The 112,316-nt window shown below is 74.5% G+C and carries 102 protein-coding genes (2 of these 102 only partly in view); 37 read left to right on the top strand and 65 right to left on the bottom strand.

Annotation, left to right across the window (positions count from 1 at the left end):
• Together dapD and ACFQ8E_RS05965 are read left to right on the top strand one after the other, a co-directional pair.
• A protein-coding gene (gene dapD / locus ACFQ8E_RS05970; protein WP_430549667.1) for a 2,3,4,5-tetrahydropyridine-2,6-dicarboxylate N-succinyltransferase crosses the window boundary here: on the top strand, window positions 1–493 show its 3' portion. The gene continues 476 nt to the left of window position 1, outside the view; 493 of the gene's 969 nt are visible here — the last part of the coding sequence; its start codon lies off the left edge, out of view; its stop codon occupies window positions 491–493.
• 1 nt (window position 494) lies between these two features.
• A complete protein-coding gene (locus ACFQ8E_RS05965) occupies window positions 495–1,412 on the top strand; it encodes a hypothetical protein (RefSeq protein ID WP_430549666.1) in 918 nt (305 codons plus the stop codon).
• Window positions 1,413–1,464: 52 nt separating this feature from the next.
• On the opposite strand, the gene ACFQ8E_RS05960 is transcribed toward ACFQ8E_RS05965, so the two are convergent.
• From ACFQ8E_RS05960 to fdxA, 3 genes are all read right to left on the bottom strand, one after another.
• Window positions 1,465–2,787 (bottom strand): citrate synthase, encoded by a 1,323-nt coding sequence (locus tag ACFQ8E_RS05960; protein ID WP_430549665.1) that lies wholly within the window; start codon window positions 2,785–2,787, stop codon window positions 1,465–1,467.
• A 193-nt stretch (window positions 2,788–2,980) separates the two neighbouring features.
• Window positions 2,981–4,132: a succinyldiaminopimelate transaminase gene (dapC, locus tag ACFQ8E_RS05955; protein WP_430549664.1), complete on the bottom strand. Its 1,152-nt coding sequence runs from the start codon at window positions 4,130–4,132 to the stop codon at window positions 2,981–2,983.
• Entirely contained in the window at window positions 4,132–4,449 is a 318-nt protein-coding gene (gene fdxA, locus ACFQ8E_RS05950; RefSeq protein ID WP_429762524.1) for a ferredoxin, read from the bottom strand. Before fdxA ends, dapC begins: the two co-directional genes overlap by 1 nt.
• A 139-nt stretch (window positions 4,450–4,588) precedes the next feature.
• On the opposite strand from fdxA, the gene ACFQ8E_RS05945 reads away from it, so the two are divergent.
• A complete protein-coding gene (locus tag ACFQ8E_RS05945; RefSeq protein WP_430549663.1) occupies window positions 4,589–4,894 on the top strand; it encodes a hypothetical protein in 306 nt (101 codons plus the stop codon).
• 19 nt (window positions 4,895–4,913) lie between these two features.
• On the opposite strand, the gene ACFQ8E_RS05940 is transcribed toward ACFQ8E_RS05945, so the two are convergent.
• The 19 genes from ACFQ8E_RS05940 to ACFQ8E_RS05850 all read right to left on the bottom strand — a co-directional run bounded on the left by ACFQ8E_RS05940 (window position 4,914) and on the right by ACFQ8E_RS05850 (window position 30,644).
• On the bottom strand, window positions 4,914–5,933 hold the full coding sequence (locus tag ACFQ8E_RS05940) for a prephenate dehydrogenase (RefSeq protein ID WP_430549662.1): 1,020 nt from the start codon (window positions 5,931–5,933) through the stop codon (window positions 4,914–4,916).
• Window positions 5,930–6,892, bottom strand: a complete 963-nt coding sequence (locus ACFQ8E_RS05935; RefSeq protein ID WP_430549661.1) for a prephenate dehydratase — start codon at window positions 6,890–6,892, stop codon at window positions 5,930–5,932. Before ACFQ8E_RS05935 ends, ACFQ8E_RS05940 begins: the two co-directional genes overlap by 4 nt.
• A 13-nt stretch (window positions 6,893–6,905) precedes the next feature.
• Entirely contained in the window at window positions 6,906–7,811 is a 906-nt protein-coding gene (locus ACFQ8E_RS05930) for a hypothetical protein (protein WP_430549660.1), read from the bottom strand.
• Entirely contained in the window at window positions 7,811–10,033 is a 2,223-nt protein-coding gene (locus ACFQ8E_RS05925; RefSeq protein ID WP_430549659.1) for a VanW family protein, read from the bottom strand. The genes ACFQ8E_RS05930 and ACFQ8E_RS05925 overlap by 1 nt, the downstream gene beginning before the upstream one ends.
• A gap of 212 nt (window positions 10,034–10,245) precedes the next feature.
• Window positions 10,246–10,662 (bottom strand): DUF6113 family protein, encoded by a 417-nt coding sequence (locus ACFQ8E_RS05920; protein ID WP_430549658.1) that lies wholly within the window; start codon window positions 10,660–10,662, stop codon window positions 10,246–10,248.
• Between the two features lie 10 nt (window positions 10,663–10,672).
• Window positions 10,673–11,794, bottom strand: a complete 1,122-nt coding sequence (locus tag ACFQ8E_RS05915) for a PIG-L family deacetylase (RefSeq protein ID WP_430549657.1) — start codon at window positions 11,792–11,794, stop codon at window positions 10,673–10,675.
• 11 nt (window positions 11,795–11,805) lie between these two features.
• Window positions 11,806–13,716 carry a translational GTPase TypA gene (gene typA / locus ACFQ8E_RS05910; RefSeq protein WP_430549656.1) on the bottom strand — a complete coding sequence of 637 codons (1,911 nt, stop codon included), beginning with the start codon at window positions 13,714–13,716 and terminating at the stop codon, window positions 11,806–11,808.
• Between the two features lie 57 nt (window positions 13,717–13,773).
• Window positions 13,774–15,507 (bottom strand): BCCT family transporter, encoded by a 1,734-nt coding sequence (locus ACFQ8E_RS05905; RefSeq protein ID WP_430549655.1) that lies wholly within the window; start codon window positions 15,505–15,507, stop codon window positions 13,774–13,776.
• A 229-nt stretch (window positions 15,508–15,736) separates the two neighbouring features.
• Window positions 15,737–17,518, bottom strand: a complete 1,782-nt coding sequence (locus tag ACFQ8E_RS05900) for a dipeptide ABC transporter ATP-binding protein (RefSeq protein ID WP_430549654.1) — start codon at window positions 17,516–17,518, stop codon at window positions 15,737–15,739.
• Window positions 17,515–18,492, bottom strand: coding sequence for an ABC transporter permease (locus tag ACFQ8E_RS05895; RefSeq protein WP_430549653.1), 978 nt, complete (start codon window positions 18,490–18,492; stop codon window positions 17,515–17,517). The genes ACFQ8E_RS05900 and ACFQ8E_RS05895 overlap by 4 nt, the downstream gene beginning before the upstream one ends.
• The gene (locus ACFQ8E_RS05890; protein WP_430545073.1) at window positions 18,485–19,411 is read right to left on the bottom strand and encodes an ABC transporter permease; all 927 of its coding nucleotides are present in this window, start codon (window positions 19,409–19,411) and stop codon (window positions 18,485–18,487) included. Before ACFQ8E_RS05890 ends, ACFQ8E_RS05895 begins: the two co-directional genes overlap by 8 nt.
• 204 nt (window positions 19,412–19,615) lie before the next feature.
• The gene (locus ACFQ8E_RS05885) at window positions 19,616–21,295 is read right to left on the bottom strand and encodes an ABC transporter substrate-binding protein (protein WP_430549652.1); all 1,680 of its coding nucleotides are present in this window, start codon (window positions 21,293–21,295) and stop codon (window positions 19,616–19,618) included.
• A gap of 211 nt (window positions 21,296–21,506) precedes the next feature.
• Window positions 21,507–22,226, bottom strand: coding sequence for an ABC transporter ATP-binding protein (locus tag ACFQ8E_RS05880; RefSeq protein WP_430549651.1), 720 nt, complete (start codon window positions 22,224–22,226; stop codon window positions 21,507–21,509).
• Window positions 22,223–23,197, bottom strand: coding sequence for an ABC transporter ATP-binding protein (locus tag ACFQ8E_RS05875; protein WP_430549650.1), 975 nt, complete (start codon window positions 23,195–23,197; stop codon window positions 22,223–22,225). Before ACFQ8E_RS05875 ends, ACFQ8E_RS05880 begins: the two co-directional genes overlap by 4 nt.
• Before the next feature lie 90 nt (window positions 23,198–23,287).
• The gene (locus ACFQ8E_RS05870) at window positions 23,288–26,023 is read right to left on the bottom strand and encodes an FtsX-like permease family protein (protein ID WP_430549649.1); all 2,736 of its coding nucleotides are present in this window, start codon (window positions 26,021–26,023) and stop codon (window positions 23,288–23,290) included.
• Window positions 26,023–28,995 (bottom strand): FtsX-like permease family protein, encoded by a 2,973-nt coding sequence (locus ACFQ8E_RS05865; RefSeq protein WP_430549648.1) that lies wholly within the window; start codon window positions 28,993–28,995, stop codon window positions 26,023–26,025. Before ACFQ8E_RS05865 ends, ACFQ8E_RS05870 begins: the two co-directional genes overlap by 1 nt.
• Before the next feature lie 37 nt (window positions 28,996–29,032).
• Window positions 29,033–29,248, bottom strand: coding sequence for a hypothetical protein (locus tag ACFQ8E_RS05860; protein ID WP_430549647.1), 216 nt, complete (start codon window positions 29,246–29,248; stop codon window positions 29,033–29,035).
• Window positions 29,249–29,258: 10 nt separating this feature from the next.
• Window positions 29,259–30,068 (bottom strand): GNAT family N-acetyltransferase, encoded by an 810-nt coding sequence (locus ACFQ8E_RS05855; protein ID WP_430549646.1) that lies wholly within the window; start codon window positions 30,066–30,068, stop codon window positions 29,259–29,261.
• A gap of 144 nt (window positions 30,069–30,212) precedes the next feature.
• Entirely contained in the window at window positions 30,213–30,644 is a 432-nt protein-coding gene (locus ACFQ8E_RS05850; RefSeq protein ID WP_430549645.1) for a GNAT family N-acetyltransferase, read from the bottom strand.
• Between the two features lie 109 nt (window positions 30,645–30,753).
• Here ACFQ8E_RS05850 and ACFQ8E_RS05845 point away from each other — a divergent pair, with 109 nt between their 5' ends.
• Window positions 30,754–31,452, top strand: coding sequence for a LysE family translocator (locus tag ACFQ8E_RS05845; protein WP_430549644.1), 699 nt, complete (start codon window positions 30,754–30,756; stop codon window positions 31,450–31,452).
• A gap of 28 nt (window positions 31,453–31,480) precedes the next feature.
• Here the strand turns inward: ACFQ8E_RS05845 and ACFQ8E_RS05840 are convergent, their stop codons facing one another.
• The 3 genes from ACFQ8E_RS05840 to ACFQ8E_RS05830 all read right to left on the bottom strand — a co-directional run bounded on the left by ACFQ8E_RS05840 (window position 31,481) and on the right by ACFQ8E_RS05830 (window position 33,238).
• Window positions 31,481–32,248, bottom strand: a complete 768-nt coding sequence (locus tag ACFQ8E_RS05840; protein ID WP_430549643.1) for a phosphatase PAP2 family protein — start codon at window positions 32,246–32,248, stop codon at window positions 31,481–31,483.
• An 80-nt stretch (window positions 32,249–32,328) separates the two neighbouring features.
• A complete protein-coding gene (locus ACFQ8E_RS05835) occupies window positions 32,329–32,784 on the bottom strand; it encodes an SRPBCC family protein (protein ID WP_430549642.1) in 456 nt (151 codons plus the stop codon).
• A 34-nt stretch (window positions 32,785–32,818) separates the two neighbouring features.
• Complete coding sequence (locus ACFQ8E_RS05830) at window positions 32,819–33,238, bottom strand: oxidoreductase (RefSeq protein WP_430549641.1); 420 nt, start codon at window positions 33,236–33,238, stop codon at window positions 32,819–32,821.
• Window positions 33,239–33,354: 116 nt separating this feature from the next.
• Between ACFQ8E_RS05830 and ACFQ8E_RS05825 the strand changes: the two genes are divergently transcribed.
• Window positions 33,355–34,995, top strand: a complete 1,641-nt coding sequence (locus tag ACFQ8E_RS05825) for an alcohol dehydrogenase catalytic domain-containing protein (protein WP_430549640.1) — start codon at window positions 33,355–33,357, stop codon at window positions 34,993–34,995.
• Between the two features lie 16 nt (window positions 34,996–35,011).
• Here ACFQ8E_RS05825 and ACFQ8E_RS05820 read toward each other — a convergent pair whose 3' ends face one another.
• Window positions 35,012–35,581, bottom strand: coding sequence for a dienelactone hydrolase family protein (locus ACFQ8E_RS05820; RefSeq protein WP_430549639.1), 570 nt, complete (start codon window positions 35,579–35,581; stop codon window positions 35,012–35,014).
• 72 nt (window positions 35,582–35,653) lie between these two features.
• Between ACFQ8E_RS05820 and ACFQ8E_RS05815 the strand changes: the two genes are divergently transcribed.
• Together ACFQ8E_RS05815 and ACFQ8E_RS05810 are read left to right on the top strand one after the other, a co-directional pair.
• Complete coding sequence (locus ACFQ8E_RS05815; protein ID WP_430549638.1) at window positions 35,654–36,286, top strand: ArsR/SmtB family transcription factor; 633 nt, start codon at window positions 35,654–35,656, stop codon at window positions 36,284–36,286.
• Between the two features lie 43 nt (window positions 36,287–36,329).
• Window positions 36,330–36,671 (top strand): YciI family protein, encoded by a 342-nt coding sequence (locus ACFQ8E_RS05810; protein ID WP_430549637.1) that lies wholly within the window; start codon window positions 36,330–36,332, stop codon window positions 36,669–36,671.
• 51 nt (window positions 36,672–36,722) lie between these two features.
• Here the strand turns inward: ACFQ8E_RS05810 and ychF are convergent, their stop codons facing one another.
• From ychF to ACFQ8E_RS05785, 5 genes are all read right to left on the bottom strand, one after another.
• Window positions 36,723–37,808: a redox-regulated ATPase YchF gene (gene ychF, locus ACFQ8E_RS05805; protein WP_430549636.1), complete on the bottom strand. Its 1,086-nt coding sequence runs from the start codon at window positions 37,806–37,808 to the stop codon at window positions 36,723–36,725.
• A 25-nt stretch (window positions 37,809–37,833) separates the two neighbouring features.
• Entirely contained in the window at window positions 37,834–38,634 is an 801-nt protein-coding gene (locus ACFQ8E_RS05800; RefSeq protein WP_430549635.1) for a DinB family protein, read from the bottom strand.
• Window positions 38,635–38,663: 29 nt separating this feature from the next.
• Window positions 38,664–39,704, bottom strand: coding sequence for a GNAT family N-acetyltransferase (locus ACFQ8E_RS05795; protein WP_430549634.1), 1,041 nt, complete (start codon window positions 39,702–39,704; stop codon window positions 38,664–38,666).
• A 79-nt stretch (window positions 39,705–39,783) separates the two neighbouring features.
• The gene (locus ACFQ8E_RS05790) at window positions 39,784–41,385 is read right to left on the bottom strand and encodes a hypothetical protein (protein WP_430549633.1); all 1,602 of its coding nucleotides are present in this window, start codon (window positions 41,383–41,385) and stop codon (window positions 39,784–39,786) included.
• Window positions 41,355–42,179, bottom strand: coding sequence for an ABC transporter ATP-binding protein (locus tag ACFQ8E_RS05785; RefSeq protein WP_430549632.1), 825 nt, complete (start codon window positions 42,177–42,179; stop codon window positions 41,355–41,357). The genes ACFQ8E_RS05790 and ACFQ8E_RS05785 overlap by 31 nt, the downstream gene beginning before the upstream one ends.
• Window positions 42,180–42,251: 72 nt before the next feature.
• Here ACFQ8E_RS05785 and rmuC point away from each other — a divergent pair, with 72 nt between their 5' ends.
• Window positions 42,252–43,829: a DNA recombination protein RmuC gene (gene rmuC / locus ACFQ8E_RS05780; protein WP_430549631.1), complete on the top strand. Its 1,578-nt coding sequence runs from the start codon at window positions 42,252–42,254 to the stop codon at window positions 43,827–43,829.
• Window positions 43,830–43,847: 18 nt separating this feature from the next.
• Here rmuC and ACFQ8E_RS05775 read toward each other — a convergent pair whose 3' ends face one another.
• Window positions 43,848–44,891, bottom strand: a complete 1,044-nt coding sequence (locus ACFQ8E_RS05775; protein ID WP_430549630.1) for a 4-hydroxy-3-methylbut-2-enyl diphosphate reductase — start codon at window positions 44,889–44,891, stop codon at window positions 43,848–43,850.
• A gap of 83 nt (window positions 44,892–44,974) precedes the next feature.
• Here ACFQ8E_RS05775 and xseA point away from each other — a divergent pair, with 83 nt between their 5' ends.
• On the top strand, window positions 44,975–46,279 hold the full coding sequence (xseA, locus tag ACFQ8E_RS05770) for an exodeoxyribonuclease VII large subunit (protein WP_430549629.1): 1,305 nt from the start codon (window positions 44,975–44,977) through the stop codon (window positions 46,277–46,279).
• Here the strand turns inward: xseA and ACFQ8E_RS05765 are convergent.
• Window positions 46,245–47,207, bottom strand: a complete 963-nt coding sequence (locus ACFQ8E_RS05765; RefSeq protein WP_430549628.1) for a helix-turn-helix transcriptional regulator — start codon at window positions 47,205–47,207, stop codon at window positions 46,245–46,247. The genes xseA and ACFQ8E_RS05765 overlap by 35 nt on opposite strands.
• Before the next feature lie 61 nt (window positions 47,208–47,268).
• Here ACFQ8E_RS05765 and ACFQ8E_RS05760 point away from each other — a divergent pair, with 61 nt between their 5' ends.
• The gene (locus ACFQ8E_RS05760) at window positions 47,269–48,420 is read left to right on the top strand and encodes an epoxide hydrolase family protein (RefSeq protein ID WP_430549627.1); all 1,152 of its coding nucleotides are present in this window, start codon (window positions 47,269–47,271) and stop codon (window positions 48,418–48,420) included.
• 25 nt (window positions 48,421–48,445) lie between these two features.
• Here ACFQ8E_RS05760 and ACFQ8E_RS05755 read toward each other — a convergent pair whose 3' ends face one another.
• A complete protein-coding gene (locus tag ACFQ8E_RS05755) occupies window positions 48,446–50,065 on the bottom strand; it encodes an ABC-F family ATP-binding cassette domain-containing protein (RefSeq protein ID WP_430549626.1) in 1,620 nt (539 codons plus the stop codon).
• Between the two features lie 102 nt (window positions 50,066–50,167).
• Between ACFQ8E_RS05755 and ACFQ8E_RS05750 the strand changes: the two genes are divergently transcribed.
• From ACFQ8E_RS05750 to ACFQ8E_RS05740, 3 genes are read left to right on the top strand one after another with little or no spacing between them, the layout of a single operon-like run.
• Complete coding sequence (locus ACFQ8E_RS05750; protein ID WP_430549625.1) at window positions 50,168–50,440, top strand: exodeoxyribonuclease VII small subunit; 273 nt, start codon at window positions 50,168–50,170, stop codon at window positions 50,438–50,440.
• Complete coding sequence (locus ACFQ8E_RS05745) at window positions 50,437–51,429, top strand: carbohydrate kinase (RefSeq protein WP_430549624.1); 993 nt, start codon at window positions 50,437–50,439, stop codon at window positions 51,427–51,429. The genes ACFQ8E_RS05750 and ACFQ8E_RS05745 overlap by 4 nt, the downstream gene beginning before the upstream one ends.
• Window positions 51,426–52,067, top strand: coding sequence for a carbonic anhydrase (locus tag ACFQ8E_RS05740; RefSeq protein WP_430549623.1), 642 nt, complete (start codon window positions 51,426–51,428; stop codon window positions 52,065–52,067). The genes ACFQ8E_RS05745 and ACFQ8E_RS05740 overlap by 4 nt, the downstream gene beginning before the upstream one ends.
• Window positions 52,068–52,094: 27 nt before the next feature.
• Here ACFQ8E_RS05740 and ACFQ8E_RS05735 read toward each other — a convergent pair whose 3' ends face one another.
• Window positions 52,095–52,664, bottom strand: coding sequence for a DUF1697 domain-containing protein (locus ACFQ8E_RS05735; RefSeq protein ID WP_430549622.1), 570 nt, complete (start codon window positions 52,662–52,664; stop codon window positions 52,095–52,097).
• A gap of 94 nt (window positions 52,665–52,758) precedes the next feature.
• Between ACFQ8E_RS05735 and ACFQ8E_RS05730 the strand changes: the two genes are divergently transcribed.
• Window positions 52,759–54,195, top strand: a complete 1,437-nt coding sequence (locus tag ACFQ8E_RS05730; RefSeq protein WP_430549621.1) for a class II fumarate hydratase — start codon at window positions 52,759–52,761, stop codon at window positions 54,193–54,195.
• A gap of 216 nt (window positions 54,196–54,411) precedes the next feature.
• On the opposite strand, the gene ACFQ8E_RS05725 is transcribed toward ACFQ8E_RS05730, so the two are convergent.
• Complete coding sequence (locus tag ACFQ8E_RS05725) at window positions 54,412–54,900, bottom strand: MarR family winged helix-turn-helix transcriptional regulator (RefSeq protein WP_430549620.1); 489 nt, start codon at window positions 54,898–54,900, stop codon at window positions 54,412–54,414.
• Between the two features lie 69 nt (window positions 54,901–54,969).
• Here ACFQ8E_RS05725 and ACFQ8E_RS05720 point away from each other — a divergent pair, with 69 nt between their 5' ends.
• The gene (locus ACFQ8E_RS05720; protein WP_430549619.1) at window positions 54,970–56,307 is read left to right on the top strand and encodes an FUSC family protein; all 1,338 of its coding nucleotides are present in this window, start codon (window positions 54,970–54,972) and stop codon (window positions 56,305–56,307) included.
• A 21-nt stretch (window positions 56,308–56,328) separates the two neighbouring features.
• Here the strand turns inward: ACFQ8E_RS05720 and ACFQ8E_RS05715 are convergent, their stop codons facing one another.
• Complete coding sequence (locus tag ACFQ8E_RS05715; RefSeq protein ID WP_430549618.1) at window positions 56,329–57,705, bottom strand: PhoH family protein; 1,377 nt, start codon at window positions 57,703–57,705, stop codon at window positions 56,329–56,331.
• Window positions 57,706–57,963: 258 nt separating this feature from the next.
• Between ACFQ8E_RS05715 and ACFQ8E_RS05710 the strand changes: the two genes are divergently transcribed.
• Both ACFQ8E_RS05710 and nhaA read left to right on the top strand, forming a co-directional pair.
• Entirely contained in the window at window positions 57,964–58,536 is a 573-nt protein-coding gene (locus ACFQ8E_RS05710; protein WP_430549617.1) for a DUF1697 domain-containing protein, read from the top strand.
• 69 nt (window positions 58,537–58,605) lie between these two features.
• On the top strand, window positions 58,606–59,961 hold the full coding sequence (nhaA, locus tag ACFQ8E_RS05705; protein ID WP_430549616.1) for a Na+/H+ antiporter NhaA: 1,356 nt from the start codon (window positions 58,606–58,608) through the stop codon (window positions 59,959–59,961).
• Here nhaA and ACFQ8E_RS05700 read toward each other — a convergent pair.
• Window positions 59,927–60,706 carry a DedA family protein gene (locus ACFQ8E_RS05700; RefSeq protein WP_430549615.1) on the bottom strand — a complete coding sequence of 260 codons (780 nt, stop codon included), beginning with the start codon at window positions 60,704–60,706 and terminating at the stop codon, window positions 59,927–59,929. The genes nhaA and ACFQ8E_RS05700 overlap by 35 nt on opposite strands.
• Window positions 60,707–60,791: 85 nt before the next feature.
• Window positions 60,792–61,709, bottom strand: coding sequence for a LysR family transcriptional regulator (locus tag ACFQ8E_RS05695; protein ID WP_430549614.1), 918 nt, complete (start codon window positions 61,707–61,709; stop codon window positions 60,792–60,794).
• A 150-nt stretch (window positions 61,710–61,859) separates the two neighbouring features.
• On the opposite strand from ACFQ8E_RS05695, the gene ACFQ8E_RS05690 reads away from it, so the two are divergent.
• From ACFQ8E_RS05690 to ACFQ8E_RS05675, 4 genes are read left to right on the top strand one after another with little or no spacing between them, the layout of a single operon-like run.
• A complete protein-coding gene (locus tag ACFQ8E_RS05690; protein ID WP_430549613.1) occupies window positions 61,860–63,245 on the top strand; it encodes an MFS transporter in 1,386 nt (461 codons plus the stop codon).
• Window positions 63,242–64,021: a 3-hydroxybutyrate dehydrogenase gene (locus ACFQ8E_RS05685; RefSeq protein WP_430549612.1), complete on the top strand. Its 780-nt coding sequence runs from the start codon at window positions 63,242–63,244 to the stop codon at window positions 64,019–64,021. Before ACFQ8E_RS05690 ends, ACFQ8E_RS05685 begins: the two co-directional genes overlap by 4 nt.
• A complete protein-coding gene (locus ACFQ8E_RS05680; protein WP_430549611.1) occupies window positions 64,018–64,812 on the top strand; it encodes a CoA transferase subunit A in 795 nt (264 codons plus the stop codon). The genes ACFQ8E_RS05685 and ACFQ8E_RS05680 overlap by 4 nt, the downstream gene beginning before the upstream one ends.
• Before the next feature lie 3 nt (window positions 64,813–64,815).
• Window positions 64,816–65,469 carry a 3-oxoacid CoA-transferase subunit B gene (locus ACFQ8E_RS05675; protein ID WP_430549610.1) on the top strand — a complete coding sequence of 218 codons (654 nt, stop codon included), beginning with the start codon at window positions 64,816–64,818 and terminating at the stop codon, window positions 65,467–65,469.
• 11 nt (window positions 65,470–65,480) lie between these two features.
• On the opposite strand, the gene ACFQ8E_RS05670 is transcribed toward ACFQ8E_RS05675, so the two are convergent.
• On the bottom strand, window positions 65,481–66,905 hold the full coding sequence (locus tag ACFQ8E_RS05670; RefSeq protein WP_430549609.1) for an MFS transporter: 1,425 nt from the start codon (window positions 66,903–66,905) through the stop codon (window positions 65,481–65,483).
• Window positions 66,906–67,024: 119 nt separating this feature from the next.
• Here ACFQ8E_RS05670 and ACFQ8E_RS05665 point away from each other — a divergent pair, with 119 nt between their 5' ends.
• Window positions 67,025–67,717, top strand: a complete 693-nt coding sequence (locus ACFQ8E_RS05665) for a helix-turn-helix domain-containing protein (protein WP_430549608.1) — start codon at window positions 67,025–67,027, stop codon at window positions 67,715–67,717.
• A 79-nt stretch (window positions 67,718–67,796) separates the two neighbouring features.
• On the opposite strand, the gene ACFQ8E_RS05660 is transcribed toward ACFQ8E_RS05665, so the two are convergent.
• On the bottom strand, window positions 67,797–69,296 hold the full coding sequence (locus tag ACFQ8E_RS05660) for a helix-turn-helix domain-containing protein (RefSeq protein ID WP_430549607.1): 1,500 nt from the start codon (window positions 69,294–69,296) through the stop codon (window positions 67,797–67,799).
• A gap of 150 nt (window positions 69,297–69,446) precedes the next feature.
• On the opposite strand from ACFQ8E_RS05660, the gene aceA reads away from it, so the two are divergent.
• The 3 genes from aceA to ACFQ8E_RS05645 all read left to right on the top strand — a co-directional run bounded on the left by aceA (window position 69,447) and on the right by ACFQ8E_RS05645 (window position 73,596).
• Window positions 69,447–70,760, top strand: coding sequence for an isocitrate lyase (aceA, locus tag ACFQ8E_RS05655; RefSeq protein WP_430549606.1), 1,314 nt, complete (start codon window positions 69,447–69,449; stop codon window positions 70,758–70,760).
• A 59-nt stretch (window positions 70,761–70,819) separates the two neighbouring features.
• Window positions 70,820–72,559: a malate synthase A gene (gene aceB, locus ACFQ8E_RS05650; protein ID WP_430549605.1), complete on the top strand. Its 1,740-nt coding sequence runs from the start codon at window positions 70,820–70,822 to the stop codon at window positions 72,557–72,559.
• Between the two features lie 110 nt (window positions 72,560–72,669).
• Window positions 72,670–73,596, top strand: coding sequence for a DinB family protein (locus ACFQ8E_RS05645; RefSeq protein ID WP_430549604.1), 927 nt, complete (start codon window positions 72,670–72,672; stop codon window positions 73,594–73,596).
• A 322-nt stretch (window positions 73,597–73,918) separates the two neighbouring features.
• Here the strand turns inward: ACFQ8E_RS05645 and ACFQ8E_RS05640 are convergent, their stop codons facing one another.
• Complete coding sequence (locus ACFQ8E_RS05640) at window positions 73,919–77,089, bottom strand: Ig-like domain-containing protein (protein WP_430549603.1); 3,171 nt, start codon at window positions 77,087–77,089, stop codon at window positions 73,919–73,921.
• A 258-nt stretch (window positions 77,090–77,347) separates the two neighbouring features.
• Between ACFQ8E_RS05640 and ACFQ8E_RS05635 the strand changes: the two genes are divergently transcribed.
• A complete protein-coding gene (locus tag ACFQ8E_RS05635; protein ID WP_430549602.1) occupies window positions 77,348–79,948 on the top strand; it encodes a LuxR C-terminal-related transcriptional regulator in 2,601 nt (866 codons plus the stop codon).
• Between the two features lie 53 nt (window positions 79,949–80,001).
• Complete coding sequence (locus ACFQ8E_RS05630; RefSeq protein WP_430549601.1) at window positions 80,002–80,424, top strand: hypothetical protein; 423 nt, start codon at window positions 80,002–80,004, stop codon at window positions 80,422–80,424.
• A 2-nt stretch (window positions 80,425–80,426) separates the two neighbouring features.
• On the opposite strand, the gene ACFQ8E_RS05625 is transcribed toward ACFQ8E_RS05630, so the two are convergent.
• Entirely contained in the window at window positions 80,427–81,083 is a 657-nt protein-coding gene (locus tag ACFQ8E_RS05625) for a dihydrofolate reductase family protein (RefSeq protein WP_430549600.1), read from the bottom strand.
• A 134-nt stretch (window positions 81,084–81,217) separates the two neighbouring features.
• Here ACFQ8E_RS05625 and ACFQ8E_RS05620 point away from each other — a divergent pair, with 134 nt between their 5' ends.
• The gene (locus tag ACFQ8E_RS05620) at window positions 81,218–81,697 is read left to right on the top strand and encodes an HNH endonuclease (RefSeq protein WP_430549599.1); all 480 of its coding nucleotides are present in this window, start codon (window positions 81,218–81,220) and stop codon (window positions 81,695–81,697) included.
• 33 nt (window positions 81,698–81,730) lie between these two features.
• On the opposite strand, the gene ACFQ8E_RS05615 is transcribed toward ACFQ8E_RS05620, so the two are convergent.
• The gene (locus tag ACFQ8E_RS05615) at window positions 81,731–82,723 is read right to left on the bottom strand and encodes a hypothetical protein (protein ID WP_430549598.1); all 993 of its coding nucleotides are present in this window, start codon (window positions 82,721–82,723) and stop codon (window positions 81,731–81,733) included.
• Window positions 82,724–82,895: 172 nt separating this feature from the next.
• On the opposite strand from ACFQ8E_RS05615, the gene ACFQ8E_RS05610 reads away from it, so the two are divergent.
• The gene (locus tag ACFQ8E_RS05610) at window positions 82,896–83,261 is read left to right on the top strand and encodes a DoxX family protein (RefSeq protein WP_430549597.1); all 366 of its coding nucleotides are present in this window, start codon (window positions 82,896–82,898) and stop codon (window positions 83,259–83,261) included.
• A gap of 27 nt (window positions 83,262–83,288) precedes the next feature.
• Here the strand turns inward: ACFQ8E_RS05610 and ACFQ8E_RS05605 are convergent, their stop codons facing one another.
• The 3 genes from ACFQ8E_RS05605 to ACFQ8E_RS05595 all read right to left on the bottom strand — a co-directional run bounded on the left by ACFQ8E_RS05605 (window position 83,289) and on the right by ACFQ8E_RS05595 (window position 86,626).
• A complete protein-coding gene (locus tag ACFQ8E_RS05605) occupies window positions 83,289–84,578 on the bottom strand; it encodes a YeeE/YedE family protein (RefSeq protein WP_430549596.1) in 1,290 nt (429 codons plus the stop codon).
• A 106-nt stretch (window positions 84,579–84,684) separates the two neighbouring features.
• Complete coding sequence (locus ACFQ8E_RS05600; RefSeq protein ID WP_430549595.1) at window positions 84,685–85,098, bottom strand: DUF779 domain-containing protein; 414 nt, start codon at window positions 85,096–85,098, stop codon at window positions 84,685–84,687.
• A gap of 4 nt (window positions 85,099–85,102) precedes the next feature.
• On the bottom strand, window positions 85,103–86,626 hold the full coding sequence (locus tag ACFQ8E_RS05595; protein WP_430549594.1) for an aldehyde dehydrogenase family protein: 1,524 nt from the start codon (window positions 86,624–86,626) through the stop codon (window positions 85,103–85,105).
• A 180-nt stretch (window positions 86,627–86,806) separates the two neighbouring features.
• Here ACFQ8E_RS05595 and ACFQ8E_RS05590 point away from each other — a divergent pair, with 180 nt between their 5' ends.
• Window positions 86,807–87,199 (top strand): hypothetical protein, encoded by a 393-nt coding sequence (locus ACFQ8E_RS05590; protein WP_430549593.1) that lies wholly within the window; start codon window positions 86,807–86,809, stop codon window positions 87,197–87,199.
• Between the two features lie 3 nt (window positions 87,200–87,202).
• Here the strand turns inward: ACFQ8E_RS05590 and ACFQ8E_RS05585 are convergent, their stop codons facing one another.
• The 4 genes from ACFQ8E_RS05585 to ACFQ8E_RS05570 all read right to left on the bottom strand — a co-directional run bounded on the left by ACFQ8E_RS05585 (window position 87,203) and on the right by ACFQ8E_RS05570 (window position 90,957).
• Entirely contained in the window at window positions 87,203–88,471 is a 1,269-nt protein-coding gene (locus ACFQ8E_RS05585) for a GAF domain-containing protein (protein WP_430549592.1), read from the bottom strand.
• Between the two features lie 201 nt (window positions 88,472–88,672).
• Entirely contained in the window at window positions 88,673–88,960 is a 288-nt protein-coding gene (locus ACFQ8E_RS05580) for a DUF3175 domain-containing protein (protein ID WP_430549591.1), read from the bottom strand.
• 52 nt (window positions 88,961–89,012) lie between these two features.
• A complete protein-coding gene (locus ACFQ8E_RS05575; RefSeq protein WP_430549590.1) occupies window positions 89,013–89,990 on the bottom strand; it encodes a bile acid:sodium symporter family protein in 978 nt (325 codons plus the stop codon).
• 85 nt (window positions 89,991–90,075) lie between these two features.
• A complete protein-coding gene (locus ACFQ8E_RS05570; RefSeq protein ID WP_430549589.1) occupies window positions 90,076–90,957 on the bottom strand; it encodes an SDR family oxidoreductase in 882 nt (293 codons plus the stop codon).
• A gap of 158 nt (window positions 90,958–91,115) precedes the next feature.
• Here ACFQ8E_RS05570 and ACFQ8E_RS05565 point away from each other — a divergent pair, with 158 nt between their 5' ends.
• Entirely contained in the window at window positions 91,116–91,553 is a 438-nt protein-coding gene (locus ACFQ8E_RS05565) for a winged helix-turn-helix transcriptional regulator (protein ID WP_430549588.1), read from the top strand.
• Window positions 91,554–91,556: 3 nt separating this feature from the next.
• On the opposite strand, the gene ACFQ8E_RS05560 is transcribed toward ACFQ8E_RS05565, so the two are convergent.
• The gene (locus tag ACFQ8E_RS05560; protein WP_430549587.1) at window positions 91,557–92,633 is read right to left on the bottom strand and encodes a hypothetical protein; all 1,077 of its coding nucleotides are present in this window, start codon (window positions 92,631–92,633) and stop codon (window positions 91,557–91,559) included.
• Window positions 92,630–93,790 (bottom strand): SPFH domain-containing protein, encoded by a 1,161-nt coding sequence (locus ACFQ8E_RS05555; RefSeq protein ID WP_430549586.1) that lies wholly within the window; start codon window positions 93,788–93,790, stop codon window positions 92,630–92,632. The genes ACFQ8E_RS05560 and ACFQ8E_RS05555 overlap by 4 nt, the downstream gene beginning before the upstream one ends.
• Before the next feature lie 181 nt (window positions 93,791–93,971).
• On the opposite strand from ACFQ8E_RS05555, the gene ACFQ8E_RS05550 reads away from it, so the two are divergent.
• Window positions 93,972–94,616 (top strand): NTP transferase domain-containing protein, encoded by a 645-nt coding sequence (locus ACFQ8E_RS05550; protein WP_430549585.1) that lies wholly within the window; start codon window positions 93,972–93,974, stop codon window positions 94,614–94,616.
• A gap of 21 nt (window positions 94,617–94,637) precedes the next feature.
• On the opposite strand, the gene ACFQ8E_RS05545 is transcribed toward ACFQ8E_RS05550, so the two are convergent.
• From ACFQ8E_RS05545 to ACFQ8E_RS05525, 5 genes are all read right to left on the bottom strand, one after another.
• On the bottom strand, window positions 94,638–97,586 hold the full coding sequence (locus tag ACFQ8E_RS05545; RefSeq protein WP_430549584.1) for a molybdopterin-dependent oxidoreductase: 2,949 nt from the start codon (window positions 97,584–97,586) through the stop codon (window positions 94,638–94,640).
• Window positions 97,583–98,437: an FAD binding domain-containing protein gene (locus ACFQ8E_RS05540; RefSeq protein WP_430549583.1), complete on the bottom strand. Its 855-nt coding sequence runs from the start codon at window positions 98,435–98,437 to the stop codon at window positions 97,583–97,585. Before ACFQ8E_RS05540 ends, ACFQ8E_RS05545 begins: the two co-directional genes overlap by 4 nt.
• Window positions 98,428–99,657, bottom strand: a complete 1,230-nt coding sequence (locus tag ACFQ8E_RS05535; RefSeq protein ID WP_430549582.1) for an XdhC family protein — start codon at window positions 99,655–99,657, stop codon at window positions 98,428–98,430. Before ACFQ8E_RS05535 ends, ACFQ8E_RS05540 begins: the two co-directional genes overlap by 10 nt.
• Before the next feature lie 63 nt (window positions 99,658–99,720).
• Window positions 99,721–101,211 carry an NCS2 family permease gene (locus ACFQ8E_RS05530; RefSeq protein WP_430549581.1) on the bottom strand — a complete coding sequence of 497 codons (1,491 nt, stop codon included), beginning with the start codon at window positions 101,209–101,211 and terminating at the stop codon, window positions 99,721–99,723.
• Window positions 101,212–101,238: 27 nt separating this feature from the next.
• Window positions 101,239–101,790 (bottom strand): nucleoside deaminase, encoded by a 552-nt coding sequence (locus ACFQ8E_RS05525; RefSeq protein WP_430549580.1) that lies wholly within the window; start codon window positions 101,788–101,790, stop codon window positions 101,239–101,241.
• A 451-nt stretch (window positions 101,791–102,241) separates the two neighbouring features.
• Here ACFQ8E_RS05525 and ACFQ8E_RS05520 point away from each other — a divergent pair, with 451 nt between their 5' ends.
• Together ACFQ8E_RS05520 and ACFQ8E_RS05515 are read left to right on the top strand one after the other, a co-directional pair.
• Window positions 102,242–103,168 (top strand): sulfurtransferase, encoded by a 927-nt coding sequence (locus ACFQ8E_RS05520; protein WP_430549579.1) that lies wholly within the window; start codon window positions 102,242–102,244, stop codon window positions 103,166–103,168.
• Window positions 103,169–103,268: 100 nt separating this feature from the next.
• The gene (locus tag ACFQ8E_RS05515; protein ID WP_430549578.1) at window positions 103,269–103,712 is read left to right on the top strand and encodes a SufE family protein; all 444 of its coding nucleotides are present in this window, start codon (window positions 103,269–103,271) and stop codon (window positions 103,710–103,712) included.
• Window positions 103,713–103,728: 16 nt separating this feature from the next.
• Here the strand turns inward: ACFQ8E_RS05515 and ACFQ8E_RS05510 are convergent, their stop codons facing one another.
• Complete coding sequence (locus ACFQ8E_RS05510; protein ID WP_430549577.1) at window positions 103,729–104,103, bottom strand: zf-TFIIB domain-containing protein; 375 nt, start codon at window positions 104,101–104,103, stop codon at window positions 103,729–103,731.
• Between the two features lie 80 nt (window positions 104,104–104,183).
• Here ACFQ8E_RS05510 and ACFQ8E_RS05505 point away from each other — a divergent pair, with 80 nt between their 5' ends.
• Window positions 104,184–104,570: a universal stress protein gene (locus ACFQ8E_RS05505; protein WP_430549576.1), complete on the top strand. Its 387-nt coding sequence runs from the start codon at window positions 104,184–104,186 to the stop codon at window positions 104,568–104,570.
• A gap of 24 nt (window positions 104,571–104,594) precedes the next feature.
• Here the strand turns inward: ACFQ8E_RS05505 and ACFQ8E_RS05500 are convergent, their stop codons facing one another.
• The 4 genes from ACFQ8E_RS05500 to ACFQ8E_RS05485 all read right to left on the bottom strand — a co-directional run bounded on the left by ACFQ8E_RS05500 (window position 104,595) and on the right by ACFQ8E_RS05485 (window position 108,936).
• A complete protein-coding gene (locus ACFQ8E_RS05500; protein WP_430549575.1) occupies window positions 104,595–105,971 on the bottom strand; it encodes a DUF2235 domain-containing protein in 1,377 nt (458 codons plus the stop codon).
• Between the two features lie 104 nt (window positions 105,972–106,075).
• A complete protein-coding gene (locus ACFQ8E_RS05495) occupies window positions 106,076–106,954 on the bottom strand; it encodes an NAD(P)-dependent oxidoreductase (protein ID WP_430549574.1) in 879 nt (292 codons plus the stop codon).
• 118 nt (window positions 106,955–107,072) lie between these two features.
• The gene (locus ACFQ8E_RS05490; protein ID WP_430549573.1) at window positions 107,073–108,122 is read right to left on the bottom strand and encodes a DUF2510 domain-containing protein; all 1,050 of its coding nucleotides are present in this window, start codon (window positions 108,120–108,122) and stop codon (window positions 107,073–107,075) included.
• 91 nt (window positions 108,123–108,213) lie between these two features.
• On the bottom strand, window positions 108,214–108,936 hold the full coding sequence (locus tag ACFQ8E_RS05485; RefSeq protein ID WP_430549572.1) for an FxLYD domain-containing protein: 723 nt from the start codon (window positions 108,934–108,936) through the stop codon (window positions 108,214–108,216).
• Between the two features lie 215 nt (window positions 108,937–109,151).
• Between ACFQ8E_RS05485 and ACFQ8E_RS05480 the strand changes: the two genes are divergently transcribed.
• Together ACFQ8E_RS05480 and ACFQ8E_RS05475 are read left to right on the top strand one after the other, a co-directional pair.
• Window positions 109,152–110,438, top strand: coding sequence for a sensor histidine kinase (locus ACFQ8E_RS05480; RefSeq protein WP_430549571.1), 1,287 nt, complete (start codon window positions 109,152–109,154; stop codon window positions 110,436–110,438).
• A gap of 51 nt (window positions 110,439–110,489) precedes the next feature.
• Window positions 110,490–111,161, top strand: a complete 672-nt coding sequence (locus tag ACFQ8E_RS05475; protein WP_430549570.1) for a response regulator — start codon at window positions 110,490–110,492, stop codon at window positions 111,159–111,161.
• Window positions 111,162–111,164: 3 nt separating this feature from the next.
• Here ACFQ8E_RS05475 and ACFQ8E_RS05470 read toward each other — a convergent pair whose 3' ends face one another.
• Window positions 111,165–111,941, bottom strand: a complete 777-nt coding sequence (locus ACFQ8E_RS05470) for an amino acid ABC transporter ATP-binding protein (RefSeq protein ID WP_430549569.1) — start codon at window positions 111,939–111,941, stop codon at window positions 111,165–111,167.
• On the bottom strand, window positions 111,938–112,316 hold the 3' end of the coding sequence (locus ACFQ8E_RS05465; RefSeq protein ID WP_430549568.1) for an ABC transporter permease subunit. Its footprint extends 515 nt past the window's final position; the window shows 379 of its 894 coding nt (coding positions 516–894); the start codon falls outside the window, past its right edge; it ends in the stop codon at window positions 111,938–111,940. The genes ACFQ8E_RS05470 and ACFQ8E_RS05465 overlap by 4 nt, the downstream gene beginning before the upstream one ends.

Here is a 112,316-nt window from a genome sequence, read left to right as displayed (position 1 = left end):
GGTCGCCGACGCCGACCGCGTGCGCCTCGGCGCACACCTCGCGGCGGGCACCACGGTGATGCACGAGGGCTTCGTGAACTTCAACGCCGGCACGCTCGGCGCCTCCATGGTCGAGGGCCGCATCTCTGCCGGGGTCGTCGTGGGCGACGGGTCCGACGTCGGCGGCGGCGCGTCGATCATGGGCACCCTCTCCGGCGGCGGCAAGGAGGTCATCCGCGTGGGCGAGCGTTCGCTGCTCGGCGCGAACGCGGGCCTCGGCATCCCGCTCGGCGACGACTGCGTCGTCGAGGCCGGCCTCTACCTCACCGCGGGCACCAAGGTCACCGTGCTCGGCGAGATGGGCGCCGACGGCGACCCCCTGGTGGTCAAGGCCCGCGACCTCGCCGGCCGCGACAACCTCCTGTTCCGCCGCAACTCGCGCACCGGCGCGGTCGAGGTCCTGGAGCGGGGCGGCGTGGGCATCGAGCTCAACGCCGCGCTGCACGCCAACTGAGGTGTCCGGGAGGCCGGGCCGGCGGAGGGGCCGGCGACGGGCGACCGGGGCGGCCCTCGCCGCGGTCCTCGTCGTCGGCGCCGGCGCGACCGCCGGCGTCGTGTGGATCCTCAACCGGGTCGACGCGCCCTCGGTGCAGCGGTGCGCGGCCGAGCTGGACGGCACGTCGTGGTACCTCACGCCGGTCCAGGCCGACAACGCCGCCCTGATCGTGGGCACGTCCGTGCAGCGCGGGCTGCCCGGCCGGGCGGCCACGATCGGGCTCGCGACGGCGCTCCAGGAGTCCCGGCTGGTCAACATCGACTACGGCGACCGCGACTCGGTGGGCCTCTTCCAGCAGCGCCCCTCGCAGGGGTGGGGCACCGTCGACGAGATCATGGACCCGGTCTACTCGACGGGGAGGTTCTACGACGGCCTGGTCGAGGTCGACGGCTACGAGGACCTGGAGGTCACCGTCGCCGCCCAGGCGGTGCAGCGCTCCGCGTTCCCCGAGGCGTACGCGCAGCACGAGACCCGGTCACGGGCCTGGGCGTCCGCACTCACCGGCCACTCCCCCGGGGCGATCACGTGCGACCTGCCGCCCACCGAGGAGGACGACGCCCCGTCCGGCGCCGCCGCCAGGGAGGTGCTCGCCGAGCGGGCGGCGCGCGACCTCGGGCTGCCCGCCGACGCGCTGCGGGCCGACACGTCCGACGAAGACGTGAACGCCGTCGTCGTGGACGCCGCCGCCGTTCCGCTCGACGGCGAGCTCGCCACCTGGGCCGTCGCCCACTGGGCGGTCGCGACGGCCGCCGTCTCCGGGGCGCAGGAGGTGCGGGCCGGCGCACGGGCATGGGCCCGCGAGGACGGCGAGTGGTCCGTCGTGGACGACGACGCCGGCCGCCGGCCCGACGGCCAGGTGACGATCGTCCTGTCGTGATCGTCCTGGTCGCGGGCCGACGGCCGGCGGTGCGGTGCTGGGGCGCGGAGCCTCAGCGCTGCTCGAGCGGCACGTAGTCGCGCTCGGTGGGACCGGTGTAGACCTGCCGCGGACGGCCGATCTTGGTCTGCGGGTCGTTCATCATCTCGCGCCACTGGGCGATCCAGCCGGGCATGCGGCCCAGCGCGAACAGCGGCGTGAACATGGCCGGGGAGAAGCCCATGGCCTTGTAGATCAGCCCGGTGTAGAAGTCGACGTTCGGGTAGAGCTTGCGCTGGACGAAGTAGTCGTCGGACAGCGCGATCTCCTCGAGCCCCCGGGCGATGTCGAGGAGCTCGTCCTTGGCGCCGAGCTGGCCGAGCACGGCGTCCGCGTGCTTCTTCACGATCGCGGCGCGCGGGTCGTAGCTCTTGTAGACGCGGTGGCCGAAGCCCATGAGCCGGACGCCGGCCTCCTTGTTCTTGACCTTCTTCATAAAGGTCTCGACGGAGTCGTCGCCGCTGCGGATGCTCTCGAGCATCGTGAGGACGGCCTCGTTGGCGCCGCCGTGCGACGGGCCGGACAGCGCGTTGATCCCGGCGGCGACCGACGCGTACAGCGTCGCGTTCGACGAGCCGACGATGCGCACGGTGGACGTGGAGCAGTTCTGCTCGTGGTCCGCGTGCAGGATGAGGAGCTTGTCCATGGCGGACACGAGCACCGGGTCGGACTCCCACTGCTCGTAGGGGCGCGAGAACGTCATGCGCAGGAAGTCGTCGACGTAGCCGCGGGCGTAGTCCGGGTACATCAGCGGCTCGTCGCGCGTGGCGCGGTGCAGGTACGAGGTGATGGTGCGGATCTTGGCGAGGATCAGCACGGTGGCGAGCTCGACCGCCTCCGGGTCGTGCGGGTCCAGCGACTCGGGGTAGTACGTCGCGAGCGCGTTGACCGCCGACGCCAGGATCGACATCGGGTGGCCGCCGCGCGGGAACGACGACAGGAAGGCGCGGAAGCCCTCGGGCACCAGGGTGTGCCGGTTGACCCGCTCCTCGAACGCCGACAGCTCGGCCGGCGAGGGCAGCGCGCCGTGGATCAGCAGGTAGGCCACCTCGAGGAAGGTGGACGAGTCGGCGAGCTGCTCGATGGGGTACCCGCGGTAGCGCAGGATGCCCTGGTCGCCGTCGATGTACGTGATCTCCGACTGGCACGACGCGGTGTTCGTGAACCCGGGGTCGACCGTGACGAGCCCGGTGTCCTTCAGCAGGGACGACACGACGATGCCGTCGTTGCCCTCCGTGGCAGGGACGACGGGCAGCTGTCGAGCGGTACCGTCGACGACGAGCTCGACCGAGGCGGAGTCGCCCGTGGTGCCTGCGGCAGGCGTGGTGGACGTCATGTCTTCCTTCCGTGACGGGCCTGCCGACTCCCGACGACGGGACCGGTGGGCGCGTGACTCGTGACTCAGGGACGGGGGCGGCCCGGGGCACGCCGGCCGTGGCATCCTCCAGGGCTACCTCGGCCTGCGGTCGAACCTACCCCCCAACACCAAGGTGTTCCAATCCCTCACCCAGCCGCAGCCATCCACCGGGTCACAGATCTGTGATGCGCGCCACAGCCTCGGCCACGGAGCCGTCCGGCGCCGTGAGCGCGACGCGGACGTGCCGCCGCCCCGCGTCGCCGTAGAACTCCCCCGGCCCGACCAGGATGCCCCGGTCGGCGAACCACGCCGCGAGGTCGCGCGACGTGGCACCTGCGAGCGGCGTCCCCTCGGCCGGGCGGGCCCACAGGTAGAGACCCGCCTCCGAGCCGTCCACGACGAAGCCCGCCGCCCCGAGCGCGCCGAGCAGCACGTCGCGGCGTCGGCGGTAGACCTCGCGCTGGGCCGCGACGTGCGCGTCGTCGCCGAGCGCGGCGGTCATCGCCGCCTGGACCGGTGCGGGCACGATCATGCCGAGGTGCTTGCGGGTGGCCAGGAGGCCGGACACCAGGGCGGGGTCGCCGGCCACGAACGCGGCGCGGTACCCGGCCACGTTGGACTGCTTCGACAGCGAGTAGGCGACGAGCAGCCCCTCGGGGCTGCCCCCGGTCACGCGGGGGTCGAGCAGGCTCGGCACCCGCGAGACCCCGTCGTCGCCGACCCAGGCGTCGGCCCACGGCAGCTCGGCGTAGCACTCGTCGCCCACGACGACGGCGCCGATCTCCCGCGCCGCCTCGACGACGCGGCGCAGGTGCGCGACGTCGGCGACCTCGCCGGTCGGGTTGCCGGGCGAGTTCACCCACACCAGGCGCACGTCGCTGCGCCCCGCCCAGGCGTCGACGTCGTCCGTGGCCAGCGGCGTCGCTCCCGCCAGCCGCGCCCCGACGTCGTAGGTCGGGTACGCGACCGCCGGGTGCACGACGACGTCGCCCGGGCCCAGGTGCAGCAGCGAGGGCAGCAGGCCGACGAGCTCCTTGGAGCCGACCGTGGGCAGCACGGCCGCCGGATCGAGCCCCGGCACGCCGCGGCGGCGGGCGAACCAGCCCGTCACGGCCTCCCGGAGCGCGGGCGTGCCGTGCGTCAGCGGGTAGCCGTGGGCGTCCGACGCCGCGGCGAGCGCGTCACGGACGACCTGCGGCGTCGGGTCGACGGGCGTGCCGATCGACAGGTCCACGACGCCGCCGGGGTGGGCACGGGCGGTCGCCCGCACGTCGTCGAGCGTGTCCCAGGGGTAGGGCAGTCCGCCGAGGTCGGCGAACCCCATCAGGCCTGGGGCGGCAGGCCGGCGATCATGGGGTCGTCCTTCTCGATGAGCCCCATCTTCGCGGCGCCGCCCGGCGAGCCGAGGTCGTCGAAGAACTCGACGTTGGCCCGGTAGTAGTCCTTCCACTGCTCGGGGACGTCGTCCTCGTAGTAGATGGCCTCCACCGGGCACACCGGCTCGCAGGCGCCGCAGTCCACGCACTCGTCCGGGTGGATGTACAGGGAGCGCGAGCCCTCGTAGATGCAGTCCACGGGACACTCCTCGATGCACGCCTTGTCCTTGACGTCGACGCACGGCTGAGCGATCACGTAGGTCACTGCGGGCTACCTTCCAGGTGACGAGGGCGCGGTCCGGCGGGCGGGCTGCGGGTCTCGATGATTCGTCGTTGGTGCTTCTCCGGTGCTGACCGGGCGCGGGCGCAGCGCCCGCGCAGCCAACTCTAGTATCGCTGACGTGGTGCCTTCGCCGTCAGCCGTCCCACCTGCTGTCCCGTCCCCCGAGCCGCTGCCCGCGTGGCGCGAGCTGCCCGCGGGGACCCGCGTCGTCGTGCGGCGCCGGCTGACGCCCGCGGAGGCCGCCGAGAGCGGGGCCCGGTGGGCGGACGTCGTGGGGATTCTCACGGCGGCCGGGCCCGCCGGCCTGCGCGTGCGGCCCGACCGCTCCCCCGGCCTGCCGGAGGTCGCCGTCGCCGCCGCCGACGTCGAGGCCGTGAAGCCGGTCCCGCCGCGACGGCCGGGGCGCGGGCGGCCCGCCGAAGCCTGAGACCACGGCCCGGCGCCGCTCAGCGCGGCGCGCGCACCCGGACCGTGCCGTCGTCGACCCCCACGACGACGGCACCCGCCGTGCAGCGCGCCACCAGGGCGTCGACCACGCCGGCCGTCCACCCGTCGCCGACCGGCAGCCCCTCCTCCGGCCCGGCCGGGCGGGGACGGCCCCCCGCGCGGAGCTCACGGACGTCGTCGGCGGCGTGGAAGACCTCGTGCAGGGCGCCGTTGGTCTCCAGCGCGCCGATCACGACCTCGAGGTCGCGCACCACCTTGCGCAGCGCGGGCGCCACCCACGCGGCGTTCTCCGTGACCATCGCCTCCGTGCGGGTCGGGTCGGTGAGCGCCACCCGGGTGCCGTCGCGGAAGCTGCCGGCGGCGAGGCCCAGCGCGAGGTCGCGCACGGGCGCGCCCGCCACGGCGTTGAGGAGCTGGGTGGCCAGCACGTGCGGCACATGGCTCACCAGCGCGGCCGCCTCGTCGTGCCGGTCGTCGGTCACCACCGCGGCGGTGCCGGCCAGCGGGCCCGTCACCAGGCGCAGCACCTGCGCGAGGCGCCGGGGCTCGTCGGGCGCGGCGGCCCCCGGCTCGGCCACGGTCACGGCCCAGGGGGCCGCGTCGAGCAGGGCGGCGTCGGACGCGCCGAAGCCGCTGTGCTCGGTGCCGGCCATCGGGTGGGCCCCGACGTACCGGTCGCCCAGCCCCGCGGCCACGACCGCCGCACGCACCGGACCCTTGACCGAGCCGACGTCGGTCACCGTCGCGTCGCCGCCGGCGAGCAGCGGCGCGAGCTCCGCGGCCGTGGCGCGCACGGCCCGCAGCGGGACGGCGAGCACGACGACCTCCGGGTCCGCGGCGCACAGGCCCGCCAGGTCGTCGGCGACGCGCAGCCCGACGGCGCGCGCGTCGGCGCGCGTGCCGGCGTCGACGTCGGTCGCGACGACGTCCGCGCCGCGCGCGGCGAGCAGCCGCGCGAGCGACCCGCCGACCAGACCGAGGCCGACGACCCCGATCCGGCCGGCTCCCTCGCCGGTCACCACAGCAGGCCCCTCGCGACCGTGGCGTCGTCGTCCGCGCGCAGCACGCTGCCCGTCGGCACGTGGTCGGGCAGCACGCCGTCGAGCCCCGGTCCGCCGGGCGCCACGGGGAACGCGCCGAGCACCTTGAGCGAGTCGCCCGCGCCGAGCAGGGCGGCGAAGAGGTCGCGGACCTGCGGTTCCCAGGGGGCGCCGTCGAGCGTCACGACGAACACGTACTGGCGCTCGCGGACCTTCAGCGGCCGCTCCACCAGGCTCGACATGTTCACGCCGCGCTCCGCGAACTCCGCCGTGACGCGCGCCAGCACGCCCGGTCCGGTGACCACCGGGGTCACGGCGACCATGGTGCGCCAGGCCTCGGGGGCGGAGCCGTGCCCCGCCCCGCGGGCCGGCGCCCAGGCGGCCGTCGCGTCGTCCCGGCGGCACAGCACGACGAACCGCGTGCGCGCGCCGGCGAAGTCCTCCACCCCCGTCGCGAGGGTCTCCAGCCCGTAGAGCTCGCCGCACAGCCGGGGGCCGAACGCGACCTGGTGGTCGGCGAGGTCCCGGCACGCCGCCGCGTTCGACGACGCCGGCACGGGCAGCAGGCCCCGCTCCGCGACGAACCGCGTGCACTGCGCCAGGCCGTGCGGGTGCGCCGTCGCCTCGCGCAGGCCCGACGGGTCGGCATGCCCGGGTCGCACGAACGCGTCGAAGGAGACGTCCAGCACGACCTCGTCCACCGCGACCACGTCGGGGCTGCCCACCAGCGCGTCCAGGGACGGCACGACGTACCCCTCGACGGAGCTCTCGATCGCCACCACCCCCCGGTCCGCGGCGCCCGACGCGACGGCGTCGTGCACCTCCCGGACGGTGGCCAGCGGCTGCTGCGCGGCGTCGCCGCCACCCGCCCGTGCACCGACCCAGCGCCGGACCGCCTCGTGGGTGAACGTGCCCTCCGGCCCGAGGTACGCGATCATCGTCCGCCGCTCCTCACTCCGCGGCCCGGGCGCCCGCGGCCCACCGCGGCGCCAGCGGCACGGGGCCGGGCACGAAGCCCTCGCCCGGCAGCACGGCCAGCGTGCGGTGGGCGACGCCACGAGCGTCGAGCTCGGCGACGAGCCCGTCGAGCACGTCGACGCTCGCGCAGCGGAACGACGTGAAGAAGACGTGCGGCCCGTGGGCCGACGGGTGGCTGCGCAGGTGCTGGAGGTCGACGCCCGCCGCCGACAGGACGGCCAGCGTGTCCTGCAGGGACCCCCGGTGGTCGTCCGACGGCCCGACGGCGAGCCACACCTGGGCGGGGACGTCGAACCGCGGCCACTGCGCCCGCGCCTCCAGGAGCCCGTACCAGACCGGCATCCGGCCGGCGAGCCGCTCGCTGCCGGGCACCTCGACCCAGCCCGCGGGCACCCGGGGCCGCTCCACGACGAGCGACCCGGCGGGCCCCGCCAGCGCGACCCGCTCGTCCACCGACGTGCGGGTCGGCACCAGCCGCGGGCTCACGCCCATGCCGCGCAGCAGGTCCTGGCAGTCGCGCATCCCCGCCTCGTCGATGACCACCTGGCCTCCCGTCGCGCCTGCCGGGGCCACCCACACCCACTGCGGCGCCACGGCGACGGCCGCCGTGACGATGAGCGACGGCTCACCGGCGAGCAGCGCCTCCTCCAGCCCCGGCGACGGTTGCTCCGGGTGCCCCAGGTGCACGACCGCCGCCAGGTCGTCGATCGTGGCCACCGTGGCCAGCGTGTCCGACGTCGTGCCGAGGTCCAGCAGCTCGATCGACTCGTCCGGCACGGCCGTGGCCACCGCCGACCCGGGGGCGACCCCCGACCAGCCCGCGTCGTGCGCCGCCTGTGCGGCGTGCGCCGGGGACTCGCGTTCCGAGCGTCCGAGCATCAGTCCTCCTTGGCCTTCCCGTCGTCGCCGGCGTCGTCCTTGCCGTCGTGCTTGGGCTGGCGGTCGTCGTCGCGGTCGGCCTTCGGCTGGTCGCACACGACGGGGTTGTCCGGCTTGTAGGTCCAGGTCTTCGACTCGTCCTTGACCTGCTTGCCGTCGTGGAACACCTGCCGGTAGTTCGTGATCGTGAACCCGTCGTTGCCGCCCGGGTAGGGCTCGCAGCCCGCGCCCGACTTGTGCACCGCGGTGGCCGGGACCACGTTGCGCTTGTCGCCCGCCTGCTTCTTCACCTCGTAGTACTTGGTCGACCAGATCTGCACGTGCAGCTCGCCGCCCGAGACCCACGACTGCATGACGGCGCCGTACGGGGTGTCGTTGGTGAACTTCATGTCGATGGCGCCCACGTAGATGGTCGCCTCGCGCCCGGCCGGGTACCGGCTGAACCAGTAGCTGTGCGGCTGGTGGCCCGCGTCGTCGTAGCCGGCGAGGAACCCGGCGTTGTACGTGGTCGTGGCCATCTGGGACAGCCCACCGCCCACGGCGTCGGTGTGCACGCCGTTGCTCACGACGCCCGCCGCGACGAAGCCGTTCGACTCGTCGATGGGCGACAGGGTGTCGAGCAGCGAGAACGTCTCGCCCGGCGCCACGAGGGTGCCGGTGATGATCTGGGCACCACGCTCGAGGTTGCGCGTGCGGATCGGCTCGCTCGTCAGCGGGGTCGAGAACGACGAGACGACCTCCTCGACCCCCATGTCCTCGAGGGCCTCCTTGGTGCGCTCCGGCTCCCGCTCGACCAGCTTCAGCTGGGTCTTCCGGTCGTCCGAGAGGGCGGCCTTGCCGACCGCGGACGCGGTGTCGTCCGGGTCGAGCGTCGTGCCCTGCTCCCCGCCCTCGACGACCGGCTTGCCGCCGGAGAACACGAAGTGCGCGTCGTCCGGCTCGGTGAGCAGGTCGTCCGTGTCGTCCACGACGTCGGAGACCAGCTTCTTGCCGTCGAACCGGGCCTTCAGCTCGCCGTCGGTGTTCTTGAACGACGTCGCGCCGGCGAGCGCCTTCGGCGCCAGCTCCGCGGACTGCTCCCCGACGTCGACCGTGACGGGGCCGCTCACCACCTGCTGCGCCTGCTCCAGGGCGGCGTCCGTCTCCGCCTGCGTCACCGCGGGCTCGACGACCTCGGTCGGGAGGTCGACCGGGCCCGACGTGACGAGCCAGGCGTCCGCGACGGCGTCCACGGCGTCGTCGACCAGCACGCTCGACCCCTCGACCGCGTCCGTGGCGGTGGCCTTGGCGCCCTTGAAGCCGACCGTGCCGTCCACGGGCTCGACCTTCAGGGACTCCTCCAGGCCGGAGACCGCCTCGGTGAGGGTGGGTCGGGAGACGTCGACGACGGGCGGTACGGCGTCGCCGCCGACGAGGTGCTCCCACAGGTGCGCGGGGCTGAGGGAGAAGCCCGTGAGACCGTCGACGGTCGCCTGCGCGTCGAACGCCAGGCCGGCGGCGGCCGGGTCGATCGTGCTCGACGCCTCGCCCGCCCGGACGTCGATCGGCTCCTCGGCACGCTCGCCGAGGCCGTCGTCGAGCGCGGCGACCGCGGGCCCGGCGTCCATCCCGCCGATCTCGACCCCGGCCACGCTGGTGCCCTTCGGCACCGTCCCCGCGACGGCCCACTGCGCGCCCGCGTAGAGGCCCGCGAGGACCACGAGCCCGACGCCGGCCCACAGCGCGACCTTCGGCGCGCGGCTCGGCGCGCCGTCTCCGGCCAGGCCGTCGAGCGGTGAGCCGGGGTCCGCCGGCGGCGGCGTCGCCGGCCCGGCGGGGACACCGCCGAGGGCCGCGGCAGCCGGATCACCGGACGGCGCTCCCTGGGGGGCGGGCGGGGCGGACGCCGCCACCGCCGGCAGCGCCTGGGTGGGCGGTCCCGACGACGGCGCGGGCACCGTGGCGATGACCCGCTGCTCGTACAGCCGCACCCGCGGCTGGTACGGGGTGTCCGGCTCGTCCGCGTCCGGCGGCTCGGGAGCAGGCGCCTCGGCGGTCGGCCCGGCAGCCGGCGCGGCGACGGGCTGCCCCGGGGCCTGCGGCGGCTCGGACCCGCCCGGCGCCGTGGGCGCACCAGCCCCGGGCTCGACCTGAGGCTCGACCTGAGGCTCGGACTCGGGGCGCGCAGGCTCGGCGGGTGCGGACCCGGCGGGGTCCGGCTCGCGCTCGGTCGGGTGACCCATGCATGCTCCGTCAGGGTGGGGTGCGGGGCGACGCCCCGGGGGGACAGGTGACGCGGGGCGGACCCGCCTGGGGGATCCTACTCGGGCGCCGCAGCCCGGCCCGGTGCAAGTCCGGGTGAAAGTGCCAAATCGGACGCCGGTTCGCACAGGTTCGTCACGCCCGGCCGGGCGGCGCGCACCGGACGCTCACAGACGGTCACGGGGACCGTGCGTCAGCCTCGCCGGTCGGAGAACCACGACCCGGGCAGGAAGGCCGCCACGAGGAACATCGCGAGGCCTCCGTAGGTCCACACCAGACCGACGGGCTGCGCCGGCACCAGCACGTCCCCACCCGGGCCCGCGACGGCGAGCACCTGCACCGCGACGACCCAGCCCGCGCCGGCCGCGAGCAGCGGTCCCCACCCGGCCCACGCGCGGCACAGGACCGCCGTGGACAGCGTGATCGCGAGGGCCAGCACGATGCCGACGGGCAGGTCGTGCCACTGGGTGCGATGCGCGACCGTGCCGAGCACCCCGACGGCGGCGCCCAGCACGAGGGCGAGGACCGCGCGCGCGGCGGACCGCCACCACCGGCCGGCGCCCGCCGGGGCGGGGGGCGAGGTGGGCGTCGCGTGCTCGGGGGTGGTCATCGGCGCGAGCCTACCGGCGACCGGCGCGCCGCGACGTCCGACCGGGAGCACGGGGCGCCTCGCGCGACGCCTCTGGAGACAGATGCGGAGACAGATGCGGAGACACGAGGTAGAGCTCGTGCGCCAGCACCGGGGCGAGGACGTCGTTGCTCAGGGCGTACCAGCCGAGCAGGCCGGCGCCGGGGTCCTCCGCCGCCGGTGCCGGGGTGACGTGCTGCACCTGGGTGGCGTGGGCGCGCATCGCGGCGAGCACACGGTCGAGCACCGCGGCGACGTCGACCTGTGCGACGTCGTGCGGCCCGGCGTCGCGCAGCTCCGCGTCGTGGCGCGCGAGCGGGGGCAGGGGCTCGTCGGGGTCCGGGAAGGTCAGCCCGGTGCGGGCGGCGAGGTCCCGCGCCGCGGGGGCGGCGGCCAGCGCCCGGCGGCCCGCCCGCAGCGCGGCGGACGGCGTCACCGCGCGCCACAGCTCGGCGGCCCACGGCTCGCCGGGCACGGGGGCGCCCGGGTCGGCCGCGAGCGCGAGCGCCCGCACCGCGACGTGGTGCGTGCGCACGTGGTCCGGGTGCCCGTAGCCGCCCTGCTCCTCGTACGTCGCGACGACGACGGGGCGGCGGGCGCGCACGACCGCCGCCAGCCGCGCGGCGGCGTCGTCGAGCGGCACGCGCGCGAACGCCGTCGCGGGCGCGTCGTCCGCCGGCCCGGCCACGCCCGGCGCGACCCAGGCCATGCCGGAGTCCTCGAACCGGTCGGTGGACGCCCGACGCACCCCGGTGGGCCGGGCGTCGGACAGGTCGACGGCGTCGAGGAACGTGTGCCCGACGACGCCCGACGCGCCGCCGAGCGCGGCCAGGGCCGCGGCCAGCTCCGTCTCCCGGTGCGCGGCGAGGGCGGGGCCGTCACCCTCGAGGCGCGCCAGCCCCGTGCGGTGCGCCGGCGTGTCGATGACCTCGCCGCGCTCGCCGCGCGTGCAGGTGACCACGGCGACCGGCCGGCCCGCGGCGGCCCACGACGCGAGGAGCGCGCCGGTCGCGAGCGTCTCGTCGTCGGGGTGCGCGTGGACCGCGAGCAGCCCGCCGTCCCGCACGGGTACGGCGGGGGCGGGCTGCGCGGCGGACACGGCGGGACCGGTCACCCGGAGGAGGGTCAGGCGCGCTTGGCCCGCGCCGTCGCCCGGGCGCGCGCCGTCGCGTCGAGCTCGACCTTGCGGATCCGCACGACCTCCGGCGTCACCTCGACGCACTCGTCCTCGCGCGCGAACTCGAGGGACTCCTCGAGCGTGAGGTGGCGCGGCGGGATGAGGTTCTCGAAGTTGTCGGCGGTCGAGGACCGCATGTTCGTCAGCTTCTTCTCCTTGGTGATGTTGACGTCCATGTCCTCGTTGCGGGAGTTCTCGCCGACGATCATGCCCTCGTAGACCTCCTGCGTGGGGTCGACGAAGAACGAGCCGCGCTCCTGCAGGTTGATCATGGCGAACGGCGTCACCTTGCCGGCCCGGTCGGCCACGAGCGAGCCGGTGTTGCGCGACTCGATCGGGCCGTGCCACGGCTCGAAGCCCTCGGAGATCGACGCGGCGATGCCGGTGCCGCGCGTCTCCGTGAGGAACTGCGTGCGGAAGCCGATGAGGCCGCGCGCCGGGACCATGAACTCCATGCGCACCCAGCCGGTGCCGTGGTTGCTCATCGTCTCCATGCGGCCCTTGCGCTGCGCGAGGAGCTGGGTGACGGCGCCGAGGTACTCCTCCGGCACGTCGATGGTCATGCGCTCCATCGGCTCGTGGCGCTTGCCGTCGATCTGCTTCGTGACGACCTGCGGCTTGCCGACCGTGAGCTCGAAGCCCTCGCGCCGCATCTGCTCGACGAGGATCGCCAGGGCGAGCTCGCCGCGGCCCTGCACCTCCCACGCGTCCGGGCGCTCGGTGGGGAGCACCTTGAGCGACACGTTGCCGATGAGCTCGGAGTCGAGGCGGTCCTTGACCTGGCGCGCGGTGACCTTGTGGCCCTTGCCGCCCTTGCCGGCCAGCGGCGAGGTGTTGATGCCGACGGTCATCGAGATCGCCGGGTCGTCCACCGTGATGAGCGGCAGCGGGCGCGGGTCGTCGACGTCCGTGAGGGTCTCGCCGATCATGATGTCGGCGATACCCGCCACGGCCACGATCTCGCCGGGGCCGGCGGACTCGGTGGGCACGCGGTCGAGCGCCTTCGTCTCGAGCAGCTCGGTGATCCGCACGCTCGACAGGGTGCCGTCGTGGCGGGCCCACGCGACCGTCTGGCCCTTGCGCAGGGTGCCGTTGAAGATGCGCAGCAGCGCGAGGCGGCCGAGGAACGGCGACGCGTCGAGGTTGGTGACGTGCGCCTGGAGCGGCATGTCCGCCTCGAAGGTCGGCGCCGGGATCTTCTCGAGGATCGTGCCGAACAGCGGCTCGAGGTCCTCGTTCGCCGGCAGCGCGCCGTCGGCGGGCTGGTCGATCGACGCGCGGCCGGCCTTGGCCGACGCGTACACGACGGGCACGTCGAGGATGGCGTCCAGGTCGAGGTCGGGGACCTCGTCGGACAGGTCGCTCGCGAGGCCGAGCAGCAGGTCCGTGGTCTCCCCCACGACCTCGGTGATGCGCGCGTCGGGACGGTCGACCTTGTTCACGACGACGATCACGGGCAGCTTCGCGGCGAGCGCCTTGCGCAGCACGAAACGGGTCTGGGGCAGCGGGCCCTCGGACGCGTCGACCAGCAGCACGACGCCGTCCACCATCGACAGGCCGCGCTCGACCTCGCCGCCGAAGTCGGCGTGCCCCGGGGTGTCGATCACGTTGATCGTGATGCCACCGGGCTCGCCCGCCTCGGCCGCCGACGGACCGGCGTACCGGACCGCGGTGTTCTTCGCGAGGATGGTGATGCCCTTCTCGCGCTCCAGGTCACCGGAGTCCATGACGCGGTCGTCCACGTGCTGGTGGGCGGAGAAGGCGCCTGCCTGGCGCAGCATGGCGTCCACGAGGGTCGTCTTGCCGTGGTCGACGTGGGCGACGATCGCCACGTTGCGCAGGTCGGAGCGCACAGACATCTACGGGTCTCATTTCCTGGGGTGGGGAGGCGACCCGTCAATCGGGCCGCCGCTATCTTACCCGCCCGGTCCAGGCTGCTCGTCCCCGCCCGTCTCCGGCGGCTTCTCGGGCGCGGCGCCGGGCGGGCCCTTGACGTCCCGACGGCGCGGCGCACGCAGCCGCAGCGCGCCGGGCGCGGAGGGCAGCACGTTCTCCCACCGTCCCGCGAGCGTGGTGGCGACCCGTTCCGTGACGTGCTCGGTCAGGGCCGCACGGGCGGCGCGCCGCTCGGCACGCACGATCTCCCGGTGCTCCGCGCTGAGCTCCTTGACGATCGACACCGCCATGCCGATGAGCACCAGCGAGAACGGCAGGGCGATGAGGATGGACGCCGTCTGCAGCGCCTTAAGCCCGCCCGCGAGCAGGAGGGCGATCGCGACGAGCCCCTGCAGCCCCGCCCAGAACAGGCGGCTCCACAGCGGGGGGTTGGGGTTGCCGCCATGGGCGAGCATGTCGACGACGAACGACCCGGAGTCGGACGACGTGACGAAGAAGATCACCACCAGCACGATGCCCGCGACGGCGAGCCACGTCCCGGCCCCGGGCAGGGTGTCGAAGAGCTGGAACATCGCGGTGTCGGTGTTCACCCCGCCGGTCGCGGGGTCCAGCATGCTGCCGGGCTCCGTCATCTCCTGGTGGAGCCCCGCTCCCCCGAAGACGCTGAACCAGATCGTCGCGACGGCCATCGGGACGGCGAGCGTGCCGAGGACGAACTCGCGCACGGTGCGTCCGCGCGAGATGCGTGCGATGAAGACACCCACGAAGGGCGCCCAGGAGATCCACCAGCCCCAGTAGAAGATCGTCCAGCTCGACTCCCAGGCCAGCCCCTCGTCCCCCCGGAACGCCAGCGTGTCGAAGGTCATCTGGATGACGTTCGCGAAGTAGTACCCGAACGACTGCACCCAGCTGCGCAGGATGAACAGCGTGGGGCCCAGCACCAGCACGACGGCCAGCACGATGCCCGCGAGGACCATGTTCCCGTTCGACAGCCACTTGATGCCCTTGGACAGCCCCGACGCGACCGACATCGCCGCGATCGCCGTGATCACCGCGATCAGGCCGATCTCGAGGGCGGTGCTCGGCTCCACCACGTCGAGGTACCCCAGCCCGTGGGCCACCTGCAGCACGCCCAGGCCCAGGGACGTGGCGACCCCGAACACCGTGCCGATGATCGCCACGACGTCGATGACGTTGCCCGCCCAGCCCTTCACGCGGTCGCCCAGGAGGGGCTCGAGCGCCCAGCGGATGGACACCGGCCGACCCTTGCGGTGGATCGCGTACGCCAGCGCGAGCCCGGCCACCACGTAGATCGCCCACGCGTGGAAGCCCCAGTGCACGTAGGTCTGGGAGATCGCCGCCTGCGCGAGCGTGGCGTCGTCGCCGGTGACGCCCGGCTTGGGGCTGACGAAGTGGGACAGCGGCTCGGACACCCCGTAGTAGACGAGCCCGATCCCCATCCCCGTGGCGAACAGCATGGAGAACCACACGGGAAGCTTGAAGTCCGGCGACTCGTCGTCCGGGCCCAGCACGATGTCCCCGAAGCGGCTGAGGCCCATCCAGATCGCGAAGATGACGAACGCGGCCACCAGGAGCACGTAGTACCAGCCGAACGCGCCGATCACCTCGCCCTGCAGGGTGCTCAGCACGGCGTCCGTGGCGTCGGTGAAGAGCACCGCGACCAGCACGAACACCAAGATGATGCCTGCTGCCGGATAGAAGACCCCGCGGGCCAACGTCGGTGCCCCTGCCATGCCCTTCACCCTGACGCCGTGCCTGACCATCGGCAAACGGAGACAGGACGGGGGGGGGGGGCCCCCCCCGGGCGGGGGGGGGGCCCCCCGGGGCCCCCGGGGGGGGGGCGCCCCCCCCCCCCCCCCCCCCCCCTTTGGGCTTTCCAACTCACCTTTTTTTGGGTTCCGGGGGGGGGCCCCCCCCCCCCCTGGGGGGGGCCGCCCCCCCCCGTCTGGCCGCGTCGGGACGTCAGCCCGCGATCGCCGCGCCCTCCAGCCCCGCACCGGGGATGGCGGCGAGCAGGTCGCGCGTGTACTGCTGGCGCGGGTTGTCGAACACCTCGTCGGTGGTCGCCTGTTCCACGACCTTGCCGTTCTGCATCACGACCACCGAGTCGGCGATCTGCCGCACGACCGCGAGGTCGTGCGTGATGAACAGGTACGACAGCCCCAGCTCCTCCTGCAGGTTCCCGAGGAGCTCCAGGATCTGCGCCTGGACGAGCACGTCGAGGGCCGACACGGCCTCGTCGAGCACGATGACCTCGGGGCGCAGGGCGAGCGCCCGAGCGATGGCGATGCGCTGGCGCTGGCCGCCGGAGAGCTCGTTCGGGAAGCGGCGCATCGCCGACTGCGGCAGCGCCACCATGTCGAGCAGCTCCCGCACCCGCTTCTCGCGCTCCTTCTTGCCGCCGACCCTGTGCAGGGCCAGGGGCTCCTCGATCGACCGGAAGATGGAGAACGTCGGGTCGAGCGAGCCGTACGGGTTCTGGAACACCGGCTGGATGCGCCGGCGGAACGCGAAGGCCTCCTTGGGCGAGTACTTCGCGACGTCCGCGCCGTCGAACTCGACGACACCCGAGGTCGGGTCGAGCAGACCCAGCACCATGTTCGCCGCCGTGGACTTGCCCGAGCCCGACTCGCCCACCAGCGCGAGCGTGTGGCCCCGCTTGAGCGTGAAGCTCACGTCGTCGACGGCCTTGAAGTCCGTCGACGCCCCGGGGCGGCCGCCGCGGATGGTGAAGACCTTCGTGAGGTTCTTCGCCACGACGAGGTCCCGATCCGCGGCCTTGCCCGCCGCCGGGAGCGGGACGGTCGCGTCGAGGTCCGGCGCCAGCAGCTCCTCCGACTCCTCGCCCTGCTCGTGCGCCACCTGGATGCGGCGGGACGCGAGCGACGGCGCGGAGGCGACCAGCCTCTGGGTGTACGGGTGCTGCGGGTTCGCGAGGATCTGCCGGGCCGGGCCCGACTCGACGACGCGGCCCTTGAACATCACCACGAGGTGCTCGGCGCGCTCGGCGGCCAGCCCCAGGTCGTGGGTGATGAACAGGACGGCGGTGCCGAGCTCCTGCGTGAGCACCTCGAGGTGGTCGAGGATCTGCCGCTGCACCGTGACGTCGAGGGCCGACGTCGGCTCGTCCGCGATGAGGAGCTTCGGCCGCGAGGCCAGCCCGATCGCGATGAGCGAGCGCTGGCGCATGCCGCCCGAGAACTCGTGCGGGAACTGGCGCGCCCGCCGCTCGGCGTCGGGCAGGCCGGCCTCCTGGAGCAGGCCGGCGACGCGCTCCTTGCGCTCCCGCTTGCCGCCCTCGAAGCCGTTGGCCTTGAGGGCCTCCTCGATCTGGGTGCCGATGCGCCACACGGGGTTGAGGTTGGACATCGGGTCCTGCGGGACGAGGCCGATGTCCCGGCCACGCATCGCCTCGATCTCCGTGCGGGGCAGGCCCACGATCTCGCGACCGTCGAACTTGATGCTGCCGCCGGTCACCTTGCCGGTGCCGGGCAGCAGGTCGATCACGGCGTGCGCGGTGGTCGACTTGCCCGACCCGGACTCGCCGACGATCGCGACGGACTGTCCGGGATACACGGTGATGTCGGCGCCGCGGACGGCGTGCACCACGCCCTCGGAGGTGGTGAACGACACCTGGAGGTCGCGGATCTCGAGCAGGGGCTTGTCGGTCCCCGCCTCGTAGCTGCGGCCGTCTCCCTCACCGACGGGCTGGTTGCCGTTCGTCACTGGGAACTGTGTCGTCATCGCTTCCGTGCCTTCGGGTCGAGGGCGTCGCGCACGACGTCGCCCATCATGATGAAGCCGAGCACCGTGATCGCCAGGCCTGCGGCCGGGTAGAAGAGGATCTCCGGCGCCTGGCGGATCGCCCGCTGGGCCTGCGAGATGTCCCCGCCCCACGAGACGGTGCTGGGCGGCAGACCGATGCCGAGGAAGCTCAGCGTGGCCTCGGCGACGATGAACGTGCCCAGCGCGACCGTCGCGTACACGATGATCGGTGCCGCCGAGTTGGGCAGCACGTGCCTCAGCAGGATCTTGCCGCGCCCCATGCCGAGCGAGCGGGCGGCGGTGACGAACTCGTTGTTCTTCACGGACATCACGGTGCCGCGCGTGATGCGGGCGATGGACGTCCACCCGAACGACGCGAGCACCAGGGCCACGGTGAAGCTGGTCCGGTTGGTGGTGATCGACATGATGACGATGGCGGCCAGCACCAGCGGGATCGCGAAGAAGATGTCGGTGATGCGCGACAGGATGACGTCGAACCAGCCGGCGAAGTAGCCGGCGACGGCGCCCATGATGGTGCCGAGGATCACGACCATCGCCGTGGACATGACGCCCACGAGCACGGACGCACGGGCGCCGTAGATGGTGCGCGCGTAGATGTCGCAGCCCTGCTTGTCGAAGCCGAACGGGTGCCCGGGCTCGGGGCCGTCCAGCGACTTGGCCAGCTCGCAGTCGAAACGCGGGTGGACGGACGTGAACCAGCCCGGGAAGGCGGCCACCGTGATGACGAGCAGGATGATCGCGGCGGCGACCCAGAACATCGGGCGCCGGCGCATCTCGCGCCACGCGTCGCGCCACAGGCTGGAGGGGGCCTCGTCCGTCTTGACCGCGTCGACGGCACCCAGGCCGCCCTCGTCGACCTCGGCGGCGAAGTGCTCCTGCCCGGGGCGCGGTCGCCGCCCGCCGGGCACGGTCTCGTAACGGTTCTCAGGCATAACGGATCCTCGGGTCGAGGGCGGCGTAGAGGAGGTCGACGAGCAGGTTCGCCAGGATGTAGACGATGACCAGCACGGTCGTGAGCGAGACGACGGTGATGTTCTCGCCTCGGATGATCGCCTGGTAGAGCGTCCCCCCGACGCCGTTGATGTTGAAGATGCCCTCCGTCACGATCGCGCCACCCATGAGGTTGCCGAGGTCGGCGCCCAGGAACGTGACGACGGGGATGAGCGAGTTGCGCAGCACGTGGCGGCCGGTGACCTGCGAGCGACGGAGACCCTTGGCCCGCGCGGTGCGGACGTAGTCGGCGCTGAGGTTCTCCGCGACCGACGTGCGCGTCAGGCGGATCACGTAGGCGAACGACGTCGCTGCCAGCACGATCGCCGGTAGCAGGAGGCTGTAGAAGTTCGGGTCCCTGCCGACCGTGACGGGGAACCAGCCGAGCTTCACGCCCATGACGAACTGCAGCACGAAGCCGATGACGAAGGTCGGCACGGAGATGACCAGCAGGCTGATCACGAGGACGGTGCCGTCGAACCAGCCGCCCTTGCGCATCCCGGCGAAGAGCCCGAAGAGGACGCCGAAGACGCCCTCGATGACGAGCGCCATGATCGCGAGCTGGAACGTGACCGGAAGCGCCGCGCCGATGACGTCCATGATGTCCTGACCACGGAAGTCGACGCCGAAGTCGAGCGTGAAGACACCCTTGAGGAACAGCAGGTACTGCACGATGAACGGTTCGTTCAGGTTGTACTGCTCGCGAATCTGGGCTTGCACGGCCTCGGGGAGACCGCGCTCCCCGCCCAGGCCGGCCACGGGGTCTCCGGGCCGCAGGAACACGAGTGCGTAGAGCAGGAGCGTCGCCCCCAGGAACACAGGGATCACCTGTAGGAGCCTGCGTCCGAGATACCAGAGCATGTGTGTTGTCTCCTCGTTCGCCCCGGGATTCCCAGGGCCACGGGTTCAAGTTTCGGGCCTCGTTGCCAGGACGATGGCCACGACGGGTGTGGCCAGGACAAGGATAGGGGGCAGGGTGTGCGTCGTCGGCACACCCTGCCCTCCGAACATCGGCGGGCCGGCCGCGAACCTACCGGACGCGGCCGGCCGGCACCGAATCGGGCGTCAGCCCTGCTTCGTGACCTGGTACAGGATCGGGTCGCTGTCCCAGCCGAAGACGACGTTCTCGACGTCCTCGCCGAAGCCGCCGGTGGCGTTCTGGTACCACAGCGGGATACCAGGCATGTCACCGAACAGGATGGTCTGCGCCTCCTGGTAGGCCTTGATCGCCGCGGCCTCGTCGGTCGCGCCGTTGCCCTCCTTGAGCTTGGCGTCGAACTCCTTGTTCGAGTAGCCCATGTCGTTCGAGCCCGCGCCCGTGCCGTAGATCGGCCCGAGGAAGTTGCTCAGCGCCGGGTAGTCGGCCTGCCAGCCGCCACGGAAGAGGCCCTTGATCTGCTCGTTGTCACGCGCGTCGAGGAACTCGTCGAAGGTGGCGTACGGGTCGAACTCGCACCCGATGCCGAGCGTGCTGCGGATGTTGTTGCAGACGGCGTCCACCCAGGTCTGGTGGTCGGAGTCGGCGTTCGAGGCGATCTGCAGCGTGAAGTCGGCGCCGACCGGGTCCTCACCCTCGGCCTCGGCCCACAGCTTCTTGGCCTCGTCGGGGTTGTACTCGAGGACCTCGTTGCCCGGCACGGTGTCGGACCAGCCGTTGATGACCGGCGACGTGAAGTCCTTCGCCGGGGTGCGGGTGCCGTTGTAGATCGTCTCGGTGATCTGGTCACGGTCGATCGCCATGGAGATGGCCTGGCGGCGCAGCACGCCCGCGTCGCCCTCGAACTCCTTGACGTACTCCGGGACGTTGATGACCTGGATGACGGCCGCGGCCTGGTTGACCGCGCGGTCGCCCAGCTCGTCCTCGAACGTCGCGAACGACGACGACGGCACGTTCTTCACGATGTCGAGCTGACCGCCGAGGAGGTCGTTGTACGCCGTGTCCTCCTCGGTGTACGCGACCAGGTCGGCGCCGCCGTTCTGCGCCTTGCGCTCGCCCTGGTAGTCGGCGTTCGGGCGCAGCTCGATGACCTCGTTGTGCACCCAGTTCTCGACCTGGTACGGGCCGTTGCCGATCGGCTTGTCGGCGAAGGCGTCCGGGTTGTCGAAGAACGCCTCGGGGAGCGGCATGAAGGCCGAGTAGCCCAGACGGAGGGAGAAGTCCGACTCGGGCTGGGTGAGCTTGACCGTGAACTCGGTGTCGCTGACGACCTTGAGGCCGCTCATCGTCTCCGAGGCGGGCTTCTCACCCTCCTTGGGGCTGCCGTCCTCGTTCAGCTGGTCCTCGGCGAAGTTCACGTCCGCGAAGCCCTCGATGGGCTCGAAGAAGTAGCTGAGGTTCTGGGCGTTCGGCCCGTACGCGCCGTAGTTCCAGGCGTCGACGAAGCTCTGCGCCGTCACCTTCGAACCGTCGGTGAACGTCCAGCCGTCCTTGATCGTGATGGTCCACGTCTGGTTGTCCTTGGAGTCGATGGACTCCGCCATGTCGAACTGCGTCTCGCCCTCGGCGTCGTAGTACACCAGGCCCGCGAAGATGTTCGAGATGGCCATCGAGCCGTTGGTCTCGTTCGTCATCGTGGGGATGAGCGGGTTCTGCGGCTCGCCGTTCTGCACGGAGATGATTCCGGCGTCCGAGCCGCCCTCGCCGGCCTCCGGGTCGTCGCCCGAACCGCCGCCGCACGCAGACAGGAGCAGGGCCGAGGCGAGGGTGAAGGCCCCGATGCCTGCAAGTCGTCGTCGAGGTGTCACGTGTCCTCCTGAGTTGAGTCGCTCACCGGCGGGGATCACCCCTCGGTGAGGTGCAGGCGCGTGTGCCCGCGCACTGCACTGTGCGCGGGTGACTCTAGTCACCGTTCGGCGCCCGCACATACCCTTCGCCCCCTTTGCACCCGGAACCGTGACCAATCCGGTATCTGGGCGCAACCTCCGGGACACGACCGGCGGCCGGCCCCGGAAACCGTCATACCGTCGCCAACCGGCCCTCGCGGACCACGAGCACCCGGTCCGCCATGGCCACCAGCTCCGGGTCGTGGGTCGCCACGACGGCGGCCACCCCGCGCGAGTGCACCAGGTCGCGCAGCAGCGCCATGACGCGCGCGGCCGTCGTCGAGTCCAGCTGGCCCGTCGGCTCGTCGGCGAGCAGCACCCGCGGTCGGGCGACCAGCGCCCGCGCCACGCCGACCCGCTGCTGCTGCCCGCCCGAGAGCTCGTACGGACGCTGCTCGGCGTGGTCCGCGAGGCCGACCGCCTCGAGCGCCTCGGCGACCCGCGTCGCCCGTTCGGCGGCGTCGACCCGCGCCAGACGCAGGGGGACCTCCACGTTCTCCGCGGCCGACAGCACCGGGATCAGCCCGAACGACTGGAACACGAAGCCGATCTCGGTGCGGCGCACCGCGTGCAGCTCGTCCTCGCCCAGGCCGCCCAGCTCGCGCTCCACGGCACCCGGGCCCTGCGCCGCGGGGTCGGCGCCGAGGTGCACCGTGCCCGTCGTCGGCCGGTCGAGCCCGCCCAGCAGGTGCAGCAGCGTGGACTTGCCCGAGCCGGACGGCCCCACCACCACGACGAGCTCGCCGGCCCCCACCTCGACGGACACGTCCTCCAGCGCCCGCACCTCGCCCGCGCCGCTGCCGTAGACGCGCGAGACACCCTCCGCGCGCAGCACGGTCGTCGTGACGCTCATCGCCCCTCCTCCGACCGTCCGTGCCGTTGGTGCCGTTGCTGCCGGTCGTGCCGTCCGTCCGGCCGGACCTCCACATGGTCGGTCTCCAGCGCGAGGCGCACCCTGTCCCGCAGGTCCAGGGCGCTGACGAAGTCCTGCGGAAGCTGCAGGCGCCCGACGCGGTCCAGCACGGCGAACTCCTCCGCGACGTGCCGCTGCGCGCCGTCCTCGTCCACCTCCGTGCGGCGCAGCACCTCGGTGGACGTGCGCCCGTCGCGGATCTGCACCGTCCGCGCGACGTGCTCGGAGACGGTCGGGTCGTGCGTGACGATCAGCGTGGTGACGCCGGTGGCGGCGTTCACCCCGCGCAGCGCCTCGAGCACCTCGACGCTCGTCGCCTCGTCCAGCTCCCCGGTCGGCTCGTCCGCCAGCAGCACGCGCGGCGCGCCCGCCACCGCGACGGCGATCGCGACCCGCTGCTGCTGCCCGCCCGACATCTGGCCCGGCAGCCGGTCGGCCACGTGCCCGACGTCGAGCAGCTCGAGCAGCTCGGCCACGCGCGCCGTCCGCGCGGCCCGGGAGCCGGTGCGGGCGATCTCGAGCGGCACCCGGACGTTCTCGGCCGCCGTGAGGTACGGCAGCAGGTTCCGCCCGGTCTGCTGCCAGACGAACCCGACGGTGGAGCGCTGGTAGCGCACGCGGTCGCGCCGCGTCATCGCCAGCAGGTCCGTGCCCGCGACCACCGCGGAGCCCGCCGTCGGCAGGTCCATGCCCGACAGGATGTTGAGCAGCGTCGACTTGCCCGAGCCCGACGCCCCGACCAGGGCCACCAGGCCCCCGCGGTCGACGGCGAGGTCCAGCCCCTGCAGCGCCTGCACCTCGATGCCGTCCGTGGCGAAGATGCGCACCAGCCCGCGGCAGCGGATCTCGTCGGGCTCGCCGCGGGCGGCCTCGGCCCGCGGCCACCTGGCCTCCTCCTGCGTCACCACCATCTCGTCACCACCGTCCCGTCACAGCCCTGTCGTCACCGTCGTCACCGTGGTCACCGTCGTCACCGTCGACGCCCATCCCGCCGTCCTCCCTCATTCCGCCGCCTCCCGCAACCGCTCCGGCGTCGCGCCGCGGCGCCCCGCGACCGTCGCGAGCACGGCTCCGACCACCACCGTGGCCACGAAGCCGACCACTCCCCCCACCGCGAGCACCGGGTCGACCGTGAGCGCGGGCTGCGGCCCGCCCCCGGTGAGCGCCGTGAGGTCCACGCGGGCGCGCAGCAGGGCGGGCACCACGACGCCGACCAGCGCCCCCACGACGAGCGCGCCCAGGGCCCACGGCGCCACCTCCCACGCGACGAGCCCGCGCGACTCCGAGCGCCGCGCCCCCATCGAGCGCAGCACCGCGAGCAGGCGCTCCCGGTCGGGGGCGGCCAGCACCAGCGTGAGGGCCACGGTGAGCGCGACCAGCACCCCTGCCAGGGCGACGGAGACCCGCGCGCCGGTCGCGATCCCCTGGGCGGCCGGCGACTCCAGCAGCTCCGCGGCGACCGTCGTGCGGTCGTCGACGGCGGCCCCCGGGACCGCGTCGCGCAGCGCCGCGGCGACCCGTGCCGGTTCCGCGCCGTCGTCGAGCGCCACCAGGGCCGTGCGCGGCTCGGTCGCGTAGTCGAGCGGGCCGGCGAGGACGCCCGCGTCGAGCACGAGGGTCGACGGCGCGTCGATCACGCCGGGCACCTGGTCCGACGCACCCGCCACCACGACGTCGGCGCTCTCGTCCTGCAGGTCGAGGACGAGTCCCGTGGTGCCGGCCGCGACGTCCGGCACCCGCAGCGCGAGGACCGGTAGGGCGCCGTCGGCGGTGGGCCGCGCCAGCTCCGCGACGGCCGGCGGGGCGTCCGGCACCCCGGCCTGCACCGCGGCGAGGTCCGCCGCGTCCACGGCGACCACCTGCACCGAGCGGGTCTTCCCGTCGGCCGACCTCAGGTGGGCGGTCTCGGGCACGCGGGCCGCCGTCGCCACCGCCGCGACGCCGTCCGTCTCCCGCAGCGTCGCCACGTCCTCCTCGCCCAGCGCGGGTCCCGAGACCCGCAGGTCGGCCCCCAGCTCGACGTGCGCCTGGCGCGCCACGCCGGCGTCCACGGTCGACAGCAGCACGGCCGACGACGCCCCGACGGAGACCGCGAGCACCAGCGCGAGCGCGGGCACGACACCGCCGGCCGGGGCACGGGTGGCGCGCGCCGCCCTCAGGAACGGCACGAGGTCGCGCCGCCGGGACAGGAGCCGCTCGAGGCCACGCGCCAGCAGCGGGATCACGCGCACGGCGACCAGGGCGGCCGCGGCCGCCACGAGCAGCGGGGTCGCCGCCACCAGCGGGTCGACGCCGCCGTCGCCCGCACCCCCGACGACACCGCGGCGAGCCAGGAGCACCGCCGCGAGCGCCGCCACGCCGATCACCGCGAGCTCCGCGGTCCGGCGCCAGGGTCCGCCCGTGCCCGCGGCGAGGTCGCGCCGCTCGGCGCGCAGCGTGCGCGGCACCGTCACGGCGGCGGCCGCCACGGCCGGCGCCAGCGCTGCCGCTGCGGCCCACAGCAGCTGGGTCCCGGTCACGGCCCCCGGCCGGACCAGGAGGCCGAGCAGGACGCCGACGACCGCGGCCGGCAGGCTGACGGCGAGGCCCTCGGTCGCCGTGAGCAGCCGCAGCCGGGTGCCGGTCGCGCCGCGTGCGAGCAGCACCGCGAGCGCCGGCCGGCGTCGCTCGACGACGAGCCGCGCCGCCAGCACCACGACCGCGCCGAGCGCCCCGAGCGGGCCCACGACCAGCACGGCGAGAAGGGCGTCGGTCGTCACGCGCTCGCTCATCAGCGCGTCGAGCACGTCGGAGAGGGCGGTGCGCGCCTGGAGCGTCACCGGGTCGTCCGGGAGCACCTCGAGCGTCTCGTGGGTGAGCCCGCGCACCTGGGCCGCGAGCGCGGCGACGTCGTCCGACCTGATGCCCTCGACGGCGACGGGGTACCAGAGCTCGGTCTGCACCTCCCGGAAGGCGAGGGAGCCGATCATCGCCGGGTCGACGTACACGGCGGCCGTCGCGATGGTGGCCCCGTTCGGTGTGACGCTCAGCTGGGCGTCGCGCCCGAACGGCTGGTGGTACCAGGTGCTCGCGTCGGGGTCCACGGGCTCGGTGAGCCCGACGACGCGCAGCGGCGGGAACTTCCACACGTCGACGGCGTAGGTGCCGCCGAGCTCCCATCCGAGGGTCCGGGCGGCCGGGCGTGACAGGACCACCTGCACGGGCTCGTCGCCCTCGGGGCCGTTGAACGTGGTGCGCACCGGCGTCGCGACGGGCCACTCGCCCTCGACCAGCCGCAGGTCCTCCGACATCCGCGCCGACGCCCGCATGACGACCTGCGGGACCTCGATCCCCGAGCCGGGCACCTGCTCGGTCCGCGTCTCCCGCGAGGAGACGGCGAACGACGGCTCGCCGAGCACGTCGCGCAGCGGCTGCGGCAGGCCGTCCCGCAGCCGGACCATGCCCGCGAGGAACTCGTCCCACGTGGGCTCCGGCGGGACGGCCGGCGCGGTCTCGGGCTCGGTCATCACCATGTCGGCGGACACGCCCCCGCCGGGCACCACCGACGCCCGGGAGCTGACGTCCCGGCGCTGGGGCGAGAGCTGCTCGGTGGCGTAGGTGACCTGCTCCGAGCGCATCTCGGCGATCGCACGGGTGGCGGCGGTGGCGGCGCCGGCCGCGAGGACGGTCACCAGGGCGAGGACGAGCGCCGTCCCCCACGCCGAGCGCAGGTGGCGGCGCAGCAGCAGCCACAGCATCAGCGCACCTCCTCCCGGTAGCCGCCGTCGCGCGCCTGGGCGGTGACCGCGGCCCGCACGGCCAGCGCGACGGCGGCCAGGCCCGCGACCAGCAGGACCCCGGGCACGAGCGCGGCCGTGGGCGCGAACGCGGTGTCCGGCGTCGGCACGACGGCGAACCCGGTGAGCGTGGCCGCGGCCAGGCCGGGCACGGTGGCGACCGCGAGCGCCCACCCGGCGAGGAGCCCCGCGGCCAGCGCGGCGGCCGCGACGACGGCGAGCTCCGTGGCGCGGCTCGCCCCCTGCGCCCGGGGCGGCAGGCCGACCGCGCGGAGCACCGCGACCTCGCCGCGCCGCTCCCGCACACCGGCGACGCTCACCGCGCCCACGCCGACGAGGGCGAGCGCCACGGCCGCGAGCGCGGCGACCGCGAACGCCTGGCGCACCGGCCCCGCGGCGTCGGACCCCTCCGACCCGGTCGACGTCGTGACCTGGACCGGTGCCGTCCCGGCGGCGTCCCGGGCGGCCGCCGCCAGCCGGTCGACGTCGGCGCCGGGTGCCGCACGGATCCACGTCTCGGCGGCCTCGGGGACCACCGTGGCGAGGCGCAGGGACGCGGCCTGGAGGTCGGCGAGACCCACCATCGCCGCACCCTGGTGCAGGGAGCCCGGCACGACGTCCACGACGTCGACCACCCGCACGGACAGCCGCCCGCCCTCGCCCAGCGGGACCTCCGTCGTGTCCCCCGCGGTGAGGTCGAGCAGGCCGGCCAGGTCCTGGGACAGGACGGCGGGGGCCGGCTCGCTCCCCGAGCCCGCCACCATGGCGCGGAACGGCGAGGGCGTCGCCTCGTGGTCGGCCTGGGCCGCGAAGCTCAGGCCCGTGCCCGGTCGGGCGCCGAAGGCGACCTTCGCCGCCGGGTCGTCGCGGGCGGGCGCCCAGTCGGCGCCGGCGACGTCGACCTCCGTCGTCGCGCCCTCGTCGGTGCTGGCGTCCAGCCCGTCCACGGAGAGCCGTAGCGTGGTGAGCGCGCTCGGCGAGCCCGGCAGCCGGGTGTCGAGCGCGACGACGGTCCACGTCCCCGGCGCGCCGTCGGCGGCGGCAGGGGCCGGCGGCACGTCGGCCCGGAGCTCGACCGTGCTCTCGGCGGGGCCGATCGGGCGGGTGTCGGCCCACCCGCCGCCGGGGTCGCCGTCGAGGTCCACGTCCAGCTCCTCAACGTCGACGCCGACGACCTGTCCGTCCGCGTCGGCGAGCCAGAGCCGGAGGGCGATCGTCGAGTCCTCGAGCACGAGGAGCCGCCCCCGCTCGGACGGCGCCGACGCGGTCGCCTCCTCGAGGGACGCCCAGGTGGCCGGCTCGCCGCCCGCCGCGCCCGTGGCCGCCTCTGCCGTGGCCGCTTCGTCCACGACGTAGTACTGCCCGGTGACGTGCAGCACCAGCCCGGTGGAGCCGGCCGGGAGCTCCGGGTTGTCCGCGTAGGGGCCCGAACCCTCCAGCGCCGCCGCGATCTCGTCGATGCCGCTCTGCCCGTGCGGCCCGCGTGCCACCAACGCGACCCGGTCGGGCGGGACGGCAGTGGTGGACAGGGGGACGCCGTCCACGACCGCCTCGGACACCCGCACGGGGGCGGCGTCCGTCGCGCCCGGCAGCGCCGCGTACGTCGCGGCGGGCCCGGGCGTCCCCTCCGTCGCGACGACGCGCACGTCGCTGCCCGCGGCGACGCCGGCGGCCGCCTCCCGCAGGTGCTGACCGGTCCCGGCGTACGCGGACGCGAGCACCACGCTCCCCGCGGCCACCACCACCAGGACGACGGGCACCGCCGTGACCGCGAGCCGCCGCGCCACCTGCCGCGCCGCGAGCACCCGGGTGCCCGGGCGGCGCGCGGTGAACGCCGCCCAGGCCCCCGACAGCGGACCGAGCAGCGCCACCGCCACGACGGCCGCAGCCGCGAGCACGAGCGCGGGCGCCGCGGCGGCGGCGGGGTCGGTCTGGCCGCCGTCGGGCGTGGGGACCAGGGGCGAGCCGTACCGCCGCAGCAGCCACGTGGTGAGCCCGGCGGCCACGACGACCAGCACGACGCTCCCCCACGTGGCGGCCCGTCGCGTGCGACCCGACCGGTCGGTCACCCGCAGCGCCGCGGCGGCACGGGCCTGCAGGCCGCCGACCGTCACCAGGAGGAGCAGCGCCCCCGCCGCCGTCGCCAGGGCCGCGGGCGCCAGCGTCCCCGCGAGGGACCCCCCGGGCGTGCCCTGGGCCGCCAGCACGGCCGCCGCCGCTCCGGCACCCGCGGCCGCCCCACCCACGACGACGAGCGCCGCCTCGGCCGCCGCCGCGGCCGTCAGCTGGGCCGCCGACGCCCCGCGCGAGACCAGGAGGTGCACCTCCGCCGCCCGCGTGCCCGCGAGCAGGCGCGCCACCTGCGCGACGGCGACCGTGCCGGCGAGCGTGAGCACGAGCATCGGGACGAGGGCCACGGCCGACGCCGCGGCGGCAGCGACCGACGCGGCGGCCGCCCGCTCCCCCAGGTCCCCGGTCACCGTCGCGCCGCGCACGGCGACGGCGTCGTCGCCGAGGACCGTGTCGAGGAGCGCCTCGGACCCGGCGGCGAGGACCGCGAGGTCGGCGGTGGCGGTGGCGGCCACGTCCGGCGTGAGCGTCCAGCGCACGAACGGGTCGTCGGAGTCGTCGTCGGGCACCTCCTCGCGGACCAGGTCGTACGGCGCGGGCGCGAAGAGCGCGTCGACGTCGCCGCGCAGCGCCGCGTCCTGCGCCGCCGCGTCGGCCTCCGGGGCGAGGCGGGTGGTCACCTGCACCTCCGCCGGGACGCCGCCCCGGGTCAGCCCGTCGTGGACGACGTCCACCTCGGCGGCGCGGACCGCTCCGACGGCGGTGCCGAGCGCCGCCGCGACGGTGGCGACCAGCAGCGCGACGAGGACCAGCAGCCCGCGTCGCGCGCCCGTGCGGCGCACCAGCAGCCGGGCGCGGCTCACCGACCCGCCCCCACGGCGTCCGGTACGCGGGACGCGGTCACGGGCGGTGCCCGCGCTTCTCGTTGCCGCGCCGGTAGTTGCCCGTCGCGCGGGCCAGCAGCTCCTGGTCGGTCTCGGGGTCGCGGCCGAGCAGCGCGGCCAGGCGGGCGGCGCGCGCCCCCGCGACCGTGACGACCGGGCGGCCGCCGCGGCTCACCAGGACCTTGCCGTCCTTGGTGACCCGGTGGTCGAACGGGTCGTCCTCGAGGCCCACGGGGTCCCCCTCAGCGACGCCACTCGTAGGGCGTGGTGGTGGACACCTTGACCAGGCCGGAGCGCTCCAGGATGGGCCGGGAGAACTCTGTCGAGTCGCTGTGCAGGTACGTCTTGCCGCGCTCGACGGCGGACCGGGCGCGCGCCGCGGTCAGCGCGCGGTAGATGCCGCGGCCCCGCCACTCGGGTCGGGTCGAGCCGCCCCACAGGCCGGCGAACGCGGTCCCGGGCACCGGCTCGAGGCGGCCGGCGCTGATCACCCGCCCGTCCGCCTCGGCCACCCACAGCTCCATCTCGGGGTCGCGCTCCTGCCGCCGCAGGATCTGCTCGGCGTGCCCCGACGTGGCCGGGTCGTCGCCGAAGACCTCGTCCGCCATCGCGGACATCGCGCGCACGTCCGCCTCGGCGGTGACGCGGCGCAGGGAGACGCCGGCCGGCAGCGGGACGTCCGCGACGAGGAGCCGCGCGTCGCCGATCATGATCGACTCCGGTTCCTGGGGCACGAAGCCGTGGTCGACCAGCGCCTCGTGCAGGCCCGGTGCGACGTCGTGGCCGCGGGTCTTCCACTCGGCGTTCGTGACCGTGGCGTCGTCGCGGAAGTGGGCGAGGGCGGCGGCCACGAACCCGCGGACGGTCGCGGCGTCGGCGCCGCCCAGGTCGCGGTAGGTGACGAAGCCGCGGCCACCCGCGAACGTGACGAGGCGCAGCGGACCGAGGCGGGTCACGGCGACGGCGCTCGGCGTCTCGGCGTCGGTTCGCAGCTGGTCGTCGTAGGCGGCGAGGAGGCGCGCGACGTCGAGGTCGGCGGCTGGTGCGTTCACGGCGGACACCCTTCCAGAGCGCAGCACGGCGGGGCAACGGTTTTCATCGTGCCGTACCGACCGGTCACGCCGTTGCCGCGCCGGGCCCGGGGTCGGCGGCGCGACGGTTCGCCGTCGGAGCGCTGCCCGGCCGTCGCCCGGGCCTCACTCCGCGGCCAGGTCGTCCCAGACCACGAAGACGGACCCGTCGTCGATCTCCGCGCCCGCCCCGCGGTAGGCGGCGAGCGCCGCGTCGTTGTCCGCCTCGGTGCCGGTCCACATGGCCCGGCAGCCGCGGGCGAGGGCCGCGTCCCGCAACGCCGCGAGCAGCGCGGTCGCCACCCCCTGCCGGCGCCACGCCGCGTCGACGCCCAGCTCGTACAGGAACAGCTCCGCGTCCTTGTCGGGGTGCCGCATCTCCACCCCCGACACGAACCCGACGTCGCGCCCGTCGGCCGCGCGCGCCAGCAGCACGACGTGGCCGGGGCGCCGCAGCGTGTCCGTCGCGCCCGCGAGCGAGACCGGGCCGTCGAACAGGTGCGACGCCGCGACGAGCTCCGCGGGGTCGGTGACCTGGACGACCGTCCAACGCGTCATGCCCACCATCGTCGTGCCGCGCAGGGCCGGGGGCGAGCCGGGCCGGGCTCCACATTGCACCCACGTCGAAAGTGTCACGCGGCAACCATTGCGCCCTTCCCTACCCGCCATGACTCCGGGACCGACGCCGACGATGCTGGCCGCCGAAGCGGCGGGCACCCTGCTGCCGAGCGGATCCGCGCTGCTCGGCTTCCTCGCCGCCTCCCTCGCGATGCTCGCCGTCCCCGGCCCGTCCGTCGTGTACGTCGTGGCGCGCACCACCGCCCACGGACGACGCGCCGGGCTGTGGTCGATGGCGGGCCTGGAGACCGGCGCAGCGCTGCACGTGGCGGCCACCGCGGCGGGGCTGGCGGCCCTGCTGGCGCGGTCGCCCGCGCTGTTCGACGCGGTGCGGTGGACCGGCGCCGCCTACCTGGTGTGGCTCGGGGTCCGCGAGCTGCGCGCGGCCCGGGCGCGCGCCACGTCCCCGGGAGACGACACCGGCGAGGACGCCGCACCGGCGTCGCCGCGCCGCTGGCGGCTCTTCGCGGACGGCGTCCTCGTGGACGTCCTCAACCCCAAGACCGCCCTGTTCTTCCTGGCCTTCCTCCCGCAGTTCGCCGACCCGGCGCGCGGCGCCGTCGCGCCGCAGCTGGCGCTCCTCGGAGGGCACTTCGTCGGCCTCGCCGCCCTGGTGGACTCCACGTACGCCCTGCTCGCCGACCGGATGTCGTGGCGGCTGCGCGCGTCGGAGCGCGCCCGGCGCCGGCTGGGCCGCGCCGCCGGCGGGATCTACCTGGCGCTGGCCGGCGCCGCGGTCGTGGTCTGACCGTCGCGGGCGGACGCAGGAGCGGCGCTCAGAGGTGCCGGGGGACGACGGCGCGCCGGGGGCGCAGCCACCAGCCACGCCGGTCCGCGTCGACCAGCAGGCGCAGCAGCAGGCCGCCGACGAGCAGCCCGCCCACCAGGTCGCTGATCCAGTGCCAGCCGAGGTAGTAGGACACGGCGACCGCGTTGAGCGCGACCAGCCCGACGCCGAGCCGCAGCGTCGTCATCGTGCGCGACGACACGGTCGTCCAGCGCCCGACGAGGTAGACGGCGGTGCCGTAGATCAGCACCGCCTCGGCGGCGTGGCCCGACGGGAAGCTGATGCCGCTCCAGCCGAGCTGACGCAGCCCGCCCTCGAACAGGTCGGCGTCGTCCGTCGTGGGCGCCGGACGCGCGAGCACCACCTTGAGCAGCCCCACTCCCCCGTAGAACGCCAGCTCGGCCATGGCCGCGCACCACAGCGGACGCCACGTGCGGTGCCGCCACGAGAGGGTGACCGCGACGGCCAGCAGCACCGGCAGGCACACCGCCTGCCCGGCGATCGGGTCGAGCACGTGCTGGATGAAGGGCTGCAGCCCCGGCGTCAGCGCCCTGGCCCAGTACCCGTGCGCGTCCTCGTCGACCCCCCGGAACGGGCCGGCCGCCAGGAGCGTCACCACGACCAGCCCCGCGAGGAGGGCGGGAGCCGACGTCAGGCCGCCGAGCGGCTCCTCCGACCGCCGGTCGCGCACCGCCCGGGTACCGGCGCGCGAGGCGTCGAGGGCGCGCGCGGGCGCGGTGGGAGCCTGGGGCAACATCGCGCACAGGGTAAGCAGCCCGGCTGGACATCACCTGGTCGAGCGCGTGTGGTGTGCCGCACGCTCTCCGTCCGCCCTGGTCAGGCGCGTGGCGCGAGCGCCGACACGAGCCACGCGTTGCGGGTGCGCAGCAGGCGCGTCATGTACCAGGTGAGCACCAGCCGCTCCACCAGCCTCCCCAACGGCCCCGCCGGAGCGGCGAACTCCACCGTGTCCGTCATCCGGGTACCGCCGGGCGCCGCCTCGAACCGGTGCTCGTGCCACCAGCGGCGGAACGGCCCGGCCACCTGCTCGTCGACGAACCAGTGCGGCGCGTCGTGGGCGCTGATGCGCGACGTCATGCGGAACAGGACGCCGAAGTGGCGCGCCCGCCATGTCACCGTGTCGCCGGGTCCCATCACGCCCGACGTCACGCCCGCCACCGCCCGCTCCCCCGAGCGGCGCATCGACGCCGTGTGCGCGTCCACCGACAGGCTCGCCGCGAAGCACGCCTCCGGGGACGCCGGGATCTCGGTGGTCAGCACGATCGTCGGCACCCGGCGATCGTAGGCCCGCCGCAGCCGGGAGCGGTCACGCCCGCGGGAGGGGCAGTCCCGCCGGCACGTCGTCTCGGCTGCCTCCGTAGGCGCGCATCGCGACGGTCTGCCGCTCGAAGAAGTCGCCCAGCCTCGCGGCTGCGGGCGCCGCGACGCCGACGTCGTCCAGCGCCCGGCGGAACAGCCCGACGCACACCTCGTCGAGCTCCGCGTGCTCCCCGTTGCCCGCGTGCATGCGCTGCACCGTCGACTCGTCCCCGTAGCCGCCGGTGTACAGGCGCGGACCGCCGAGCGTCTCGGCCAGGTACGCGGCGAGGCGCTCGTCGTGCTGCGGGTGCAGCGTGCCGTGCGAGAAGGGGTGCGCCGCCACGGGGTCGGCCAGGCACAGCGCGTTCCAGCGGCGGCACACCGCCAGCAGGACGTCGAAGCCCCCGACGTCGTCGTACAGGGTCATCGCCCCAGTATCCACGCCGCGGGACCGCCGCGACGTGTGAATCACCATTCACAAGATCCGTGACTTCCGGCGGGCGCGCTGCCACACTCGGGCACGACGACGGACGAGACGACGACGTGAGGGAGCCCCTGATGCCCGACCTGCCCGCACTGGCCGACCTGCCCGGCACGGTGGCGACGACAGCAGCGAGGGCGGCCCTCGTCCGCGAGGCCGGCGGGCCCGCGACGCTCGCGGACGTCACGCTGGACGCTCCGGGCGACGGCGAGGTCCTGGTCCGCGTCCACGCGTCCGGCGTCTGCCCCACGGACCTCTTCGGCATGGCGGGCGGCGCCGGCGACCGGTTCCCCGCGATCTTCGGGCACGAGGGCGCGGGGGTCGTCGAGTCCGTCGGGCCGGGCGTCGGGTCGCTCCGGCCGGGCGACCACGTCGTGCTCAGCTTCGACGCGTGCGGACGGTGCCCGACCTGCGTCGACGGCCACCCCGCCTACTGCGACGACTTCGCCGACCTCAACTACCGCTCGCGGTCGCGCGCCCGGGCCGACGGCGCCGCGGCGACGACCGGGTGGATGGCCCAGTCCTCCTGGGCGACGCACGCGCTGGCGCGCGCCAGCAACGCGGTGCGCATCGACGACGACGTGCCCTGGGCGGTCGCGGCCCCGCTCGGCTGCGGGATCCTCACCGGAGCAGGGACGGTCCTGCGCGTGCTGGCCCCCGGCCCGGACGACACGCTCCTCGTCGTCGGCGCCGGCACGACCGGGCTCGCCGGCGTCATGGCGGCGCGGCACCGCGGCGCGGGGCGCGTCGTGGTCAGCGACCCCGACCCCGACCGGCGCGCCCTGGCGCTCGAGCTCGGCGCGAGCGACGCCTTCGCCCCGGAGGACGTGCCGGCCCGCAGGCTCGCGGCCACGCACGTGCTCGACACGGTCGGGCGGCAGGAGACCATCGACCTCGCGCTCGCCGCGCTCGCCCCGCGCGGGGTGTGCGCCACCGTGGCGCTGCACGCCGGGGCGAACCGGGTCACGGTGTCGCAGACGCAGGTGTTGTGGGGGCGCACGCTCACCGGCGTCATCGAGGGGGACGCGGTCGTGGCCCGGGACGTCCCGCTGCTCGTCGCGCTGTGGCGCGCCGGGCGCCTGCCGGTCGAGCGGCTCGTGCGTGGCTACCCGTTCGACCGGGTCGGGTCGGCGATCGACGACCTCCGCGCGGGGCGCACGATCAAGCCGGTGCTGCTGATGGACGACGACGCGGCGACCTCCCCCGCACCGGCCGCCCCGGCCGTCCCGGTCACCCTGGTGGACCTGCTCCGGGACGGGCGGGTCCCGGCGGCCGACCTCCCCGCGCTGTGGCGCTCGCTGCCGCCCGTGCGGACCCACGAGCTGCGCGGGCTGTGGCACGGCTTCGGGGTGAGCACGGAGCACCGCACCCAGCGCCTGCTGACCCGCACCGGCTGGTACGGGAAGCTCTTCCGCGCCGACGACGACGTGTCCCCCCTCGTCTGCGAGACGCCGGACGGCACCCTCGTCGCCGAGGCGCGCCTCGCCCGTGGCGGCGCCACGCTGCGCACGGTGGAGCACGACGGCGTCGTCACGGCGTCGATGGTCTACGACGGGCAGCCCGTGATCGACCACTTCACCCGCCTGTCGGACGACGCCGTCCTCGGCGTGATGACGGGACGCGACGCCGCCGACGACGGCGCGCTCTACTACTTCGTCCTCGAGCGGGCGGCGGACCGGCAGGTCGCCGTCGGCGACGACTGAGCCGGCGGTCGACGCCTCAGACCAGCGAGCCGAGGAACGCCAGGGCGCGCTCGCGCAGCAGCGCGGCCGCCGCGGGGTCGTGCCCCCTCGTCGAGGAGTCGGCGAACAGGTGCGCCGTGCCCGAGTAGAGGAAGAGCTCGGCCGTCGGCACGGAGCTCGCCAGCGCGCGGGCGGACTCCAGGTCCTCCGCGAACCACTCGTCGTCCACGCCGCCGTGCACCTGGACCGGTACGCCTTCCGGCCAGGCCCCGAACTCCTCGACCGGGAGGCACGCGTCGACGAAGAGCGCGCCGACGGCGCCCGGCCGCGTCTGGGCGAGCCGCTGCGCCGGCATGACTCCCATCGAGAAGCCCGCGTACACGAGCTCCGCGGGGAGCGCCTCCGCGGCGGCGACGCCTCGGGCCATCACCGTGTCGAACCCGAGCTCCTGGGCGTGGGCGACGCCCGTCTCGACGTCGTCGAAGGTCCGGCCGTCGAAGAGGTCGGGCACGTGCACGACGTGACCCGCAGCCGCGAGCTCGTCGGCGAACGCCCGGACTCCCGGCGTCAGCCCCTGGGAATGGTGGAACAGGACGATCTCGGCCATGGCCCCTCCTCGAGGATCCGGCAGGCACGATCCAGAAACTTCGAACGTTCCAGAACGTTAGTATCGTCGACCATGGACGGCAAGACCCCCGACTACGAGCTCGAGGACCGGATCGCCCTGACCGGCCCCGACCAGGTCCGGGCGCTCGGCAACCCGCTCCGCACCACGATCCTCGGCCTGCTCCACGAACGCGCGGCGAGCGTCACCGAGCTCGCCGGCGCCGTCGGCCGCCCCAAGAGCACGGTCGCCCACCACGTGAAGGTGCTCGTCGACGCCGGCCTGCTGCGGGTGGTCCGGACGCGCCGGGTCCGCGCCGTCGAGGAGGCCTTCTACGGCCGGACCGCCCGGCTGTTCCACGTCGCTCTCGGGAGCACCGCCGAGGGGGCCCGCGACGACGGCGACCGACCGCTGGACTTCAACGACCTCGAGGTCGCCGCGCACGAGTCCGAGCCCGCGTACCTCGAAGGACAGCTGTGGGGCTTCCTGCGGCACGCGCGGATCGACGAGGCGCAGAAGCAGGAGTTCTGGCAGCGCATGGCGGCGCTCGTGGAGGAGTTCGACGCCCTCCCCCGCCGCGGCGACGTGGTGCACGGGTTCGCCGTCGGCGTCTACCCGGTCGCGGGCTACCCGCGCCTCCCGCCGTCACCGGAGACGACCGACGAGCGGGCCGCGGGACCTGTCGCCGGACGAGGGCGGTCGGAGTAGCGTCCTGCCCAGGTGTCCGACGACGGCGACGGGACGAGCGACGATGAGCCACTACCTCATCTACTTCAACCAGCAGTGGGTGGGCGACCACGACCCCGAGTGGTTCGCCGAGCGCGGGCCGCTCGCCAACGCCGTCGTGAACGACATGAGGGACGCCGGCGTCCTCGTGTTCGCGGCCGGCGTGGACGAGGACGACGACGCCGCCGCCACCGCCGACGCCACCAGCGGCACGCCCGTGATCACCGCAGGGCCGTACGCCCCGACGGAGCAGCGCATCGGCGGCCTGACGATCATCGACGTCGCGGACGACGACACCGCCAGGGAATGGGCCGGCCGGGTCGCCGAGGCGTGCGGATGGCCGCAGGAGGTCCGCCGGGTCGTCTGACCCGGCACCCCCGGCCGCGGCTCGCGGCGACCCCCGCGGCTCGGACGCGAGCTACACGTTGAAGCGGAACTCCACGACGTCGCCGTCCTGCATGACGTAGTCCTTGCCCTCGACGCGCGCCTTGCCGGCGGAGCGGGCGGCCTGCACGGAGCCCGCCTCGACGAGGTCGTCGAAGGAGATGACCTCGGCCTTGATGAAGCCGCGCTCGAAGTCGGTGTGGATGACGCCGGCGGCCTGCGGGGCGGTCCAGCCCTTGCGAATCGTCCAGGCGCGCGACTCCTTGGGGCCGGCGGTGAGGTAGGTCTGCAGGCCGAGCGTGTGGAAACCGACGCGCGCGAGCTGGTCGAGCCCCGCCTCCTCCTGGCCGGAGTCGGCGAGCATCTCCTTGGCGTCGTCCTCCTCGAGCTCGACGAGCTCGGACTCGAACTTCGCGTCGAGGAAGACGGCGTCCGCGGGGGCGACGAGGTCGCGCAGGCGCTGCTGCATGCCCTTGTCGGCGAGACCGGCCTCGTCGGTGTTGAACACGTAGATGAACGGCTTGGCCGTGAGCAGCTGCAGCGACGCGACGTCGGCGAGGTCGAGCCCCTCGGCCTTCGCGCCCTGGAAGAGCGTCGTGCCGGACTCGAGGATCTTCTGCGCGGTGGTGGCGGCGGCGAACAGCGCGGCATCGCCCCGCTTGATCTTGACCTCCTTCTCCATCCGCGGAAGCGCCTTCTCCAGCGTCTGGAGGTCGGCGAGGATCAGCTCGGTGGAGATGGTCTCGATGTCGCCCTCGGCGTCCACCGAGCCCTCGACGCGGACGACGTCGCCGTCGTCGAACACGCGCGTGACCTGGCAGATCGCGTCCGCCTCGCGGATGTTCGCGAGGAACTTGTTGCCCAGCCCCTCGCCCTCCGAGGCGCCCTTGACGATGCCCGCGATGTCGACGAACGACACCGTCGCGGGCAGGATCCGCTCACTGCCGAAGATCTCCGCGAGCTTGTCCAGCCGCGGGTCCGGGAGCGGGACCACGCCGACGTTGGGCTCGATCGTCGCGAACGGGTAGTTCGCCGCGAGCACCTGGTTGCGGGTCAGGGCGTTGAAGAGCGTGGACTTGCCGACGTTGGGCAGGCCGACGATGCCGATGGTGAGTGCCACGTCGGGAGAGTCTACGTGGCGGGGGTCAGCGGGCCGCCCGGGCACGCTCCTCGAGGGTCGTGAGGTCACGCTCGACGAACTGCAGGTGTGCCCAGTGCTCCCGGGCGACGACGCCGAGGCTCTGGTGCACCGCGCGTGTGAGCCCCTCCGGCGCCCACGGCGGGAGCCGCGGGGCGTCGACCGTGACGTCCGTGCCGGCGAGGTCGTCGTAGCTCGCGTACACCTCGGCGATACGGTCGGCGTGCGCCGCCAGGGTCTCCTCCAGCGACGGCGCCGCGGCCAGGTCCACCCCGAGGGCCGCCACCTCCGGCTCGTACTCGGTGAACGGCAGACCGGCGTACCAGAACGGGTCGTCGATCCCCCGCAGCCCGTACCGGATCCAGCCGTCCATGGCGAACACGAGGTGCCGCAGCGTCTGCGCCGTCGACCACTCGCCGTCGACCGGCTCGTCGACCGCGCCGGGCGCCAGCGCCGCCGCCCGCGCGAGGTGCGCGTCCCAGGCGCGCAACGCCGCGTCCAGCGACGCGCGCTGCTCGGCGGGGTCCGCCGACCGGGCCTGCTCGCGCCCCGGGTACCGCCGGTTCAGCTCCGCCTCGATCAGGGGCGCGACGTCGACACCGTTGACCCGCAGCCCGGTGATCTCGCCGTCGAGGTCGGCGTCCGTGAGGTCGACGCCGCGCATGACGGCTCCGGGCATGAAGCTCTGGTCGAACCGCACGCCGTCGAGCTGCACGAGGCGGAACGTCGAGCCCGTCATGTCGGCCTCGACGAACCGGGCTCCCCGGAGCTCGTCGTCCGGCCCGAACCGTGCCTCAGCGCTGACCATGCGACGACCGTAGGTCCGGGCACCGACACTCAGACGTCGACGTCCTGGTGCCAGGACTCGGTGACGTAGGACGTGCGCCAGCCCCAGCTCTCGTACAGCGACGCGGCGCCGGTCGGGCTGTCGGCGTCGACCTCGAGCCCCACGCGGTCGCGGCCCCGCGCCGCCGCGTCACGGACGACGGCGAACAGCAGCGCCGTCGCCACGCCACGCCCACGGGCTCGCCGGTCGGCGCCCAGGTACTCGATGTAGCTGCCCTCCTTGCCCGACGGGCCCGACGGCAGGACGGCGCCCACGAGGGCGCCCATCGGCTCGGGCGGCGCGTCGGGCCGCTGGGGGTCGGAGACGAACGCCAGCCACCAGTGGTCCCACCGGTGCCCGGGGTCCGAGCGCAGCCGCACCAGGAACTCGCCGAAGCTCTCCCGGTAGGAGTTGAAGTGATCCTCGAACGCGCTCTCGAGCACCCGGTGCACGGTCTGCAGGTCCTCGGCGACGGGCATGCCGTCGTCGTGCGTCGCGACGCGCCGCACCGTCACGCCCGGGCGCGGGTCCGGCAGCACGCCCCGGTGCGCCTCCTCCGCCACGACGGGCCGGGACATCTGCAGCCACGAGCGGGCCTTGGCGTACCCGGCGGCGGCGAGCCAGCCCTGCTGGGTCGTGTCGCCCGCGAACGCGCCGGCGTCGAGCTGGGTGCGGTGCACCCCGCGCTGCGCCGCGAGCTCCCTCCCCTGTCGCGCCGCCCAGGCGTAGCCCGCGGCCGCCAGGTCGTCGGCGGCCGGGGCCGCGCGGTCGACGTCGACCCCCACGACGACGCGGCCCGCGGCACGGTCGTGCGCCCACGCCCAGCCCTGGACCACGCCCTCGGGGTCGCGCGCCACGACCTGGCGGCGCGTCCACGACACCGGGCCCGCCACCTCCGCGGCGAGAGCGTCCTGGTTCACGACCGACGAGCCCGTGAACGGGGCGGCGACGGCCCCGCGCAGCTCGCCGAGGCGAGGCAGGTCGGCCAGGTCGGGGGCCGACGTCGTCCAGCCGTCAGGCAGGGGCAGGTGCTCGAGGTTCTCGGAGGTCACGCGTCCCATTGTCGCAAAGGGTCCCTTGAGCTCCCCATGACCGCCTCGTCACGAAGTCCCGCGCGAGCCCGCCGGGACGTCACCCGAAGGCCATCACCTGCTGCAGCAGCTCGGGGAGGCGGCGGTCGTAGGTCCGGGCGCCCCAGCGCACGCCCAGCAGCAGCACGAGCACGCCGGTGACGAGCCCGACGCCGAGCGCCGCCCAGCCGAGGGCCGCCTGGGGCAGCAGGATCGCGGGCAGCGCGAGCGCGAGCGTGGGCACGCTCACCGCGAGGATGATCCCCATCGTCGCCATCTGGGCGAGCATCGTCGCCATCGTGGCGCCCTGCGGCGACTTGAACGGGCTCTCCCCCGGCTTCGGCACGGGGTAGACGAGCCGCGCGGACACGGCGCTCGAGATCCCGAGCGACGCGCCCAGCGTGCCGGCCGTGAGGCCGAGCATGGCGGGCAGCGCGTCCCAGCGGCCGGCGACGGCGCACCCGACCACGGCGAACGCGACGCACAGGGGCAGCCCCGCCACCAGCACGGGCAGCACGCGGCCCCACCGGTCGGTCCTCCCCCGGACGCCGGTCGCGACGTGCAGCGCGAACGCGGTGTTGTCGTAGCCGACGTCGTTCGAGATGCCGAAGCCGAGCAGCCACGCCGCCAGGGGCGCCATGAGGAGCAGGATCACCCCGCCCGCGCCGTTCGTCGTCCCGACGGCGAGCAGCACCAGCGGCAGCAGCGGCACCATCGCGATCGACGCGGCGTACCGGGGGTCGCGCACCCAGTAGGTCGCGGTCCGCGCGGCGACCGCCCCCAGCGGCGTGGCGGGCAGCCGGCCGAACCAGCCGAGACCCTTGGCCGCCGTGGCCGACGAGCCGCCGCCGTGCGGCGTCACGAGCTCGCGGGCGAGCGCCCGGTCCCACACGACCCAGGCGAGGGCGAGCGTGGCCAGGCAGATCGCGGCCCGGGCCACGAGGAGGGCCCACGCGCCGTCGTGGACCGCCGAGGCCAGGGCCCACGGCGCCCCCAGCGGCGTCCAGCCGACGACGCCGGCCAGCGGCGCGATCGCCGCCCCCAGCGCGTCCGCGCCGGCCCCGTCCACGGTCACCTCGACGCCGTCCGCCAGCCAGCCGACCGCGGGCCCGATCAGCAGGAGCGGCACCACGGCGACGATCGCCAGCACCTCGCGGTACCGCCGCGAGTCGAGCAGCGGCGCGAGGGCGGTCGTCGCCGCCCGGGAGCCCACGACGCACAGCGCGGTGGCGAGGACGCCGCCGACCAGCGCCGCGACGAGCGCGGCCGGCTGCCGCCACCAGGCGAAGGAGACGCCCAACGCGCCGAGCGTCGTGACCGCCGCGGGGATCGACACGAGCCCCGCCAGCGCGAGCCCGGCCAGCAGCGTGCGCCGCGGGATGGCGAAGGTGACGAAGCGCCGCGGGTCGAGGGTCGCGTCGACCCCGAACGCGAAGACGGGCACGACCCACCACGCGAGGACCACGAGCGCGCCCGCCAGGGTGAGGACGTGGCCCGTCACGACCGGGTCCGCGGTGCCTCCGGCCACGGCGGCGGCCACCACCAGGACCAGCACGCCGAGCCCGTACAGGGACCCGATCACCAGCCCGATCGTCTGCCACACGCTCCGGCGGAACGTGTTGGCCAGGAGGGTCAGCTTGAGGCGGACGAGCTGCGCAACCACGCCAGTCCCTCCGACTCCCGACGGCCGCCGACGAGGTCGACGAAGCGGTCCTCGAGGCTCTGCTCCCCGCGCACGTCGGCGACAGTGCCGGCCGCGAGCACGTGCCCGCCGGCGATGACCGCCACGTGCGAGCACATCCGCTGCACCAGGTCCATGACGTGGCTCGACACGACGACCGTGCCGCCGTCGGCCACGTACCCGTGCAGGATGTCGCGGATGTTCGCGGCGCTGACGGGGTCGACCGCCTCGAACGGCTCGTCCAGCACGAGCACGCGCGGCGCGTGGATCATCGCCGACGCCAGGCCGATCTTCTTCGTCATGCCGGCGGAGTAGTCGACGACGAACGTGTCGCGGTCGCCGACGAGGTCCATCGCCTGCAGCAGGTCCTCGGTGCGCTCCGCGACCGTGGCCCGGTCCAGCCCGCGCAGCAGGCCCGCGTAGGTGAGGAGCTGCGCGCCGGTGAGCCGGTCGAACAGCCGCACGCCGTCCGGCAGCACGCCGAGCGCGGCCTTCGCCTCCTCGGGCCGGGCCCACAGGTCCGTGCCGTGGACGTGCACGGTGCCGAAGTCGGGCCGCAGCAGGCCGGTCGCCATCGACAGGGACGTCGTCTTGCCGGCGCCGTTGGGGCCGACGAGGCCGAAGAACGAGCCGGTCGGGACGTCGAGGTCCACGCCGGCGACGGCGATCTTCTGGCCGAACCGCTTCCACAGGCCGCGCAGGCTCAGGGCGGCGGCGAGGTCGGGCGGAGGGACGGGGGCGGGGGCGGCGGGCGGCGGCCCGGTCTGGTCGCTCACGGGTCAACCGTAGTGCGCGGAGCGCCGCGTGGGGGCTGGGACGTGTCGGTGCCCCATGACACCGTGTGGCGCATGACGACGAGCCTCGCAGTGATCCTCATCCTCGGCGCCCTGGGCGTAGGAGTGCTGGTGGGGTGGCTGGGGCACGCGACCCGCGCCGCGAGGGCGGGCCGGTCCGACGAGCTCCAGCGGGTCCAGGAGCACGGCGAGCTCGAGGTCCTGCGGCGCGACGCCGCCGAGCTGCGCAGCCGCCTCGGGCAGGCGGCGCAGGAGAGCGAGCGCCGGCTGGCGGAGCAGCGCGCGCAGTCCCGCGAGGAGGCGGACCGGCGCGTGACGGAGGCGCGCGAGCAGGCCGACCGGCTGCTCACCCAGGTGCGCGAGCACCTCGAGGAGCAGCTCGCCGAGGCCAAGGGCGACCAGGAGGCCGCGGCACAGCGGTTCCGCGCGCTGGCCAACGACGTCCTCACGGCGAACCAGAAGCAGTTCCTCGACCTCGCGGACGAGCGGCTGCGGCGCAGCACGCAGAAGAACGACGAGACGCTCGCGCAGCGTGAGCAGGCGATCCGCGCGCTGCTCGACCCGATGAGCAAGACCCTCGACAAGGTCAACGCCCGCGTCGACACCGCCGAGCAGGCGCGCCTCCAGGGGCACACGGCCCTCACGGAGCAGCTGCGCCAGCTCGAGACGGTCAACTCGCAGCTGCGCGTCGGCACCAGCGACCTCGTCTCGGCGCTGCGGTCCAACCAGACGCGCGGCGTGTGGGGCGAGCTCCAGCTGAAGCGCGTGGTCGAGGCCGCCGGGATGGTGGACCACGTCGACTTCGAGGCGCAGGTCCACCGCACGACGGCCGAGGGCGACACCCTGATCCCCGACCTGGTCGTCAGCCTGGCGGGCGGCAAGAACATCGTGGTCGACGCGAAGGTGCCGCTCAGCGCGTACCTGCGCGCCCAGCAGGCGGAGAGCCCCGCCGACGGCGACAAGGAGCTCGACGCCCACGCCAAGGACCTCGCCAAGCACGTGGACGTGCTGGCGGGCAAGGCCTACTGGGCGCAGTTCGACGCGGCGCCCGAGTTCGTGGTGCTGTTCGTCCCGGCCGAGCCCATCCTGGCGGCGGCGGTCGAGCGCCAGCCCGACCTGCTCGAGACGGCGATCCGCAAGCGGGTGCTCGTCGCCACCCCGATGACGCTCGTCGCCATGCTGCGCACCGTGGCGTACGCGTGGCAGCAGGACGCCATCGCCGAGGACGCCCAGAAGGTGCTGCAGACCGGCAAGGAGCTCTACGCGCGCATCGTCACGATGACCAAGAGCATCACCAAGCTCGGTCAGTCGATGACCGCCGCGACCAAGCACTACAACTCGTTCGTCGGGTCGCTCGAGACCCGCGTGCTGCCGCAGGCGCGGCGGATGGTCGAGCTCAAGGTCGTGGACGCGGGCCAGGCCATCGAGCCGCTCAAGGCGGTCGAGGACACGACCCGCGCGGTCACCAAGCCCGAGCTGCTGGCGGTCGAGGAGGGCCTGGTCGTCGACCTCGGCACCCTGACCGCGGACGGGGACCGCGACGACTCGGTCGAGTCGCTCGTCGACGCCGCGCAGCGCGACCTCGAGCGCGCGGCCGGGGCCGAGGAGAAGGGCGAGTCGGCCGCCGGCTGAGCCGCGCGACCGGCGGCGTCAGGCCGGCTCGACGGGCAGCGCGGTCCGCGCGCCGCGACGGGGGCGCTTCTCCTCGTGGCCCGCGGCCTTGAGGCCGCGCGCCAGCTCGCGCGGCAGGGAGAACATCAGGTCCTCGGTGGCGGTGCGGACCTCCTCGACCGCGCCGAAGCCGTGGCTGTCCAGGTGCGCGATGACGTCCTGCACGAGGATCTCGGGCACCGACGCGCCGGACGTGACGCCCACCGTCGTCGCGCCGTCGAGCCAGGCGTCCTCGATCTCGGTCGCGCGGTCCACCCGGTACGCGGTGCGGGCGCCGGCCTGCAGCGCCACCTCGACCAGCCGCACCGAGTTCGACGAGTTCGCGGAGCCCACGACGACGACGACGTCGCACTCCGGGGCCAGCTTCTTCACCGCGACCTGGCGGTTCTGCGTGGCGTAGCAGATGTCGTCGCTGGGCGGGTCCTGCATCTCGGGGAACCGGTCGCGCAGGCGGCGCACGGTCTCCATCGTCTCGTCCACGGACAGGGTGGTCTGCGAGATCCAGACGACCTTGTGCGGGTCGCGGACCTGCACCTGGTCGACCTCGTCCGGGGAGTTGACGACCTGCACGTGGTCGGGCGCCTCGCCGGCGGTGCCCTCGACCTCCTCGTGGCCGGTGTGGCCGATGAGGAGGATGTCGTAGTCGTCCTTGGCGAACCGGACGGCCTCCTTGTGCACCTTCGTCACCAGCGGGCAGGTGGCGTCGATGGTGTCCAGGCTGCGGGCCGCGGCGGACGCGCGGACCGCGGGCGAGACGCCGTGCGCGGAGAAGACGAGCCGCGCGCCCTCGGGCACCTCGTCCGTCTCGTTGACGAAGATCGCGCCGCGGTCGCGCAGCGTCTCGACCACGTGCTTGTTGTGCACGATCTCCTTGCGCACGTACACGGGCGCGCCGTACGTCTCGAGCGCCTTCTCCACCGCGACCACCGCACGGTCCACCCCCGCGCAGTAGCCGCGGGGCGCGGCGAGGAGCACGCGCTTGGTGGTCGTCGGGGTGGCGGGGGCCGGGCTGGTCACAGTCACGCGGCCAGTCTAGGTGGGCGGGTGTGGACGTCCTGTGACGGGCGCCTGACGGCCGCCCGAGGAGCTCGTCGGGGGCGTGGGGCATGCTGGACGGCGTGTCGGACACGTCCCAGCCGGAATCCCGGACAACAGCCCAGCCGCAGCCCCTGCCCGAGCTCGCCCGCGACACGACCGCGGAGCGCCCGTGGCCGGTGCGGCTGCTGTCCGCGAAGATCCGGGACTACGTCGCGAGGATGTCGTCGGTCTGGGTCGAGGGCCAGGTCGTGGAGCACACCTACCGCCCCCGGGCGGGGATGCAGTTCGTCACGCTGCGCGACACCGACGCCGAGGCCTCGCTGCCCGTGCACCTGCTGTCGCGGATCTACGAGGGTCTCCACCACAAGCCCGAGGTGGGCGACCACGTCGTGGTGCAGGCCAAGCCCGAGTTCTGGGTCAAGACCGGCCGCCTGTCGATGCGCGCGACGGCGGTGCGCCAGGTGGGCGTCGGCGAGCTGCTCGCCCGCATCGACCAGCTCCGCCGCGTGCTCGCGGCCGAGGGCCTGTTCGACCTCGACCGCAAACGCCCGCTGCCGTTCCTGCCCGCCGTCGTGGGCCTCGTCTGCGGGCGCGAGTCGAAGGCCGAGCACGACGTCGTCGTGAACGCGCGCGCCCGCTGGCCGCAGGTCCGGTTCGAGATCCGCGAGGTCGCGGTGCAGGGCGTCGACGCCGTGCGCGAGGTGAGCGGCGCGATCGCCGATCTCGACGCCCGGCCGGAGGTCGAGGTGATCGTCGTGGCGCGCGGCGGGGGCTCGGTGGAGGACCTGCTGCCGTTCAGCAACGAGGCCCTGGTGCGGGCGGCCGCAGCCTGCACGACGCCGCTGGTCAGCGCCATCGGGCACGAGACCGACACCCCGCTGCTGGACCTCGTCGCCGACCACCGCGCGTCGACCCCGACGGACGCCGCGAAGCAGGTCGTGCCCGACGTCGCCGAAGAGCGGCTGCGCCTCGACCAGGCGCGCCGGCGGATGCGCGCCGCGGTCTCGGCCCGGGTGGAGCGGGAGCAGCACGGCCTCGACGCGCTGCGGACGCGGCCGGTGCTGGCCCGGCCCCAGACGACGGTCGACGTCCGCGAGCGCGAGATCGCCCAGCTCGTGCGGCACGCCCGCCACCGGCTGGACGCCGCGCTGCTGCGCGCCGCGGGCGAGGTCGGGCGGCTCGAGGCCCAGGTCCGCGCGCTCTCGCCGCAGGCCACGCTCGAGCGCGGGTACGCCGTCGTGCAGCGCGGGGACGGGCACGTGGTGCGCGCGGCCCGCGACGTCGCGACCGGCGACGCGGTGCACGTGCGCGTCGCCGAGGGATCGCTGGAGGCCGCCGTCACCGCGACGGCCGCACCCGCGCAGCCCGCCTGAACCGGTCCGCGAGCCGGCCGAACGCCGCGGCCAGCTCGTCCCCCTCGAGCACCTCGACGTCCATCCCGAGCTGCGTGATCCACAGGGCGAGCCGGTCGGGGTCGTCGCTGCCGACCTCGACCCGGCAGCTGGACGGCCCGGTCTCCTCCACCTCGAGCGGGGAGCCGACCTTCGCGACGACCTCCGCGGCCGACGCGTGCACGAGGATCCTGGCCCGGTAGCGCCACGTCGCCCGGCCCACCCGCGCCACGACGTGCCGCAGCACCACGTCCTCGGGGATGACGCGCGGCCGGAACCGCGACCCGGTGGGCGGGCGCAGGGCGATCCGGTCGGCACGGAAGACGCGCCAGTCCAGGCGGTCGAGGTCCCAGGCCAGCAGGTACCAGCGCGACCCCCAGCGCACCAGGCGGTGCGGTTCCGTGTGCCGGGACGACTCGGAACCGTCGTGGGTGGTGTAGCGGAACCGGAGCCGTTCGCCGGCCCGGATCGCGGCGGCGACACCACCGAGCACCTCCAGGTCGGGCGCCGGGTCCCCGTCCGGCACGACGCTCGTCGCCTCCCGGACGGCCTCGACGCGCCGCCGCAGGTGCGCGGGCATCACCTGCTCGACCTTCGCGAGCGCGGTGAGGGCGGTCTCCCCCTCGCCGAGCGGCCCGTGCGCGGCCGCGGTGAGCCCGATCGCGACCGCCACCGCCTCGTCGTCGTCCAGCACCAGCGGCGGCATCGCCGACCCGGCGGCGAGCCGGTACCCGCCGGCGACCCCGGGCCGGGCCTCGACGGGGTAGCCGAGCGAGCGCAGCTTGCCGACGTCGGTGCGCACGGTGCGGGTGCTCACCCCGAGCCGCTCGGCGAGGTCTCCGCTGGTCCAGTCGCGCCGCAGCTGCAGCAGGGACAGGAGCTGGAGGAGCCGGGCCGAGGTCTCGAGCATGTTCGGAGCATCTCACCCATCGCGGAAGCAAGTCTTCCGCGATTGCTGCGAGCGTGGAGCCATGACCGAGAACACCGCAGACACCTCCCTCGTCCCCTTCCGCGTCGAGGTCCCGCAGGCGGACCTCGACGACCTGCGCGACCGGCTGGCCCGCACCCGCTGGCCCCTGCCCGTGCCCGGCCGCGACGACCGCACGGACTTCGGCCGCGGCATCCCCCTGCCGTACCTGCGCGAGCTGGCCGCCTACTGGCGCGACGACTTCGACTGGCGCGCGCAGGAGGCCGCCCTGAACGCGCACGAGCAGGTCACGACCGTCGTCGACGGCCAGACCTTCCACGTCGTGCACGCCCGCTCCGCGGACCCGGACGCGATCCCGCTGCTCCTGTGCCACGGGTGGCCGGGGTCGTTCGTCGAGTACCAGCGCCTGATCCCGCTGCTCACGGACACGTTCCACGTCGTCGTCCCGTCCCTGCCCGGGTTCGGCTTCTCGACGCCGCTGTCCGGCACCGGCTGGGAGGTGGCGCGCACCACCGAGGCCTACGCCGAGATCATGACCCGCCTCGGGTACGACCGGTTCGCCGTGCACGGCACCGACATCGGGGCCGGCACCACCGGCCGCCTGGCGGGCCTGTACCCCCAGCGCGTGATCGGCACCCACGTCGGGAGCGACGGCCGGTCGCTCGGCATGGTGGGCACCGCGTATCCCGCTCCCGACGGGCTGACCGACGACGAGGTGGCGCAGATCGACGCGGTCCGCGCGCGCGACGCCGCCGAGCACGGCTACTTCGAGATGCAGAACCACCGCCCCGACACGATCGGCGCAGCCCTCACCGACTCGCCGGTCGGTCAGCTCGCCTGGGTCGCGGAGAAGTTCCAGACCTGGACCAACCCCGCGCACCCCACGCCTGCGGAGTCCGTCGACCGCGACCAGCTCCTGGCCAACGTGTCGCTGTACTGGTTCACCCGCAGCGGGGCGTCGAGCGCCCAGTTCTACTACGAGGCGTCGCACTCCGGGCTCGACTGGCTCTCCGCCTCCGACGTCCCGTCCGCGTGGTCCGTGTTCGACACGCACCCGCTCATGGCGAAGGTGTTCAACGGCTGGGGCGCGATCGACCAGTGGGTGGAGCACGCCGAGGGCGGGCACTTCCCCGCGATGGAGGAGCCCGAGCTGCTCGCCGCGGACCTGCGCGCCTTCTTCAGCGGCCGGTCGTGACCGGCGCCCGAACCTCCGACGCGCGTCACCGTGCGCGGGCGACCCGCCCCTCGTCCCAGACGGGCTCGGGCGTCTCGCGCACGGTGCCGTCCGCGCCGAACACCAGGAACCGGTCGAACGAGCGCGCGAACCAGCGGTCGTGCGTGACGGCGAGGACGGTGCCGTCGAACGCCTCCAGGCCGTCCTGCAGCGCCTCGGCGCTGGCCAGGTCGAGGTTGTCCGTCGGCTCGTCGAGCAGCAGCGCGGTGCAGCCGGCGAGCTCGAGCAGCAGGATCTGGAACCGCGCCTGCTGCCCGCCCGACAGGCGGTCGAACGCGCGGTCCGCGGCGACGGTCAGCTCGTAGCGGCGCAGCACGGACATCGCCGCCCCGCGGTCGCGGGCGTGGTCCTCCCACAGGATCTGGGTGAGCGTGCGCCCGAACAGCTCCGGGTGGGCGTGGGTCTGCGCGAAGACGCCGGGCACGACGCGCGCGCCGAGGCGCCACTCGCCCGTGTGCGCGACGTCGTCGCCCCCGAGCAGCCGCAGGAAGTGCGACTTGCCGGAACCGTTCGACCCGAGGACCGCGACCCGCTCGCCGTAGAAGACCTCCAGGTCGAACGGCTGCATGAGCCCCGTGAGCCCGAGCCGCTCGCAGGTCAGCGCGCGCACCCCCGTCCGGCCGCCGCGCAGGCGCATCCGGATGTCCTGCTCGCGCGGGGGCTCGGGAGGCGGGCCGGCCTCCTCGAACTTGCTCAGGCGGGTCTGCGCGGCGCGGTAGCGCGACGCCATCGCGTCGCTGTTCGCGGCCGCCTGGCGCAGCTCGCGCACCAGCCGCACCAGCTGGGCGTGCTTCTCGTCCCAGCGCCGGCGCAGCTCCTCGAACCGCGCGAACCGCTCGCGCCGCGCCTCGTGGAACGTGGCGAAGCCGCCGCCGTGCACCCAGGCGTCGGCGCCGGACGGCGCGGGCTCGAGGGAGACGATGCGGTCGGCGACGCGCGCCAGCAGCTCGCGGTCGTGCGAGACGAACAGGACGGTCTTGCGGGTGGCCCGCAGCTGGTCCTCGAGCCACCGCTTGCCGGGCACGTCGAGGTAGTTGTCGGGCTCGTCGAGCAGCAGCACCTCGTCCGGCCCGCGCAGCAGCGCCTCCAGGACGAGCCGCTTCTGCTCGCCGCCGGACAGGGTGCGCACCTCGCGCCACCGTGCCTGCTCGTACGGGACGCCGAGCGCGGCGACGGTGCACACGTCCCACAGCGTCTCGGCCTCGTAGCCCTGCGCCTCGGCCCAGTCGGCGAGCGCCTGCGCGTAGGCGAGCTGCGCGGGCTCGTCGTCGACCTCCATGATCGCCAGCTCGGCCGCGTCGACGGCGCGGGCGGTGTCGCGGATCCGTGGCGGGGCGACGGAGACGAGCAGGTCGCGCACCGTCGTCTCGTCCCGCACGGAGCCGACGAACTGCCGCATGACGCCGAGCCCGCCCGTCACGGTGACGGAGCCCGCCTGCGGTACCAGGTCGCCCGACAGCAGGCGCAGCAGGGTGGTCTTCCCGGAGCCGTTGGGGCCGACGAGAGCCGTGGCGCTGCCCTCGGGGACGCGGAACGAGACGTCGTCGAGCAGCGTGCGCCCGTCCGGCAGCACGTGCTCGACGTGCGCCACCTCCAGATGACCCATGCCGCGCACGCTGCCCGACCGCCGGGCCGCCCGCAAGGCATTGCCGCCCGCAGCGCGGACGACGTCGGCGGCCTGTCGGCGAGGTGATGTTGACTGTCCCCCGTGACCGATGCGAACCCCGGTGCCCCCGACCTGCCCGCCGACGTCTCCGCCCTGACGTACGAAGCCGCCCGCGACGAGCTCGTCCAGGTGGTCGCCCGGCTGGAGGCCGGCAGCGAGCCCCTCGAGGAGTCGCTCGCACTCTGGGAGCGTGGCGAGGCGCTGGCGGCGCGCTGCCAGCAGTGGCTCGACGGCGCCCGCGAGCGGCTCGCGGCGGCGCAGGCGGCCTCGTCCGCTGCCGACGCCACCACCGAGGACGAGGAGGAGGACGCGTGAGCGCGCACGTCCTCGCGGTGGGCGAGGCGCTGGTCGACGTCGTGCACCGGCCCGACGGGACCAGCGAGGAGCACCCGGGCGGCAGCCTCGCGAACGTCGCCCTCACCCTCGGCCGCCTCGGCCGTGACGTGCGGCTGGCGACCTGGCTCGGTCGGGACGCGCGCGGCGACGACGTCCGGTCGTGGCTCGCAGGGTCCCGCGTCGTCCTGGCCCCCGGCAGCGACGGCGCGTCGCGCACGAGCGTCGCGCAGGCGACGCTGGACGAGGCGGGCGCCGCGACCTACGAGTTCGACCTCGACTGGCAGGTCCCCGCCGGCGCGGGTGCCGGCGACGACACGCTGGCCGTGCACACCGGCTCCATCGCCGCGATGCTCCCGCCCGGGGACGCCGACGTGCGGGAGCTGGTGGAGGTCGCCCGGGCGACGTCGACAGTGACCTATGACCCCAACGCGAGGCCCGCGATCATGGGCGACGCCGACGTCGTGCGGCCGCGGGTCGAGGAGATCGTCGCGCTCTCGGACGTGGTGAAGGTCAGCGACGAGGACCTGGCGTGGCTGTACCCGGGCCGCGAGCCGCTGGACGTCGCGCGCGCCTGGCAGGCCACCGGGCCGGCGGTCGTCGTGGTGACGTTCGGCGGCGAGGGTGCGACGGCGGTGACGGCGGCCGGCGAGGTCGCCGTCGCGGCCCCGCGGGTCGACGTGGTCGACACCGTCGGTGCGGGCGACTCGTTCATGGGCGCCCTCCTGGACTGGCTGTGGGGCGCGGACCTGCTGGGCGCGGCCCGGCGGGACGCGCTGCGCGCCATCGACCGCGCGGCGACGGCACGGATGCTCGTGCGCGCCGTGGCCGTGGCCGCCGTGACCGTCTCCCGGGCCGGCGCGAACCCGCCGTGGCCGCACGATCTCATCGGGCCGGACCGCGTGCGGGTCGGCGAGCACGGAACTGACGAGCGCGGAACAGACGAGCACGGAGCAGAGGAGCACTCATGACCCTGACCCCCACCGAGGCCTGGACCCGCCTGCGGGCCGGCAACGGCCGCTTCGTCCGCGACGAGCCGGAGCACCCCGACCAGGACGCCGTCCGCCGCCACGAGCTGCGCACGGTGCAGCACCCGCACACGGTGATCTTCGGGTGCTCCGACTCCCGGGTGGCGGCCGAGATCATCTTCGACCAGGGCCTGGGCGACGTCTTCGTCGTGCGCACCGCCGGCCACGTGGTGGACACGACCGTGCTCGGCTCCATCGAGTACGGCACGGAGGTGCTGCACACGCCGCTCGTGGTGGTGCTGGGGCACGACTCGTGCGGCGCCGTCGCGGCGACGGCGCACACCCTCGCGACCGGCGAGCAGCCCCCGGGGTTCGTGCGCGCCGTGGTCGACAAGGTCATCCCGTCGGTGGCGGAGCTCACCAGCCGCCAGGGCGTCACCGGGCCGATCGACCCGGACGTGCTGCGCACGGAGCACGTCAAGCACACCGTCGCGCTGCTGCGCGGCTACTCGGCCGCGATCGGCACGGCCGTCGACGAGGGTCGCCTGGCCGTGGTCGGCGTCGTCTACGACCTGGACGACGGCAGCGCGCGCCTCGTGGCGGTCGACGGCGAGGTCGGCGAGCAGCCGGCCGCCGCCTGACCGTGACGAGCGGGTGGCCCCGCCCGCTCAGGCCCGTGCGGCGGCCGCCAGCAGCCGCCGCACGGTGCCGAGGGTGCGTGTCGTGGCGACCCCGCCGGTGAGCCGCTCGACGACGGAGTTCGGGTCGCCGCCCGTCCCCGGGCCGCCCCGCACGACGGCGAGCACCACGCCCGGTCGGGCGGCGACGAGGTCGAGCAGGTCGCGCGGGTCCGTCCAGGGCAGGTCGACGGTCAGCGGCTCACCGCCGTCCACGAAGGTCAGGGTATCCCGGTACGTCCGCTCGTCGCGGGTGAGCGCGAACGGGTCGCCGTCGATCGCCGCCGCGACGTCGTCGAGCGGGCGCACCAGCGCGAGGTGCGCGTAGCCGGACCGCTCGGCAAGCCGCGGGGCGGCGGCCCGCACCACCCGCTCGGCCGCGGAGGGGTCGCCGCCCCCGTCGGGCTCCCCCGGGTCGAGCAGCACGGTGCCGTTGGTCTGGAACGACCGCACCGACCGCGCGCCCGCGTCCAGCAGCGCGGCCTCCAGCTCGGCGCGCACCGGGCTGCCGCGGTGTCCCAGGTTCATCGCGCGGTAGAGCACCACGTGGGTGAACGTCACCCCGCGATCCTCCCGCGCCGCACCGACGACCGCACCGCGTCGGAGTGATCCGGCTCACGACGGAACGCCCGCGCGGGTGCGGCACGATAGAGGCATGACTTCCGACACCGTCGTCCCCGGCGCGTCCGGCGCGGGCGAGACCGAGTACCGCATCGAGCACGACACGATGGGCGAGGTGCGCGTCCCCGCGCACGCGCTCTACCGCGCGCAGACGCAGCGGGCCGTGGAGAACTTCCCGATCTCCGGCACCCCCCTCGAGCGCGGGCACATCGAGGCCCTGGCGCGCGTCAAGAAGGCCGCCGCGCGGGCGAACGCGGAGCTGGGCGTGCTCGACCAGGACGTCGCGGACGCCATCGTCGCCGCGGCCGACGAGGTCGCCTCGGGCGCGCACGACGCGCACTTCCCCGTCGACGTCTTCCAGACCGGCTCGGGCACGTCGTCGAACATGAACACCAACGAGGTGCTGGCCACGCTGGCCACGCGCTCGCTCGGCAAGGACGTGCACCCGAACGACCACGTCAACGCCTCGCAGTCCTCCAACGACGTCTTCCCGACGTCGGTGCACGTCGCCGCCACCGCCGGCGCGATCCACGACCTGGTCCCGGCGCTGAAGCACCTGGCCGACGCGCTGGCCGCCAAGTCCGACGAGTTCGCGACCGTCGTGAAGTCCGGCCGCACGCACCTCATGGACGCCACCCCGGTCACGCTCGGCCAGGAGTTCGGCGGGTACGCCGCCGCGATCCGCTACGGCGTCGAGCGCGTCGAGGCGGCGCTGCCCCGCGCGGCCGAGGTCCCGCTGGGCGGCACCGCGGTCGGCACCGGCATCAACACGCCTGCCGGCTTCCCGCAGCGCGTCATCGAGCTGCTCCGCGAGGACACGGGCCTGCCGCTGACGGAGGCGCGCGACCACTTCGAGGCGCAGTCGGCGCGCGACGGTCTCGTCGAGCTCTCGGGCGCGCTGCGCACCATCGCCGTGTCGGTCACCAAGATCTGCAACGACCTGCGCTGGATGGGCTCGGGCCCGAACACCGGCCTGGGCGAGATCGCGATCCCCGACCTCCAGCCGGGCTCGTCGATCATGCCGGGCAAGGTCAACCCGGTGATCCCGGAGGCCGTGCTCATGGTGGCGGCCCGCGTGATCGGCAACGACGCCACCGTCGCCTGGGCGGGCGCGAGCGGCTCGTTCGAGCTCAACGTGCAGATCCCGGTGATCGCGCAGGGCGTGCTGGAGTCGATCCGCCTGCTCGCCAACGCGTCGCGCGCGCTCGCCGACAAGACGGTCTCCGGCATCACCGCCAACGTGGACCGGGCCCGCGCGTTCGCCGAGTCCTCGCCGTCGATCGTCACGCCGCTCAACCGCGTGATCGGTTACGAGGCCGCGGCCAAGGTCGCGAAGCACTCGGTCAAGCAGGGCCTCACGGTGCGCGAGGCCGTGATCGACCTCGGCTTCGTGGAGCGCGGCGAGGTCACGGAGGCCCAGCTCGACTCGGCCCTCGACGTCCTGTCGATGACGCGGCCCCCGCAGGCCTGACCCGAGCACGACGACGGCGGCAGTCCCGGAGAGCGGGGCTGCCGCCGTCGTCGTCCTCCCGCAACCTGGACTCGGGGTTGGTAAGGCTAACCTCACCTGCTACTGTCGGCGTACGCGGGGAGGCGCCCCTCGGGGCGCGGGGCTGGGGGGTTCCACCTGAGACGTGCGGCGCCTCCCCGCACAGCACGTCGTCACGCCGGACGACCGGGTGGTGGCTCAGTAGTCGCGCGGGTCCAGCCGGCGCAGCACGACGGCGAGCAGGCGGCCGAGCTCGGCACGCTCCGTCTCGGACAGGTCCGCCAGGGCCGCGCGCTCGTGCTCGATCTGCCGCGGGAACAGCTCGTCGACGAGCTCCTCCCCCTCCACGGTCAGCGCCACCAGCACGCCCCGCTTGTCGCGCTCGTGCACGGCACGCTCCACCAGCCCGGCCCGCTCCAGCCGGTCGAGGCGCTTGGTGATCGACGCGCCCGGCGACCCCGTCATCGTGGTGATCTCGCCCGCCCGCAGCGGGCGGCCGGAGCGCCGCAGCGCCGTGAGGACGTCGAGCTCGGCACGCGTGACGTCGCGAGCCGCGAGATCCCCGGACACCTCGACCTCCAGCAGGGCGGCGATCCGGCGCACCCGCGCGCCGACGTCGGCCGGGGACGTGTCGACACCGGGCAACCGCTCGGCCCACTGCGCGCGCACGCGCTCGATGTAGTCCACGGCGACAGGATAGAGGTCACACCGCTACTCCTTCCATGATGATTTACCTGTGAACTATCATGGTCGGCAATGCCTCCCACCTCCTCCCCCGTCCTGACGAGCGCCCGCGACGTGCTCGACCCCGCGCACCTGCGCTCCGCGCTCCGCGTCAACCCCGCCGACGCGACGCTCGCGGCCGCGCTGCGCGTGGGCGCCGCGGCCGCCGTCGTCCTCGCGCTCAGCGCCGCCGTGGGGCGCACCGACCTGGCGGCCTTCGCGTCCCTCGGGGCGCTCGTCATCCTGTACGGGCGGTACGAGCCGTACCGGCGCCGCGCGTCGCTGCTGGCCGGCGTCGCCGCCGTGTTCGTCGTGGCCTTCCTGCTTACGGCCTCCCTCACCGCCGCGGGCGCCCCCGTGCTCGTGGTCCTCGCGGTGGTGGCGCTCGTCGCCGGCGCGACGACGGCCCTGTGCACCCTGGTCCGCACCGGGCCTCCCGGGGCGAGCATCGTCGTCTTCGCCGCGGCGGGCGGCATGGTCGGCCCCCTGGCCTGGAGCGACGTCGGCGAACGGGGCGTCGCGTTCGCCCTCGGCACCGCCGTGGCATGGGTCGTCGGGATGAGCGGCTGGCTCGTGCGCCCGAGCGCACCGGCGCGCCTGGCCGTCCGTCGGGCGGCGGACGCGGTGCGGAGGTCGCTCGACGCCGGCCCCGACGCCCCGGAGGCCGCGCGGGCCGCGTCGGCCGCCGTGGCCCGTGCCGGCGACGTGCTGGCGGACGACCTCTCCTCCCGGCGCACCCGCGACACCGCGCGGGTGCTCGCCGCCGAGCTGGCCGCGGTCGCCGCGGCGCTGGACGCGCCGTCCGCCGCCGCGCCGAGCACCTCGGCCGCGCCCGCCGACGCGCTGCCGGCGCGCCGCCGTCTGTGCGACGACGTCCGCGCGGGATGGCGCGTCCCCGGCTGGCGGCTCGCGGGCGTCCGCGTGGTGCTGGCGAGCGTCGTCGCCGGTGCGGGCACGCTCGCCGCCGGCCTGAGCCATCCCGCGTGGGCGCAGCTCGGCGCCACGGCCACGCTGCAGGGGGCGAGCACCCGCCACGCCGTGGTCCGCGCGCTGCAGCGCGGGGGCGGCACCGTGCTGGGGGCCCTGCTCGCCTGGCCGCTCCTCGCGGCGCACCTGTCGTTCGCCGCGACCTGCGTCGTCGTCGTGGTGCTGCAGGTCGTCACGGAGGTCGTCGTCGGGCGTCACTACGGCCTGGCGATGCTCACCATCACCCCGATGGCCCTGCTGATGACCTCGCTCGGCGGGTCCGTCGACCCCGCGGGGATCGCGGCCTCGCGCGCCCTCGACACCGTGCTCGGCGCCGTCGTCGGCGTGCTCGCCGTCGTCCTGGTGCACCCGCGCTGCCGGCCGGCGATGCCGGCAAAGGCCTGACCGGCGGCGCGGCGCGCCCCGTCAGATCTCCAGCGACTCCAGCATCTCGGTGACCAGCGCCGCGACGGGCGACCGCTCGGAGCGCGTCAGCGTCACGTGCGCGAACAGCGGGTGGCCCTTCATCGCCTCGATCACGGCCGCGACGCCGTCGTGCCGCCCGACCCGCAGGTTGTCGCGCTGCGCGACGTCGTGCGTGAGGACCACGCGCGAGTCCTGCCCGATGCGCGACAGCACCGTGAGGAGCACGTTCCGCTCCAGGGACTGGGCCTCGTCGACGATGACGAACGCGTCGTGCAGCGACCGACCGCGGATGTGCGTCAGCGGCAGCACCTCGAGCATCTCGCGGTCGATCACCTCGTCGACGACGTCGGGCGAGACGAGCGCGCCGAGCGTGTCGTACACGGCCTGGGCCCAGGGGTTCATCTTCTCGGACTCGGACCCGGGCAGGTAGCCGAGCTCCTGACCGCCCACGGCGTACAGCGGGCGGAACACGATGACCTTGCGGTGCTGCCGGCGCTCGAGCACCGCCTCCAGCCCGGCGCACAGCGCCAGCGCCGACTTGCCGGTGCCGGCGCGCCCGCCCAGCGACAGGATCCCCACCTCGGGGTCGAGCAGCAGGTCGATGGCGATGCGCTGCTCGGCGGAACGACCGTGCACGCCGAAGACGTCCTGGTCGCCGCGGACGAGCCGCACCGTCTTGTCGGGCGTCACGCGCCCGAGGGCGGAGCCGCCCGGCGAGTGGATCACCAGCCCGGTGTGGCACAGCAGCGGCGACGCGGCCTCGACCACCTCCGGGTCGAGGGCGGCCAGCTCCACCTCGCCCCCCTCGTACAGGGTGCCCACCTGCTCGTCGGCGACGTCGATCTCGCGCATCCCGGTCCAGCCGGAGTCGACGGCGAGCTCGTGGCGGTACTCCTCCGCGCGCAGGCCGACCGCCGACGCCTTGACCCGCATCGGCAGGTCCTTGGAGACGACGGTGACGTCGCGCCCCTCGGCCGCGAGGTTGGCCGCCACGGACAGGATCCGGGTGTCGTTGTCGCCCAGCCGGAACCCGGCGGGCAGCACCTGCGGGTCGGTGTGGTTGAGCTCCACGCGGAGCGTGCCGCCGGCGTCGCCGACGGGGATGGCGGCGTCGAGGCGGCCGTGCTTGAGGCGCAGGTCGTCGAGCATCCGCAGCGCGCTGCGGGCGAAGTAGCCGAGCTCGGCGTGGTGCCGCTTGGCCTCCAGCTCCGTGATGACGACGACCGGCAGGACGACGTCGTGCTCGGCGAAGCGGTGGATCGCCCGAGGGTCGGACAACAGCACGGACGTGTCGACGACGAACGTGCGCGGGGCGGTGCCGTCCGGGTCGACGGCGTCGACGGTGTCGCGCTCAGGGACGGGTGCAGTTCGGGCCACGGCGAGCTCCCTCCAGGTGGACGGGCGGCCGCCCCGGGGGCGCCGTGCGGCGCCGGACCGGAGCCGGCCCTCCCGCACGGAGCGTGAACCCCATCGGCTGGCCTCCCCGAGGACGGCTGGACACCGTCCCTGCCGCCAAACTACGACGCTGTGATTCGCGCCACCACCCCCACGTCGGCGGGTCGGGAAGTTGTCACCCGGCGTTCACGCCCCGGACCCCGCCGCGACGCACGCGGGCAGGGCGAGCACCATGGAGCCGTGACCCCGAACCCCTCCAGGCCCACCGACGACCCGACCGCCTGGGTCGTGCTGCTGCGCGGCGTGAACGTCGGCGGCTCGCGCCGCGTGAGCTCCGCCGACCTGCGCGACGCCGCCGCCACCGCGGGCCTCACCGACGCCCGCACCTACGCCAACAGCGGGAACCTGGTCGCGGTGGGGCCGGCGGACGACGCCGACGTCGCCGAGCGCGTCACCGCCGCGCTCGCCGCGCAGCTCGGAGGCGACCTGCGCGCCGTCGCCGTGACGGCGGAGCGCGTGGCGGCGATCCTCGCCGCCGACCCGTTCCCGGACGCCGTCGCCGACCACCCGGCCCAGGTGCAGGTGCACGTCTCCCCCGCACCCGTGGACGCCGACGCCCTCGCGCGGCTGGCCGAGGGCCGGCCCGAGCGGTTCGCCGTCGTCGACGGCGTGCTCTACGTGGACTACGTGGCGGGCATCGGTCGGTCGAAGCTCACCCCGTCGGCGATCGACAAGGCCGCCGGTACCTGGACCACCGCCCGGAACTGGAACACCCTGACCAAGCTGGTCGGGATGGCCCGCGAGGCGACCTGACGGACGCCGGGGCCGGGCACCCGCCGCGGACGTTAGGCTGGCCCGCGGGTGAGCCGGGAAGTCTGGTCGGTGGCACCGGCTGCAACGCCGGGAGACCAGCGACCCCACGACCGGACAGGAGAAAGAACCCTGACCTCCGAGACCGCCACCCAGCCCCTCGGCACCCGGCTCCGCCGCTTCGCCTCCCGCGAGACCACGGGCGGGGCGCTCCTCATCGGCGCCGCCCTCCTCGCCCTGATCTGCGCGAACGCCCCGTGGCGCGAGTGGTACTTCGCCCTGTCTGAGGCGGTGCTCGGCTTCGACCGGCTGGGGCCGCTGTCCGTGCACCTCGACCTCACGGTCGCGGAGTGGGCGGCGGACGGCCTGCTCGCGATCTTCTTCTTCGTCGTCGGCGTGGAGCTCAAGCACGAGTTCGTCGCCGGCAGCCTCCGCAGCCCGAAGGAGGCAGGTGTGCCGATGCTGGCCGCCGTCGGAGGCATGGCGGTGCCCGCCGTCTTCTACTCGGTGATCGTCGTCGCGCTGGGCGAGCCCGGTGCTCTCCAGGGGTGGGCCATCCCCACGGCCACCGACATCGCCTTCGCGCTCGGCGTGCTGGCCGTGTTCGGCAAGGGCCTGCCCGCCGCGGTGCGCACGTTCCTGCTCACCCTCGCGGTGGTCGACGACCTGCTCGCGATCATCGTCATCGCCGTCTTCTACACGGAGTCCCTGAACTTCGGCTACCTCGCCGCCTCGCTCGCCGTGATCGTGGTGTTCGGGCTGGTCGTCCGGTCCCGGCGGCCGTACTGGTGGATGCTCGTGCCGCTTTTCGCGGTGGCCTGGGCGTTCATGCACGCCTCCGGGGTGCACGCGACCGTGGCCGGCGTGCTCATGGGCTTCACGGTGGCGGCCCGGCCCACCCACGGCGAGGCGGTCCCGCGCACGCACCGCTACGAGCGGGCGGTCAAGCCGTGGTCGCAGGGCGTCGCGCTGCCGGTCTTCGCGTTCTTCGCGGCCGGCGTTGACCTGGTCGACGGCGGCGGCGTCACCGAGATCCTCGGGCAGCCGGTGGTCCCGGCGATCACCATCGGGCTCGTGGTGGGCAAGCTGATCGGGGTGCTGGGCACGACGGCGCTGGTCACGCGCCTCACCCCGCTCCGGCTCGCGCAGGGCATCGGCGTGCGCGACCTGCTGCCCGTCGGCTTCCTCGCCGGCATCGGGTTCACCGTGGCGCTGCTCGTGTCCGAGCTGTCGTTCGGGCACGCGTCGGAGCACACGGAGGGCGCCAAGGCCGCCATCCTGCTGGGGTCGGTGATCGCCGCGGTGCTCGGCGCCCTCACCCTGCGCTGGGACGCCCGCCGGGCCCGCACCTCCGACATGAACCTCGACGGCGTCGACGACGCCGTCGCCGACTTCATCGGGGACGAGAAGGACCGCAGGGAGCACTGAGGGCGGGCGCGGCGCGGGCAGGGACCCGCGGCGCGGTGCCGCCCGCGAGCGCCGGCTCCCGCTGTGCCACGGCGGCTGCCCCCGATGCCGTCCGCGGCGCGGGCGCGGCACGACGGCCGCGGGCGGCCCAGGCCGTGAGGACGCGGTCGACGACGAAGCCGAGCAGCGTGCCCACGACGATCCCGACGGCGACGGCGAGCAGCGGGTGGTCGCCCAGGGGCTGGGCGGCCACCACCCCGAGCAGCACGGACCACGTCGCCCACGCCAGGGACGCGACGGCCGACAGGACCATGAAGCGGCGCCGCGAGAACCCGACCGCGCCCGCGGTGACGTTGACCGCCGTCCGCCCGACCGGCACGAAGCGCGCCCCGAGGACGACGGACGCGCCGCGCCGCTCGAAGGAGCGGGCCGCCCAGGCGACAGCGCGCTGCCCGCGCGGGCCGCGCAGGAACGGGACGCGCGACGTGCCCAGGGCTCGCCCGAGCGCGTAGGCCACCTGGTCGCCGCACCAGGCGCCGAGGGCCGCGACGAGGACCACGAGCGCGAGGTTCACGCCCTGTCCGGTCTCGGCGCCCACCGCCATCATGATGATCACGGTCTCGCCGGGCACGGGCGGGAAGAAGCCGTCCGCCGCGGTCGCCCCGAAGAGCGCGGGGAACGCCCATGCGGAGGACACGAGCGCGAACAGCGTGCTCTCCAGCTGCCCCCAGACCTGGGCCAACCCGGTGGCGATCGCGTCGATCATGCCTCCCACCCTGCGGCGCCGGCCCCGCCCGCGACCATGGGGTGTGCCCCCGGTTCGACCCTGGGGGAACCCTGAGGCGCCCCGGTCAGCCCGGCCGGCCGCCGACGCCGAGGAGCGCCTCGCGGCTGCGTGCCACCTGGTCGCGCAGGGCCTCGAGCAGCGCCGCGACGGCGGGTCGCCGCCACGACTCCGGGTGCACCACCGCCCAGTACGGCAGCCGGTCGCGCACCTCGCCCGGGAGCAGGCGCACCAGGTCGGCGTGCCGGTCGGCCATGAAGCACGGCAGGAACCCGACGCCCGCGCCCGCCCGGGTGGCCTCGACGTGCACGAAGACGTTGGTCGACGTGAGCGCGTCGCGCATCCCGGGTACCAGCCGCCGCGGGGCGTCGAGCGCGTCCACCTGCAGCATCGAGTTCACGAAGTAGACCAGCCCGTGGTCCGCGAGGTCCGCCACCGTCGCCGGGGCGCCGTGACGCGCGAGGTAGTCCTGCGACGCGTACATGCCGAGCTCGTAGTCGCCGAGCCGCACGGCCTTGGCGCGACCCACCTGCGGCTCGCCCACCACGACCTCCACGTCCACGCCGGAGCGGTGCTGCATGGCGTGCCGGGTGACGGTGACGAGCTCGACGGACAGGTCCGGGTGGCGGCTGCGCAGCGCGGCCACGGCGGGCGACGCGACGTAGGCGCTGAACCCGTCGGTCGCCGTCATCCGCACGACGCCGGTGACCGGGTCCGGCTCGCCGTCCGGCGTGGCGAGGCCGGAGACGGCCGCGGCGACCGCCTCGGCGGCGCGCGCGGCCCGCTCCCCCAGCCGCGTCAGCTCCCAGCCGTCGGCGCCGCGCACCAGCACCCGGCCGCCGAGCGCGCGCTCGAGCGCGGCCACGTTGCGGGCGACGGTCGTGTGGTTGACGCCGAGCACCTCGGCCGCGGTGGTGTACCGGCCGGCGCGGGCGACCTCGAGCAGCACGAGGAGCTGGTCGGGCGAGGGCGGCGTCGTCGGCACGCCGGCACCCTACTGCCCGCCGCACCCGATGTGCATCCGTGCACACCACACGTGCTCGGTTGGGCGTTGCGCGCACACGGCCGGGACCGGCAGCATCCTCGGCGTCAGGTGGCGACGACGCCACGGTGTCAACGACGACACGGAGGAACCATGGCCGCGGGCCAGAGCACGGCGCCGGACGGCGCGACGCACGGCACGGGCGACGGCGGCAGCGACCGCTCGTTGCTCACCAGGATCGTGTCCGCCTCGATGGCCGGCACGGTCGTCGAGTGGTACGACTTCTTCCTCTACGCGACCGCCGCGGCGCTCGTGTTCGACAAGGTGCTGATGCCCGCCATGGGCAACCAGTACGACGGCATCATCGCCGCCTTCGTCACGTACGCGATCGGCTTCCTCGCCCGTCCGCTGGGCGGCGTGATCTTCGGGCACCTCGGCGACAGGCTGGGCCGCAAGCACACCCTCCAGGTCACGATCATGATGATCGGCGCCGCGACCGTGCTCATGGGCTGCCTGCCGAGCTACGACGCGATCGGCCTCGCGGCGCCCGCCCTGCTCGTGCTGCTGCGCTTCGTGCAGGGCATCGCGCTCGGCGGCGAGTGGGGCGGCGCCGTGCTGCTCGTCGCGGAGCACGCGCCGGACCGCAGCCGCGCCCAGTGGGCCGCGTGGCCGCAGGCCGCCGTGCCGGTGGGCAACCTGCTCGCGACCGCCGTGCTGTGGATCATGTCCACCACGCTGTCCGACGCCGCGTTCCTCTCCTGGGGCTGGCGCGTCGCCTTCTGGCTGTCGGCCGTCGTCGTGCTGGTCGGCTACTGGATCCGCACCACCATCACCGACGCCCCCATCTTCGAGGAGGCGAAGGCCGAGCTCGAGGAGGGCACGACGTCGGGCTACGGCGTCCGCGACGTCGTCCGGCGGTACCCGCGCGGCGTGCTCACCGGCATGGGCCTGCGGTTCGCGGAGAACATCATGTACTACCTGGTGGTGAGCTTCTCGATCGTCTACCTCGGCACCGGGCTCGGGATGGACACGGCGTCGATCCTCGGCGTCGTCGCGATCGCCCACGCCTTCCACTTCGTCGTGATCCTGTGGGTCGGGCGCCTGGCCGACCGCCTCGGCCGCAAGCCCGTGTACCTCGCCGGCGCGATCCTGGGCGGCACCTGGGGCCTGTGGGCGTTCCCCGCGTTCGGCACGAGGAGCACCGTCGTGGCGCTCGTCGTCATCATGGTCGGCCTGCTGTTCCACGCGCTCATGTACGCCGGGCAGCCCGCCATCATGGCCGAGATGTTCCCGACCCGGATGCGGTACTCGGGGGTGTCGATCTCCTACCAGGTGACGTCAATCGTCGCCGGCTCGCTGGCCCCGATCCTCGCCACGACCTGGCTCAAGACCACCGGCTCGTGGTGGCCCACCGCCGTCTACCTGCTCGTGGCCGGCGCGATCACCACCGTGGCCGTGCTGAGCATGCGCGAGACCCGCGGCATCTCCCTGCGCGACCTCGACGCCCGCGACCGCGAGACCGCCGGGGCGGCGGCATGACGGGCGGCTCCACCCGCCCGTCGCCCGGCGAGCGCACGCTCGCCGGGCGTCGGGCCCTGGTCACCGGCGGCGCCTCCGGCATCGGCGCGGCCTGCGCGCGGGAGCTCGCCGCGCGCGGCGCCGAGGTGGTCGTCGCGGACGTGGAGCCCGACGGCGCGAAGCGCCTCGCCGACGAGCTCGGCGGCGAGGCGTGGGTCGTCGACCTCGCGGACACCCGCGCCCTCGACGACCTGCGTCTCGACGTCGACGTCCTGGTGAACAACGCCGGGATCCAGCGCGTGAGCCCGGTGCAGGACTTCCCGCCGGACGACTTCCGGCTCGTCCACCGCCTCATGCTCGAGGCACCGTTCCTGCTGGTACGTGCGGCCCTGCCCCGCATGTACGCCCGCGGGTGGGGGCGGGTCGTCAACGTCTCGTCGGTGCACGGGCTCGTCGCCTCGCCGTTCAAGGCCGCGTACGTCTCCGCCAAGCACGGCCTCGAGGGGCTGTCCAAGTCGGTCGCGCTCGAGGGCGGGCCGCACGGCGTCACCAGCGTCTGCGTGAACCCCGGCTACGTGCGCACCCCGCTCGTGGAGGCGCAGATCTCCGACCAGGCCGCCGCGCACGGGATCCCCGAGGAGGAGGTGCTGGCCCGGGTGATCCTGGCCGAGCCGGCGGTGAAGCGCCTCGTGGAGCCGGAGGAGGTCGCGTCGCTGGTGGGGTGGCTCACCGGGCCGGACGCGTCGATGGTCACCGGCGCCTCGTGGACGATCGACGGCGGATGGAGCGCGCGATGACCGGGCTCGACAAGGTGGTCGCGACGGCGGCCCAGGCCGTCGCCGACGTGCCGGACGGCGCCTCGCTCGCCGTCGGCGGCTTCGGTCTCTGCGGCAACCCGGTCGCCCTGATCGAGGCGCTGCTCGCCCAGGGCACCACCGGCTTGTCCGTGGTGAGCAACAACTGCGGCGTCGACGACTGGGGCCTCGGCCTGCTGCTGGGCGCCGGGCGCATCCGGAGGATGACCAGCTCGTACGTGGGCGAGAACAAGGAGTTCGAGCGGCAGTTCCTCGCCGGCGAGCTCGAGCTGGTGCTCACCCCGCAGGGCACGCTCGCCGAACAGCTGCGGGCGGGCGGCGCCGGGATCGCCGGGTTCTGGACCCGCACCGGCGTGGGCACGCAGGTGGCCGACGGCGGCCTGCCGCGCCGCTACGACGGCGCGGGCGGCGTCGCGGTGGCCTCGCCGCGCAAGGAGGTACGCACCTTCGCCTCCGGCGACGGCGCCGACGCCGAGTTCGTGCTCGAGGAGGCGATCACCACCGACTACGCCCTCGTGCACGCGGCGCGGGGCGACCGGCACGGCAACCTCGTGTTCCACCGTTCGGCCCGCAACTTCTCCCCCCTCGCCGCGATGGCGGGGCGCGTGTGCGTGGCGCAGGTCGAGGAGCTGGTGGAGCCCGGCGAGATCGACCCCGACGACGTGCACCTGCCCGGCGTGTACGTGCACCGCGTGGTGCACGTGCCCGGCGGCGAGAAGCGCATCGAGAAGCGCACCACCACCCCGCACCCGTCGACAGCGAAGGAGGCCTGAGCCATGCCGCTCACCCGCGACGAGATGGCCGCGCGCGCCGCGGCGGAGCTGGCCGACGGCTGGTACGTGAACCTGGGCATCGGCCTGCCGACGCTCGTGCCGAACCACGTGCCCGCCGGCCGGCACCTCGTGCTCCAGTCCGAGAACGGCTTGCTCGGCGTCGGCCCCTACCCCGCCGAGGCCGACGTCGACCCCGACCTCATCAACGCCGGCAAGGAGACCGTCACCCTGCTGCCCGGCGCCTCCGTGTTCGACTCCGCGACCAGCTTCGGCATGATCCGCGGCGGCAAGATCGACGCCGCGATCCTCGGCGGCATGCAGGTGTCGGCCACCGGCGACCTGGCCAACTGGATGATCCCCGGCAAGATGGTCAAGGGCCCGGGCGGCGCGATGGACCTCGTGCACGGCGCGCGGCGCGTGATCGTGCTCATGGAGCACACCGCCCGGGACGGCTCCCCCAAGCTGCTGCCCGCCTGCACCCTGCCGCTCACCGGGCGGGGCGTGGTGCACCGGGTCGTCACGGACCTCGCGGTGCTCGATGTCGCCCCCGAGGGCTTCGTGCTCCGCGAGCTCGCGCCCGGGGTCACCGTCGACGACGTCGTGGCGGCCACCGGCGCGCCCCTCACGGTGTCCCTCGACGCCGTGCGGGCCGCGTGACCGCCCGGCTCTCAGGCGGCCCGTCGCGAGCGGGCCACGAGCACGAGGGCGACCAGGACGCCGACCACGCTGACCACGGTCGCGACCCAGAACGCGGCGGAGTAGGCGCCGGCCGGGTCGGTCGCGCCGGCCGCCAGGAGGGCCGTGACCACCGGGGCGGCCGCCGCGGAGCCCACGGTGCGCACGACGCTGTTGAGGCCGGTCGCCGCGCCCGTCTCCGTGGGCGGCGACCAGGTCACGACGAGCTGCGCGCAGATCGCGTACCCGATGCCGTTGCCGAGGCCCAGCACGGAGAACGCGACCACCACCGCCCACGGCGTCGCCGGCCACAGGGCCAGGCCGGCGCCCCCGACGGCCATGACGGCCGCCGCGACGGCACCCGTGCCGCCCGGGCCGACCCTCCGCACCAGGGCCGGTGTGGCGCGGCCGCCGAGGAAGACGAGCACGGCGCTGGGGAGCATGGCCAGCCCGGAAACCGTGACGCTCATTCCGTGCCCGTAGCCCGTGCCTGCCGGGGCCTGCATGAGCAGCGGCAGCGCGACGTAGCAGACGTACGGCACGAAGCCCACGGCCACGGTGAGCAGGCTGACGAGCACGATCGGCCCGTGCCGGAAGGTGCGCACGTCGACCACGGGCGCCGCCGTACGACGCTCGACGAGCACCAGCACGGCGAGCAGCGCCACGCCGACCAGGCCGACGACGAGGGTCCGCGCGGAGGTCCAGCCCCACGTGCCGCCCTGCGAGACGGCGAGCAGCACGCCGACGAGGCCGCCCGCGAGCAGCGCGATGCCGGGCCAGTCCGTCCGGCGCTGCACCGCGGGCGCGCCGCCGCGCGGGACCCAGGCCGCAACGAGCGCGCCCGAGCCGAGGATCAGCACCGCCCCGAGCACGAAGAGCCAGCGCCAGCCGAGCGCGTCCACGACCACGCCGCCCACGACGAGCGCGGCGCCCGCGCCGAGGCCGATCATCCCGGGGATCCACCCGAACGCTGCCGCGAGCCGCGGCCCGGTCAGCACGGACCGCGCGAGCGCCAGGGCCAGCGGGAAGGTCGCGGTGCTCACGCCCTGCACCACGCGGGCGGCGAGCAGGACGCCGAGCGTCGGGGCGGCGGCCGCCACGAGGGTCGCCGCGGCGAACACGACGATGGTGCCGAGCAGCACGCGACGGTGCCCGAACCGGTCGCCGAGGTTGCCGACCACGGGCGCGAGGACCGCCCCGGCGAGCAGGAACGCCGTGAGGATCCAGCCGGTGCCCTGCGCGGTCGCACCGAGCTCGCGGCCGAGCGTCGGCAGCGCCGGGACGACGAGCGTCTGCATCAGGGAGAAGGCGAGCACGGCGGCGCTCAGCGCGAAGGTCACGCGGCCGGGGTGCCGCACGACCGTCGCGTCGACGGGCTGGCCGGGGGCGGCGTCGGGCGCCGGGCGGGACGGAGGCACGGTCGTGCTCGCTCTCTGTGGTGGGGGTGGCTGCGCCTCGTCGCGCGTGGCCGATCGAAACGGAACGGAATGCTCGTTCCGATTCACCCTAGCACCGGGACGGCGGCTACCGTGAGGCCATGCCCTCCGCCCCCGCCGACGACCGCGCCGACGACCGACCGCTCCCCGGCCGGCTGCGGGAGGCGCGCGCCAACGACACCGCCGTGCTCGCTGCGGCGCGCGAGGTCTTCGCGGCCCAGGGCCACGGCGCCTCGATGGCCGACGTCGCCCGGCACGCCGGCGTCGGCGTCGGCTCGGTCTACCGCCGCTACCCCACCAAGGAGGCCCTGGTCGAGGCGCTCCACGTGCAGGCGGTGCGCGAGGCGGCGCGGCTCGCGACCGACGTCGCGGACCAGTGCGGGACCGACGCGGTGCCCGAGGCCGACGGCGCCGTCGGCACGTTCCTCGCACGGCAGATCACCGGCGCGACCGGCCCCATCCTCCGGCCGCCGGGAGCGGGCGGGCCCCTCCCCGCCGACCTCGCCGCGGCGACCCGCGACCTGCGCGTCGGCCTCGAGCGCCTGGTCGCGTACGACCGCGCCGCGGGCCTGCTGCCGACCGGGTTCACCACCGCGGACGTCATGCAGCTCCTGCTGCACCTGCGCCCCGCGCTCCCCTTCCCCCGTGCCGAGGCGGACGCCCTGCACCTGCGCTACCTCGGGCTCGTCCTGGCCGGGCTGCGCTCCCGGGCGGGCGAGGACGCCGGCCTCGACGGCGCCGGGATCGGCGACGGCCCGAGCTGGGACGAGTGGGTCGGCGCCTGGCACGACTGAGCGCCACCACGACCGTGCGCCGAGCAGGCGGTTGCGCACGGAATGCCTGCTCAGAACGTGCGCAACCGCATGGTCGGCGTCATTCGTCCCCGGGCGCGTGCCGCTCCAGGAACTCGTAGACCTCGGTCGTGTCCACGCCGGGGAACGCGCCGGACGGCATCGCCGCCAGCATCGACGCGTGCGGGCGGGCGCTCGGGAACGCGTGCCCGCCCCAGCGGCGGGCGAGCGGCTCTGCCGGGCGCCGGCAGCAGCCCTCGTCCGGGCAGCGCGACGTGCTGCGTGCCGTCGTCTCCCGCCCCAGGAACCACTTGACCTGCGCGTACGGCACGCCGACGCTCACGGAGAACCGCCCGTCGGGCGTGTCCTGCACCCGGGAGGTGCACCAGTACGTGCCGGTCGGGGTGTCCGTGTACTGGTAGTACGGGCTGAGCCGGTCGGCGATACCGAACACCACCCGCGCCGTCCAGTGCCGGCACACGTGCTGCCCCTCCACGGTGCCCAGCGGGTCGGCAGGGAACCGCACGCCGTCGTTCTCGTACGCCTTGTGGATCGACCCCGACTCGTGGACCTTCATGAAGTGCACCGGGATGCCCAGGTGCCGGGTCGCCAGGTTCGTGAAGCGGTGCGCCACCGTCTCGTAGGAGACGGCGAACGCGTCGCGCAGGTCCTCCAGCGAGATCGACCGCCGCTCCTTCGCCTCGCGCAGCTGCTTGACCGCGTCACGCTCGGGCACCAGCAGCGCCGCGCACAGGTAGTTGGCCTCGACGCGCTGGCGCAGGAACTCGCGGTAGTCGCGCGGCTCGGCGTGCTCCAGCACGTGCGACGCGAGCGCCTGCAGCACCGCGGAGCGCGCCTCCGACCGTCCGCGGATCCCGTTGCTCGGCAGGTAGACGCGCCGGTGGAGCTGGTCGATGACGGCGCGCGTGGACTGCGGCAGGTCCGGCTCGTAGTGGATCGAGAAGCCGAGGTGGGCGGCGAGCTCCCCCACCGCCCGCTGCGGCAGCGGGCCGCGACCGTGCCCGACGTCGTCGAGCAGGCCGCGCGCGACGATCTCCAGGTCGGGGAAGTAGTTGTCCTGCGCGCGCATGTCGGCGCGCAGCTCCGTGTTCGCCCGGCGCGCCTCCTCCGGGGTCAGCGCGCGCTCGGAGTGCAGCCGCTCCAGCTCGCGTTGCAGGCCCACGATCGCCTCGAGCGCGTCGGTCGGGAGGGACTTGCCGACCTTCACAGGGTGCACGCCGAGCGCGGAGAAGAGCGACCCCCTTTGCACGCGCTCCAGCTCGATCTCGAGCGCGTCCCGGTGCGACGGCGCCTGGGCGGAGAGCAGGTCCTCCACGCTCGCGCCGAGGGCGCGGGCCACCGCCTGCAGGCGCGCGATCGTGGGCTCGCGCTTGCCGTTCTCGAGCATCGAGACCTGCGACGGCGCACGTCCGATGGCCTCTCCGAGCTGCTCCAGGGTCATGCCGCGGCGGGTGCGCAGGTGCCGGATGCGGCGGCCGATCGTCAGGGCGTCGGCCTCCTGGTCGATCGGCAGCGTCGCGTCGTCCCGGGTACCGGGCCGGGGGTCGGTCGAGATGGCCATGCTCGAGGGTGACACGTGCCACACCTTCCGTCCAGGAGAAGAACCCCGGAATTTCTCCTCAGAATTCCTGGCCGCGGGGTGGCACGGCGCGCGAGGGTCGTGGTCATCGGCACCGCCACCGACGACCGAGACACACGAAAGAGGCTCGACATGACCGCCATCCTCGACTCCCGCAGCACCACCCGCGCCGGCGACCAGGCCCAGACGGCCACGCAGCTCGCCGAGCAGTGGGCCACCGACCCGCGCTGGGAGGGCATCAGCCGCGACTACACCGCGGAGGACGTCGTCGCGCTGCGCGGGTCGGTCGGTGAGGAGTTCACGCTGGCCCGGCGCGGCGCCGAGCGGCTGTGGCGCCAGCTGCACGAGGAGGACTTCATCAACGCGCTCGGCGCGCTGACCGGCAACCAGGCCGTGCAGCAGGTCAAGGCGGGCCTGCAGGCGATCTACCTCTCCGGTTGGCAGGTGGCCGGCGACGCGAACCTGGCGGGCCAGACCTACCCCGACCAGTCGCTCTACCCGGCGAACTCCGTGCCCGCCGTCGTGCGCCGCATCAACAACGCCCTGCTGCGCGCCGACCAGATCGACGTCTCCGAGAACGGCGCCCCGACGCGCGACTGGCTCGCCCCGATCGTGGCGGACGCCGAGGCCGGGTTCGGCGGGCCGCTCAACGCGTACGAGCTGATGCGGTCGATGATCGCGTCGGGCGCCGCGGGCGTGCACTGGGAGGACCAGCTCGCCAGCGAGAAGAAGTGCGGCCACCTGGGCGGCAAGGTGCTCATCCCGACCCAGCAGCACGTGCGCACCCTCAACGCCGCGCGCCTCGCGGCGGACGTCTCCGACGTGCCGTCCGTGGTGATCGCCCGCACCGACGCCGAGGCCGCCACCCTGATCACCTCCGACGTCGACGAGCGCGACCGCCCCTTCCTCACCGGCGGCCGCACGGGCGAGGGCTTCTACGAGGTGCGCAACGGCGTCGAGCCGTGCACCGCCCGGGCCAAGGCCTACGCCCCGTACGCCGACCTCATCTGGATGGAGACGGGCACCCCCGACCTCGAGCTCGCGCGCAAGTTCGCCGAGGCCGTCAAGGCCGACTTCCCGGACCAGATGCTGGCCTACAACTGCTCGCCGTCGTTCAACTGGAAGAAGCACCTGGACGACGACACGATCGCGAAGTTCCAGCGCGAGCTCGGCGCGATGGGCTTCCGGTTCCAGTTCATCACGCTGGCCGGCTTCCACGCCCTCAACTACTCGATGTTCGACCTCGCCCACGGCTACGCCCGCGAGCAGATGTCCGCCTACGTGCGGCTCCAGGAGGCCGAGTTCGCCGCCGAGGAGCGCGGCTACACCGCGACCAGGCACCAGCGCGAGGTCGGCACCGGCTACTTCGACCGCGTGTCGACGGCGCTCAACCCCGACGCCGCCACCCTCGCGCTCGCCGGCTCCACCGAGGCCGCGCAGTTCTGAGAGCCGCAGGGCTCTGAACCTCCCCCACCCGCTCAGCCCCGACAGACCGGAGGCACGCCATGACCACGCTCACGTCCCCGACCACCGCCCCGGTGCCCGCCGTCGCGCCCGCCGTCGGCACCCCCCTCGCCGACACCGCGACCGACCCGTTCGTCTGGGGCGGGACGTCGCTCGCGGAGGGGCACCTCACCGTCACCGCCCCGCTGGAGGCGCGGGACGAGGAGATCCTCACCCCGGAGGCGCTGGCGTTCCTGGCGATGCTGCACGACCGGTTCGCCGACGACCGCACCGGGCTGCTGCTGGAGCGGCAGCGGCGGATGCGACGCGTCGCGGACGGCGAGGACCCGGACTTCAACCCCGCCACCCGGCCCGTGCGCGACGACCCGTCCTGGCGGGTCGCGGGCGCGGCCGGGGCGCCGGGGCTGAGCGACCGACGGGTCGAGATCACGGGCCCGACGGACCCGAAGATGACGATCAACGCGCTGAACTCGGGCGCCCGGTGCTGGCTGGCCGACGCCGAGGACGCGCAGTCCCCGACGTGGCGCAACGTGGTGGAGGGGCAGCTCGCCCTGCGCGACGCGATCCGCGGCACGCTGACGTTCACCAACCCGGCGGGCAAGCAGTACGCGCTGCGCTCCACCGACCTCACCGAGCTGCCGACGATCGTGTTCCGCCCGCGCGGCTGGCACCTGTTCGAGTCGCACCTGGCGTACACCGGGCCGGACGGCTCGACCCAGCCGGCGTCGGGCTCGCTGGTGGACTTCGGCCTGTACCTGTTCCACAACGCGCACGAGCTGGTCGCCCGGGGCCGGGGGCCGTACTTCTACCTGCCGAAGCTCGAGGGCTACCGCGAGGCGCGGCTGTGGAACGAGGTCTTCGAGGCGGCGCAGGAGGCGCTCGGCCTCCCGCGCGGCACCATCCGCGCGACCGTCCTCATCGAGACGCTGCCGGCCGCGTTCGAGATGGAGGAGATCCTCTACGAGCTGCGCGACCACTGCGCCGGCCTCAACGCGGGGCGCTGGGACTACCTGTTCAGCGTGATCAAGTGCTTCCGGAAGCGGGGGTCGTCGTACGTGCTGCCCGACCGGGGGCAGGTGACGATGACCGCGCCGTTCATGCGGGCGTACACGGAGCTGCTGGTCGCCACGTGCCACAAGCGGGGGGCGCACGCCATCGGCGGCATGAGCGCCTTCATCCCCGACCGCCGCTCCCCCGAGGTGACCGAGCGCGCCGTCGAGCAGGTGTGGGCCGACAAGACGCGCGAGGCCCACGACGGCTTCGACGGCACCTGGGTGGCCCACCCGGACCTGGTCGAGGTGGCGCGCGGGGCCTTCGACGAGGTGCTCGGCGACCGCGAGAACCAGACCGACCGCCTGCGCGACGACGTCGAGGTGGGGCAGGCGGAGCTGCTCGACGTCGCCTCCGCCCGGCGCGGGGGCGCCACCGTGACGGCGGGCGGGCTGCGCACCAACGTGTCCGTGGGGCTGCGGTACATCGAGTCGTGGCTGCGCGGCACCGGCGCGGCGGCGATCGACCACCTCATGGAGGACGCGGCCACGGCCGAGATCTCCCGGTCGCAGGTGTGGCAGTGGGTCGCGTCGGGCACGACCACGGACGACGGCCTGCCCATCACCCGCGTGCGCTGCGAGGCCGTGCTGCGCGACGTCCTGCGCGGCCTGCCCCGGTTCGCCGGCGACCGCTTCGAGGACGCCGCGGCACTGTTCCGCGAGGTGGCCCTGGGCGAGGAGTTCCCGCCGTTCCTCACCACCGGCGCGTACGCCCGCTACCTGGCCGGCTGAGCGCCCTCCCGTCTGTCGCCGAACAGGCGGTTGACACCGTGATCGCGACCCAGCGGGGCCGATAACGGTGTCAACCGCCTGTTCGGCGTCGCCTCGGGCAGGATCGAGGGATGACGACGACGCTGCGCGAGCTCCTGCTGGGCCAGGTCGAGTTCTACTGGGACGTGCACCTGTGGCCGCGGCTGCAGGGGCTGACCGACGACGAGTACCTCTGGGAGCCGGTCGACGGCGCATGGAGCCTGCGGCGTGACGACGCGGGCACCGTCCGGATCGAGCTGACGCCGGTGGACCCGCCCGTGCCGCCGGTGACGACGATCGCGTGGCGCTGCGCGCACCTGGGGCGCGACGTCTGGGGCAAGCGGGGCCGCGCGCTCTTCGGCCCCACGCCCGCCCCCGCGGACGCCGACATGTTCGACGCACGGCACTGGCCGGAGCCCCTCCCGCTGACCGCCGGCGGCGGCCTCGACCTCCTGCGCGAGGGGTACGGGCTGTGGCGCGATCACCTCTCGCGGCTCGACGACGACGCGCTCGCCGCGCCGCTCGGGCCCCGCGGCGGGCCGTACGCGGACGACTCCCTCGCCGCCCTCGTCGTGCACCTCAACCGCGAGGCGATGGCGCACGGCGCCGAGATCTGCCTGCTGCGCGACCTCTACCGCGCGCAGAGTCAGCGCCGCGACCCCCTCGTCGCGACGGCGCTCGGCGGCAGCGCGGCCGACCTCGAGCGCATGCTCCGGCTCGACGGCGGGCTGGGCGACCTGCCCGACCGGTACCCGACTCTGGTCGTCGAGCTGGCCGGGCTGGGCCGCTGGGACGCGGTCCGGTCGCTCGTGGAGCACGGCTTCCCGGTCACGGTCGCGACCGACGACGGCGCCACGGCGCTGCACTTCGCGGCCACCACCGGCACCCCGGACGACGCCCGGCTGCTGCTCGACCACGGCGCGGACCCCGCGGCCGTCGACGGCCGCTTCGGGACGACGCCGGCCGGCTGGGCGGACTTCCTCGGCCGCACGGAGCTGGCCGAGGTGCTCACCCCCTGACCGCCGAGCATGCGGTGGCGCACCTTCTGAGCGCTCAGAACGTGCGCCACCGCATGCTCGGCAGCGGGGGGTGGTGTGGCCTGTGGATCACCACGGCGGGCGGCCTCTCCGGTGCGGCAGGGTGACGGCGCATGAAACCGCGACCTGCGCGAGCAGGCCGACGCCCAGGGCGTGCGGCTGCGCGGGTTCTTCGTCGCGGCAGGCGGCCAGGTGCGGCCGCTGGCGCTCGACGACGCCTGAGCAGCACGAAGCCCCCGCCACGGTCTCCCGTGGCGGGGGCTTCGCGGATGGGTCTCAGCCGATGGGCTCAGATCCCCGAGGGTCACGCCTCGGTGTGGCCCTTGCGGCGCCGGATGCCCAGGGCCGCCAGGCCCGAGGCAAGCAGCGCACCGACCAGGGCCAGCAGGCCCCCGGTGTCCATGCCGGTCCGCGGCAGCGTCCCGCTGGTGCCGGTGGTCGCGTCCTGCGAGCCGGAGCCCACCACACCGGACTCCACTGCACCGGAGCCGCCGTCCGAGCCGCCCGAACCGAGACCCGAGCCGGCGAGCGATCCGACCGTGCCGGCGCTCGATCCGTCCGTGCCACCGGCGCTACCAGCACCGTCGGTGCCGTCGGTGCCGTTCTCACCGCCAGCGCCGTTGGTGCCGTCGGTGCCGTCGGTGCCGTCGGTGCCGTCGTCACCACCCGGAACCTTCGCCCGGGTGACCTCGATGGTCACCGAGTCGTCGACCACCTCGCCCGTCGAGTCGACGGCCGTGGCCGTCACCTCGTACGAACCCACCGGCAGGTCACGGAACAGGGCGTCGTAGGTCGTCGCCTGTGCCGCGGCCCGGGCGACCGGGCTGTCGGTCTCGGCGACCTTCAGGCTCTGCACGAACTGCTCGCCGGAGTCCCGTACCGCCGTGATGTTCACGGACTGGATCCCGTGGGATCCCTTGGTGAGGGCCGAGCCGACCTGCACCGCGTCGTCCGTGGTGAACGTCGTGCCGTGGCTCGGGGTGGTGATCTGGATCTGCGGGGCCACGTACCCGATCGCCGCGTACGCACCCGAGGCCGTACCGGTGAACTTCTGCACCTGGCGGCCGTCGCGGACCACGCGGGTCATGTCGACCGTCACGTCACCCGCCTCGACGCTGCGGATCCCCGTCAGCAGCTTCTGCCAGGGCACCTCCTCGCCGGCGCGGACCAAGCCGAGGTCGATCGTCGTGCCGTCCGGAAGTCTCAGCACGGCCTTGACCGCACCCGAGCTCGTGTTGGTGAACGTGCCCGCGAGGATGACCTCGCCGTGCGCGTCCAGCGACGACTCCGCGACCACCGTGCCGGTGACCTCGACGGCGTCGGCCTCCTGGTAAGGAGCCTCGGCCGTGACGCGCTGGCCCGTCGGGTGCGAGCCCACGGAGGCGATCACGTCGATCACGCCGGCGCTGATCCAGGCCTTGCCCGAGTCGAACTCGTACTCCAGGACGTCCCCGTTGCCGACGCCCGTCGTGACGAGGTTCTCGCCCCAGGGGTTGACGATGGTGACCGTGGCCCCGTCCGGGCCCGTGTAGGTCACCGTGCCGGAGACCCGGACGGTCCCGCTGTCCGCATCGGCCTGGGCCGTGGCCGTGGCCTCGACCGCCGCCTTCGCGACGACCTTGAGCTTGGCCGCCTTCGACTTCACGACCGCGCCGCGACCGTCCGTCACCGACGCGACGACCGAGTACGTGCCCGGCGCCAGGTCCGTCGGGGTGTCGACCTCGAAGCTGCCGCGGAAGCCGGTCGTCGCCGTCAGGGTCCGCACGTCGTCACCCTGAGTGAGGGTCACCGACACCGTCGAACCCGACGGGACCTGCGGGGACCCACCGGTCACGTGTCCGTCGAGCTCGACCGACCGGCCCTCGATCACCGAGCCACCGTCCACGGAGACCGTGGGCGCCTCGTACTTCTTGACCTCGAACTGCTTCTGCTGGACCGGGGACACGTTGTCCTTGACGTCCACCGCCCGGACGGACACGGTGTGGTTGCCGCCCTGGAGGCCGTCCTTCGACAGGGTCCACGTGCCGTCGGCACCGACCGAGACGTCCTGCCACTGGCCGTTGTCGATCCTCACCTGGACCTTCTGGAGGTCGTGGGAACCCTTGGTCGCGGTGCCGGAGAACGTGAACGTCTCGTCCGACCAGTGACCGTCCGCGCCGTCCGAGGAGACCTTGGGCGCGCTCACCGACGGCTTGACCAGCGTGGCGACCTTGAGCGTCGCGGTGTCGGTCGCGTTGGTGCCGATGACCTTCGCCGTGACGCGCCACTCGCCCTCGGTGAGCCCCGTGATGTCGATGGTCCAGGTGCCGTCTGGGGCGACCTTCGCCTCGCCCGACTTCTGCACGTGGCCCTTCGTCAGAGTGACCCGGACGCCATCGCCGTCACGGCCCTGCGTCGAGGTGCCGGAGATCGTCGCGGTGTCGCCCTCGACGATCTGGGCGGTCCCGGTGATGTCGATCGCGGGCCGCACGACCTTCTTGACCTCGAAGCTGACGTTCGCCTCGTCGGTCTTGCCGTTCTTGTCGGTCACCGTGATGGTGCCCGAGTACTTGCCAGCCTTCAGCTCGCCCATGGCCTTGGTGGCTGTGCCGTTGCTGTACGCCATGTCGTACGAGTTGCCGTTCAGCACGAGCTTCGCGCTCTGGACGTCGGCCGAGCCCTTCGTGACGCTCGCCGACACCGTGACCTTCTCGTCGTCGTAGTGCTCGGTCGCGCTCTGGCCGGTCGACTTGACGCTCGTACCCGTGATCTGCGGCGGGAGCTTCTGCTTCTCGGTGACCGACAGGCTGCCGGTGGCGTGACCGACCTCCCTCCAGCCGAGGAGGTACCACTGGTAGGTCGTTGCCCTCACCGTGTAGGTTCCGGGCGCGAGGTTGGTCCCGAAGTCGGCCGTCCACTGCCTGGCGTCGACCGTCCTGGACGCAACGCGAATCCCGTTCTTGTAGAGGTGGACGCGTGTCTCGAAACCGGTGCCAGCCTGGGTGGTCGTGCCGGACACCCTCGCCGACTGCCCCTCCTCGACCGTCACGTCGTCGACGCTGACGGTGGCCCGGGCTTGCTTCTCCTGCGTCTGTGCGTCCTCCGTCTTCTCCGGGGCGCGCTGCGTGGTGGCCTTCTGATCGGTCGAGCCGGCCGACGTCCCGTCGTCCTTCGACGAGCTGCTCGCCGGAGCCTCGGGGGCCGCCGACTCCGGGGTCTCGGGCTCCGGGGTCTCGGGCTCCGAAGTCTCCGGCTCGGGGGTCTCGGTCGCCGGGGCCTCGTCGGACGATGAACCGCCGCTGGCGGAACCGTCCTCGCCCGACCCGTCGGCGGGGGCCTCGTCCGCCGTGCTGGTCGCGGTGGCGCCATCGTCGGCCTGTGCGCCGGCGCCGAGCGCCACGCCCGAGAGCGCGATGCTTGCCGCGAGGAACGAGCTTCCCGCCGCACGTGCCATGCGCCGGCCGTTGCGGACCGGACGCGTCGTTCTGTTCGACATGGTGTTCTCTTCCTGTCCTGCGAGGGCTCTCCCTCGCGACGTCTGTGGCGGCCTGCTGCCCTCGCGTTCGGGGGCGCGGCCTCGAATCGATTCAAGGCGCCGATGCGCGATGCACGACCGGTTGCTCGCAGCACGTGCCTCGATGGCCGCCTGGTCGTGCGCCGAGCGACGCCGCCGTGCGCCGTGGGGCCGACCCGTGCAGGCCGGGCGTGCGAGCCTCCCCGCGCCGTGCCGTCCCGCCGCGGCTAGCGTGTGGCCGTGGCCACCGGACCCGAACTGCTGCACCGGGGGATGCGCGACGGCATCGTCAGACAGCTGCAGGCGGGCACGAGCGTCGAGATCGTGGGCCTTCCGGGCTCGGGCCGCAGCACTCTCGCCGGCGCGGTCGCCGCCGCGCTGGAGGACGCCGGCTGGACGGTGCTGCGCGTCTACGGGGTCCGTGTGCTCCAGAACCGCCCGCTCGAGGTGCTCGCCCTCGCCGGTCTGGTCCCCCGCTCGGACGCGCGCAGCAGCTCTGCCGTGGCCGTGGCGTCCGCGCAGCTCGAGGCAGCGCTCGCGCCGCACCGCGCGGTCCTCGTCATCGACGACGTCGACGCGATCGACGAGACGTCGGCGGGTGTCGTCGCGGCGACGCACGCGCGCCACGCGTTCCCGATCCTGACGACCTCACGCCCCCGCCGCGGCGCGCACCTCATTCCCGGGGTCGACCTCCAGCCGGCGACCCGGGTCACCCTGTCGGCCCTCGGCCTGGACGCGCTGCAGGACCTCGTCGCCGGCGTGCTGCCCGGCTCCGTGTCCGCGTCGCTCACGGGAAGGCTGTTCACCATGTCGGGCGGCCTGCCGCGGCTCGCGCTGGCGATGCTGTCGATCGCCCAGCGGCGAGGCGACGTGCGGCAGGATCACGGGACCTGGCACCTCGACGGCGACCTGTTCTCACTCGAGCTGGCACCTGCGCTCGAGCCTTTCCTCGACGGGCTCGGCGCCCACGCCCGCTCCGCGATCGAGACTCTCGCGGTCGCCGGCACGCTGCCGGTCGCCACTGCTCGAGATCTCACGTCCACGGAAGCCTTGGCGGAGCTCGAGGCAGCCGGCCTGCTCCGGTACGGGACCCGGGGCGAGGATCTCGTCGTCGGCCTCTTCCCGCACGCCGTCGCCGAGTACCTCCGCCACGTCCTGCCCCGCATCCGCCGCTTCGAGCTCGACGAGCGGCTGGGGGCCGTGCGTCCCGAGGGCCGCCCGGCCCCGATAGACCGCCCGCTGCCGGTGCGCCTTCCGCTCCCCTCGACCCTCGTCGACCCGTTCCTCTCGGGCGAGGGACCTGAGGAGGCGGGCACGGTGCTCAACCGGCTCTTCGCCGAGGAGTGGTACCGCTCGACGCTCACCCGCCGGCACGAGTGGGAGGCGGGCCCGTCGCCGAAGACGGCGATCCCCTACATCCGCACGCTGGTGATCGGGGCTGCGGACTCCGCCTCCGTCCACGCCGTCATCGACGCGACGCCCCCGGGCGACGACCCGGTCTGGCGCACCCGATGGACCATCTGGTGCGCGAACGTCGCGGCCGAGGTGGACGACGACCTGTCGGGCGCTCTTGCGACCCTCGCCGTGGCGCGGGCGACGGCGGGCGACCTCGCGCCGTGGCTCGAGGCCGAGGAGCGCCGGCTGCGGATCCTGCACGACCGGGTGCCCTTCGGCGCCCAGGAGCTGGACGCCCCAGCGGTGCCCGAGGTGGCACGCCAGACGGTGGAGCGGGTCGAGACCCAGCGCCGGCTCGCGTCCGCCGACGCGGACGGGGCGCTCGCCTGGGACGCGGCGTCGGCCCCTGGTCAGGACGTCGAGCAGACCGTGTGGTCCGGCGTCGTCCGCGGGGTCGCCCTCGTCTCGGCCGGCCGGCACGACGAGGCCCTGAAGGTCTCGCGGGCCCTCCTCGAACGAGGTCGGGCCGAGCTGGACCCCGACGTGATCCACGGGCACGGCTACGTGGTGTCGCTGGCCCTCTTCCTGGGCGCGCGCATGAGCGAGCTGCACACCCATCTCGGGACGGTGCTCTCCACGGGGCTGCGTCCCACGCTGCACCGGCAGTTCGAGGCCGGGAACCGGTCCGTCGCGGCAGCGCTCGCCGCCATGGAAGGGCGGAGGGAGTCCGCGAGCGTGCTCGTGCAGCAGGCGTACCAACAGCACGGCACGCTCGGCCCCTACCCCTTCACGACGCCCACCTGGGCGGCGGGGCTGCTGGACACCCGGGCTCACGGCGAGTCCACCGATTCCCGCCGTCGTGCCGCGGACGACCTGTGGGCGGAGGCCCAGACCTTGTTCGGCCGTGGCGCGATCCTGGCGGGCAGCGTCGCCGGGAGCCTCGCCGTGGACTTCGCCGTGGACGCCGAGCGGCTCGCCACCCTCGACTCGCTGCGCTCCTCGACGAGCTCCGGTCTGGTGTCGGCGCTGGTGCAGCTCGCGCACGCGTCGGACGCGACCGCGGAGGAGGCCTTCGACATCGGACGCCAGCTGGTCACCGAAGGGCAGGTCCTCCTCGGCGCCCGCGCCTTCGCGCACGCCGCCGGCCGCGTGCAGGACACCGGGGACGCGACCGCAGTGCGCCGGACCCTCGCCGAGGCCCGCGAGCTGGTGCGCAGGCACGGGGGCGAGCCCGGGGCGATCGTGCGGCCGGTGGACCGCGCCGTGGGGCTCACGCCCCGCGAGCGGCAGCTCGCCTCGCTCGTCTCCGCCGGCACCTCGAACGAGGAGATCGCGCGCCAGCTGCACCTCAGCGTCCGCACCGTGCAGAACACGCTCGGCCGGGTCGTCGCGAAGCTCGGCGTGGACAGCCGCAACGAGCTCACCCCGGACCTGCTGGGCACCTGAGCCTGTGGATAACGGCAGCGGAGCCCTCGTCGGCTCCGGCAGGGTGGCCAGGCATGGACACCATCACCCCGTTCCGCCCGGGCGACGAGGTCGCCGACGACGCCGAGCTGCTGGAGCTCGCCCACTTCCTCGCGGGAGGCGTCCACCCCCGGGGGCGCACGCTCACCGTGACCTGGCTCGACGCCGACGACCGGCTCCTCGGCCTCGCCCTGCCGATCGAGGACGTTCCGCTGCGCCCCGACGCCGCGGCCCTCGTCGGTCTGGGCACCGTGCTGCGCAGCGTCGTCGACGACGAGGCGCCCGGCGGCTGCGCCGTCGTCGTGCTGGAGCGCCCCGGCGATGCGACGCTCACCGTCGACGACCGCGCCTGGAACCGCGACCTGCGCGAGCAGGCCGACGCCCAGGGCGTGCGGCTGCGCGGGTTCTTCGTCGCCGCCGGCGGCCAGGTGCGGCCGCTGGCGCTCGACGACGCGTGACCTCAGTCCTGGACGCGGACCGACTGGCTGCCGTCGACGACGTCGGCGGTGCCGTGCCGCAGCGGCCGCGGCTCGAGCTCCAGGAACACCAGCCCGCTGTCGCCGATGCGCGACCACGTGACGGCGAACCCGGACGGCGCGGCGCCGGCGTCGAACAGGCGCGCGCCGGAGCCGACGACGACGGGCGCGACGACGAGGCGCCAGACGTCGACGAGCCCCAGGTCGTGCAGGGTGCTCGCGAGACGCGCGCTGCCGTGCACCTGCAGCTCGCCGTCGCGCCCGTCCTTGAGGGCCTGCACCTGGGCGGCCAGCGAGGCGTCGCCGGCGGGGTCGATGACGGTCGTCCCCGCCCACGCCGGGTCGCGCAGGGTCGAGGACACGACATAGCGCGGCCCGGCGTCGATGCGGGCGGCGAGGGCGTCGTCCAGGTCGGTGACCTGCCCCCACGACGCCCAGAACATGTCGTAGGTGGTGCGGCCGAGCAGGAAGGCGTCGACCTCGGCGAACCAGCCGTCCACGACCTCCCCGAACACCGGGTCCGTGGTGAACGGGACGAACCAGCCACCCTCGGTGAAGCCCTCGCGGGTGTCCTCCTCGGGCCCGCCCGGACCCTGCACCACCCCGTCGAGCGACGTGAAGATGTTGACGCTGAGCCGCATGGGATCCTCCGTCATCGACCACCCGGCCGGCCTTTGCCCTGGACTTCCGCGCCTCAGCGGCATACTTTCACCTCGGCAGCATGCTGTGACCGGATTCACACACGCTACCGGACCGTCGAGGAGGGAGCCGGGCCGTGGCCGACGTGCTGGTGCTCAACGCGGGCTACGAGCCCCTGCACCGCGTGTCGGTCAAGCACGCCATCACGATGCTGGTCCGCGAGGTCGCGGTCGTCGAGGAGGCGGTCGAGGGCCACCGTTTCGGCCCGTACCCGATGCCCCGCGTGCTGCGCCTGGTGCGGTACGTCGCGATGCGCTGGCGGTACCGCAGCGCCGGCCGGCCGGCAGTCACCAAGGACGGCGTGAAGCGTCGCGACGGGGCGTGCGCCTACTGCGGCGGCCCGGCGGAGACCGTGGACCACGTGATCCCCCGCTCCCGCGGTGGCGACTCGTCGTGGCTGAACCTCGTCGCCGCCTGCGAGGCGTGCAACGGGCGCAAGGCCGACCGCACGCCGCTGGAGGCCGGCATGCCGCTGCTGCTCGCGCCGTTCGTCCCGCCCGCGGAGCACGGGATCGTGCGCCGTCGACGGCGCACCGCCGTGACCGCGGCGGCCTGACGCCCCGGCACCAGCCGGGGCGTCGGCGGGCCGTCAGGCGGCGGGGGCGTCGTCCGGCAGGTCCGGCACCACCGTGAGCGACCCGGTGGCGGGCAGCGCGTTCGCGCCGCCGTGGTCCGCCGGGGTGAGGGCACGGGACGCGATGACGCTGCTCGCGAAGTTCGCGTGGCACTCGGTGCAGTACCACTCGGGCGTGGGCACGGGCACCTCGAAGCCGCCGTACACGACGTCCGGCTCGGCGTTCATCACGTCGTCCTGGAACGTCATGCCCCACACGATCCGCTTGGTCTTGCCGCGCGCGCCGCAGCCCGGGCACTGGGGCCGCATCCGCGCGCGCTGCGACGCCACGGTGTGCGCGTGCAGCAGGTCGTGGCACTGCCCGCACAGCAGGTGCACGTCGCGCACGAGCTGCTCGAGGGTGCGCCCGCCGGCGGTGGTGGTGCCGAGGCGGACGGCGCCGTCGTCGTGGGCCTGCATGCGGTGCACGTCGACGAACCGCTCGCAGGTGGCGCAGCGCTCCTCGCGGCGCATCGACCAGCCCGTCACCGCCCGGTGGCCGAGGATGCGCAGGGCGTGCACGTCGGGCGCGGTGGCGCCGGCTCCGCAGTCGCCCGGGTCCAGCGTGTGGACGGGCCCGCCGCGGAACTGGTCCGCGACACCGTCGAGCACGAGGCGCGCGTGCTCGGGCGGCAGCCAGCCGGACGTGCCCGTGTAGGTGTCGGCGCCCTCGAACATGTCGGCCCAGACGATCGGCCGGTCCGGGCCGAACAGGTCGTCGCTCACCCAGCTCTCGCCGTCGCTGGCGCCCATGAGCTCGACGGCGGCGACCACACCGGCATCGCCGAGCACCGTGACCACCACGTCCCCGCGCTGCGGACCGTCCGGGCCGGCCGGCAGCCGGTGCTCGGGCGAGCGGGTCGCGATCGCGACGGACTCCGTCAGCCAGTCGGCCGACCAGTGCAGGAACACGGACGGCACGAGCCACGCGGGCAGCGCCGACAGGGAGGGGAGGGTCTCTCGGGTCACCGGGAGAACATATCGGGCGCCGACCCTCCGACACCACGGGCATGGTCGTTCCGGTCGCGACGTCCCCGCGCTAGGTTCCCAGCAGGCACGACGGCGTCGCCGCTCCGCACCGTGCACGACACCAGGCACCGCCGCCGCCCCGCCGACGAGCTTCTGCCGCGAGGAGGCACGGATGAACATCGGACTGTGGGTCGCCGCCGGGCTGCTGGCCCTGCTCTACCTGGCGGTGGGCTTCGTCAAGCTGACCCGCGGCCGCGAGCGCCTGCGCGCGTCCATGGGGTGGGTGGAGGACTTCCCGGTCGTCGTGGTGCGCTTCATCGGCCTGGCGGAGATCGCCGGCGCGCTGGGCCTGATCCTCCCCCTGGCCGCCGACGTCCAGCCGTGGCTCACCGCGACCGCCGCGACCTGCCTCGTCGTGCTGCAGGCGTTGGCGATCTCGGTGCACGTCCGCCGTGGCGAGCTGGCGCAGCTGTGGGTCAACGTGCTCCTGCTGCTCGCCGCGGCGTTCGTGGCCGTGGGGCGGTTCGCCGGCTGGTAGGAGCCGTGCGCCGCCGGGCCCCGGCCGTCAGCAGACGCTGTCGCGCGGCGCCGGCACCCCGAGACCGAACAGGGGCCGCAGGCGGAGCCCCACCCAGGTGCCGAGGAGCGCGACCGCGCCCCAGATCCAGCCGTGCGCCGACCCGGACGCGATGCCGGCGAGATAGGCGCCGATGTTGCAGCCACCGGCGATGCGCGCGCCGATCCCCATCGCGATGCCGCCCAGGACCGCGCCGAGCGCCAGCCGGGCGGGCACGCGGGTGTGCAGCTTCCACACGCCGGCCGCGGACGCCGCGAGCGCCGCGCCCACGATGATGCCGATGTCGGTCAGGCTCGTCTTGTCGGTGAGCACCGGGCCGGCGAGCGCAGCGGCCTGCGGCTCCGGCTGGAAGTAGGCCCAGGCCTCGGGGTTGCCGCCGAGCAGCCCCACGAGCTTCGAGCCCCACAGCGCGAACGCGCTGGTGATGCCCCACGCACCCCCGGAGACGAGCATCACCAGCCCGCCCAGCACGGCGAGCACGAGGGCGCCCACGACCAGCGGCCACGACCCGCGCACGACGCGCGCCCACGGCGTGCGGGCGGACGGGACGGCACCCTCGGGCGGCGGCGTGCGGCGGGCCTGCACGACGCGCGACGCGGCCCACACCAGCGACAGCAGCGCCAGCGTGACGGCCAGGGAGCCGGCCCACGCCCAGCCGCTGCCGCCGAACCAGTCCGCGAACAGCACCGGCTCGAGCGCGGGCAGGTCCTGCCAGAGCGGCGCCTGCCAGGCGGCGAGCGTCGACCCGACGACGAACCCGCCGAGCGTGAGCACGATCGACGTCTGCCCCGAGCCGACGGCGAACAGCGTGCCGGACGCGCACGCGCCCCCGACCTGCATCCCGACCGCGAAAAGGAACGAGCCGAGCAGCAGGCCCACGCCGATGGTCCCGGCGCTGGGCGCGGGCACCGAGCCGAACAGCCCGGCGCCGGAGCCGATGAGCAGGGCGAACAGCACCGCCGTCGCGCCGAGCAGCACGGTGTGCGCGCGCAGCCCGGCGCCGTTCCCGACGGCCACGAGGCGCCGCCACGCGGACGTGAAGCCGAACCGCGAGTGGAAGAGCGCCGTGCCCAGGCCGATGCCCAGGAGGAGCAGCACGGCGGGCTTGACGCCGTGCTGCGCCGCGGTCCAGGCCACGAGCGCGACGCCGACGACGGCACTCACGGCCAGCGGGACCCGGGACACGGGCGGCGCCGGGGGCGCGGCCGGGGCGGGCACGCTGGTCGGGGCGGGCGCGCGCAGGGAGCGCTGCGGACGGACGGGGGCGGCGGTGGTCACGACGGATTCCTCGGGACGGGGGTGCGGACGGTCGGACCGTACCCCTCGGCAACCGTCGGTCTCTAGGTCCGGGCCGCGCCGTCCCACATCATGGGACCGCCCGCGCTCAGCGCAGCGCTCCCCACTCGGCGTCGGTGAGCAGCCGCGACCGGATGAGGAACCGCACGCCCTCCGGCGCCTCCACGCTGAACCCTGCGCCGCGGCCGGGGACGACGTCGATCGTCAGGTGCGTGTGCCGCCAGTACTCGAACTGCGCGCGGCTCATCCAGACCGGCACGGCGAAGGTCTCCCCCGTCGCGCCGGGCTCGTCCGCCGGCCCGTCGGTCACGGCGAGGTCCCCGAGGTGCACGTCCGCGTCCCCGAGGAGGAAGTCGCCGTCGGGGTAGCACATGGGGCTGGAGCCGTCGCAGCAGCCACCGGACTGGTGGAACATCAGCTCGCCGTGCTGGCGCCGCAGCCGGGCGAGGAGCCCGGCTGCGGCGTCCGTCACGGCGACACGGGAGATCGTGTCGTCGGTCATCGGTCTAGAAGAACCCGAGCTTCTGGCCCGAGTAGCTGACCAGGAGGTTCTTCGTCTGCTGGTAGTGGTCGAGCATCATCTTGTGGTTCTCGCGCCCGACGCCGGAGCCCTTGTACCCGCCGAACGCCGCGGCCGCCGGGTACGCGTGGTAGCAGTTCGTCCACACGCGCCCGGCCTCGATGGTGCGCCCCGCGCGGTACGCCGTCTCGCCCTGCCGGGACCAGACGCCCGCGCCGAGCCCGTAGAGGGTGTCGTTGGCGATCTTCATGGCGTCGTCGAAGTCCGCGAACTCCGTCACCGACACGACCGGCCCGAAGATCTCCTCCTGGAAGATCCGCATCGAGTTCTTGCCCTCGAAGACGGTGGGCGTCACGTAGTAGCCGCCCGCCAGGTCGCCGTCCATCTCCGCGCGGCCCCCGCCCGTGAGGACCTTGGCGCCCTCCGCCTTGCCGATGTCGATGTACGACAGGATCTTCTCGAGCTGGTCGTTGCTCGCCTGCGCGCCGATCATCGTGTCGGTGTCCAGCGGGTTGCCCTGCTTCACGGCCTTCGTGCGCTCCAGGGCGTCGCCGAGGAACTGGTCGTAGATGTCGGCCTGGATCAGCGCGCGCGACGGGCAGGTGCACACCTCCCCCTGGTTGAGGGCGAACATCGTGAACCCCTCGAGGGCCTTGTCGTAGTAGTCGTCCTTCGCCGACGCGACGTCCGAGAAGAAGATGTTCGGGCTCTTGCCGCCGAGCTCCAGCGTCACCGGGATGATGTTCTGCGACGCGTACTGCATGATCAGGCGGCCGGTCGTCGTCTCGCCGGTGAACGCGATCTTGCGGATGCGCGAGCTCGACGCGAGCGGCTTGCCCGCCTCGACGCCGAACCCGTTGACGACGTTGACCACGCCGGGCGGCAGCAGGTCGCCGATGAGGTCCATGAGGAACAGGATCGACGCCGGGGTCTGCTCGGCCGGCTTGAGCACGACGGCGTTGCCCGCCGCGAGCGCCGGGGCCAGCTTCCACGTGGCCATGAGGATCGGGAAGTTCCACGGGATGATCTGCCCGACCACGCCGAGCGGCTCGTGGAAGTGGTACGCGACGGTGTCCTCGTCGATCTCCGAGATCGACCCCTCCTGCGCGCGGATGGCGCCCGCGAAGTAGCGGAAGTGGTCGATGGCGAGCGGGATGTCGGCGGCGAGGGTCTCGCGGACGGGCTTGCCGTTCTCCCAGGTCTCGGCGACCGCGATCTCCTCGAGGTGCGCCTCCATGCGGTCGGCGATCCTGTTGAGGACGTTCGCCCGCTCCGTGACGGACGTGCGCCCCCACGCGGGCGCCGCTCCGTGGGCGGCGTCGAGCGCGCGCTCGATGTCCTCGGCGTTCCCGCGCGCCACCTCGGTGAAGGTCTGCCCCGTGACCGGGCTGGGGTTCTCGAAGTACTGCCCGCTCGCCGGCGGGACGTACTCCCCGCCGATCCAGTGGTCGTACCGGGCGCGGTACTCGGCGATCGCCCCGGGCTGACCGGGGGCTGCGTAGACGGTCATGCTGCCTCCTCGCACGTGCGGCGCCTCGTCGCGCCGCGATGGACGCGACGGTAGGAGGCGCAGGGTTGCAGTTCCGTTGCAGTGCGGTCCGCACGACGGTCCGGGCTGGACCCTGGCCCGAGCGGACCGCAGGATCGCCGGAGGGCCGGGAGCCGGCCCGCGACGGGACGGGAGGCGTCGATGCGCGGCAGGTCGCGGTTGCTGATCGGCGCGGGAGTGGTGCTCGCCGTGGTGGTGGGCGCCTTCGTGCTCACGCCGGGCGGCGCGCTCGCCCGATCCCTGTTCGTCCTCCGGGAGCAGCGCACCTCCTGCGGCGAGGTCGAGCACGGCGCGCAGGGTGGCGGGATCCCTGCCGACGCGCGTGACTGCCTCGACGCGGCGTGGGAGTCCGGGGCCGAGCTCACGGTGATGACTCCGACCACCGAGGGCGACCCGACGTTCACCTACTACCGCGTCGGGGGCGGCGGCCTCGAGATCTTCCGCGACACGACAGGCGACACCTACGGGTCGGGCACCTGGAGCCGCAGCGTCTGCCCCGGCGACGACCTCAAGGGCGCGCTCGAGCGCTGCTGACCCTCAGCCCAGCTCGGCGTCGAGCAGCCCGGCACGGGCGCGGGCGCGCACGGCCTGCGGGCTGCCGGCCGGGGCGACGTCGAGCAGGCGGGTCCAGGCGGCGTGGTCGTCGGCGCCGTCGGCACCGCGCACCCACGCGTCCAGGGCGTCCGGGTCGCCGGCGGCCAGGACGGCGGCACGGACCTCGGCCGAGAGCTCGGCGCGCAGCCGCTCGACGCCCGGGGCCACGGACCGCGGCAGCAGTGGCGCGTAGGCGTCGACGGCGGCGCGCGCGTCGCCGTCGACGAGGGCCGCGCGCACGTCGCCCGCGTCGGTGCGCAGGGGGCGGGCGAGCCGGTACGGCCGCGACCCGGCCAGCAGCGCGCCGACGACGTGCCGCAGCCGGGAGACCTCGGCCCGCACGGTGACGTCGGAGAGCTCCCCGGGGTGCAGCAGCACGGCGAGCTCGTCGGCGGCGAGGCCCGACGGGTGCTCCGCGAGCAGCAGCAGGATCTCGGCGTGCCGCAGCGACAACGACCGCTCCCCTGCGGGCGTACACAGCACGGGCCGCCCGAGCACGCGGAGGTCGACGGGGCCGACGCCTGCCGGGTGCGCGGCCGCAGCGGCGCGGGTCGCGAGCTCGCGCTCCACGGTCGCGACCGTGGCCCGCACGAGCGACAGCACGACGTGCGTCGCCGCGGCCCGCCGCCCCGTGACGTCGAGGACGCCGAGCACCCGGCCCGTGGCGGGGTCGCGGATGGGCGCGGCGGCGCAGCTGAGCTCCTGCACGGGTCGGGAGAAGTGCTCGGCGCCGATCACCTGGACCGCCCTGCGGGTCGCGAGCGCCGTGCCCGGCGCGTTGGTGCCCACGCTCTCCTCGCCCCACACGGCGCCCTCGACGAAGCCCAGGCGGTCGACCGCGCCGCGGAGGCGACGGTTCCCCTCCACCCAGAGCAGGCGGCCGATCTCGTCGGAGACGGCGACGACCAGGCCGTCGTCCGCCGCGCCGTCGACGACGAGCTCCCGCACGACCGGCATGACGGCGGCGAGCGGGTGGGCGGCGCGGTAGGCGGCGAGCTCGGCGTCGGCCAGCGCGACCTGCGGGTGCGGGGTGTCCGGGTCGACGCCGTTGCGCAGGGAGCGGCGCCAGGAGTCGGCGACGACGGGGTCGATGCCGCCGGGCGGCTCGCCCGTGCCGAGGAAGCGTTCGTACGCGGCGCGCACGGTGCGCGGGTCACGACGCACCCCGACCCCGCGCGGGCCGTGCCCCGCGGAGAAGCTGTCCCCGTGCATCGCGACCTCCCGACGTCGTCGTCCGGGCGCCGCCAGTCTAGGGGGCGGACGGCCCGGCCACGGATCGCCGGACCCTGGATCACCCCCGAGCCGTGGGCAGCGTGGTGCCCATGGCACGCAGCGCGCACGACCTCACCCCGACCAAGGTGGCCGTGGGCGATGCCGAGGAGCTCACCGGGGTCGCGTTCGGCCGAGGCGGGTTCAGGCGCGCCCGAACGCCTTGCGCAGCTCGTCCTTCGCGCGCTCGAGGACGTCGCGCTGCGCGGCGGGGAGGGTCTTCCCGGCGCGGTTGACGTAGAACGTCAGCATCGACATGGCCGAGCGGTACGCCGAGCCCTTGCGCCGGTCGCTCGCCTCGGCCGACCGCTTCAGGGATGCCGCGATGTGCGCCGGGTCGTCCCAGGTGAAGACGTCGTCCTCGAGGTCGAGCGCGTCGGAGTGCTCGGTCACGTCCTGCGACCACCGCTCGCCGTCGTCGCCCTTCGTCATGCCCTCGACGCTAGACGCGGGGCCAGGATGCTCGCAGCCCCGCCGGCGCCGCTCAGTCGCGCAGCGCGAGACGGCGCGCGAGCACGGCGCACACCACGAGCTGGAGCTGGTGGAAGATGATCACCGGGACCGCGATCACGCCCGCCGCGGCGACGGGGAACAGCACGCTGGCCATGGGCAGGCCGGTGGCGAGGGACTTCTTGGACCCGCACATGAGCAGCGCGATCCGGTCCTCGGCGGGCAGCTTGAGGGCCGCCCCGCCCCACCACGTGAGGCCCAGCATGATCGCGAGGAACACGCCGCTGACCACCAGCAGCGCCACGATCGCCCAGCCGGAGATGCCGGCCCACACGCCCGCGGAGCTCGCCGCCGCCACGGCGGAGAACACCACGACGAGGATGGTGCCGCGGTCGACCGACAGGGTGAGCCAGCGCCGCGCGCGGACCCGGTCGCCCACCCAGGGCTGCAGCAGCTGACCCACGACGAACGGGAGCAGCAGCTGGAGCAGCACCGTCTGCAGCCCGTCGAGGCCGTGGCCGGCGGTGGCGCTCCCGCCCTCCGCGTCGGTCATGAGCCACAGCACCAGCAGCGGCGTGAGCACCATGCCGAGCACGTTCGACACCGTGGCCCCGCAGATCGCGCCCGCCACGTTGCCGCGCGCCACGGACGTGAACGCCACCGACGACTGCACCGTGGACGGCAGCAGGGACAGGTAGAGCATCCCGGCGGCGAGCGGAGCGCCGACCAGCGGGGTGATCGCCCACGCGACGACGAGCCCGAGCACCGGGAAGAGCACGTACGTGGCGACGAGGATGCCGCCCTGCAGGCGCCAGTTGCGCAGGCCCGCCCACACCTCACGGGTCGAGAGGCGCGCGCCGTAGACGAGGAACAGGATCGTCACCGCGACGTCGGCCGCGACGTCGACGACCTGCTGCACGCCCGGGCCGACGGGCACCACCAGCCCCAGCACCATCACCACGACCAGCGTGACGACGAACGGGTCCACCCAACGGCTCAGCACACGACGCACCGGGCGAGTGTAGGGAGTCTCGCGCCCGGGGCACGGACACGTCCGCGGGGTGCGGGTGCCGTGCCGCCGGCCGCCGACCGCCGGGTCAGGCCTCCAGGCCCTGGCGCAGCCCGTCGAGGAGCGGCGTGGTGGGGCGACCGATCAGGCGGGCGAGGTCGCCCGACGTCTCGGCGAGCAGGCCCGCGCGCGTGTCGCCGTCGAGGGCGACGACGAACCCGGCGGTGCCCTCGTCCAGGCCTGCCGCGAGCAGCTGCTCGCGGTGCTCGTCGGCGGTGAGCCGCCGGTACGTCACGGGCCGGCCGACGACCTCGGCGGACGCGGCGGCGAGCTCGTCGAAGTCCCAGGCCACGTCGCCGGACAGCTCGTAGACGGCGCCGTCGTGGGCGACGTCACGGCGCGCGTCGAGGGCGACGACGGCCGCGGCCTCGGCGTAGTCCGCGCGGCTCGCGCTGGCGACGCGGCCGTCCCCGACGCTGCGCGCGATCTCGCCCGTCTCGCGCGCCTGCTGCACGTCGCCGAGGTAGTTCTCGGTGTACCAGCCGTTGCGGAGCACCGTGGTGGCCAGGCCCGACGCCGCGAGCAGCTCCTCGGTCGCCTTGTGCTCGGGGGCGAGGATCAGGGGCGAGGTGTCGGCGTGCGGGGCGCTCGTGTAGACGACGCGGCGGACGCCGGCGCCCTTGGCCGCCTCGATCACGGCCTGGTGCTGCGGCACCCGGCGGCCGACCTCGGAGCCGGAGACGAGCACCAGCACCTCGACGCCGTCGAGTGCGGGGACCAGGGTCTCGGGGCGGTCGTAGTCGGCCTCGCGGACCACGACGCCGGGCCCGTCCGGCCCCGCGAGGTCGGCGACCTTCGCCGTCGAGCGGGCGAGGGCCACGACGTCGGCGGGTGCGGCGCCCCGGGCGAGGAGGGACTCGACGACGAGGCGGCCCAGGTGGCCGCTGGTACCGGTGACGGCGATGGTCATGGTGATGCTCCTTCGGAGGCAGGCTCAGGTCGGGATCGCGGCCGGCCCGTGCCGGGCCGACCCCGCCAGCATGCACTTACTTTTCGTAAGTGCCAACCCGCGGCAGGTGCGGTAATCGTCACAGTGCCCGCCTCCGCGCCGCGCCGTATCCTGGGCGGGTGACCACCGACTCCCCCGCAGCCGCTCTCGACGACGTCCGCAGCGACGACGTCGCCCCGGGCCCGACCGACGCGATGATCGCCGACGTGTTCTCCCGCGGCTGCACCTCGCGCCAGGCGCTCGAGGCGGTCACCGGCCGCTGGGGCGTCCTGACCGTGGCCGGGCTGCGCGACGGCGCCGTGCGCTTCAACGCGCTGCGCCGCCGGATCGACGGTGTGAGCGAGAAGATGCTGGCCCAGACGCTGCAGACGCTCGAGCGCGACGGCATGGTCGCCCGGGAGGTCCGCACGACCATCCCCCCGCACGTCGAGTACTCGCTCACCGACCTCGGCCGCCGCGTCGCCGACCGGCTCGTCGGGCTCCTCGACGTCCTCGAGGGCTCGGTCGACGAGGTCAGCGCGGCCCAGCGGGCGTACGACGCGCGCCGGGACGCCTGAGCCTCACGTCCGCGAGGTCACGTACCAGAGCACCAGCGCGACGACGACGAGGAGCACGACGAGCACGGCGACCGCGATCTTCACCGCGCTGAACGGCCGCCTCCCGACCACCTGCCCCGTGTTCGCGTTGACCATGACCTGCCACTGCCGGCCCGCGTACACGTAGGTCGCGATCCACAGCGGGAGCAGGACCAGCTTGAACATCACGTCGGTGTATGCCGTCGCGACCGAGCCGACCCGCTGCTCGTCGCCACCGATGTCCCGCCGGACGTCGGCCGTGATGGCCTTCGCCATCGTCGCCTTGGCCCGCTCGAGGCCGGCGGCGGGCTCCACCTCGTACCGCGCCGCGGAGTACCCGGCCAGGTACTCGGCCCGGAACGGCACGGCGTCCTCGAGCGCCCACGGCCCGAGCCGGCGCAGATCGGTCTCGGACACCTGGGACGAGGCCGGGACCAGGACGTCGTCGAAGGACCGCTCGACCCGGCCCGAGACCGGCGTCCAGCTCACCCGCCGCTCCTGGCGCTCCTCGTCGCCGTCCTTCACGGTGACGTGGTACTCGTCGCCGCGCTGACCCGTGTACGACGACGACGTCTCGGCGTCGAAGGTCCAGTGGGGCACGTACGAGCCGTGCAGCGACTCCGTGTCGCCGACCTTCTTGAGCTCGCTCGGCGCGAACGGTCGCGAGCGCACCCACCGGCGGAACGCCTCGCGTGCCCGCGCCTGCTCCACGCCGAACGGGACGACCGCCTCCGGCTGCACGAGCCCGTCCGCCTCCGCGACCGCGACGAGGTGGCCGCCGCAGAAGCGGCAGGCCGCGGACAGGTCCGTGCCGCGCGTCGTCGCGCCGCACCCGTCGCACGTGAGCAGGCGGTCCTCCAGGAGGCCCGCGCGCGACCCCTCCTGCGCTGCGGCCCACGCGTCGAACGAGTGCTCGTCGACGGCGTCGCCCGCCGCGTGGACGATCTCCACCTCACCGCCGCACGCCCCGCACCGCAGGTGCTGCGTACCGGGCACGTAGGCGAGCTGGGAACCGCACGCGTCGCAGCGCGTGCGCACGAGGTCGTCCCGCACCTCGCTCACGACCGGGCCCCGGTCCCGCTCGACGGCCCCGCCTGCGGCGGCAGCGGGGGCGGTGTCGCCGCGAGGAGCGGGGCGAGCACGGGCACCTGCCCGGCCGGCGTCCACGCGGCCATGCCCTGCTGCCACACGAGGGTCTCGCGCGTAAGGTCGCCGGTACCCACGAGCGCGGCGAGGTCCACCGCGGTGCCCGGGCCGGCCTGCGACCCGGCGGCCGACCAGAACCACGGGGACTCGGCGACCGGCAGGGGCGGCGGGCCCGCGGGCGGCGGCGCGGCCGCCGCGGGCGGCGCCGACGGCGCCAGCGCCTGGGCCATCTGCTGCCCCATCGCCAGGCCCATCCCCACGCCCATCCCCGAGCCGAGGCCCTCGCCGGCCCCGCCCGGGTTGGCGGCGGCGGTCTCGATCGCCGTCGCCGCCTGGAACTTCGTGTACTGGTCCAGATCGCCGACGACGGCCATCCGGGTCCGCTTGTCGAGCGCCGCCTCGACCTCCGGCGGGAAGGAGACGTTCTCGAGGACGAACCGCGGCACGGCGACGCCGTACTCCGTCAGGTCCTCGGAGAGCTGGTCCGCCAGGCGGCCGGCGATCTCGCGCTGGTTCGCGGCGAGGTCGATCACGGCGACGCCCGCCTCGGCCAGCGCCGGGCCGAGCCGGCCCACGACGAGGCTGCGGAAGTAGTCGCCGATCTCGTCCGTGCGGAACTGCGGGTCGGTGCCCACGAGCTGCCGCAGGAGCGCGGCGGGGTCCACCACCCGCAGCGCGTAGGTGCCGAAGGCGCGGACACGGACCGCCCCGAGCTCGGGGTCGCGCAGGATCACCGGGTTCTGGGTGCCCCAGGTGAGGTCCGTGAACTGGCGGGTCGCGACGAAGTAGACCTCCGCCTTGAACGGCGAGCTGAACCCGTGCTTCCAGCCCTGGAGCGTGGACAGGATCGGCAGGTTCTTCGTCTCCAGCGTGTACGTGCCCGGGCCGAAGACGTCGGCGAGGCGGCCCTCGCTGACGAACACCGCCGCCTGCCCCTCGCGCACGACCAGCCTGGCCTGGTTCTTGATCTCGTTGCCCTGGCGGGGGAAGCGCCAGACGATCGTGTCCCGGCTCTCGTCGAGGAACTCGACGATGTCGATCAGCTGTCCACGCAGCTTCTCCAAGAAGCTCATCCGGAATCCTTCGGTGTCGTGCGGGTCGGGGAAGTTCGAGTCGCGCGGCCGCTGGGCCGCGCTGAGCATAGCGGTGTCTGCCGCCGCCGATGACGGGGCCAAGTCCCGGCAAAATCCCCAGGTCGCCGCGGGTCGGCCCGGCGGCGCCCGAGCGCACCCGCCCGCGACCTATCCTGGCCGGGTGCCTGCCGCGCCCCCGCTCCCGGACCGGACCTCCGACGTCGCGGTGCTCCTCGCGGCCGGCGCGGGGACACGGCTGGGACGCGGCCCCAAGGCGCTCCTGCCCCATCGCGGCCGCCCGCTCGTCGAGCACGTCACGGCTGCCCTGCTCGCCGGCGGGTGCGACGCGGCCGTCGTCGTGCTCGGCGCGGGGGCGGAGCGCGTGCGTGCCGCGGCGTCGCTCGACGGCCCCGAGGTCCGCGTCGTGCTCAACGCCGGCTGGGCCACGGGCATGGCCTCGTCCCTGCGTGCCGGCGTCGCGGCCGCGCTGGAGCCGCGGGACGACGTGCCGCCGGCGCGGCTCGTCGTCGCGCACGTGGACCAGCCGGGCGTGACGCCCGACGACGTCGCGCGCCTGCTGGCCGCGCACCGCCCCGGCCGCGTCACCGCGTCGCACTGGGCCGACGCTCCCGACCGGGACCGGCCGCGCTGGTCGCACCCGCTCGTCCTCGACGCCGCGCTCGCCGCGCCGGCCGCCGCGAGCGCCGTCGGCGACGCCGGGGCGCGCGCGTTCCTGCGCGCGCACGCCGACCTGATCGACGTCGTCACGCACCCCGGCGACGGGCGCGACGTCGACACCGAGGCCGACCTCGACCTGCTCGCCTGACCGTCCACGAGGCCCCGGCGGTCACGACGCCGCGGCCGCCTTGATGCCCAGGTAGACCTTGTCGCGCGCGAGCGGCAGCTCGGTGAACCGCACCCCTGTCGCAGCCCGCAGCGCGTTCGCGAGCGCCGGGGCGACGGGGTTGAACGGGCTCTCGCTCATGGACTTCGCCCCCATCGGCCCGGTGGAGTCCGAGGTGTCGGCGAAGTACACCTCGCTGCGCGGCACGTCCGCGAAGGTGGGCAGGTGGTACTGGCGGAAGATGTCGGTCGTGACGCGGCCCGTGTCGTCGATCACGACGTCCTCGTAGAGCGCGGCACCGAGCGCCTGGGCGATGCCGCCCTCCACCTGGCCGCGGCACTGGCGCGGGTTGACGACCTCCCCGGCGTCGGCGGCCTGGACGCTCTGCAGGATGCGGATCTCGCCGGTGCCGCGGTGCACGGCCACGCGGAAGCCGTGCACGTTGAACGCGACGGACCGCGGCGTGCCGCCCCAGCGTCCCTCGGCCTCGAGCCGCACGCCCGCGGCCCGGGCATGGCGCGCCACCTCGGCCAGCGGCACCACCGAGCCGCCGCCGTACTCGACCCCGCCGGGCACCAGCGTGCAGTCTGCCGACGGCGTGCCCGTGAGCGACGACGCCACCACCCGCACGCGCTCGGCGAGCTCGGTCGCCGCCGCGAGCGACGCCTTGCCCGCCACCACCGTGCCGGTGGACCCGAAGGCGCCGGTGTCGTGGTCGACCAGGTCGGTGTCGGACTGCCGGACGACGACGTCGGCCGCCCGCTGCCCCAGCGCGCTGGCCACGAGCTGCGCGTGCACGGTCGTGGTGCCGTTGCCGAACTCGGCGGTGCCGACCTCGGCCTCCACCACGCCGTCGGGGCGCAGCCGGGCGCGGGCGTGCGACACGTGGCCGCGCGGCGGCACGGTGTCGATCATCGACAGGGCCGTGCCCTCGCCGACGCCCCACTCCTTCCCCAGCCACGGCAGCGGGGACTCGGCCGGGTCGGCCGGGTCCGCGCCGTACGCCGCGACGTCGCGCGCGCGACCGCGGGCCAGCGCGTCGTCGGCCAGCTCGATGCACTGGTCGAGGCCGTAGCTGCCGTACAGCACGTCCTCCTCGGGCTCGGGCGCGGTGGACAGCATCGGCACGCCCGGGCGCACCACGTTGCGGCGCCGCAGCTCCAGCGGGTCCATGCCCAGCTGCCGGGCCAGCTCGTCCATCGCCGACTCGACGGCGAAGATCATCTGGCTCAGCCCGTATCCACGAAAGGCGCCTGCGGGCAGCGTGTGCGTGTAGACGCAGTGCGCGTCGACCTTCTTGTTCGCGCAGGAGTAGACGGCGATCGACTCGCCGCAGCCGTGGAACATCACGCCCGGCCCGTGGTTGCCGTACGCGCCCGTGTTGCTCAGCACGTCCAGGTGCAGCGCGGTCAGCGTCCCGTCGCGGCGCGCGCCGGCACGGACCTTGATGCGGAACGGGTGCCGCGTCGTCGTGCCGACGAACGTGTCCGTGCGCGTGAGCTCCAGCTGCACGGGGCGTCCGAGCTTCAGGGCCGCGAGCCCGGCGACGTCCTCGACGAGCACCTCCTGCTTGCCGCCGAAGCCTCCGCCCACGCGCTCGCACACCACGCGCACGCGGTCCATGGGCAGGTCCAGCACGCGCGCGAGGTGGCGGCGCGCGAGGAACGGCACCTGGGTGGAGGACCGCACGACGAGGCGGCCGTCGTCGTCGAAGGACGCGATCGCGGCGTGCGTCTCGAGCGCCGCGTTCTGCACGCGCTGGGTGCGGTACGTCGCCTCGTGCACGACGTCGGCCTCCGCGAGGCCCGCCTCGACGTCGCCCAGCTCGCTGTGCAGCTCGGCGACAACGTTGGCGTCCGGCCGCGACACCCGCGCGGTGGCGGCGTCCAGGTCCGGGTGCACGAGCGTGGCCCCGGGCGCCATCGCCTGCTCCGGGTCGATCAGCGCGGGCAGCACGTCGTACTCGACGCGCAGCCGGCGCACGCCCTCCTCCGCCGCGGCCACCGAGTCCGCGACGACGGCGGCCACCCGCTGCCCGACGTACCGCACGACGTCGTCGAGGACCCGGGTGTCGTCCGGGTCGTCGGTCCACAGCTCGTGCTGGGCCGTGCTGAACCGCGCGGCGGGCGCGTCCTCGTGCGTGAGCACCGCGTGGACCCCGGGCACCGCCAGCGCGTCGGCCGTGTCGATCGACAGGATCCGCGCGTGCGCGTGCGGCGACCGCGCCAGCTTGAGGTGCAGCAGGCCCGGGTACGCCTCCGGGTCGACGTCGAGCGTGTAGCGCACCTGGCCGGTCACCACGCCGCGGCTCGCGGGGGCGGGCTCCGAGGTGCCGAACGCAGTGCCCGACGCGGCGGAGCCGGCCGCCCGGTCCCCGACGCCGCGGGAGCGCTGCGGCGTCCACCCGTCGTGGGCGTGGTCGCAGGGCGCGGCCCCGGCCGGGTGGGCCGTGCCGCACGCGTCGTCGCCGAGCACCGCGTCGGCGACCGCCCGGTAGCCCGTGCACCGGCACAGGTTGCCCTTGAGGCTGCGGGGCAGGTTCGCGCGCTGGTCGTCGTCGAAGGTCGCGGCAGTCATGATCATGCCGGCGGTGCAGAAGCCGCACTGGAAGCCCTGCGCGTCGTGGAACTGCTGCTGCACCGGGTGCAGGCCCTCCGCGGTGGGCTCCTCGGCCGTGGCCGCGAGCCCGGCGATCGTGGTCACCTCGCGCCCGGCCGCGCGCCGCGCGGGGTACACGCAGCTGTGCACGGGCACCCCGTCGACGTGCACGGTGCACGCGCCGCAGTCGCCGCCGTCGCAGCCCTTCTTCACGCCGAGCGAGCCCTGCTCCCGCAGGAACGTGCGCAGGCACTGGCCGGCGCGCGGCACGGCGTCCACGTCGCGGCCGTCCACCCGGAGCACGGGCGAGGCGCCCGGGGAGAGGGTCGTGGGGCGGGTGGTCGCGTCGGTCATCGCCGGCCTCCGTCGGTCAGTTCGGCGCGGATCTCCTCCGCGAGCCGGTAGGTCATGTCACGACGCCAGGCCGGGAGGCCGTGGATGTCGTCGTGGTAGAGGTCGGACGGGATCGCGGCGTCGATCGCGGCGGCCAGTCCCGCGGCGTCGGGGTGCGCGCCGGCGGGGAACCGCAGCCGGACCGGCCGGCGGGTCGACGCGGTCACGGTGATGACGAGCGCGCCGCCGTCGGCGGGCGCGTCGAGCCGCCCGATCAGCAGCACGCCGGAGCGGCCGAGGTTCGACAGCGACAGCCGCCGGAAGGCGGTGCGGGCGCGCAGCGCGGCGGCCGGGAGCCGGATCGCGCGCAGCAGCTCGCCCGGTGCCAGGGTGTTGCGCATCTCGCCGGTGACCAGCTCGGCCACGGGCTCGGCGCGCCGCGCCCCGCCCGGCCCCCACACCTCGGCGACGCCGTCCAGGGCCGCGGTGAGCGACGTCATCGGCCCCGCGGGCAACGACGTCACGACGTTCCCGCCGACCGTCGACGTGTTCCAGATCTTGAACGACGCGACGAACGCGTCGCAGCACGGGCGCACGAGGGCGAGCGCGGGCCACGCGGCGCGCACCGGGGCCGACGCCGCGGCCGCCGGGAAGGCGTACAGCTCGGCGACCGTGCAGGTCGCGGCGATCTCCAGCCCGTCGTCGGTCACCGTGAGCGCCGGCCAGCCGGCGCTCGTGAGGTCGAGCAGGCGGCGCAGCGTCTGGCTGCCGTACGAGAACAGGACGGTGCCGCCCGCCAGCCACGCGTCGCCCTCGCGCCAGTCGGCGGGGTCGGCGGTGGGGACCAGGTCGGTGACGGTGTTCATGTCCACCGGGGACGCTCCTTGCTCCGGGTCGTGCCGGGGATGGTGCCGCGGGCCGCGTGCAGCGGCCCGTCCGTGCGGCTGAGAGGGACGGCGGCGTCCCGCCCGTAGCGCACCGCGACGAGCTCGGCGACGACCGACACGGCCACCTCCTCCGGCGTCACGGCGCCGAGGTCGAGCCCGATCGGCGAGCGCAGCCGCGCCAGCAGGTCGGGCGTGACGCCCTCGTCGCGCAGGGCCTGGATCCGTTGGGCGTGCGAGCGGCGCGAGCCCATCGCCCCCACGTACGCGAGCGGCAGCCCGAGCGCGAGCCGCAGGGTCGGGACGTCGAACTTCACGTCGTGGGTGAGGACGGCGACCGCGGTGCGGGCGTCGAGCCGCCCGGCCGCGGCCTCGGCCGCGAGGTAACGGTCCGGCCAGTCCACGACCACCTCGTCCGCCTGCGGGAACCGGCGCGGCGCGGCGAACACCTCGCGGGCGTCGACGAGCGTCACGCGGTACCCGAGCAGGTGCACGGCACGCACGAGCGCGCCCGCGAAGTCGTTGGCGCCGACGACGACGAAGCGCGGCGGCGGGAGCCGGGTCTCGACGAGCAGCGTCACGGGCTCCTCCGGGGCGCCGTCGTCGCACGCGCCGTCGGGCACGCCGGGCGCCGCGTGGACGGTCGCGGCGCCACCCGCCCGCAGCACGGCCGCGACCTGGGCGGACACGGCCGGCAGCGCGCCGTCGTCGACCAGCCCTCGTAGCGAGCTGTCAGGGCCGGCGCCGGGCATACTTCCCGCTGGCCCTGACAGGTCCCGCAGGACGACGGCGGTCGGGCGCGCGACGTCGAGCCGGCGCACGAGCGCGGCGGAGCCGCCGCCGGCGGCAGCCAGGCGGGCGAGGGCGACGGCGGCGGGGTCGCCCTCGTCGCCAGGGCGCACGGGCTGCACGTGCACCTCGAGGCTGCCGCCGCACGTGAGCCCGACGGCGAACGCGTCGTCGTCGGAGTATCCGAAGGTCTCGCGGTGGCACTCGCCGACGGCGATCGCGTCGAGCGCGGCCGCGTGCACGGCCGCCTCCACGCAGCCCCCGGAGAGGCTGCCGATCACGGCCCCGTCGGCGCGGACGGCCATCGCGGTGCCGACCGGCCGCGGCACCGAGCCGGACGCGCCGACGACGGTCGCGACGGCGAACGGCTCCGCGCCGGGCACGAGCCACTCGGCGAGCTGGTCAGCCAGGGTGAGCATCTCAGGGGTCCCTCCCCGCCGGTCGGACCTGCCGGGTCACGGCGGGCCCGACCGACATCGTCGTCAGGCGCCGATCGCCGCCGAGAGCGGGCCGCGCACGAAGTACACGAGGAAGCCCGCGGCGACCACCCACAGCAGCGGGTGCACCTCGCGCGCCCGGCCGCAGGCGAACCGCAGCAGCACCCACGTGATGAAGCCGATCCCGATCCCGTTGGCGATGGAGTACGTCAACGGCATCGTCACGACCGTGAGGAAGACCGGCAGGGCGACGGAGAAGTCGCCCAGGTCGATCTCCTTGATCTCCCGCATCATCATCGCGCCGACCACCACGAGGGCGCCGCTGGCGACCTCGATCGGCACGACGGCGGTGAGCGGCGTGAGGAACATGGCGACCAGGAACAGGCCGCCCGTCACGACCGACGCCAGGCCGGTGCGGGCCCCCTCGCCGACGCCCGCCGCCGAGTCGACGAACACGGTGTTCGACGACGACGACGTCGCGCCGCCGACGACGGCGCCCACGCCCTCGACGACCAGCGCCGACTTGATCCTCGGGAAGTTCCCGTCCTTGTCGGCCAGCCCGCCCTGCTTGGCGAGCCCCGTCATCGTGCCCATCGCGTCGAAGAAGTTCGTGAAGAACAGGGTGAACACGAGCATCGTGGCCGCGAGCGCCCCGATGCGGTCGAAGGCGCCGAAGCTGAACTGGCCCAGCAGGGACAGGTCCGGGACGGAGACCAGCGAGTCGGGCAGCGCGGGCACCGACAGGTGCCAGCCGCCCGGGTTGTCGGCGCCGGCCGGGCCCAGCTGGAGCACGGCCTCCACGACGATCGCCACGACCGTGGTCGCGACGAGCCCGATGAGCAGGCCGCCCTTGACCCTGCGCGCCACGAGGATCCCCATGAGCAGCAGCCCGAGGACGAAGATCATCGTCGGGACGGTCGTGATGGACCCCCCGTCGCCGAGCTGCACCGGCGGGCCGCCCTCGGTGGGGGTGACGAAGCCGGCGTCGACGAAGCCGATGAAGGCGATGAACAGGCCGATGCCCACGGTGATCGCGGCCTTGAGCTGGCGCGGGACGGCGTTGAAGATCGCCGACCGCGCGCCGGTGACGGCGAGCAGCACGATCAGCAGGCCGTTGATGAGCACCAGGCCCATGGCCTCGGGCCAGGTCACGTCGCCGACCACGGCCACGGCGAGGAACGAGTTGATCCCCAGCCCGGCCGCGAGCGCGAACGGCAGGTTCGCGACGAGTCCGAACAGGATGGTCAGCACGCCCGCGGCGAGGCCGGTGACGGCGCCCACCTGGGCCGTCGCGAGCCAGCCGCCCGCGACGTCGGTGGGGGCGTTCTCGGCGCTGGTGCCGCCGAGGATGAGGGGGTTGAGGATGACGATGTACGCCATCGCGAAGAAGGTCACCAGCCCGCCACGGATCTCGCGTCCCGTGGTGGATCCTCGCTCGGTGATCTTGAACAGCCGCTCCAGCACGCCGCGGCCGGCGCCGGTGGAGGGCGTCTTGTCGTTCTCGGCGGTGTCCCGCCGCGTTCCCAGGATGGTCACGTCCTTGTGTCCTTTCCGGCCCGCGCGTCAGTAGTCGACGCGGGTCTCGAGGACACGCCACGCGTCGAACGGCGCGACGGCGCTGCCGGTGCGCTCGTGGCGCACGGTCATCACCCCGCCGGCGGCCCGGGTCTCGGGCGCGGCGTGGAGCCGGGAGGCGAAGAAGTCGTAGAACACGGCGTCGTCGAACCCCGCGGCGGCCGCGTCGTGGCGGTCGGCGGCGAAGTAGACGGCGTCCACGCGCGCCCACAGGGCGGAGGCGAGGCACATGGGGCACGGCTCGCAGCTCGAGTAGAGGACGGCCCCCGACAGGTCGAACGTGCCGAGCTCGGCGCAGGCGCGCCGGATGGCGGTGACCTCCGCGTGCGCGGTGGGGTCGTTGTCCTGGGTGACGCGGTTGTTGCCCTCGACGACGCGGCCGTCACGGGTGACGACGACGGCTCCGAAGGGGCCGCCCGCGTTCGCCACGCTGTCGACGGCCAGGGAGACGGCCTTCTCGAGGTGTGCTGCGGCCGGATGGACGGCCGGAGCGACGGCCGTGCCGGGTGCCTGGGTGTTGATCACGGCATTGCGGTCCATGGTGAGTCTCCACGGTTCGGGCAGCGGCCCCCGGGTGCTCGGGTCCGTCGGCCCTTCGAGGACCCGGTGGAGACCGGGCGCTCGGCGGGTCGCTGCAGGCGAGTTGTCCTTCATGCCGCCTGGTAGATAGCTGCCGGTGTCGGATCGATCTCGTCGATCACCGCGCGGGAGTCGACGTCGACGTCCGCACGGCCCGGGCCCGCCGTAGGCAAGCGCGACGCTAACACTCGGTGACCGACGCCACAAGCGTTTTGGAATCACAATTCCGTATCGCGGGTGTTTCGTCGCGATGAACTCCGTCTCGCATCGTGGTCCCACATGATGGACACGGGCTGTCGCTGCTGGTGGTGCAGTTCCTAGAGTGTCCACAGAACCCGCGTGTCCCAGGCCCGAGTGGCCACGACCCACCGCGCCGGCCGGCGTCCGGTGTCGCCGCACAGATGGAGGAACCATGCCCGCACCCACCGACCCGACGCCGCGCCTCGCCGAGTACGCGCACCCCGAGCGCCTCGTGACGACGTCGTGGCTCGCCGAGAACCTCGACACCCCGGGCCTGGTGGTCGTGGAGTCCGACGAGGACGTCCTCCTCTACGAGACCGGCCACATCCCCGGCTCCGTGAAGATCGACTGGCACACCGACCTGCTGCAGCCCGTCGAGCGCGACTACCTCGACGGCGCCGGCTTCGCCGACCTGCTCGCGAGCCGCGGCATCTCCCGCGACACGACGATCGTGCTGTACGGCGACAAGAACAACTGGTGGGCCGCCTACACCGCCTGGGTCTTCACCCTGTTCGGCCACGAGGACGTCCGCCTGCTCGACGGCGGCCGCAACCTGTGGGTGGCCGAGGGCCGCGAGCTCACCACCGACGTGCCCTCCCCCGCCCGGGGCGAGTACCCCGTCGTCGAGCGCGACGACGCCACGTTCCGCGCCTTCAAGGAGGACGTGCTCGCCCACCTCGGCAACGGCCCGCTGGTCGACATCCGCTCCCCGCAGGAGTTCTCCGGCGAGCGTCTGCACATCCCGGACTACCCGGAGGAGGGCGTGCTGCGCGGCGGCCACATCCCGTCGGCCCGCAACGTCCCCTGGGCCACCGCGGTCGCCGAGGACGGCACCTACAAGCCGCGCGCGGAGCTCGAGGCGATCTACCAGGAGGGCGGCCTCGGCCTCACCGCCGGCGACTCGGTGATCACCTACTGCCGCATCGGCGAGCGCTCCAGCCACACCTGGTTCGCGCTGCGCTACCTGCTCGGCATCGACGACGTCCGCAACTACGACGGTTCCTGGACCGAGTGGGGCAACGCCGTGCGCGTGCCGATCGTCGCGGGCGCCGAGCCCGGCGAGGTCCCCTCGAGCGTCAAGCAGCAGCAGGCCGCCTGACGCACCGACCAGCCACGGCGCCGAGCTCGAGCCGGTCCGGACCCTTCCGCGGTCCGGACCGGCTCGACCGGTGTCCGGCCCCCTACGAGAGACTGGGTCCATGACCGACGCCGCCCCCCTGCCCGAGCCGCTCGCCGAGATCCGCGAGGAGTTCCTCGCCCTGCCCGAGCGCGACCGGCTGCAGCTCCTGCTCGAGTTCTCCCGCGAGCTGCCGGGCCTGCCCCCGCGGTACGAGAGCGCGCCCGGCCTGCTCGAGGCGGTGGAGGAGTGCCAGTCCCCCGTGCGCGCGTTCGCGGAGGTCGACGGCGACGTCGTGCACTTCTACGCGACCGCCCCGCAGGAGGCGCCCACCACGCGCGGGTTCGCGTCGATCCTCGCCCAGGGGCTGTCCGGGCTCTCGGCGCAGCAGGTGCTGGACGTCCCCGACGACTTCCCGCTGATGATCGGGCTCACCCGCGCCGTCAGCCCGCTGCGCCTCAACGGCATGGCGGGCATGCTCACCCGCGCCAAGCGGCAGGTGCGCGAGCAGCTCGCCGCCGCCTGACGGCCGTCGTCGAGGGTCAGAAGTCGAACAGGTCCCCGAGGAACGACTCCTTCTTCTTGCGCTTGCGGTAGCGGGGGTCGTACCCGCGGTCGTCGTACCGCTTGTCGTCGTAGCGGCGCTCGTCGTACCGCTTGTCGTCGTAGCGGCGGTCGTCGTAGCGGCGGTCGTCGTAGCCGGGCGCCGGGTAGGCCGCACCGGCAGGCGCGGACGCCGGAGCGGGCGGGACGGGACCGCGCGCCTCGGCGGCGATCTCCGACTCCAGCGAGCGCTCGATGAGCTTGTCGAGCTCGCCGCGGTCGAGCCACACGCCCCTGCACTGCGGGCAGTAGTCGATCTCGATCCCCTTGCGCTCGGACATCACGAGGACGGTCTGGTCGTGCGGACACTGCATGATGCGCTGCTCCTTCGTCGGCTGGTGGGGTCAACGGCCCGGACCGGCGCGAGGTTCCCTCCGTGTGCGAGAGTGTGCGCATGACGGTGCTCGTGGCCTACAACCCGTCGCCCCACGGTGAGGCGGCCGTCCGGACCGCGGTCGCGGAGGCGTCCCGGCGAGGTCTCCCCCTGCACGTGGTCCACCTCGCACGGTCGGACGACCCCGCCGACGGCGACCCGCTCGACGGACTCCTCGCCGAGGCGGCCGCGAGGGTCGAGGTCCAGCCGGTCACCCGCCGGCCCTCGGGCACCGAGCCCGCGGACGCGATCCTCGACGCCGCCGAGGCTTCCGGCGCGACGCTCGTCGTCCTCGGCTCCCGCAAGCGCTCCAACGCGGGCACGTTCCTCGTCGGGACGACGACGCAGCGGGTGCTGCTGGACTCCCCCGTCCCGGTGCTCGTCGTCAAGGACACCTACGACGAGTGACCGCACCGTCCTGAGCCGGCTCCGTCAGCGACCCGCGGGCAGGGCGCGAGGCTCCCGCGGGGTCGCGAGCTGCGGCGCGATGGCGTCGCTGCCGGGCAGCACGAAGGGGCGCAGGTCGCCGCGGGCGGCGTCCACCTGCTCGACGGGGACCCGTTCCACCCCTCCGGCCTCGGTGATCCACCAGCCGAGGTTGGGGGCGAGGGCGGCGTAGCCGTCGCGCAGCACGTGCCGCAGCACCGTGTCCGCCAGGCGCACACCGTCGCGCCAGGCCCCCACGACCTCCGCGGTCACGACGTCCGGGGCCGAAGCACCGGTGGTGAGCTCCGCCGGGGACGACGTCGCGGCCGGCAGCGCGAGCACCCGCAGGCCCCGGCGGAAGACGAGACGGCCGTCGACCGTCGCGTAGCGCGGCCGCACACGGGTGAACATGTTGAGGATGCGGAAGGGCCACGGCGGCGCCTGGTCCAGGACCAGGGCGGCGCGCGGGGTGAGCTGGCGCGCGAGCCGGTGCTCGTCGAACTGCACGCCCACGCCACGCATCTCGGCGGCCATCCACTGCAGCGCGACGTCCGACAGGCCGCAGCGGGCGCCACCGCCGCCGACGTCGCCGTGGGTGCCGGGGAACCACACCTGCTGCACCCGGTCGGGCGGGTCGCCGTCGGGCACGGTCCACAGGCACGGAGCGAAGGTCAGCCGGCGCTCGTCGATCGCGAGCGCCTGCCGTGCGGTGAGGACCGCGGGCGAGAGGGAGACGTCGTGGAAGCGGTTCTTGCGGCGTGACGGGCCCGGGACCCCGAGCGCGCCGACCGTGTCGAAGACGCCCAGGAAGCGGACGGGGACCTCGATCCCGTGCTCCGCACGGAACGCCCGCTTCTCGGCGCGGACCTCGTCGCCCCGCCGCAGCAGGGCCTCCGCCCGGCGCCGGCGCCACGACCCGGGCCGGGTGCGGGCCACGGTGCGCTTCGCCCGCGCGACGCGGCGCGCCGTCGGCGGCCTGAGGCGGTAGACGCGCTCCGCCTCGCACAGCAGCCCGTCGTCCTGGGCCTCCACGGTCAGCAGGCCCACCTGCGACAGCATCCCCACGACGCTGCGCGCCGTGTACGCCCCCCGGGAGTAGCCGAGCACCACGATCTCGTCACCGGGCTCGTAGTTCATGGTCAGGAATCGGTAGCCGTCCACCACGTTGCGGGTGAACCCGTACCCGAACGCGCCGCCGAGCAGCTGGTCCACCAGGTAGCCGCGGGCGCCGACGCCCGCCACGTACCCGACGACCTGCTCGACGTCCGGGTCCGCGCTCCCGCCGGAGCGCAGCACGGAGCGCGCGATCTTCTCGATGTTGGACACCTGCGAGTTCACGGCGTGGTTCCACGTCCCGTCGCAGCACAGCACCAGTCGCTTCATGGTCGTCCCCTCCATGTACCTCGGAGGGTGCCAGCGCGGCGCTGATACGACGAGCGTTCACGCCATCGTGCAAGGTCCGCCGACCGGCGGCGTCGTGGGCAGGCTCAGACGACGACGCGGATGACGGCGCTGTGGTCCAGCTCCGAGTCGCCGCGGTCGACCATCCGCTGGTACCGGTCGCGGGCGACCGCCGTCAGCGACGTGTCGACGCCGAGCTGCTGCCCCACCGCGAGGCCGAACTCGAGGTCCTTGAGCTGGGTGCGGCACGCGGCGCCGTCCGCGTAGTCGCCCGAGAGGTAGCGCCGCGACTTGTCCGTGAGCACCTGCGAGCCGGCCAGCCCGGCGCCCAGCACCTCCAGCACGGTGGCGAGGTCCAGGCCACCGGCCTGGGCGATGGCGACCGCCTCGGCCAGTGCGTTGAGCGTGCCGCCCACGACGATCTGGTTGCACGTCTTGGTGAGCGAGCCCGCGCCCACCGGTCCGAGGTGGCGCACCGTCGAGCCCATCGCGTCCAGCACCGGCCGGACCGCGGCGAGGTCGCCGTCCGCGCCGCCCGCCATGATGCTCAGGCTGCCCGCCACCGCCCCCTCGACGCCGCCGCTCACGGGCGCGTCCACCAGGCGGATACCGTCGGCCGCGAGCTGCTCCGCCCACGCGGTGACCGCGACCGGGCTCACCGTGCTCATCACCACGAGCACCGGGTCCGCCACCCCGGCCGCGCGCCACCCCGCCCGAAGCCCGTCCGGCCGGTCGACGACGTCCCGCACCTGCGGCAGGTCCGGCAGCATCACGACGACCACCGGCCGAGCCATCTCAGCCGGCGTCGCCGCGACCGTCGCGCGTGGCTCGCCCACGGCGACCGCCTCCGCCTTTGCGGCGGTCCGGTTCCACAGCGCGACGTCGAACCCCGCCGCCAGCAGGTTCCGCGCCATCGGCGCCCCCATCGGTCCCGTGCCGACGAACCCGATCGACGTGCCCTGCATCCTCTGACCTCCGAGCGATGAACACCACGACGCCGGGCGGCGGTCCGTGCCCCTGCACCCTAACGAAGCCGGCCCGCCCGGCCGCGAGGCGTCCGGTCGGGCGGTCGAGGACGGGTCCTCAGCGTGCGTCGACCGCGGAGAACCGCATGAGGAACTGCGGATCGATCCCGCTGAAGTACTGGGTCACGTTCGTCGTCTGCACGCAGGCGTCGTCGTCGCGCACGAACTCACCCGAGAAGGTCACCGTGTCGCCCTCCTGCAGTGCGACGAGGTTGTCGAACATCGACGAACCCGGTGCGATGAGCGTGTCGTCGAAGGCATCGGAGAGCGCGTTGTTCCACGTGTGCACCGTCACGTGCGGCGCCACCTCGATCTCCACCCACGCCTTGCCCTCGCCGTTCGCGCCGACGTCCGCGACGACACCCGTCCAGCCGTCGGCGGTCGAGCCGACCTCGCTGCAGATCTTCTCGTTCCGCTTGCGGATCGCCTCGGACTGCTGGAGGTCGGTGTCCGCCTCGTCGAAGGTGCCGAACCCGTCCGTGACGATCGCGACGAACTCGCGCTCCGACCGGGGCTGCTTGCCGTACGTCGCGGTGTCCTCGGACCCCTTGGACTCGCTCTTCTGCTGCTCGTCGCTCTCGGACGTGCTCGACCGCGGCGCGTCGGACGCTCCGCCGGCGGCCTCGTCCTCCGGGTCCGTCGGCACCATCTCCGACGGCTCCGGGTCCGACGGCTCCGGGTCCGACGCCGCACCAGGCGTGCCCTCGTCCGTCGTCGAACCGGACTCGACCGCCGGAGCGGGGTCGTCGTTCCCGCCGACCAACGACGCCATCAAGGCCACCCCGAGGACGAGGGAGACCGACGACAGCACCGTGGCGCTGACGACCTTCCAGGTCCGCAGGTTCCTGGTGAGGGAGACGATCGACCAGGCGAGGGCACCGGCCGCCAGCAGGAGGCCCAGGACCGGGATCCAGAAGAACACGAGGGACGCGATCGCGAGGACGAACACGCCCGTGCCCAGCACGACGGCAGGGTGGGTCGGGATCCCCTGCGCCGGCGCGCCCGCGGCTGCCGCGGACGGACCCCACGAACGTCCGTCCCACCACCGGGACGACTGCGGGTTCTGCGGGTCGGGGTACCAGCCAGGGGGCGGCGTCGGGTTGCTCACGTGAGTTCCTTCGTCAGGGAGTAGGAGGTCGGGCCCGGGCCGTGGAGCGCAGCAGCCGACGGCTCGGGCCCGGATCAGGAGAGAACGAGGATCAGGCTGCGGTCGCCTCGACGACCTCGAAGGTCGCGGACTTCATCGCGTCCAGGTCGCCCTGCTCGACGAACTGGAAGAGGTCGACCTTCTCGGACTGACCGGCAGCCAGCTCGTTCGAGTAGGCGATGTCCTGGGCGACCCGGTTGCCCGACTCGTCCAGCGCGTCGACCGTCACCATGAAGCTCTGGGTCTCGTCCGACGTGTTGGTGAGGGTGACCGGCAGCTCGGTCGTGACCAGGCCGTACTCGTCCTCGTCGGCCGTGAAGTCGCCGATCTCGACCGAGACGTCCTCCGCGAGGACCTGCTCCGTGGCGTCACCCGTCATCTTGTCCAGGTCGGCGGACGCGTCGTCCAGCGTCTCGATCGCGGCGTCGGCGGCCGAGCTGTACAGCGCGGCCGACACTCCGCCGCCGACCCCGCCGAGGACGGCGAGGACGATGCCGGCGATCGCCAGGCCCTTCCGGGGTGCGCCCTTGCGGGTCTTGACCAGCCCGATCACGGCGAGGACCAGGCCCACCACGGCAAGCACGATCGCGAACGCGTTGACGATCGGGACGAGGCACAGCAGGAAGCCGAGGAGGGCCAGCACGAACCCGGTGACCGCCAGGGCGTTGCCGCGGCGCGGCGCCTGCGGTGCCGGATACCCCGGCGCGGGCTGAGAGGGCGCGCCGGCGGCGGGGGGAACGGGTGCGTCCTGTGCGGGCGGGATGGTCTGGGACATGGGTGCTCCTCGGTGCGACATGGAATGCGGTGAACGTGCGCCCGTCGCCCCCACGGGCGGTCGGACGATCTGCCGTCCTCCACGATCCGCCCCACCCGGGCCGGGACACATCGGCCGACCGGTCATCGCCGGGTGCCCGACCGGGCAGCCCTCGTGCGGCCGGACGTGCCCGACCGGCGGACGCACGAAGCCGCGTCCCGCCGTACTGTCGACGCATGTTCGCTCGAGCGACTGCCGCTCCGGGCGGCGGCGACGACGCCCCCGCCGGGCGGGCCACCGTGCTGCGCTGGGCGTCGGTGGCCGGGACGGTGGTCGCCGTCGCGGTGTCGGCGGCCAGCTCGCTGGTGGCGGTGGGGTTCGCGTCGCACGCGGCCGCTCCGACGGGCTCGCTGCACCCGGCGCTGTACGTGGTGACCGCGCTGGTCGGTCTCGTCCTCGCGGGTCTGCTCTGTCTGCGACAGCGGTTCCCCCTCGCGCTCTGCCTCACGGCGTCGACCTGCTCGATCCTGCTCCCCCTGGACGCGTCGGCGGCGCTCCTCGCCCTCCCCTGGGTGCTGGCCACCCGGACGGTCCGGGCGTGCCTCGCGGCGGTCGGCGCGACGACGGCGGCGACCGCGGCCGCCCTTGTCCGCGACGCGCTGCGCGACCACGCCGCCCAGGTGCTGGTGACCGTCGACGAGCGGACCCGCGTCCTGTCGACCGACCCGACCGCGGCGGCCTACGTCGTGGTCGGTCTCGGCCTGCTGGGCGTCTCCGTGGCGGCCGGGCTCGTCCGCCGGGCGCAGCTGGTCGCGGAGCGCGCCCGCGACGAGCAGCAGGCGGCGGCCGCCGCGACCGCCGTCCTCCGCGACCAGGTGCGACGCCAGGACGAGCGGCGCCTCATCGCGCGCGAGGTGCACGACACCGTGGCGCACCACGTCGCGGAGATCTCGCTGCAGGCGTCGGCCCTCGAGGTCACGAGCACCCACGACCCGGAGGCCGCGCTGGCCGCACGCGAGATGCGCGCCTCGGCCCAGCAGGCCATCCGTGAGCTGCGCTCGCTGGTGACCACCCTGCGCTCGGGCGACACCGTGACCGGGTTCCCCGGCGCGACCCTCGACGACCTGCTCCCCCTGGTCGACCGGATGACCGACGACAACCCACGGACCACCGCGCAGGTGTCCGTCACCGGCGGGCAGGACGCAGCACCCGAGCTGGTGCGCGCCACGTTCCGGGTGGTGCAGGAGGCCGTGACCAACGCCCGCAAGCACGCGCCCGGCGAACCGGTCGACATCCGCGTCGACGCCTCCCCCGCGCTCGGGGTGGACATCACGGTGCGCAACCCGCTGCAGGGCCCCACCGGGACCGACACCGCCCGCGGGCCGACCGTCCCCGGTACCGGCTCCGGTCTGCTCGGCATGCACGAGCGCGCCGACGCCGTCGGGGGGACGCTGTCCGCCGGGCGCGCGGACGGGGCGTTCGTGGTGCGCGCCCGCCTGCCGTGGGTCACGCGCGCGACGTGACCAGGGCGTTCCCCCGGCGAGGGCGTGCGCCTCGGGCTACGATTCGCCGGGATGAAGGTCCGCGTCCTTGTCGTCGACGACGATCCGATGGTGCGGCGGCTCCTGACCACGGTGCTGACCGCGCAGGGCATCGATGTCGTCGGCGAGGCGGCGGACGGCGACGAGGTCGTCACCGCCGTCGCCGCGTGCCGCCCCGAGGTCGTCCTCATGGACCTGCACATGCGCCGGACCGGCGGCCTCGACGCGATCCGTGAGCTGCGGCGTCGGCACGAGCCCCCCGCCGTCATCGCGCTCACGTCGTTCGGCACCGACGAGACGGTGGTCGCCGCGCTGGCCGCAGGCGCGCAGGGCTTCCTCGGCAAGGACGACGACCCCGAGCACATCGCGGCCCACGTGCGCGAGGTCGCGGCCGGCTCCGGCGCGCTGGACCACGCCTCCGCGGGCGCGGTCATCCGGCACCTGAGCGGCAGCCGCCGCCTCGACAGCCGTCGCGACGAGGCCCGCCGTGCCCTCGACGCCCTCACGGTCCGGGAGCAGGAGATCTCGTCGTTCCTGCCGCACGGCCTGTCGAACCGGGAGATCGGCGAGCGGCTCTACCTCTCCGAGTCGACGGTCAAGGCCCACCTCGGGCGCGCGATGGCCAAGCTGGACCTCACCGCGCGCGAGCAGCTCGCCGTCCTCGTCGACCGGGCCGGAGCCGCCGCACCACCGCTGGGCGGCTGACGGTCAGCCCAGGCGCCGCAGGAACTCGCGCGTGCGCTCCTCCCGCGGGTCCCGGAGCACCTGCTCGGGCGTGCCGCGCTCGTGCACGCGCCCGGCGTGCAGGAAGACGACCTCGTCGGCGACCTCGCGGGCGAAGCCCATCTCGTGCGTGGCGACGAGCATCGTCGTCGGCCGCCCGGCGACGCCCTCGCTGCGCAGGGAGAGCAGGAGGTCGAGCACCTCCCCCACCAGCTCGGGGTCGAGGGCGGACGTCACCTCGTCGAGCAGGAGCAGCTCGGGCCCGTTCACGAGCGCACGCGCGATGGCGGCGCGCTGCTGCTGCCCGCCCGAGAGCTGGTCGGGGTACGCGCGCGCCTTGTCCGCGAGGCCGACGCGCTCGAGCATCGCCAGCGCGGCCGCCTCGGCCTCGGCCCGCGGCACCTTGTGCACGACCCGCGGCGCCAGGGCCACGTTGTCGAGCACGCGCAGGTGCGGGAAGAGGTTGTACTGCTGGAAGACCATCGCGAGGCGGGCGCGCACGGCGTCGGCGTCCACCCAGGGGTCGGCGACGTCCTCGCCGTCCAGCAGCACCTGGCCGTCGTCGACCTCCTCCAGCAGGTCGACGACGCGCAGCAGCGTGGACTTGCCGGACCCGGACGACCCGACCACGACGACGCACGACCCCGCGGCGACGTCGAGGTCGACGCCGTCGAGCACGACCTTGCTGTCGGCACCGGTGCCGAAGGACTTGCGGACGCCGCGCAGCGACAGGAGCGGCGCCCCGGGGACGATGTCGCTCATCGCACCACCCCCGCACCGGCGACGCCGCGCAGCTCGCCGCGCCAGCCCTGGCGGGCGGACCATGCGTCGACCAGCCGGGTGAGCGGGATCGAGATCGCCAGGAACAGCAGGCCCGCCACCACGTACGGCGTGAAGTTGTAGTCGCCGGTGGTCGCGATCTGCGCGGCGCGGATCGCGTCGACGGCGCCGAGGATCGAGATGAGGCCGGAGTCCTTCTGCAGCGACACGAGCATGCTGGCCACGGGCGCGGTGACGTTGCGGACCGCCTGCGGCAGCACGACGCGCCGCGCCGCCTGCCCGCGGGTCAGACCCAGCGACCGGGCGGCCGCCACCTGCGACGGGTGCACCGCCTCGATGCCCGCGCGGAAGATCTCC

The organism is Isoptericola sp. NPDC056573 (assembly GCF_042793335.1).
In the GTDB taxonomy this organism is placed as follows: Bacteria; Actinomycetota; Actinomycetes; order Actinomycetales; family Cellulomonadaceae; genus Isoptericola.
This window is presented reverse-complemented; position numbering and strand designations above follow the sequence as displayed.

What these genes read in the sequence shown, in the direction of transcription:
- ACFQ8E_RS05960 (WP_430549665.1), bottom strand. Translation starts at nt 2,787, where the DNA reads ATGACGTCCACCACGCCTGCCGCAGGCACCACGGGCGACTCCGCCTCG.
- dapC (WP_430549664.1), bottom strand. Translation starts at nt 4,132, where the DNA reads ATGGGGTTCGCCGACCTCGGCGGACTGCCCTACCCCTGGGACACGCTC.
- ACFQ8E_RS05935 (WP_430549661.1), bottom strand. Translation starts at nt 6,892, where the DNA reads ATGATCGCGTACCTCGGGCCGGAGGGCACGTTCACCCACGAGGCGGTC.
- ACFQ8E_RS05930 (WP_430549660.1), bottom strand. Translation starts at nt 7,811, where the DNA reads ATGCTCGGACGCTCGGAACGCGAGTCCCCGGCGCACGCCGCACAGGCG.
- ACFQ8E_RS05925 (WP_430549659.1), bottom strand. Translation starts at nt 10,033, where the DNA reads ATGGGTCACCCGACCGAGCGCGAGCCGGACCCCGCCGGGTCCGCACCC.
- ACFQ8E_RS05920 (WP_430549658.1), bottom strand. Translation starts at nt 10,662, where the DNA reads ATGACCACCCCCGAGCACGCGACGCCCACCTCGCCCCCCGCCCCGGCG.
- typA (WP_430549656.1), bottom strand. Translation starts at nt 13,716, where the DNA reads ATGTCTGTGCGCTCCGACCTGCGCAACGTGGCGATCGTCGCCCACGTC.
- ACFQ8E_RS05905 (WP_430549655.1), bottom strand. Translation starts at nt 15,507, where the DNA reads ATGGCAGGGGCACCGACGTTGGCCCGCGGGGTCTTCTATCCGGCAGCA.
- ACFQ8E_RS05900 (WP_430549654.1), bottom strand. Translation starts at nt 17,518, where the DNA reads ATGACGACACAGTTCCCAGTGACGAACGGCAACCAGCCCGTCGGTGAG.
- ACFQ8E_RS05895 (WP_430549653.1), bottom strand. Translation starts at nt 18,492, where the DNA reads ATGCCTGAGAACCGTTACGAGACCGTGCCCGGCGGGCGGCGACCGCGC.
- ACFQ8E_RS05890 (WP_430545073.1), bottom strand. Translation starts at nt 19,411, where the DNA reads ATGCTCTGGTATCTCGGACGCAGGCTCCTACAGGTGATCCCTGTGTTC.
- ACFQ8E_RS05880 (WP_430549651.1), bottom strand. Translation starts at nt 22,226, where the DNA reads ATGAGCGTCACGACGACCGTGCTGCGCGCGGAGGGTGTCTCGCGCGTC.
- ACFQ8E_RS05875 (WP_430549650.1), bottom strand. Translation starts at nt 23,197, where the DNA reads ATGGTGGTGACGCAGGAGGAGGCCAGGTGGCCGCGGGCCGAGGCCGCC.
- ACFQ8E_RS05870 (WP_430549649.1), bottom strand. Translation starts at nt 26,023, where the DNA reads ATGCTGTGGCTGCTGCTGCGCCGCCACCTGCGCTCGGCGTGGGGGACG.
- ACFQ8E_RS05850 (WP_430549645.1), bottom strand. Translation starts at nt 30,644, where the DNA reads ATGACGCGTTGGACGGTCGTCCAGGTCACCGACCCCGCGGAGCTCGTC.
- ACFQ8E_RS05845 (WP_430549644.1), top strand. Translation starts at nt 30,754, where the DNA reads ATGACTCCGGGACCGACGCCGACGATGCTGGCCGCCGAAGCGGCGGGC.
- ACFQ8E_RS05840 (WP_430549643.1), bottom strand. Translation starts at nt 32,248, where the DNA reads ATGTTGCCCCAGGCTCCCACCGCGCCCGCGCGCGCCCTCGACGCCTCG.
- ACFQ8E_RS05830 (WP_430549641.1), bottom strand. Translation starts at nt 33,238, where the DNA reads ATGACCCTGTACGACGACGTCGGGGGCTTCGACGTCCTGCTGGCGGTG.
- ACFQ8E_RS05820 (WP_430549639.1), bottom strand. Translation starts at nt 35,581, where the DNA reads ATGGCCGAGATCGTCCTGTTCCACCATTCCCAGGGGCTGACGCCGGGA.
- ACFQ8E_RS05815 (WP_430549638.1), top strand. Translation starts at nt 35,654, where the DNA reads ATGGACGGCAAGACCCCCGACTACGAGCTCGAGGACCGGATCGCCCTG.
- ACFQ8E_RS05810 (WP_430549637.1), top strand. Translation starts at nt 36,330, where the DNA reads ATGAGCCACTACCTCATCTACTTCAACCAGCAGTGGGTGGGCGACCAC.
- ACFQ8E_RS05800 (WP_430549635.1), bottom strand. Translation starts at nt 38,634, where the DNA reads ATGGTCAGCGCTGAGGCACGGTTCGGGCCGGACGACGAGCTCCGGGGA.
- rmuC (WP_430549631.1), top strand. Translation starts at nt 42,252, where the DNA reads ATGACGACGAGCCTCGCAGTGATCCTCATCCTCGGCGCCCTGGGCGTA.
- xseA (WP_430549629.1), top strand. Translation starts at nt 44,975, where the DNA reads ATGCTGGACGGCGTGTCGGACACGTCCCAGCCGGAATCCCGGACAACA.
- ACFQ8E_RS05765 (WP_430549628.1), bottom strand. Translation starts at nt 47,207, where the DNA reads ATGCTCGAGACCTCGGCCCGGCTCCTCCAGCTCCTGTCCCTGCTGCAG.
- ACFQ8E_RS05760 (WP_430549627.1), top strand. Translation starts at nt 47,269, where the DNA reads ATGACCGAGAACACCGCAGACACCTCCCTCGTCCCCTTCCGCGTCGAG.
- ACFQ8E_RS05755 (WP_430549626.1), bottom strand. Translation starts at nt 50,065, where the DNA reads ATGGGTCATCTGGAGGTGGCGCACGTCGAGCACGTGCTGCCGGACGGG.
- ACFQ8E_RS05740 (WP_430549623.1), top strand. Translation starts at nt 51,426, where the DNA reads ATGACCCTGACCCCCACCGAGGCCTGGACCCGCCTGCGGGCCGGCAAC.
- ACFQ8E_RS05730 (WP_430549621.1), top strand. Translation starts at nt 52,759, where the DNA reads ATGACTTCCGACACCGTCGTCCCCGGCGCGTCCGGCGCGGGCGAGACC.
- ACFQ8E_RS05720 (WP_430549619.1), top strand. Translation starts at nt 54,970, where the DNA reads ATGCCTCCCACCTCCTCCCCCGTCCTGACGAGCGCCCGCGACGTGCTC.
- ACFQ8E_RS05700 (WP_430549615.1), bottom strand. Translation starts at nt 60,706, where the DNA reads ATGATCGACGCGATCGCCACCGGGTTGGCCCAGGTCTGGGGGCAGCTG.
- ACFQ8E_RS05690 (WP_430549613.1), top strand. Translation starts at nt 61,860, where the DNA reads ATGGCCGCGGGCCAGAGCACGGCGCCGGACGGCGCGACGCACGGCACG.
- ACFQ8E_RS05685 (WP_430549612.1), top strand. Translation starts at nt 63,242, where the DNA reads ATGACGGGCGGCTCCACCCGCCCGTCGCCCGGCGAGCGCACGCTCGCC.
- ACFQ8E_RS05680 (WP_430549611.1), top strand. Translation starts at nt 64,018, where the DNA reads ATGACCGGGCTCGACAAGGTGGTCGCGACGGCGGCCCAGGCCGTCGCC.
- ACFQ8E_RS05675 (WP_430549610.1), top strand. Translation starts at nt 64,816, where the DNA reads ATGCCGCTCACCCGCGACGAGATGGCCGCGCGCGCCGCGGCGGAGCTG.
- ACFQ8E_RS05665 (WP_430549608.1), top strand. Translation starts at nt 67,025, where the DNA reads ATGCCCTCCGCCCCCGCCGACGACCGCGCCGACGACCGACCGCTCCCC.
- ACFQ8E_RS05660 (WP_430549607.1), bottom strand. Translation starts at nt 69,296, where the DNA reads ATGGCCATCTCGACCGACCCCCGGCCCGGTACCCGGGACGACGCGACG.
- aceA (WP_430549606.1), top strand. Translation starts at nt 69,447, where the DNA reads ATGACCGCCATCCTCGACTCCCGCAGCACCACCCGCGCCGGCGACCAG.
- aceB (WP_430549605.1), top strand. Translation starts at nt 70,820, where the DNA reads ATGACCACGCTCACGTCCCCGACCACCGCCCCGGTGCCCGCCGTCGCG.
- ACFQ8E_RS05645 (WP_430549604.1), top strand. Translation starts at nt 72,670, where the DNA reads ATGACGACGACGCTGCGCGAGCTCCTGCTGGGCCAGGTCGAGTTCTAC.
- ACFQ8E_RS05640 (WP_430549603.1), bottom strand. Translation starts at nt 77,089, where the DNA reads ATGTCGAACAGAACGACGCGTCCGGTCCGCAACGGCCGGCGCATGGCA.
- ACFQ8E_RS05630 (WP_430549601.1), top strand. Translation starts at nt 80,002, where the DNA reads ATGGACACCATCACCCCGTTCCGCCCGGGCGACGAGGTCGCCGACGAC.
- ACFQ8E_RS05625 (WP_430549600.1), bottom strand. Translation starts at nt 81,083, where the DNA reads ATGCGGCTCAGCGTCAACATCTTCACGTCGCTCGACGGGGTGGTGCAG.
- ACFQ8E_RS05610 (WP_430549597.1), top strand. Translation starts at nt 82,896, where the DNA reads ATGAACATCGGACTGTGGGTCGCCGCCGGGCTGCTGGCCCTGCTCTAC.
- ACFQ8E_RS05600 (WP_430549595.1), bottom strand. Translation starts at nt 85,098, where the DNA reads ATGACCGACGACACGATCTCCCGTGTCGCCGTGACGGACGCCGCAGCC.
- ACFQ8E_RS05595 (WP_430549594.1), bottom strand. Translation starts at nt 86,626, where the DNA reads ATGACCGTCTACGCAGCCCCCGGTCAGCCCGGGGCGATCGCCGAGTAC.
- ACFQ8E_RS05590 (WP_430549593.1), top strand. Translation starts at nt 86,807, where the DNA reads ATGCGCGGCAGGTCGCGGTTGCTGATCGGCGCGGGAGTGGTGCTCGCC.
- ACFQ8E_RS05585 (WP_430549592.1), bottom strand. Translation starts at nt 88,471, where the DNA reads ATGCACGGGGACAGCTTCTCCGCGGGGCACGGCCCGCGCGGGGTCGGG.
- ACFQ8E_RS05580 (WP_430549591.1), bottom strand. Translation starts at nt 88,960, where the DNA reads ATGACGAAGGGCGACGACGGCGAGCGGTGGTCGCAGGACGTGACCGAG.
- ACFQ8E_RS05570 (WP_430549589.1), bottom strand. Translation starts at nt 90,957, where the DNA reads ATGACCATCGCCGTCACCGGTACCAGCGGCCACCTGGGCCGCCTCGTC.
- ACFQ8E_RS05555 (WP_430549586.1), bottom strand. Translation starts at nt 93,790, where the DNA reads ATGAGCTTCTTGGAGAAGCTGCGTGGACAGCTGATCGACATCGTCGAG.
- ACFQ8E_RS05545 (WP_430549584.1), bottom strand. Translation starts at nt 97,586, where the DNA reads ATGACCGACGCGACCACCCGCCCCACGACCCTCTCCCCGGGCGCCTCG.
- ACFQ8E_RS05535 (WP_430549582.1), bottom strand. Translation starts at nt 99,657, where the DNA reads ATGCTCACCCTGGCTGACCAGCTCGCCGAGTGGCTCGTGCCCGGCGCG.
- ACFQ8E_RS05525 (WP_430549580.1), bottom strand. Translation starts at nt 101,790, where the DNA reads ATGGACCGCAATGCCGTGATCAACACCCAGGCACCCGGCACGGCCGTC.
- ACFQ8E_RS05520 (WP_430549579.1), top strand. Translation starts at nt 102,242, where the DNA reads ATGCCCGCACCCACCGACCCGACGCCGCGCCTCGCCGAGTACGCGCAC.
- ACFQ8E_RS05515 (WP_430549578.1), top strand. Translation starts at nt 103,269, where the DNA reads ATGACCGACGCCGCCCCCCTGCCCGAGCCGCTCGCCGAGATCCGCGAG.
- ACFQ8E_RS05510 (WP_430549577.1), bottom strand. Translation starts at nt 104,103, where the DNA reads ATGCAGTGTCCGCACGACCAGACCGTCCTCGTGATGTCCGAGCGCAAG.
- ACFQ8E_RS05505 (WP_430549576.1), top strand. Translation starts at nt 104,184, where the DNA reads ATGACGGTGCTCGTGGCCTACAACCCGTCGCCCCACGGTGAGGCGGCC.
- ACFQ8E_RS05500 (WP_430549575.1), bottom strand. Translation starts at nt 105,971, where the DNA reads ATGAAGCGACTGGTGCTGTGCTGCGACGGGACGTGGAACCACGCCGTG.
- ACFQ8E_RS05495 (WP_430549574.1), bottom strand. Translation starts at nt 106,954, where the DNA reads ATGCAGGGCACGTCGATCGGGTTCGTCGGCACGGGACCGATGGGGGCG.
- ACFQ8E_RS05485 (WP_430549572.1), bottom strand. Translation starts at nt 108,936, where the DNA reads ATGTCCCAGACCATCCCGCCCGCACAGGACGCACCCGTTCCCCCCGCC.
- ACFQ8E_RS05480 (WP_430549571.1), top strand. Translation starts at nt 109,152, where the DNA reads ATGTTCGCTCGAGCGACTGCCGCTCCGGGCGGCGGCGACGACGCCCCC.
- ACFQ8E_RS05475 (WP_430549570.1), top strand. Translation starts at nt 110,490, where the DNA reads ATGAAGGTCCGCGTCCTTGTCGTCGACGACGATCCGATGGTGCGGCGG.
- ACFQ8E_RS05470 (WP_430549569.1), bottom strand. Translation starts at nt 111,941, where the DNA reads ATGAGCGACATCGTCCCCGGGGCGCCGCTCCTGTCGCTGCGCGGCGTC.